Origin of the sequence: Saccharopolyspora erythraea, from assembly GCF_018141105.1 — a bacterium.
In the GTDB taxonomy this organism is placed as follows: domain Bacteria; phylum Actinomycetota; class Actinomycetes; order Mycobacteriales; family Pseudonocardiaceae; genus Saccharopolyspora_D; species Saccharopolyspora_D erythraea_A.
This window is the reverse complement of sequence record NZ_CP054839.1, coordinates 2111096-2223260: the sequence shown is the minus strand read 5'-3', so window position 1 is coordinate 2223260 and position 112165 is coordinate 2111096. Positions and strand designations below refer to the sequence as shown.

Below are 112165 nucleotides of genomic sequence, written 5' to 3'. Positions count from 1 at the left end.
GCCGTCACCCAGCCACACCAGCACGAAGTCGCGGACGTCGCGGGCGCGTCCCTCGTCCATCTCGACCATGGCGACCAGGTTGACGTCGTTCTCGACGGTCACCCCGGTGCCGAGCAGCTCGCCCAGCCGCCCGGGCACGTCGAAGCCCTCCCATCCGGGAAGGTGCGGGGCGAAGCCGAGGTGCCCGGTGGCCGGGTCCACCGCTCCCTGCGCGCCGACGACCACGTGGGCCAGGTCTTCGGTCCGCAACCCGACCTTCGCGGTGGCTGCGGAGAGAGCGTCGCCGAAGGCCGACAGCACCGCGTCGGTGTCGCCGGCGGGCATCGGGGCGCGGTGCTCGACGCGGGAGTCGCCGACGACGTCGGAGATCACCACGTCCACGTCGCACGGGGTGACGCTGACGCCCGCGACGTGCGCGAGCGCTCCGTTGACGTACCAGGTCTGCGCCCGCGGCCCGCGGTTTCCGCCGCGCAGCTCGCCCCGGCGGACGACGCCCGCGCTTTCCAGCCGGTTGAGCAGGGACGCGGTGGCGGGCTTGGACAGGCCGATGACGTCCTCCAGCTCGGCCCGGGTCAGCGGTCCCTCGCCCAGCAGCGCCTCGATCGCCGCGCGGTCGTTGATCTCCCGCAGCAGCCGGGGACTGCCGTCCCGGCCCGTCCTCGTCCCACGCTCGGCAACCACCCGGCTCCCCTATCTGTAAAGTTCCCAGACGGTTTCGGGGACGGTAATGACGCCGCGGAACCGAAGTCAACGGCGTGGAGGCGGATACACGCCGGACGGCCCAGGCAACTGGGCCACCCGGCAGCGCGGGTGCTGCTGCGAGCGGACACCGGGACGCCCCGCCGGCGGGAGCGGCGTGGCGGCCCGGATCAGGACCAGTGCGAGATGTCGTTGACCAGCCGGACCGAGGCCAGGCCGTCGGGGTAGAACTCCACGATGGACAGCGACGCCAGGTCCAGGTGCAGGCGGTAGAACATCGACGGTCCCACGTCCAGCCCCAGGCGCAGCAGCGCCTTGATCGGCGTCACGTGGCTGACCACGACCACCGTCTGCCCCGCGTAGCTCTCGATCAGCTCGTCGCGGGTGCCGGTCACCCGCCGGAAGACGGCGTCCAGGCTCTCCCCGTTGGGCGGGCGCACGCTCGGGTCGCCCAGCCATTCGCGGTGCAGCTCCGGGTACTGCTCGGCGGCCTCCGCGAAGGTCAGGCCCTCCCAGTCGCCGAAGTCGGTCTCCAGCAGGCCGTCGTGGAACAGCAGCTCGCCGCCGGTGGCGTCGACGACCGCCTGCGCGGTCTGGCGGGTCCTGGACAGCGGCGAGGCGATCACCGGGGCGGCTCCCTGGTCGGTGACCACGCCGTCCATCCCGGCCAGCCGGCGCCCGGCGGCCCGCGCCTGCCGTTCCCCGAAGTCGGTCAGCACGACGTCACCGCGCCCGGAGTAGCGGCGGTCCACCGACATCGCGGTCTGGCCGTGCCGCAGCAGCAGGAACCTGGTGGGCGCGCCGGTCGCGCCGAGCCAGCCCGCCGGGCGCACCCGCGCGGCGGCCGGCTCGCGGCGGATCCCGGCCTGCTCGTCCATCGCCTCGTTGGCCAGCCGGTCCGCGTGCGCGTTGCGGGCGCGCGGCACCCACTCGAGGTCGACCTCGCCGAAGCCCGCGAGCAGTCCCCTGGCCTTCTCCGCGAGCGGCTGGAGGTTGGCGTGCTTGACCTTCCACCGGCCGGCCATCTGCTCGATGACCAGCTTGGAGTCCATCCGGATCGCGACGGCACCGGCACCCAGCTCGGCCGCGGCCGAGAGGCCCTCGATCAGGCCCCGGTACTCGGCGGCGTTGTTGGTGGCGGTGCCCAGCCCCACCGAGCGCTCCGCGAGCACCTCGCCGCTGGCCGCGTCGCGCACCACCGCACCGCAACCCGCCGGACCGGGGTTGCCGCGCGAGCCCCCGTCGGCCTCGATGACGACCCGCAGGCTCACCGAGCGGTCTCCTTGGTGCGAACCAGGATCGCGCCGCACTCCTCGCAGCGAACCACGTCGTCGGCGTCGGCGTCGCGGACCTCGGCCAGCGCCGAGCGGTCGAGCTCGATGCGGCACGCGCCGCAGCGGGTGCCCTGCAGCAGCCCGGCCCCGACGCCCTTCTGCGCGCGGATGCGGTCGTAGAGGACGACCAGGTTCTCCGGCAGGCCCTTGACCATCAGCTCGCGTTCGGTCGTGCGCTTGGCCTCGGCGGTCTCGAGGTCCACCAGTGCCTCGTCCCGCCTGTGCTGGGCGTCGGCGAGCTTCTCCTCGGCGGCCGAGGCCTCCTCGCGTGCCCGCGCGACGTCGGTCTCCAGCGCCTCGCGCCGCTCCATGACCTCAAGCAGCTCGTCCTCGAGGATGCCCTGCCTGCGCGCCAGCGTCTGCAGCTCGTGCTGGAGGTCCTCGAGCTGCTTGGAGCTGCCGCCCGCCTCCATCATCCTGCGGTCGCGGTCCTCGCGGGCCCGCACCTGCTCGATCTCGCCCTCCAGCCGCTTGGCGTCGCGGTCGATGTCGCCGAACGCGGTCTGGGCGGCGACCAGGGAGTCGCGCTTGGCCTTCGCGTCGCGTTCGGCCGTGTCGATCTCCTCGAGCTCGGGCAGCGTGCGCCTGCGGTGGTTCACGCGGTTGAGCTCGGCGTCGCACTCGGCGAGATCGAGCAGCCGTCGCTGGACGGCGGGGTCGGCTTTCACGCCAGCGTCCTCCCTGGGTCGGACACCGCACCCGCGACGTGGGCGGTCCACGGATCGGTGCGGCGAGTCGAGACAAGAACCTCGACAGTATCGGGTAGCGCGGCGGCGACGATGTCGGCCGCCTGCTGGCACCACGGCCACTCGCTCGCCCAGTGGGCGACGTCGACGAGCGCGGGCACCCGCGCTCCCGGCACCTCGCCGCGGGCGATGTGCTCGCCCGCCGGGTGGTGGCGCAGGTCGGCGGTCACGTAGGCGTCCACCCCGGCGGCGGTGGCGGTGTCGAGGCGGGAGTCGCCCGCGCCGCCGCAGACCGCGACCGTGCGGATCGGGCGCTGCGGGTCGCCCGCCCCGCGCACGCCCCACGCCGTGGTCGGCAGCCCGGCGGCGACCCGCTGGACGAAGCGCTCGAACGGCTCGGGCTCGGGCAGCACTCCGATGCGGCCCAGGCCGGTCCTGGCGCCTTCGGAGTGCGGGTCGAGCGGGCCGGTGACGGTCAGCCCGATCGCGGCGGCCAGCGCGTCGGAGACGCCCAGCTCGGCGCTGTCGGCGTTGGTGTGCGCGCAGTACAGGCCGATACCGGCTCGGATCATCCGGTGCACGAGCCTGCCCTTGGGGTCGTCGGCCGGAACGCCGTGCACACCCCGAAGCAGCAGCGGGTGGTGCGAGATCAGCAGCTGCGCACCGAAGTCGGCGGCCTCGTCCACGGTGGCCTCGACGGGGTCGACGCAGAACAGCACGCGCTGGACGATCGCCTGCGGATCACCGCAGACCAGCCCGACCGCGTCCCAGCTCTCGGCGAGCTCCGGCGGGTAGGCCGCCTCCATCGCCGCGACGACATCCTGAACACGCACCGTCATCCGGTCGCTCCCCTGTCCCTATCCAGCAGTGCCGACGATCTCGCGGAACGCCTCGACGAGCTCGGCGTTGTGCTCCGGGCCGCGCACCGCGACCCGCATGTGGTCCGGGCCCAGGCCCGGGAAGGTGTCGCCGCGCCGGACCGCGATGCCCCGCTCCCGCAGCACCGTGCGCACCTTCTCGCCGTTGTCCACTTCGAGCAGGAGGAAGGACGCGCGGGCGGGCTGGGTGACGCGGACGCCGGCAATCGCGGCCAGGCCGGCGGCGAGTTCCACGCGGTGGCGGTCGAAATCCCGCGCCGCGCGCTCGGACTCGGCGATCGCGTCCGGTTCCAGGCACGCCCGGACGGCCTCCAGCACCAGCGTTCCCAGCGGCCAATGTGGACGGTTCCGGCCGAGCCGGGCCAGCAGCTTTGGTTCGCCCAGGGCGTAGCCGGCGCGCAGTCCCGGCAGCCCCCACATCTTGGTCAGGCTGCGGATGACCAGCAGACCCGGTTCGGGGCTGCCTGCCAGTGACTCGGGCTCGCCGGGCACGGTGTCGGCGAACGCCTCGTCGACGACCACCACCCGGCCCGGGCGCCGCAGCGCGCGGATGGTCTCCGCCGGGTGCAGCACCGAGGTCGGGTTGGTCGGGTTGCCGAGCACGACGAGGTCGGCCTCCTCCGGCACCGCCTCCGGGCGCAGCCGGTAGCCGTCCCCGGCGTCGAGCACGACGCGGGTCACCTCGACTCCCGCGGTCCGCAGCGCGAGCTCGGGCTCGGTGAAGGACGGGTGCACCAGGGCGGCCAGGCGCGGGCGCAGCTCCGCCAGCAACGAGAAGCCCTCGGCGGCACCGGCCAGCAGGAGCACCTCGTCGCGGTCGCGGCCGTGGTTGGCGGCGACCGCCTCGCGCGCGCTGCGGTCGTCCTCGGCGGACGGATAGCCGCCGAGCCGGTCCAGCGCCGCGGCCAGCCGGTCGCGCAGCCAGCGCGGGGGCCGGTCCAGGCGGACGTTCACGGCGAAGTCGAGCAGGCCGGGTGCGGCGTCGATGTCACCGTGGTGGCGCAGCAGCTCCCGATCGTTCCCGCTCGTCATCCCGGGCAGTCTAACTACGCGGTGCGGCCGCGCTCGCGACCCGTTGATCTCCGCGAAGCACGACCAGCCCGGCGTCGGCCGGTGTCCCGGCGGCCGGTCGCACCTGGGAGTACTGCATCGGTGGCGGCACGCGGGACACGACCCGCTCGAACAGCAGGGTCTGCACGACGCAGAGCATCAGGCCGATCACGCACAGGACGGTTCCGGTGAGAGCCGTCCCGCGGTTGTCGGCCCGCCCCCTGGCCACCCGGACCAGGCCGAGCACGCCGAAGACCAGGCCGACGAGCACCAGCGGCCAGGCGATGACACCCACGAACGGGATGAAGGCGAACACCAGCCCGACGGTGCCGAGCACGGCCGCGGTGATGCCGAACCCGTTGCGCGGCACGCTCGGTTCGGCCGCTGCGGAACCGGGTGGAGCGTCCATCGTGGCCTCCCTCTCCGGGCGCTCGTCGCGCGACGTCTGCCCCGGGCGCGGGCGGGCCCGTCCCGGGCCGATGGCGCGAGCGTGCCCCCGCCGGGCGAGTTCCGCAGCTCCAGACGTTTCGGGCACGAGCCGACGGTCCACGTCTCGAGGGTCAGCCGACGGCGAGGCCGGCCCGACTCCAGGCGTGGCGTGCGGCACGGCGGTCCGAGCCCGCGGGCGGCCGGGGGCCCTCGGCACGTACCGTCGGCGGGTCAGCCACTTCAGGGAGTAGGACCCTTGCACCTGTCTTTCATCTGCACCGGGAACATCTGCCGCTCGCCGATGGCGGCCCTGGTCTTCCGGGAGCACCTGCGCCGCGCCGGGCTCGACGACCGGGTGACGGTGACCAGCGCGGGCACCGGTCCGTGGCACGTCGGCGAGCCCGCCGACCCGCGCACCGCGAAGGTGCTGGCCGACCACGGCTACCCGGCCGAGCACGTCGCCGCGCAGCTCGACGACCGGCACCTGGACGCCGACCTGCTGCTGGCGATGGACGCCGGGCACCTGCGGGTGGTGCGGGACGCGCTGGACGACCCGGACCGGGTGCGGCTGCTGCGCTCGTTCGACCCGGCCTCCGACGACCTCGCCGAGGTGCCGGACCCCTACTACGGCGGCGACCGCGGCTTCGAGGACGTGCTGGAGATGATCGAGGCGGCGATGCCCGGTCTGCTGGAATGGGTGCGCGAACGCCTCTGACGACGGACGGTCCGACGACGGGGAGCGAGATGGTTTCGACCGAACACGCCCGCGACGCCGTGTCGCGGATCACCGGACACGGCGTCGAGCGGGTGCGGCAGCTCGGCGGCGGCGACGCCTCGGCGGCCTTCGCCGTGCACCTCGACGACGGGACCGCGGTCTTCGCCAAGACCGCCGAGGAGAGCTCGATCGCGGCCGAGGCCGCGTCGCTGGCGTGGCTGGCCGAGGCCGACGCGGTGCCGGTGCCCGCCGTGCACGGCCACGACGGCCGCTGGCTGGTCACCGACCACATCGCCGCCGACGGGCCCGGGCCCGAGGCGGCCGAGGACCTCGGCCGGGGCCTGGCCGCCCTGCACGCGGCCGGCGCTCCCGCGCACGGCTCACCGCCTCCCGGCGGTCCCGCGGACGCCTGGATCGGGCTTGCGCCGATGCGCAACGAACCGTGCCCGGACTGGCCGGGCTTCTACGTCACCCACCGCGTCGAGCCGTACGTGCGGATGGCGCGGGACGCCGGCACCCTCTCCGCACGCGACGCCGAGGTCATCTCGCGGGCCTGCGACCGGATCGGCGGGCTCGCCGGTGCCGACGAGGCCCCGTCGCGGCTGCACGGCGACCTCTGGAGCGGCAACGTGCACTGGGCAGGGCAGGCGTGGCTGATCGACCCGGCCGCGCACGGCGGGCACCGCGAGACCGACCTGGCGATGCTGCACCTGTTCGGCTGCCCCGGCCTGGACCGCGTGGTGGCGGCCTACCAGGAGGTCAGCCCGCTCGCGCCCGGCTGGCGCGACCGCATCGGCGCGCACCAGCTCTTCCCGCTGCTGGTGCACGCGGTGCTGTTCGGAGGCGGCTACGCCGCCCAGGCCGTCACCGCAGCCCAGCGGGTGTAGGCGCGGCGGGGGCGGGCCGCGAGCCGCCGCGCGGGCCGCTTACCGTAGGGGTGTGCGCCTGAAGTTTCTGCTACGCCCGGGTTGGATCGGACTGATCGGCCTGGTCGTGGTGTTCGCCACGCTCTGCTTCACGCTGCTGGCGCCGTGGCAGTTCAGCCGCAACGACCAGGCGCAGACGCGCAACAACGCCATCGCCGAGTCCTTCCACGCCCCGCCGAAGCCGCTCGGCGAGGTGCTCGCGCCCGGGCAGGCGCCCGACGTGCGCACCGAGTGGGCTCGAGTGACCGTCACCGGCCGCTACCTGCCCGAGGGCGAGACCCTGGCCTGGCAGCGCACGGTGCTCGGCGAGCCCGCCTTCGAGGTGCTGACCCCGTTCCGGCTCGCCGACGGCACGACCCTGCTGGTCGACCGCGGCTTCGTGCGTCCCGTCGACGGCACCCGCGCCCCCGACTACGCGCCGGCCCCGGCCGGCGAGGTCACGCTGACCGCCCGGGTCCGCTCCGACGAGCGCGACAGCGAGAACCGGCCCGCGTTCTCCCACGACGACCACCGCTGGGTCTACGCGGTGAACTCGGCGACGGTCGGCGCGAGCACCGGCATGGACCTGCGGCCGGGGTACTTCGCGCTGGTCGAGGGCCAGCCAGGTGGACTCAGCACGCTGCCGCTGCCGCGCCTGGAGTCGGGGCCGTACTTCTCGTACGCGTTGCAGTGGATCGCCTTCGGCGTGATGGCGATCCTGGCGATCGGGTACCTCATCTACTCCGAGCTGCGCCCGCAGCAGGGCGCCGAGGGCGGCGCCAAGCGCAAGCTCTCCGTCGCCGAGGCGATCGCCGAGGAGGAGCGCCGCGAGCGCGAGGAAGCCGCCGCCCGCGAGGCGGGGCGAACCGCCGATGCCGAGGCATCCAGCGCAGGCGAGGAGGCCGGCACCGCGCGCGAGGAGGAGACCTCCGCACGCGGCAACCCCTAGCGCCGCATCTCACCGGACACGCTGGCGGTGTGGCGGGGCCGGTTTCGCCGGATCCGCCCTCACGCCGACGGGCCGCCGACCAGGCGGGCGATGACGCGCCGGATCTCGGCGCTCTCCACCTCCGCGTCGAACCCCGGGTCACCGGCCATCAGGTAGGCGGCGTCGACCAGCTTCTGGATCCACCGCGCTAGCCGGTCCGCGGGCAACGCGAGCTGGTGGTCATCGGCCATGCGCCGCAGCAGCGCGGTGAGGACCTCGTGTGTTCGTTCGGTGTCGGTGGTCAGGATCTCGGCGAACTCCGGGTCGCGGTTGGCCTGCAGCACCGCGGTGGCCGCGAGCCCCGGCGTGAGCGGGTTGGCCAGCTCGGCGAGCAGGTGGCCGACGAGCAGGTCGAAGCCCTCTTCGGTTTCGGCGCGCAGGGCCCGTTGGTACACCTCGGCGTTGCGAGGCAGGTCGTCGCGGAACAGCGCGTGGACGATGTCGCGCTTGGTCGGGAAGTAGTGGAACAGGGTGCCCGAGCCGATGCCGGCGCGGCGGCAGATGCCCGCCGTCGACGTGCCGTCGACGCCGTTGACGGCGAACTCCTCGGCCGCGGCCTGCACGATCTTCGCCCGCTTGCGGGCGTGCTGCTCGGGATTGACGGTGCGCATCACCGCGAGCATAGATCGCACCAAAACTGGAGTGACCACTCTGCTAATGTGGCGTCGTGTAGCCGCCTGCCACTCCGCGTGGCCGCGGGGCGGCTTTGCCGACGGAGAGAGGGCGGTCGCGGTGACCGGCAAGCAGATCGACGCGGTGCAGGGGGTCGTGGGGCTGATCGGCATCACGATCGGGGTGATCCCGCTGGCGCGGTGGGCGTTCACGGGCGAGCACGGCGGACTCTTCGAGTGGCTGCTCGGCAAGCCCACGGGGCTGATGGGACTGCTGGTGCCGCTGGCGGTGGTCCTCGTGGGCGTCGGCGTGATCGCGGCGCTGGAGGCGGCCAAGCGCCGCAAGCGCGCAGGTGACCGGGCGGAGTGACCGCGGGCCCGCGGTTCACCGGCCGCGGTCGCGTTTATCCCGCGGCGGCCGCGGTTCACCGGCCGCGATCGCGATTCACCGGCGGCGGTAACCGTTCACCGGCAGCGGCAGCAGTCAGCAAGGAACGTCGCAATTCACTGGCGGCGGTACGACTCACCAGCGGTGGTCGCGGTTCACCGGCACCGGTCGCGATTCACGACCGGCGGTCGCGGCGCAGGCCGAACACCAGCGCCGACCCGGCGGCAAGCACGCCGCTGACCACGCCGATCACCCGGGACAGCTCGACACTGCGGGTGACGTCCCCGGCGTCGGCGGTGCGGCCCTCGCCGAGCACCGGGCGCTGCTCGACGACGTGGCCGTAGACGGTCCGCCCTCCCAGCCTGATCTGCAACGCACCGGCGAAAGCGGCCTCGATCTGGCCCGCGTTCGGGCTCGGGTGCGCCGAGGCGTCGCGCCGCCAGGTGCGCCAGGCGCCCGTCGCGGACCCGCCGACGACCGGCGCGCACGCCGAGGTCAGTACGGCAGCCAGCCGTGACGGCAGCAGGTTCAGCGCGTCGTCGAGCCGGGCCGAGGCCCAGCCGAAGTTCGCGTAGCGCGGCGAGCGGTGGCCGACCATCGCGTCGAGCGTGTTGGCCGCGCGGTAGCCGATCAGCCCGGGCACACCGGCGATGGCGCCCCACACCAGCGGTGCGACCACCGCGTCGGAGGTGTTCTCGGCGACGGACTCGACGGTCGCCCGTGCCAGGCCCTGGCCGTCGAGGTTGGCCGACTCGCGCCCGCAGAGGTTGCCGAGCCTGCGGCGTGCCGCGTCGATCTCGCCCGCGTCCAGCACCCGGGCCATCGCGGTGCCCTCGTCGGCCAGCGACGTGCCGCCGAGCACCGCCCAGGTCGCCACGCCGGTCAGCACGGCCTCCAGGACGGGGCTGCGGCGCGAAACCCGGTGCGCCAGCACGCCGAGCCCGGCGGTGCCGCCGACCAGCAGTCCGGCGTAGACAATGCCCGCGTCCTTGCGGTCCTGGTGCATCAGCCGCTCCGCGGCGCCCGCGACCCGGCCGAACGCCGCGACGGGGTGGCCGCGACGGGGGTCTCCGATCGCCGCGTCGGCAGCCAGCCCGAGCAACAGCCCCACCGCACGTCCTGCGCCCACGCTCAGCCCCTCCTGGCGAACCGGTCCGGCCCCAAACGTGAAGAACGCTACCGTTGGGATGTTTCCGCACGGTCACCGCCCGCCACGTGACCGGATGTGTCGGCAGCACCGGTTATCGTGGCGGACCGTGACTGTCCCGGACCACGAAGCCGACGTGCTGCGCGCGGGAGTGGCGACCGCGGGCCCCCTGCCCGCCGATGCCGCCCCTGCCGACGCGGCGTCGGCTGCGCAGTCGGCCGAGGAGGCCGGCGGGGGCGAGCAGCGGCTCCAGCTGTTCGTCTACCTGCAGGCGCCCGAGCACCGCACGTACCTGGCGATCATGCGGTTGTTCACCTCGACGCTGCTGGCCGACCTGTCGGCCGGTGAGGTCGCCGCCGCGCTGGCCGCCGCCGAGCGGGAGGGCCGGGTGGCCGCGGGCGAGTCGGACCTGGACACCGTGATCGACCGGCTCAAGCAGCTGGTCAAGTGGGGCAACCTGGTCGTCGGGCGGCGCGAGACGATCGCGGCCAGCATCGCCGAGTTCCAGCACGGCAGCGTCCGCTACCAGGTCAGCAAGCTCGCGGTGCGCGTGCAGCGCGACGTCGACGCCCTGCTGCACGTGCCGGAGGGCGCCCGCGAGGTCTCCCGCGAGCTGCTGCCCGCGATCGAGCGCGGGCTGGGCGAGATCTCGTCGATGCTCTCCGAGGTGCTGGTCGCCGAACGCCGCGCGCCGGAGGCCAAGAGCACCCGCAAGGCCAAGGAGCGGCTCGCGGAGCAGGTGACCACGGTCTTCCTGCAACACGCCGAGCTCGCCGCCACGGTCCGCGACTTCTACGCCTACCTGGGGCAGGTGGTGACCCGCCACCACCTCGCGCCCGATGAGATCTCCGGGTTCCGCAACCTGCTCGTCGAGTACATCCAGATGGTCGTGGAGGACGTGCTGCGCCACACCGGCACGATCGCGGCGTCGCTGGCGGGGCTGGCCGGGGTCCGCTCCGAGCTGCTGCGGCTGCTCGGCCCGGCCGACCAGCTCGGCACCGACGTCGAGCGCGCCCGGGGCCGCACCGCGCCCGACTGGCAGGAGCTCACCGACTGGTTCGTCGACGCTCCCGGCAGGCCGAGCCAGGTCGCGGCGCTGCGGGAGGCGACCGCGCGGGCGATCGGTTCGCTGCTGGCCAGCGTCAAGCGGGCGACCTCCGGCGGCGGCCTGGTGCCCGGCCGCCGCGGCGAGCTGCTCAAGCTCGCCCGGTGGCTCGACGCGGCGGAGGAGAACGAGGCGCACCGCATCTACGCGGCGGCCTTCGGCCTGCACTCCTCGCGCCACCTGCTGCCCGCCCCCGACTACGACAGCGACAACCACGAGGTGTCCTGGCGCGACGGTCCGGTGCTGGACGTGACCGTGAGCGTGCGCAGCCGTGGCGACCGCGGTGCCCGCGGCCGGACCTCGCGCGTGCTCGACGACCCGATGACCGAGGAGACCCTGCTCGCCCAGGCCCGCGAGGCCGACCAGCGCCGCAGCGCGGCGGTGTCGGAGCTGGCCGGGGCCGGTGCCGAGCTGGCGGGCACCACGCTCTCCACCGACGCGCTGGGCGTGCTGTGCGAGCTGCTGACGCTGGCGATGGCGCAGCGCGAGCGCTCCGACGACCCCGGCACCGCGCTCGACCCGGTGCACCGGCTGCGGGTCACCGTCCGCCCGGAACCGGGCCACCGCACCGAGATCCGCAGCACCTCGGGCACGTTGACGCTGCAGGACGCGGTGCTCGACGTCCGCGGTGACGGCGCGATCCCCGGTACCGAGGAGGAGGCGGTCGCCCGATGAACGCCGTGCGCACCTTCGAGGACCTGCCCGACATCGACGCCGCCAACGTCGTGCGCTGCGCGCGGGTGCTGCTGCGCCGCCCGCTGCTGCGGCCCGGGGCGCCCGACGGCGACCTGCTGCCGATGATCTACCGGCAGCGCGCCGTCCTGCAGGAGGTCTTCTCCTCGCTGCTCGGCTACCGGCTGGTCGTGGAGCGCCGGTTCGCCCGGCTCTACAAGTCCGGACCCGGCGACGACGCCACGCGCGGCGAGTCCTCGCTGTCCCCGCGCGGCTACGCCTACCTGGCGCTGACGCTGGCCGCGCTGACCGGCATCGGCCGCCAGGTCCTGCTGTCTCGGCTGGTCAGCGACGTGCGCGCGGCGGCGTCGGAGGCCGCCATCGCGGTGGTCGACGACCCGGCCGACCGCCGTGCGCTGACCGCGGCGCTGCGCCACCTGGTCGCGCTCGGCGTGATCACCGAGACCGAGGGCACGGTCGCGGCCACCGACGCCTCGGCCGAGGCGCTGATCACCATCGACACCGACCTGCTCGGCCAGCTCGTGGCAGGCCCGCTCGCCGAGGCCGACAGCCCGCAGGCGCTGGTGTCGATGGCGGCTGAGCCGGGTCCGCGCAGCGTCGAGCATGCGGTGCGGCGCCGGCTGGTCGAGGATCCGGTGGTGCTCTACCGCGACCTGCCCGACGCGCAGGCCGAATGGCTGCTCAAGCACCTCGGCACCGAGTCCAAGCTGCTGGAGCGGTTCTTCGGCCTGGTCACCGAGTCGCGCGCGGAGGGCCTGGTGGTGACCGACCCCGAGGACTACCTGACCGACGTGGTCTTCCCCGGGCCGGGCACGGTCGCGCGCATCGCGCTGCTGGCGCTGCCGGAGCTGCTGGAGCGCGCCGAGCCGCGCGAGTCCGACGGCAGGCACCCGGTGGCGGAGGCCGACCTCGCCGAGGTCTGCGCGGAGCTGGTCGAGTCCTACCCCGCCGCGTGGTCGCGGCAGGCGACCGAGGACCAGGGCGACCTGGTCCGCTCGGTGCGGGCACTGCTGGGACGGCTCGGCCTGCTGCACCGCGAAGGCGAGCAGTGGCTGCTCAGCCCCGCCGCGCACCGCTGGCTGCCGCAGCCCGACGCCACCCCGGCCCCCGGCCGGGAACCCGAGCCGCCTGCCGCCGCACCCGCGGGCTGGTCGCTGTTCGACGACATGGAAGAGGAAGGTCAACGGTGAGCACGGACATGGAGCTGCCGAACAGGTGGCGGCTGCACCGCGGCGGCATCGTCAACATCTGGCAGTACGCCGAGCACACCTTCGACCTCGACGGCGGTCGGGCGATCTTCCAGGGCACCAACGGCTCGGGCAAGTCCCGCACCCTGGAGCTGCTGCTGCCGCTGTGCCTGGACGGCGACCTGCGCCAGCTCGGGTCGAAGGGCTTCGACACGGTCAGCATCCGCAGGCTGATGCTCGACGAGTACCCGGGCGGGCCCAACCGCATCGGCTACGCCTGGATCGAGCTGCGCCGCGACGCCCCCGGCGGCGGCGAGGAGTTCCTGACCTGCGGCATCGGGGTCAAGGCGTCGAAGACCTCGCAGGCCATCAGCGACTCGTGGAGGTTCGTCACCGGCAGGCGGGTCGGGGTCAGCCTGCAGCTGGTCGGCGCCGACCGGGTGCCGGTGGGGCCGGCCCAGCTGCGCGAGATGCTCGGTGCCGACTGCGTGCTCGACGACCACGCCTTCCGCGCCAAGATCGCCGCCACCGTCTACGGCATGCCCGCCGCCCGCTACGGCGACCTGCTGCACCTGCAACGCACGCTGCGCAACCCCGACGTTGGGCTCAAGGTCCTGGAGGGCCAGCTCGAGCAGATCCTCTCCGACGCGCTGCCGCCGCTGGACCCGTCGCTGATCGAGCGGCTGGCGACATCGTTCGACGACCTGGAGTCGATCCGGGAGAACATCGTCCGCCTCAGCAGCGCGGACAAGGCGCTGAGCGCGTTCCTGACGACCTACTCCGGCTACGCGCTGGGTTCGCTGCGCGAGCGGGCCGAGGCGATGCGCTCGGCGCGGACGCGCCTGCGGTCGCTGCGCGACGAGCTGGCGAAGCTGGAGAAGCAGGTCGCGTCCAAGCGCGGCGACCGGGAGTCGGCACAGCGCACCGTCACCGAACTGGAGCAGCGCGAGGGCGAGCTGGAGTCCAGTATCGACGCGCTGCGCTCGCACCCGGCCTACTCCGAGCTGCAGAACCTGCGCGACCGCGAGCGGCTGGTCGAAAGCGCCCGCTCGGCGGCGGTGACCGCACTGGACACCGCGAGCAAGCACCGCGCGCAGGAGGAGCGGTCGGTGGAGTCGGTGCTGGGCATGCTGCGGCGGCTGGCGGGTGACGCCGAAGCCGCCGAGCAGGCCGCGCAGCGCGCCACACAGCAGCTCACCACCGCCGGGCTCGACGGCGGGCTCGTCCCGCGCCCGCCCGAGGTCCCCACCGCCCAGGCGCGCACGTCGCCGGACCAGGTGCGCACCGCACCGGACTCCGACGCCGAACCCGCGACCATCGACCGCCACAGCGCACCCGAAGTCGACGCCGACGCGCTGGCGGACGCCATGCGCGAGGCCGCGTCCCGCACCGGCGACGCCGCGAGCGTCGCGACGGAGCGTTCGGCGCTGACGCTCGCCCTGCACCAGCAGGCCGTCGAGCTGGACACCCAGCAGGACAAGGTCGCCGAGTTGCAGCGCCTGGCGCGCCAGACGCAGCTCACCGCGACCGAGGCCGCGGGCCGGCGCAACCAGGCCCAGCAGCAGCTCTCCGATGCCGCGGCGGTCTGGGTCGAGCACGCGAAGCGCTGGGGTGCCGGGTGGCCGGTGTCCGACGGGGACGATCCGGTGCCCGCGCCGCCGCGCGACCGGGAGCTGGTGGCCGACCGGTCGGCGACCCGCGACGCGCGCGAGCGGACTCGGCGCTGGGCGCGACCGAAGCTGCACGAGGCGCGCGGCCAGGTGACCGAGGTCGAGCAGGAGCTCGCGGAGCTGCGCGAGCGCACGCGCGGGTGGGAGCAGGAGCTCGCCGAGCTCCGCGCCGGCCACGAACGGACGCCGCCGCGCCCGGCCTGGGCCGACGCCGAACGCGACGAGAGCAAGGGGCGGCCGTTCTACCGCCTCGTGGACTTCGCGTCCGCGCTGACCGAGGACGACAGGGCGGGACTGGAGGCCGCGTTGCAGGCCAGCGGCCTGCTCAACGCCTGGGTGTCGCTGGACGGCAGCGTCGTCGGCCTGGCCGAGCTGCTCGCCGCGCCGGAAGCGCCGGCCGGGTCCGGCACCCTGGCCGATCTGCTCACCCCCGCCGCAGAACCGGACTGCCCGGTGCCGAGCGAACACGTCGCCGACCTGCTGGCCTCGGTCGCGACCGACGGCAGCGCGGGACTGTCGGTGTCGGCCGACGGCACCTGGCGGGCGGGCGTGCTCTCCGGGGCGTGGAGCAAGGACGCCGCCGAGTACGTCGGTGCCGGGGCCCGCGAGTCGGCCCGCGCACGCCGCATCGCGGAGCTGGAGGACGAGCTGTCCCGGCTGCGCGGGCGGATCGCCGACGCCGAGCGCCGCCACCGCGACGCGAGCGAGCACACCTCGCGGCTGGAGCAGTACCTGGAGTCCTACCCCGACGACAGCGACCTGCTCACCGCCCACGCCAAGCTCGCCACCGCCCTGGAAAGCGCCCAGGACGCCGAGTACCGCGCCGCGCAGCTGCGCGAACAGCACGAACAGGCCGACCAGCGGTGGCAGGCCGCGCACGCCGAGCTCGTCCGTTCGGCGGGCGAGGCCGACCTCCCCGCCGACACCCGGGCGCTCGAGGCCGCCCACCGCGCCGCCTCGGAGGCCCGCAACGGCATCGACGCGTTGCGCGAGGCGATCGAGGCGCGTTGCCTGCCGACCCTGGCCGACCTGCGCGAGGTCTCGCTGCACCACGACGTGGCGGTGGCCGACCGGATGGAGGCCGAGTCGCAGGCCGAGCGCCGCTGCGCCGACTACGGCGAGCAGGCCGCCGGGCTCGCGGAGCTGACCTCAGCGGTCGGCGGCGAAGCGCAGCAGATCGCCGACAAGGTGGGCGATCTGGAACGGGAGCGGGCAGAGCTGCGCCGCGAGCTGCCGCAGGCGCGGGAGCGGATCAGCTCCCTGCGGGAGTCCTCGGCCCGACTGGAGACGCAGCTGGAGAACAAGCAGTCCCAGCTCGCGGGCCGCGAACAGGACGAGTCCTCGACGACCGAGGCGTTCGGCACGGCGCTTCGGATCCCAGGGCTGTGGGCGGCCGCCGCGGTGTCCGACGAGCTCCCGCCAGACCTCGACGAGGCGGCGGCGCTGCTGGTGGAAAGCGACCGCAAGGGAGCCTCGGAAACCACGGTGCTCAACCGCTTCCAGGCGCTCCAGCAGTCGCTGAGCGGCAACTACGACATCAGCGCCGGTGAGCAGGAGGGGCTGCTCACGGTCACCGTCACCGGCGAGGAGGGGCCGCAGCCCGTCGCCGACGCGGCGCGGCGGGTCAGCGAGCGCCTCGGCGAGCAGCGCGGCTACCTCAACGAGCGCTACCAGTCGATCTTCGCCGACTACCTCATCCGGGACCTGGCCGAACGGCTGCGCGGGCAGATCACCGTCGCCGAGGACCTCTGCAAGCGGATGAACGAGGTGCTCGACGGCGCCCGCTCCAGCCAGGGCGTGCACGTGCAGCTGGAATGGCAGCCGTCTGCGGCGTTGGGCGACGACATCAGGCAGGCGATCGAGCTGGTGCGCACGCCGTTCGCCGACCGCAGCGACGACCAGGACACGCTGCTGCGCCGGGTGTTCACCGACCTGATCGAGTCGGAGCGCGACAGCACCTCCGGCGGCTACGCCGAGATCCTGTCCCGGGCGCTGGACTACCGGTCGTGGTTCGCCTTCACCGTCCGGGTCCGCGACACCGGACCCGAGGGCAAGCCCCGAGTGCGGCGCCTGCGCCAGCTTTCGTCGGGTGAGACGCGGCTGATCTCCTACGTGACGCTGTTCGCCGCCGCGGCGGCCTTCTACGACGCGGTCAGCGTCTCGGCCGGTGGCGGCGGGCCGCTGCGGCTGGTCCTGCTGGACGAGGCGTTCGAGCGGCTCGACGACCCGACGATCGCGCGGATGCTGGGGCTGCTGGTGGACCTGGACATGGACTGGCTGATCACCTGGCCGAGCGGCTGGGGCGTCTCGCCGAAGATCCCGAAGATGCACATCTACGACGTGCTGCGACCGCGCAGCGGGCACGGGATCGCCTGCACCCACACCACCTGGGACGGCCGGGGCTTGGAGCGCGCGGATGGCTGACGCCGACGACGTCCGCGCGAAGTGGGACGTGGAACCGTTGCGCGGGTTGTGGGAGAAGGCCCGCGAGGTCCTGGAGTCACCGGAGCAGCCGTCGACCTTCCGGCTCGAACTGCCCGACGAGGAGACGCAGACCGCGGTCGGCGAACTGCTCGGCCGCCCGATGCTCGGCTACGGCACCCGGATCAAGGTGTCCACTCTGGACGAGCGGGTCCGCGGAGCGGGCCTCGGCGTCGGGCTGGCCGAGGTGCTGGAGATCCTGCACGGCAGGCCGGTGTCGAGCACGTCCTCGGTGCCCTCGACGTCCTCGGTCGCGGACGAGCCGCGTGCCGCGGTGCGCGCGGCGCTGGCCGAGCACTCGCTGGGCGACGCGCCGTGGGCGGACGAGTGGGCCCGGTGGCTCCACCAGTACGGGCGCGTGCCCGAGGACGAGATCGACGTCGTCGTGCGGCGTGCCGCCGCAGTGCTGGCGGAGTTGGCGCTCGACCGCTCCCCCGTCGCGTGGACGTCCCGCGCGGATCTGGCGGCCCGCGCCGGTGACGCGCACGGGCTCGACAGCGGCACGACGCTGAGCCGCGTCGTCCTGCGGGCCGCCGCGCTCGCCCACGACGTCGCGGCACCCGGCAACGAGCGCGAACGCCGCGCGCTGTGGGAACGCTGCGGCGTCGCCCCCGACGGCGTCTCTGCGACGGTGCTGTGCTGGTCGCTGCCTCTCGCCGGCACGGACGACTGGTCGCGTTCGGTGCTCCAGCGCACCGCGGCGCGGCTGCCGGCGCACCTCACCCACCTCGACCTCCAGGCGGCACCCGCCCAGCTCGTCGAGCCCGGCACGACGATCACGGTGTGCGAAAACCCCCGCGTCCTGGAGGCGGCGCTGCGGGAAGACATCGGGCACCCGCTCGTCTGCCTGTCCGGTCAGCCGACGACGGTCGGGCTCGAACTGCTGCGACGCCTCTCCGACGACGGAGCCACCCTGCGCTACCACGGCGACTTCGACTGGCCGGGCGTGCGAGTCGCCGGGGCCCTGCGGGCCCAGCTCGGCGTTGAGCCGTGGCGCATGACGGCGGCTGACTACCGCCGGGCACTCGACGAAGCGGCCCGCGACCGCATCGACCTGCCCTCCCTGATCGGGGCTCCGGTGGAAACCCCGTGGGACCCGGCCCTGGCGGACCTCATGGCCACGTCCGGCCGCGCGGTGGAGGAGGAAACCCTGCTCCCGTCCCTCCTGGCGGACCTCCGCCGGTAGGTGCCGGCGGCGTCTGTCTGGAGGGGTCGCGCCGGACGGTCGGCGCCTCCGTCCGGTGACGCCGTCGGGGACACCGCTGCCAGGCGATGCCCTCGGGACACCACCGTTCAGGTGGCACCGCCGGGGGTGACGCCGTCGAGTCGAGCCGTCAGGGACCAGCGGCGGCAGCAGCCCTTCCTCAGAACCGCTGGTACATCACGTGGAGGCCGACATACCCGTGCTGCGGGTGGTTGAACGCCTCCGGGAGGGTAGCGGCGATCTCCATCCCGAGCGAACGCCACAGCGCCACCGCGCGGGTGTTCGTCTCGACCACCGCGTTGAACTGCATGGCGCGGAACCCGTCCGCCTTCGCCTGGTCCAGGACGTGGCGCCCCAGCGCGCGGCCCGCGCCACGACCGGCGTGCCCCGGCGCGACCATGAAGCTCGCCGTGGCGACGTGCGAGGCGGGACCTTCGTGGTTCGGTCCCGATACGGCCGTCCCGACCACGTTCCCGCCGTCGTCGACCGCGACGACGGTCCGGCCGGGCGGGGCCGGGAACCAACGCTGCCGCGCCCGCGCCTCGTCGATGTCGCGATCCCACGAGAACGTCTCCCCCGCGGCGACGATCTCTCGCATGAACGGCCAGACAGCGGCCCAGTCACCCTCGGAGGCATCGCGGATCAGCATGCCGCCCAGCTTCATCCGCCCCCGCGCCGGCGCGCAACCGCTTTGACCGCAGCCACCCCGGACCAGCCAGCCCGCTTCCCGCCCTCGCCAGCCGAACTGGCGAGTCGCCGGACGAGCCCGCTTCTCACTGGAAGCCCGGCCTCACTGAACGAGCCTCGCTCAAGCCTGCTCGCTCTCACTGGAAGAGGTTGCGCAGGAAGGCGATCAGCGACTGCGCCACACCCTGCAACCACAGCATGGCGTTCTCCACCGCCCCGGCCGACCCCTGCGGGTCGGAGATGACGAAGTACAGCGCCACCCCGATCGCGGCGAGCGTGACGACCTTCTTGGTGTCCACGTTTCCTCTCCCTCCATCCCCGGTCCCGTCCGGACGGGTTCAGCCGCCGCCCGCTGACGGACACCGGCCGGGACCGGTCTCCGCCGAACGGTCCCCGTGATGCTGCAGGACGACTAGCGCTCCGTGTCGGCAACTCGCCGAATCCCCGTACCAACGGACGAAATCCACCACGCCCCGCCTAACGCTCGCATACCCGGAGTCACGAACTTCCGAGCATTCACACTTCCGAAGTCAAAGCGCCCAGCGCCCCCGGAGGCCCCGACACACCCCGCCGGACACCCTTCCCCGTCTTGCCAAGCCGACCCACCGCGCTATCTCCCCGAACTGCCTCCGGCAAGCTGCCGTCCCAGCCCCGCCCCCTCGGTGTTCCTCTCCAATCCCCCTCCGCCAGCGGAGTCGGCCGATCGCTCGTACTTTCTCCGTCATGGTCTCCGTGGAGTTCTCCGCAGACGATGCCGAGGGCCTCGCGCGCTGGTGGGCCGCTGCCCTGGGCTGGCGCGCTGAAGGGTCGATCGTCTGGCCCGACGGACCGGGTGTCGCGTTGCGCTTCACGTCCCCGGCCACACCGAAGGCAAGCAAGAACGGCATCCACCTCGACCTGCGCAGCGAGGACCACCACGACCAGCGCAAGACCGTCGAGCGCCTGTTCAACGCGGGCGCGGGGTTCGCCGACATCGGTCAGGGCGACACCGTGCCGTGGGTCGTGATGTCCGATCCCGAGGGCAACGAGCTGTGCGTGCTCGAACCTCGCGAGGTCTACCACGACACCGGGCCGCTCGCGGCGATCGTGATCGACTGCGCCGACCCGCACGCACAGGTGGGAATCTGGTCGTCGGTGACCGGGCAACCGGTGACCCACGACGAGGACGACTACGCCGGTCTCCAGCTGAAGAGCGGCCCGTACCTGGAGTTCCTGCGCAGCCCCACCGGACCCGAGGGCCGGTTGCGGCTGCTCACCGGGCCGGTTCGATGACCTTGGTGGCGTGCAGACGGCGCACGAAGTCCGCGCCGAAGGCGGTGGACGGCGTGTGCGCACCCGCCGCGACCTCGCCTGCCTGCAGGCCGCTGATCACGCGCAACACGGAGTCCGCGGTGAAGTCGTAGGTGTTCGGGGTGATCAGCGCCGCCGAGGCGCTGCGCCCGGAGGCGTCGGTCGCCTCGGCGAACACCTCGCTCCAGCTTCCGGCTCGCCTGCGGGGCCCGGGACCGCTGACGAACGTGTCGATCGCGGCTTTGCCGAGTCGCTGCACGATCGACTGACCGAGGACCCGCTGCCCCAGCCCGGACCACTTGCCCGCCCGGTCCAGTCCGGGCAGGTGGGCGAAGGTGGTGATGTTCGGAATGCCCGTGCTGCGGTACGCGCTGCTCACATCGCCCCACGGCAGCGACGTCACGCGCCGCTGCGCGGACGGGAAGGGCACCTCGCGGCTGCGCCATCCCATCGGCACGGTGCGGATCTCCCCCTCGATGCGGGCCTTGCCACCCATCGCGGCGCCTTCGAGCGCGCTCTTCAGCGTGCCGCGGCTGATGCCGCCGCCGGCCTGGAACGCCAGGTCGAGCTGCGTGGCCTCGGGCAGCGCCGCGGCGACCATGGCCGCGAGGCAGTCGGTCGGCACGACGTCGAAGCCCGCGCCCGGCAACAGCACGACACCCGCGCGCCGGGCGTCTTCGTCCCTGGCGAACACGGCTTCGAACACGTCGATCTCACCGGTGATGTCGACGTAGTGGACGCCACCGCGCAGGCACCCTTCGACCACCGGCGCGGAGGTCGCGGAGAAGGGACCGGCGCAGTGCGCCACCACCTCGATGTCACGCAACCCGGCGTCAACGGCATCGGGGTCGCTCAGATCGAACGTCCGATACGGCAGGCCGCGGGGAGTGGCGAACGCGGCGATCTTCTCCGCGTCGCGGCCAGCGAGCACGGGGCGCTCCCCACGCCTGAGCGCGAGCTCCGCGACGAGCCGCCCCGTGTAGCCGTTCGCGCCGTAGATCATCCAGGCCATCGCGATCCTCCTCGTCCGCCGCGGTCTCAGGGTGTCCTCGGTCTCCACCCCGTCCAGGCCCTGCACGACCCCACCCGGGCCCTGCGCGGTCCAGGGCCCGGGTGCTGTACCCGCACGCATGGGCTCACACCCACGTGCATCGGCGGCGCACCCGGACGTCGGCGAGACACCCTAGTAACGAAAACCGTCGGCGCCGGTCACGGGTTGCCCCGCCGAGCTGATCAACCCGTGGCTCCCTCGGTTGGAGGAGCGATCAGCTTCGGACAGCCTCCCACCGGAAGCGAGGCGGTACCGCGCGGAATCCCGGAACGGGCGTACGCCGCCAACCACACCTGCCGGTCGTCGGCCGTCCTCCGCGCCCGCGCCCCTCCGCCCTCCAGCCATGCCCCTCCGGCCGTCACCCTCCGACCAACGACCGCCGGACTCCGGAGGCCGCTCGTCACTCGCCTGCCGTCGGTTGTCTGCCGTTGGTCGTTGGTCGTCTGCCAGAGCCGACAGTCGCTCCGGGTTCCGTCAAGACGGCTGGTGGCCCAGGTCCGCGGCGATCGCCATCGCGGTGTTGCGCACGTGCGGTGCGAGTCGCCGGAGTTCGCCCGAGTCGCGGGACGCACGAACCGTCGTGAGCGACACCGCCGCGCCGACTCGGCCGCTGATGTCCGGGACCCCGACGCCGACGCAGTGCACCAGCGGCTCGAACTCCGCCTCGTCGGTGGCGTAACCACGGCGAGCGACTTCGGCCAAGCACTCGTCGAGCTGATCCGGATCGGTGATCGTGTGCTCGGTGTAGCGGGTGAACTCGTGCCCGGCGAGCAGCCGCTTGCGGCGCTCCGGTGACAAGGCGGCCATGATCACCTTGCTCGCCGCCGCGGTGTGCAACGGCACCGACCGCCCGATCCGCGAGTACGTACGGATCGTTGCCGCACCCTCGATCTTGTCGACGTAGACGATCCGGTCGTCGACGAGCTGCGAGAGGTGCACGGTCGCCCGAGTCGCCTCGGCGAGCGCGATCAGGTGCGGGCGCGCGATCGACCGCAGGTCGATGCCCTCCAGCACCTGCTGCCCCAGCTCCGCGAGTCGAAGCCCGAGGCGGTACCGCCCGTCGGAACCGCGCGCGAGCAGCCCGGCGTCGAGCATCGGTTGCAGCATCCGCAGCGCTGTGGACGCGTGCACACCAAGCCCGCGTGCCAGCTCCGAAACGGTTCGCGGCCCTTCGGCGACGGTGTCGAGCACCTGCACAGCCTTGGCGACGGTCTTCGACATCGGCCCCTCGTCCCGGACGACAGCAACACTGCGCGCGCGACGTTAACAGCTGACTTGCACATGTTGCATGAGCGTGCACGACACAGAGGGCATCGAGACCAAAGCCCGCGCCAGGCGGCACCGGCGCCGTGAGCAGATCCTCGCCACGGGCTGACCGAGGGTCAGTCGTGGTCGCCGTCGACGTAGTACCAGGTCTTGCCGGTGCGCTTGAAACGGCTGTTCTCGGTGAGTGACCCAACTTGACCGTGCAGCCGGTAGTGCGCCCGGAAGTGCACGGTGCCCTCCTCGTCGAACGGTCCGCCTCCGACGCGATCGAGGATGTCGAGGCGGATCCAGCGCTGCTCGGGATCGAGGTCGAGGTCTGCCGGGCGGGTCGAGGGACACCAGGTGTTCAGCAGGTACGCGACGTCGCCGACGGCGAAGGCCGAGTACCGCGAGCGCATGAGTTGTTCGGCCGTGGCCGCTCGACGCTTGTCGGCGTGCAGCGGCGCGCAGCAGTCGGCGAGCGGCTCGCCGAGTCCACACGGGCACAGAGGGATCGCGTTCACCTGCGAAGTTTCTCAACCGCGCCACCCGAGGAAGCGCCCGCCCTTCTCATCGCGTCACGGTGTTCGAGGAACTCCCGTGTCCCCACGAGGCCCCGGCCCTGAGGTTCGTGCCGCGCTCTTGCCGCCAACATCGGGTACAGCATGAGCTGTTCCCGGTCCCCGCGCGCCAATATTACTCAGGCTGAACTCCACATGTTCATCACTCCCTTTCGCGCACTCGATCAACCACGGCGCCGATTAGCAAAACCAGATTTTCGGAACGGCGAAACCTCGCCGGCTAGATACGGGCGACGCTTATTCGCGACGCGGAAATCCAAAGGAGAGTCGACCCAGATGGGAGCGGTGACACCATTTCGGCCGAGCCGGTGCGAGCGAGGACAGCCCGATCGAGCCGGCCGGAGCGGTGACACCGACCCGGGCGAACCGGCCGGAGCGGGTGACATCCGTTCCGGTCGAGCAGATCAGAGCAGGTCGAGCAGGGCGTCGACGGTGAGCAAGGCGCCGAACACCGCGAACAGCGTCGCCGCGCCGTAGCGGATGAGCCGTTCGGGCAGGTGCTTCCCCAGCAGCAGGCCGACGCCGATCGCGAGCGCGTCCGCCAGGACCATGCCGAGGGTCGAGCCGATCCACGTGCCGAGCCAGTCGTGCTGCGCAGCCAGCGTGACGGTGGCGAGCATCGTCTTGTCGCCGAGCTCGGCGATGAAGAACGCCACGGTCACGGCCAGCACCGCGGAGCCGGCCAGGCGCCCGGCCTTGCCCTTCTCCTTCTCGGTGAGGTGGTCTCCGCGCAGGGTCCACGCGGCGAAGCCGAGGAACGCCAAGCCCGCGACCAACCCGATCCAGTCGGTGGGCAGCGCGCTGCCCATGCCGAATCCGAGCAGGACCGAGACCGCGTGCACGACGGTGGTCGCCAGTGTGATGCCGAGCAGGACCTGCCACGCCCGGTACCGGGTCGCGAAGGTCATCGCCATCAACTGGGACTTGTCGCCCAGCTCGGCCACGAATATCGCAGCGGAACTCACCGCGAAACCGGTCAACATTCCTCTGGCCACCTCTCGGTCACGGCCGGACCGGAAGCGCGCAGCCTTCGGCCCGGCTACGGCTGCCGGATCCGAAGGTCTCGCCCACCCCGGAACCGAGGCTCCGCGACCGGGTTCCAGGTAACGCCGGAACCAGTGTGTCGACCGCGAAATTGAGGACTACTCCCCTTCTGACGCCAAACCATACCGCCTTTCATCCGGTCATCAACAACCATGTGCCTCGCCGCACATTTCCGTTCTGAAAATGCGGAAGATCCAAACCCTCCTTTCGGTGTGCCGCAATCCTGCCATTCGCCTTTGCGGAAGAATTGTGTTCAGCGCACGAATTCCCAATAGCCGATTGCGGAAATCCGCCCATCGGCCGCCCGTACAGGTGGTTGCCGACCGACTCGCGTTCAGGTGTCCGGCGCTGTGACCGGGACTGATGCGGCGTCGGCCGTCGCGGGCGTTGCCGTATCCGACACGGAGGTACCGGCGCGGGCAGCGGGGGAAGGACTGCCCGAGCCGGTGCCCGAAGGGGCGGGGACCGAGGGGGCGGGGACCGAGGGGATGCCAACGGCGGAGCGGCCACCAGCAGCGGTTGGTTCGCCGTCAGTGGCGTGGCCGCCGGCGCTGGAGGAGCCACCCGGGGTCGCGTGACCGTCGTCGAGGGCCGGGTCCGGTGTCGCGCCGAGCACCAAGGCGCGACCGGGCACGTCGGGGTCGCACTCCAGCCTTGCGAGCTGCGCCCGGATGGCGCTCCGGGTGCGGCCGAGTTCGGCTGCGAGGTCGCCCGTCAGCTCGCCGCCGGAGCTGGCTCCGCTGCCGTTGTGCATCCAGGTGGTCCGGAGGCGTTGGTTTTCCTGCTCCGTCCACGGTTGGCCCGCGTTGGGCGCTCGCGCCGAACGGCCTCGGGGTGCGCGTTTCGGCTTGCCGTGCAGAGTGGCCAGGCCCTCCAGGGTCCGCCCCAGGAAGGCAGCCGTGTCGGCGAGTCCGCCCACCGCCACCAGGAGGTTGCCCTCGGCGACGACCGTGCCGTCCTGGTCGGCACCGGTGAACTCGACGGCCACCGACGCCGGTTGGTCGTCGTCGGCCGACTGGCTCATGGCGTTGACGCCGTAGGTGTGCTTGCCCACTCGTACTTCATCGCGAAAGTCCATGGCGGTGACGCTAGAGGCGGGCGGGGCGGATCACGGGTAGTCAAGCACCGCTTGCGCACCTGTGTCGGACAACTCGAACGGGTGATGTTGATACGGACCCTGGCGATGTCCCGCTCCCCGGGTGCCCGAGGCGGGGCAGGCGGGCAGACAGGCGGCCTGACGGCGCACGGCAGAACCGGTGGCGCAGCTCACCATCGGAGGCGGAAGGGCACGGGGCCTTCGTGACGTTGGAGGGACTGGTCGATGCGCCCCGTGTCCCCCGGGCCGCAACTATTCGCCTTCGCGGAACACCGTCCGGCTGGAGCCGCGTCGCGCCATTCGCCGAGAGGCGACCGGGCGCATCGATCCGGACGCTGATCCCCACCCTTCTCCTCGGGTGGGGATCGTCCTGTTCCCGAGCCGGGTTGCGAACGGAACAGCGCAGCGCTGACGAGACCCGCGTACCTGGGCGGAACCCGCTCAGGGCACCAGGAACTCGCTGTCGCGGGCGTCGGTGATGACCATGTGGCCCGGCGCGTGGCCGATGGCGAAGGGCGGCCTGGAGTGCATCACCGCCGCCTGCGGGGTCACGCCGCAGGCCCAGAACACCGGGATCTCACCGGGCCGGATCTCCACCGGCTCGCCGAAGTCCGGGCTGTCGATGTCGCTGATCCCCAGGTCCGCGGGCTCCCCGATGTGCACCGGTGCACCGTGGACGGCCGGGTAGCGGGACGTGATCCGCACGGCCGTCGCGACCATCGACGCGGGCACCGGACGCATGGACACGACCAGCGGACCGGACATCCTGCCCGCAGGCCGGCAGTCGCGGTTCGTCCGGTACATCGGCACGTTGCCGCCGGTCTCGATGTGCCGCACCGGCACGCCCGCCTCCAGCAGCGCGGCTTCGAAGGTGAAGCTGCATCCGACGAGGAACGACACGAGGTCGTCGCGCCAGAGCCCGGTCACGTCGCCGACATCCTCGGCCAGCTCGCCATCGCGGTAGACGCGGTAGGCGGGCAGGTCGGTGCGCAGGTCGCCGCCGAAGATCGACGCGCTGGTCTCGCCGGGCTCGGTCACGTCCAGCACCGGGCACGACTTCGGGTTGCGTTGTGCGAACAGCAGGAAGTCGTAGGCGTAGTCGCGCGGGAGCGCGATCAGGTTCGCCTGCGTCCACCCCGCGCTGTAACCGGAGGTGGGGACTCGCAGGCCCGCGCGGAATGCCGCACGGGCGGCGGTGGGTGACATGGCGGAGGTGGGTACAGAAGCTTCACGCGCAGCGGCACCGGCCGCGCCAGCGCTCGCAACCTCCGCGTCCCAGCCGGCCGCCGCACTGCCCTCGACAGCACCAGCGGCGCTGGGTGAGGCAGCGGCCGGGCCGTAGGCAGCGTGGACGTGGGGAAGGAACTCGGAAGAACCGTTCATCGCTTCGCACTCCTGTCCTGGGCGCGGCGGAACCGGACGCGTTGTCCGGGCCTGGCCTGCGCCGCCCTGTCGACGTCCGCCGAGGTCACCACCGCGATGACGGGATACCCGCCGGTGACGGGGTGGTCGGCGAGGAACAGCGTCGGCTTGCTCGCCGGCGGCACCTGCAAGGCACCGGCGACCATGCCCTCGCTCGGCAGCTCATCACTCCTGCTGCGGGTCAGCGCGGGACCGTCCAGCCGCATGCCGACCCGGTTGCTCTCCGTCGTGACCTCGTAGACCGAGGTCAGCAGCACCTCGAGCGCTTCGCCGGTGAACCAGTCCTCGCGTGGCCCCGGCACGACGTCGAGCACCAGATCCTCCGGTGGCGGGGCGACCGGCGCGAGGTCGACGACCGGGAACGCCGCGGGCGCCGGCCCGACCGGCAGCGTGTCGCCGACCCGCAGCGCCGCGGGTCCGATGCCAGCCATGACGTCGGTCGACCGCGATCCCAGCACCGGTTCGACGTCGATCCCGCCGCGAACCGCCAGGTAGCTGCGCAGACCGCACGGCGGCGCGCCGAGCCGCACCTCCTCGCCCGCCGCAACCCGCAGCACCGCGTTGGCCCCCTCCCCTCGTCCGTCCACGGTGACCGGGCACGGCGCGCCCGTGACGGCGATGGTCAGGTCACGCCCCGCCCGCACCGCCAGGCCGCCGAAGGTGACCTCGATCGCCGCCGCACCCTCGTCGTTGCCCAGCAGCCGGTTCGCCAGCCGCAGCGAACCCCGGTCGGCCGCACCCGACACGCCGACGCCGATGTCGGCGAGCCCGGGCCTGCCGAGGTCCTGGACCGTGGCCAGCGGACCGGTTTCCAACACTTCCAGCACGGTCTACCCGACCTCCTCGAACCGCACCCGCACTCCGGGTCGCAGCAGTGCGGGCGGGTCTCGGTCGACCCGCCAGATCTCCAGGTCGGTACGCCCGATCAGCTGCCATCCGCCGGGCGACTCGCGCGGGTAGATGCCGCTGAACTCGCCCGCCAGCCCCACCGATCCGACAGGTACGCGCGTCCGGGACTCGGACCGCCTGGGCACCTCCAGCTTCGGCGAGCCACCCGAGAGGTACCCGAAGCCCGGGGCGAAGCCGCCGAACGCGACGGTCCACTCCGACGACGTGTGCTCCTGCACTACCTCGCGTTCGGACAGCCCGGTCAGCTTCGCGACCTCGGCCAGGTCCTCACCGTCGTAGACGACCGGCACGCGCACCAGCCCCCCGCTTCGCCGCGGGTTGCGCCCCGGACGCGTCGAGCGGACCGCGCGCTCGACCTCGGCCGGGTCGGCCCGCGTGGGGTCCAGCCTCAGCAGCAACGTCCGAGCCGCGGGCACCAGGTCGGTGACACCCTCCGGCAGCGACGACGACAACGCGGCGTAGAGCGCCTGGACCGCGTCGAGGTCGTCGAGCTCGACGAGCAGTCCCGAGTCGGCGCAGCGCAGCACCCGCATCACCGATCACCCGCCCCGCGGCGCGACGAACGCCGCCAGCCGCACTCCCTCGGCGGTGAGCCGGTCGCGCACCGCCTCCGCCGTCCGCACCGCGCCGGGGCTGTCGCCGTGCACGCAGATCGAGTCGGCCTGCACGGTGATCAGCGTTCCGTCGACGGCTTCGATGGGTTCGCCGCGCGCGATGCGCACGCACCGCTCGGCGATGGCCTCCGCGTCGTGCAGCACCGCGCCCGGTTCCCGGCGCGACACCAGCGTCGCCTCCGGGGTGTAGGCGCGGTCGGCGAACGCCTCGCGGAACGTCCGCAACCCCGCCTTCTCCGCCAGTTCCAGCCACGCCGATCCGGGCAGGCCGAGAACCACCAGGTCGGGGTCGTAGTCGCGCACCGCATCGACGACGGCCGCCGCCTGCTCGCGGTGGTGCACGATCGCGTTGTAGAGCGCGCCGTGCGGCTTGACGTAGGTGACCTCGGTGCCCGCCGTGCGCGCCAGCGCCCGCAGCGCACCGATCTGGTAGATCACGTCGTTGGTCAGCTCGCGCGGCGCGATGTCGATGAACCGCCGCCCGAAACCGGCCAGGTCGTTGTAGCCGACCTGCGCGCCGACGGCCACGCCCCGCGCGGCGGCGTGCTCGCACGCGCCGCGGATGACCGTGGCGTCTCCGGCGTGGTAGCCGCACGCGACGTTGGCGCTGGTGACGATGCCGAGCAGAGCCTCGTCGTCACCGAGCTCCCACCGGCCGAAGCCCTCTGCCAGGTCCGAGTTGAGATCCACCGGTCGTCCTCCTCACTTCCACAGAGCGGCGATGCCGCCGAGCGAGTTCACCCCTAGGTACACCGTGAGCAGCCACGCGACCACGCCGATCGCCAGCAGCCAGCGCGGGTAGCGGTATCCGCCCAGGAGGTCCTGGCGGCGGATCGCCACCCACAGCAGGACGCCGAACCCGACGGGCAGGATCAGGCCGTTGAGCGCGCCCGCCAGCACCAGCAGCGTCACCGGCGCCTGGTCCAGCAGCAGGAACACCGCGGTCGAGATCGCCACGAACGCCACGACCAGCCAGTTGCGGATGCGCTCCAGCCGCGGCGAGAACGTCACCAGGAACGACACCGAGGTGTAGGCGGCGCCGATGACGGAGGTGATGCTGGCGGCCCACAGGATGATGCCGAACAGGCGCAGTCCGGCCTCGCCCGCGGCGTGCTGGAACGCCGACGCCGTCGGGTTTCCACCCGAAAGGGCGACACCGCCCGCGACCACGCCGAGCACCGCCAGGAACAGGACCACCCGCATGACACCGGTGACCAGCAAGGACAGGACCGAACTCCGGCTGACCGACTTGACGCGCTCGGGCCCGGTCACCCCGGCGTCGACCAGCCGGTGGGCACCCGCGTAGGTGATGTAGCCGCCGACCGTGCCGCCGATCAGCGTGGTGATCGACAGGAAGTCGATCCGGTCCGGCCACACGGTCTGGCGCAGCGCCTCGCCGACCGGGGGCTTGGAGATGATCGCGACGTAGAGCGTCAGCCCGATCATCAGCACACCGAGGAAGACCACGATGCGGTCCATCGCGATCCCGGCGCGCCTGCTCAGGAAGATGGCGATGGCGATCAGCGCGGAGATCGTGCCGCCGATCTTGACGTCCAGCCCGAACAGGGCGTCCAGCCCGAGCGAGGTCCCCGAGACGTTGCCGATGTTGAACACCAGCCCGCCGAAGATCACGAGCGCGGCCATCACGTAGCCGAGGCCCGGCAGCACGCTGTTGCCGAGGTCCTGGGCTCGCTTGCCGGAGACGCCGATGACCCGCCAGACGTTGAGCTGGACGGCGATGTCGATCACGATCGACAGCAGGATCGCGAAGGCGAAGGCAGCGCCGAGCTGCACCGTGAACTGCGTGGTCTGGGTGATGAACCCCGGACCGATGGCGCTGGTTGCCATCAGGAACACCGCGCCCAGCAGGGCGCTGCGGCCGGCACGGCCGGATCTTTGCATTGCAGTTGCGTCTTCGGCCATGGAACTCCGCTCCCTCATCAGCGAGCACCGTCGTCGATGCTCTGGCCTACCTCCCGCCGCGGTTCCGGCAAACATAGGGAATTGTTGAACAATCCTGCAATACCCCTGCCGAATCTTTCTCGTTAAACTGCCACGGAGGGACCGACCGCCAGGGAGCTCGATGACCGCCACCAACCAGTGGACCGACCTGCTCGCCGCCGACCGCGGACTGCTGGACCGGACGAGCGCAGCCGAGCAGGTGGCCGGAGTGCTGCGGCAGCGGATCATCGAGGGGATGCTCGAACCCGGCACCCAGCTCTCGGAGAAGGGCGCCGCTGAGGCACTGGCGGTCTCGCGCAACACGCTGCGCGAGGCGTTCCGGCTGCTGGTGCACGAGAGGCTGCTGGTGCACGAGTTCAACCGCGGGGTGTTCGTCCGGATACCGTCTGTCGAAGACGTCGAGGACCTCTACCGCTCGCGACGCATCCTGGAGGTTGGCGCCGTCCGCCGCGCCTCGAACGCGCTGGAGGAACTCGTCGCCGACATCGACGCGGCGGTCGCCGAGGGCGAGCGGGCGTCCCGGCGGCAGCACTGGAAGGACGTCGGCACCGCGAACATGCACTTCCACCGCGCCCTGGCGGCACTGGAAGGCAGCATGCGCCTCAACGAGACGATGGACCAGCTGCTCGCGGAACTGCGGCTGGCGTTCCACATCATGGAGCACCCCCGCGAGTTCTACGAGCCGTACCTGGAGCTGAACCGAGACATCGCCGACCTGATCGCGGACGGCGAGCTGGAGACCGCGGTCGCGCGGCTGGAGGACTACTTCGACAAGGCGCAGACGCAGCTCGTCCACGCCTACACGCTCAAGCACCGGCAGCGGACGCACGTCGCCGAGGGGTGACGCCGGTAGCGGCAACACCCCTCGGGTCGCGTGCCGTCAGGGGCGGTGCAGAACCAGGTTGAAGGCGCGGCCGTAGCGGGCGGCCGCCCTCTCGACGGACTCGAAAACGGCGAACTGGCTGCGCCCGTTGTCGTCCTGCCAGTACAGGACGGCGTTCTCGGGCAGCTCCATGCCCCACATGCACACGTTGTCGGCGTCGGGTTCGCCATCCTCGTCCGGCCACGCCAGTCCGAAGATTCGCGGTGTCATCGGCAAAACCTCCATGGAATCGGTAGCGGTACCGGCGAGTGTCCACACGGGAACCCAGAAGCGGGAACGGTCCGATCGGGAATACCGGAATCGGGAATCCCGATCCTGGTTTCCCGCGTGGATCATTGGACGATCACCGTTGATCGGAGGTCGGTCCCGTGGTCACGACGACCATCCCGTTCCGGCGCCGTCGCCTGGCGCGCCGCATCCGCCAGCTCCGCGAAGCCGCCGGGATGACGCAGGAGCAGGCGGCGACCGGGCTGGACATGTCCGCCAGTGCCCTGAGCCGCAAGGAAACCGGGGAGGTGGCCACGTCGGTGCACGAAGTGCGCTCGATGATGGACCTCTACGACACCTACGACGAGGACCTGCTCGAACTGGCCCGCGCGGCCAAGGAGAAGCCCTGGTGGCACGCGTATGGGATCAAGAACAGAGGTTACTTCGACCTGGAGGAGGACGCGGTATCGGTACGGGAGTGGCAACTCTCTTTCGTACCTGGACTGCTCCAGGTCGAGGACTACTCACGGGCACTGTTCGAAGCCAGCAAAGCCCTTCCTCCGAACGAGATCGACAATGCCGTTGCTGCCAGGATGCTGCGCCGACGCCGCCTGCTCGATGATGATCGCCCGTTGAGCTTCACGGGCATCGTCGAGGAGAGCGTGTTGACGAGATCCATCGGGGGCGCCGAAGTCATGCGACGGCAGCTCTCGAAACTGCTGGAGCTGATGGAGCTGCCTAACGTCACGCTGCAGGTGGTGGCCAACGGTTCGGGTGCCCACAGCGGCCTGGAAGGCTCGTTCTCACTGCTGAGCTACCCACACCCTGATGAACCTGACATTCTGTTCATCGAGCACGCCGTTGGTTCGATGCACGTGGAGAAGGACCACTCGATCGCCATAGCTACTCTGGCGTTCGAACGTCTGCGTGCGGAAGCGTTGAACGGCAGCGACTCAGCCACGCTGATCCATAGGCTGGCTGGCGGCATCTAGCCATGAAGGGATGGGCGGCATGGACCTCGCTGGTGCCCAGTGGCGAAAGAGCAGCCGCAGTGGCGGCGGCGGCAATGGGAGTTGCGTCGAGGTCGCCTTCGTCAGGGCGGCTGTCGCCGTCCGGGACTCCAAGGACCCGGACGGCGCAGCGTTGGCGTTCACGCCCGAGGCGTGGGCGGCGTTCCTCGGCCGCCTTAGTTCTTCTTGAGAAACTTCGCCAGACCGTCGAGGTCGTCGGTGTTGATGTGGTCGACGCCGGCGTCGACGAGTTCGCGCCACACCGCTTCGCGGTTGGGCAGCGGCACGTCGGGAGTCGCCCAGAAACGCACGCGCTGACCCGCGGCGTGCGCGTCGTCGACGATCTTGTGCAGCTTCGCGCGCTGGTCCTCGGGCATGCCGCCGATGCCGATCCAGGAGAACTCGTTGGTCCAGTTCTGCGAGACCAGCGGCACGAGCTTGGCGTCCGCGCCGATGCCGAGGTCGCCGTCGGCGTTGATGCGGCCGTCGTAGAAGGCGTAGCGGTCGTCCTGGCCTTCCATGACGTCGCGCGGGCGGTCGCCTGAGAGCACGATCGTCACCGGCCCCGGCTTGACCTCGCCTCCGGCGTAGTGGGTGAAAACGCCCGCGTACGCCGGGTCTCGCACGATCTTGTCCAGCAGCTCGTACGCCGCCGCACCGTCGGCCTTGATGTCGATCAGGAGCTGGAACTCGCCGTCGTAGCCGGGGAAGACCGATCCGCCGTTGGCCTTCACCAGGTCGCGCAGCGGGTCGAGGTAGAGCGCCTGGAGGTTGCGCTCGGGGGTGGTGTCCGGGCGGTCGTGGGCGACCAGCAGCGCGCCGTCGACGAGGTGGATGTCGGCTTCGGCGCTGGTGAACCCGCGGTCGAGGGCGTCGAGGAGCGGGCGGTCGTGCTCGTAGTCGTTGTGCGCGTGCGCCTGCGGCAGCGGGGTGACGGCGTCCGGCGCGGCGGCCGAAGCCGGTAGCGCACCGGCCAGCAGGGCCAGCGACATGGCTAACAGGGGGACGATGCGGCGCACGGATAACCTCCCGGCGGATCGGGGTGATCAACGCCGGGAGGTTATCCGCAGTCCACTACCCGTGGGTGAACTTCGGCCGTCCGCCGATGACAGGTGGGGCGAACGGTGCAGCCGGGTCAGTCCAGACCGGCGAAGAGGTCGTTCTCCCAGTTGTACGGCCCGGAACCGGGACCGCGTTCCCCGCGCACGAGCAGGTAGTGCTCGACCGCGAAGCGCGGGTCCAGCACCATCTTCGCGAAGAAGTCGCCGTCGTCGAGGTTGACCTGGCTGCGGTAGGTGCGCAGGGCGGCGAGCTTCCTGCCGTGGTGGTCGCGGCCGTCGAGCACGGCGGTGATGTCCTCGTCCGGGACGGTGAACGGCTCGAAGCCCTCGACCCCGGCGGCCTCGACGTCCTTGAGGAACGAGCGCGGCAACGTCGTCCAGTACACCTTCGGCACGTCCCACGGCTCGCCGAGTTCGGGCAGGTAGGCGCTGTCGGCGGCGGGTTCGAGCGCTTGCATGACCGCGCGGTTGGCGGCGATGTGGTCGGGGTGGCCGTAACCGCCGGTCTCGTCGTAGGTGATCACGACGTGCGGGCGTTCGGCTCGCAGGATCTCGACCATCGCGCGGGTCACGTCGTCGCGGTCGGCCTTGGCGAAGCATTCCGCCGAGTCGTTGGAGTCCTCACCGGCCATGCCGCTGTCGCGGAAACGCCCGGGTCCGCCCAGCCAGTGGTGGCGGATGTCGCCCAGCTCGCGCAGCGCCTCGGCGATCTCGCCGCGACGGTACTCGCCGAGCGCGTCGGGATTTCCGCGCAGGTGCGCGAGATCGTCGGCCACGACCTCTCCCAGCTCACCGCTGGTGCAGGTCACCAGGGACACCGTCGCGCCGTCGTTCGCGTAGCGCGCCATCGTGGCGCCGGTCCCGGTCGACTCGTCGTCGGGGTGGGCGTGGACCAGCAAAAGGCGCCGTTCACTCATATGTACCAGCGTAGCGAAGTTCCGCCTGCTGCTCCGGAGTTTTCCGACACTGTTCCCCTCGGCGTCAACGCGGGGCACGCTGGTGCGGCGAGACTCCGCCGGTGAGTTCGCAGGACTGGAGGGAGACGTTGTTGTCCCGATCTCGGGTGACCAGACGAGGTGTGCTCGGCATGGCGGGGTTGGCGGGTGTCGCCGGCGTGGTCGGCGCCGGGCACGCGATGGCCCGTCCGAAAGGCCCGCTCATCGGCCCCGCCCAGGGCGAGCGGCTGCACGTGATGAGCTTCAACATCCGCTACGACTCCAAGGCCGTGCCACCGAGCCCCGATGCGTGGAGCACGCGCCGCCCGATCCTGGCCGAGCTGCTCAACGCCGAGTCGCCGACGTTGCTCGGCGTGCAGGAAGCGCTTTACAGCCAGGTCAAGCAGGTCCGCGCCGACATCCCGGCGCACTACGACTGGATCGGGCTCGGCCGCGAGGGCGGCGGGCGCGGCGAGTTCATGTCGGTCTACTTCGACACCCGCCGCGTCGAGCCGCTGGACTACGACCACTTCTGGCTCTCGGACACGCCGAACGTCATCGGGTCGGCGACGTGGGGCAACACCGTGGTCCGGATGGTCACCTGGGTTCGGTTCCGGGACCTGCGCACCGGTCGCGAGTTCATCCACGTCAACACGCACTTCGACCACCAGTCGGAGAACTCGCGGCAGCGCAGCGCGGCTCTGGTGCGCGACCGCATCGCCGGTTTCGACGCAGGGCTGCCGGTGCTGCTGACGGGCGACTTCAACACGCGGGCCGGGGACTCGGAGTCCTACCGGATCCTCACCTCGGGCGGGCTCGCCGACGGCTGGGAGACGGCGGCCGAGCGGCTGACGCCGGCGTGGGGCACCTTCGGCGGGTACAAGGAGCCGGTCGAGGGCGGCGACCGGATCGACTGGCTGCTCGCCAACGACCGGATGCGGGTGCTCAAGGCCGCGATCAACCCGTTCCACAAGGACGGCTGGTTCCCGTCGGACCACCTGCCGGTCCACGCCCTGGTCGAGCTCGCGTGAGGCTGCGGTGAACAACGAGCTGGTCCTCACCGGCGGACCGATCGTCACCATGGACCCGGCGAATCCCACCGCAGAAGCCGTCGCCGTCTCAGGCGGCGTGATCACTGCGGTGGGGACGCGGGCGGCGGTCCTCGGCCTCGCCGGCCCGGCGACGGAGATCGTCGACCTCGGCGGGAACGCGCTGCTGCCCGGGTTCGTGGAAGCGCACGGACACCCGAGCCTGGGCATGTCGTTCCGAGGTCGTGGCGTCATCGACGTCCGGGCGCCCGTCTGCCCGACCTCGGAGCAGGTACTTGCCAAGGTTCGGGCGGCCGTCGCGACCGCCGAGCCCGGCGAGGCGCTGGCCGTGGTCGGGTGGGAGGAACTGCTGCGGCCCGAACTGCCGGAGCCGACGCGCGAGTACCTGGACCACCTCGCACCGCGCAACCCGCTGGCCGTCCTGCACAACAGCGCCCACTCCGCGTGGGGCAACACGCTCGCCATGGCGGCAGCCGGCATCAACCGCGACACACCCGACCCGGAGGGCTCGTGGTTCGTCCGCGACAAGAACGGCGATCCGACCGGCCGCGCCGAGGAGATCCCGGCGACGATCATCATGGCCGGTGCGCCGCTGGCGGTGACGCCGGAGGAGGCACCGGTGCTGCTCGCCCGCGAGTACGCCGCCTACGCCGCGGCGGGCGTGACGACGGTCGGCGAACTGGCGCTCGACCCGTCGAGCCGCCCGCTCTTCCACGCGCAGGCGCACCCGGCGGTGCGGGTGCGGGCCTACCGGATGTCCAACCGGCCGGACGTGGACGGACCGGCCGGTGGGCCGCTGTTCCGGGACGTCGGTGTGAAGCTGTGGGCGGACGGCTCGCCGTGGGTGGGCACGTTCGCGGCGTCGTTCCCGTACCAGGACACCGAGCTCTCGCGGCGGCTCGGCGTCGCCGGCAAGCGCGGCTGCTGCAACTACACGCAGGCGCAGGTGCGCGCGCTGTGCGTCGAAGCGCTGGCCACCGGGGAGCAGATCGCCGTGCACGCCCAGGGCGACACCGCGATCGACCTGGTGCTCGACGCGATCGAAGCGGCGTTGCGGGAGGTGCCGCGCGAGGACCACCGGACCCGGCTGGAGCACTGCTGCCTCATGACCGGCCGTCAGTACCGGCGAGCGGCGGAGCTGGGCGTGACGTGCAGCCTCTTCCTCGCCCACGTGCGGTACTGGGGCGATGTGATGGGCGAGCTGTTCGGGGAACGCGCGCAGGGGTGGACGGCCGCGCGCAGTGCGCTGGACGCCGGAATCCGGATCTCGCTGCACAACGACGTCCCGGTCACACCGAGCGAGCCGCTACGCAACATCGAGGTCGCGGTGACGCGACGCACCGCAGGCCGCGGGCTGGTACTGGGCGCGGCGGAGCGCATCACGGTCGAGGAGGCGCTGCGGGCGGTGACGATCGACGCGGCGTGGCAGCTCCGGTCCGAGCACGAGGTCGGATCGGTGGAGGTGGGCAAGCAGGCCGACTTCGTCGTCCTGAGCGCCGACCCGCGAGCCGTCGAGCCGGAGGAGATCGGGGACATCGAGGTCCTGCGCACCTACCTCTCCGGCCGCCCGACCTCGTAGGGCTCCAGTTTTCGGCTCCACGCGCCGGTCAGCGGCTCGGTGTGCAGGACGCCGAGCCGCTGCGTGGCGCGGGTGAGCGCCACGTACAGCTCCGCCAAACCCTGCCGTCCGGACAGGATCTTCTGCGGCTCCACGACGATGACGGAATCGAACTCCAGGCCCTTCGACGCCTTCGGCGTCATCGCTTCCGGCAGGTTCAGCTCTGCCGGGGCGATGACGACCGTGCCGTCACGGACGGCGTCTGCCACCGCCTCGCCGAGCTCTTCGGGGGCGACCTGCTTCGACCACGGCAGGATTCCGTTAGCCCGAACCGATTCCGGCGGCTCCAGCGCGGGGTCCAGCCCCGCCAGGACCTCGGCGGCGACGGCCATGATCCCGGCGGGCGTGCGGTAGTTGATCGCGAGCCTGCGGTGCAGCCAGCGCCTCGGCACGTGGTCGTCGAGCATGTCCGCCCAGCTCCGCGCGCCCGCCTCGGACCGGCGCTGCGCGAGGTCGCCGACGATGGTGACGGACTTGGACGGGCAGCGGCGCATGATCAGCCGCCAGTCCATCTCGGACAGCTCCTGCGCCTCGTCGAGCACGACGTGGCCGTAGGTCCAGTCGCGGTCGGCGGCGGCCCGCTCGGCCACGGAGCGGTGGTCGCGCTCGACGTTGCGTTCTGCGAGTTGCCGGGCGTCGATGACGTCCACCGCGCGCAGCGTCTCGTCGTCCTCGTCGGTGTCGAGGATCTGCAGGACGCCGAGCGCGTAGTCCACGTCCTGGCGCTGTTGCGGCCGTTCCTCCTGCCCGAGGAACTCCACCGCCTCGTCGAGCAGCGGCACGTCGGAGACCGTCCAGGCGTCGCCTCGCACGCGGAACCACTCCTCGCCGAGGCCCACGGCGGCCAATCGCTCCCGGGAGCCGAACAGGTCCGCCAGCAGGCGTTGCGGAGTGAGGCGCGGCCACAGCTCGTCGAGCGCGTCGCGCAGGTCCGGACTGCGTTCGAGCTCGTGGCGGACGTCAGCGGCGAGGTCGTTCCTGATCGCGGTGTCCGCTGTCGTGAGCCAGCCTTCGCCGATCTTGTTCACGGCGGCGTCGGTCAGGCACTCGATCAGCGCGCGGCGGAACACCGGTCGTGCCTTGTTGTGGGCGAATCCGGTGGCTCTGGCCTTCTCGCGGGCGGTGGTGGCTGTCGTCTCGTCGATCAGGACCGTCACGTCGTCCAGTTCGATCGGGATCGGGTGGTGTGGGATTTCCTGGCGATCGGCAACGGCCGCGGCGAGGACGTCCACCATGGACGAACGTCCTTTCAGGCGCTGGAGTTCGGGCTCCTCCTCCGCGGCGGTGGCCACGCCGGGGAACAACTCCCCCGGCGTCGCCGACACCACGTCGGTCTCGCCGAGACTGGGCAGCACATTGCTGATGTAGCGCAGAAAACCGCGGTTCGGCCCGACGATCAGCACCCCGCGGCGGGACAACGTCTCGCGTCGGTGGTACAGCAGGTAGGCGACCCGGTGCAGTGCGACGACGGTCTTGCCGGTGCCGGGTCCGCCGTCGATCACCAGCACACCGGGGTGGTCGAGGCGGATGATCTCGTCCTGCTCGGCCTGGATCGTCGAGACGATGTCGCGCATCGTCGTGCCGCGCGGGGCGTCGACCGCAGCCAGGAGCGCGGAGTCGGCCGGGGCGTGGCCCTCGTCGAGGAAGTCGTCGTGGAAGTCCACCACCGCACGACCGCTGGTGCGCAGGTGCCGGCGCCGCACGATGCCATCGGGGTGCTTTGCGGTCGCGCAGTAGAACGGCCGAGCCGCCGGGGCACGCCAGTCCAGCAGCAACGGCTCGTATTCTTCGGACTCGTCGAAAACGCCCATTCTGCCGATGTAGGTGCGATTGCCGTCGCGGTCGTCGAGACGCCCGAAGCACAATCCGTTGTCGGCGATCCGGAGTGCGCTGAGTCGCTGCCGCAACGCGTCGGACGCCATGTCGCGCTGCCATTCCGCGCCTGGTGTGCTCTCGCGCACCGTCGCATCGAGCCTGCTCGTCAGCGCCTCGCGCTCGGCAGCGACGCGCCGGTAGAGGTGCGCGACGTGTTCGCGATCGGCCGCCAGTTCTCCATCCCGCCCACCGTTTGACACTTTCCCCTCGCATTCGATACAATTTGATTGGAAGTGGAGTTGGTCTGTTTTCACAGACACCAAATCTCCACAGTTCCACATCTCCTGCGAGTTCGCCAGCTTCATTTTTCGTGCGCGTTCGGGCTAGGTGCCGCGTCAGGCCGGGACGAGCACGATCCACACCTGCCCCGGGGCGAACGGAATCGGCTCACCGGTCGGCGTCGTGTAGGTGGTGCCGAGGTCGGGCGCCGGACGCGACCACGTCGCCTCCCACGCCATGCCGTCACGCAACACCGTGGCCCGGCCGGTACCGACGGTCTCGGCGAACGGCGACACGTTGCCGACGCTGTCTTCGAGAGCCGAGTCGCGCACGGGAACGTGTTGCAGCACAACGGTACTCGCCGCTGTCCGTCCACTGTCGACGGAAGCGTGCGGACGTCCGTCCATCGACACCAGCCATCGCCCGTCCGACCACTGGAAGGACATCGACGCGGCGCGGTAGCGAACCTCCTGGCCGGTGCTCGGCACCCCGCCGGGCGGGGGTGGCCCGAACACCAGCGGCGCACGCGGCGACCATCCGTCACCGGGCGGCAGGCGATCGGGGCGCACGTACATGTTGTGCGGGGCTTTCCGGTCACCACTGCGGAAGTAGGCGTTCGGCGTCGCGATGGCGGACGCGTTGTGCACCGACGCCTGGTCGATCGCGGGTTGCAGTTCGGGCGCGGCACCGGAGAAAGCCAGCGTCGGGCGGCCGAACTGCGGAAGCAGGTGCAGGTCCGTCTCGCGCGCGCTGCGCACCGGCCCGACGACCGGCGGTCGCGCGGAGGCGAACACGGCGATCAGCCGGGTGATGCCGGCCTCAACGGGCTCGACGAACACGACGTCGGCGGCGCCGAGCCCGGTCGGCGGGCGCGCGGCGGGAGCGTTGTCGACCTTCACCGCGAGGACCGGCGGCCCCAGCGGCGGAGGCGGCGCCGGCTGCGGCGCCGGAGCCGGCGGCGGAGCGGCGGGCGCGACGTGCGGGAGCGTCGTGGTGCGCTGGGCGACCACGCCGCCGACGAGCAGCAGCGTGGTCGCCGTCAGGACACCCAGCACTCGCGAAAGCCATGGCCGCCGCATCAGCCCTCCCCAGCGCCCCTGCGGGTCAGCGTGATCGCAGTAGCTTCCCTCCAGAGCGGTCCGCCTGGATAGGTCCGGTTGGGCGGCAAGGACAGAGGAGCGGCGGCGACTTGTCCGGGATATCCGGTTCGGCGGTGCGTTCGGCGCACCTCGGCGACCAGGTCCGGTCACGGAGGCTGCGGCTACCGGCGAGCTGCCGCCGTGCCGGGCTCCGTCGTTGGCGTCGTCCAGCGCGATGCGGCCCAATGCGGCCCGCCCCGCAAGACCCCGGCCTGGTTCCCGCTCCGCGAGTCCACAGACCCGCCCTGCCGGCCATCCCCCTTGGACCCCTAGGCGGCGTAGGGGCGGTGGGTGCGGGCGTCCCGCGTCGCCCTACCCCACCAGACCAACTGGTCGAGCATCTTCTTCGCGGCCTGGTTCACGCCTTCCGCATCGACCGGGTTGCCGTCCTCACCGAACTGCCCCCAGACACCGTGGAAGCTGACCGTGTCGCGGACGGTGACCGCATGCAGCTCGGCGAAGATCTGCCGCAGTTGCTCCACCGCCCGCAGTCCACCCGAGATACCGCCGTAGGAGACGAACCCGACCGGTTTGGCATTCCACTCCCGGTACGCCGAGTCGATGGCGAACTTCAGCGACGCCGGGTAGCCGTGGTTGTACTCCGGCGTCACGATCACGAACGCGTCGGCGGCGTCGAGGCGCGCGGCGAAGTCCTGCAACGGCGGTGTGGCCTCGGCCGGATGCACGGCTGGCAGCCCGGCGTCGGCGAGGTCGATGACGTCGACGTCCATGTCGTTGTGCGTGTGGGCCTGCTCGGCGAACCAAGCGGACACCGTCTCGGCGAAACGGCCTTCACGGGTGCTACCGACGATGACGGCCAGGCGCAGCGCGGTCTCGGACATCACGAATTCCCTTCGACGTAGCCCCTCTTCGGGACTGCTTGCGACGGGAAGAATCCTGAGACTTCCAGTTATGTAGAGGTCAACACCCTGTTGCGCAGACCACTCCGTCCGGTCATCGCGTCGGGTTCCACTGGTCGGTGATGAGCTGCCGGAGAGCGGAGCGCCGGGGCTCCCAACCGAGCCCGCGGAGCTTGGCGGTGTCGGCGCGCAGTTCCGGCGACTCGGCGGGGTTGGCGGGCTTGCGGACGACCGGAACCCGACGGCCGGTCACCGCCTCGGCCGCGTCGATGATGTCGGCCACGCTCGCCGGCGTCGCGCCCACGTTGAACACCTCGTGCCGCCCCTCGCTGCTGTGCGCCAGGACTGTCCCGATCGCGCTCGCGATGTCGGCGACGTGCACGTAGTCGCGCACCGCCGAACCGTCGCCGTACACCTCGACATGCGGAATGTGCCCCGCCGCCGCGGCCAGGGCGCGCGGGATGATCCGCGTGTCGTCGGCATCCGCGTGGCCGCCGACCGACCCCGCGGCGTTGAAGATCCGGACGGTCGCCGCCGCGATCCCACCCGCATTCGCAGCGGCGTCCAGCAACTGCTCCGCCGCCAACTTCGTTGCGGCGTAGGGGCTCTGCGGATGCGGCGTCGCGTCTTCGGCGATCGGCTGCTTCTTCGGCGCCCCGTACACGGCCCCGGTCGAAGCGAGGACGAACCGCGGCACGGCCCCCGTGGCCGCCGCCGTGCTCATCAGCGCCTCGACCACCGTCGCAGTACCCCCGACGTTCACCCGGTAGAACCGCCCCGGGTGCTCCACCGACTCACGCACCCGCGTCAGCCCCGCCAGGTGCACGACGGCATCCGCACCCCTTACCGCAGCCGCCACCGCGTCCTCGTCGAGCAGGTCGCCGTGGTGCAGCTCCACCTCCCCGAGGTCCGCCGCAGGCGCCCGCCGCACCAGCGCCCCGACCTCGTGCCCGGCGCCCAGCAACTCCCCCACCACCGCCCGCCCGACGTACCCAGCAGCTCCCGTGACAACTACGCGCATGCCTCCATGCAAGCAGGTCTGGGAGCAGGGCGAACGACGACTCCCCGCTCTGACTCTTTGCAGTTTCGCCACACGTGTCGGTGACACCCATTAGTGTGACGACGTGAGCATCGACGCGCTTACCCGAGACGCCCTCTACAAGACGATCAGCGAACACGACGAGTTGGGGAGCGAGGAGTTCCGCTCCAAACACGGAGTCCAACCGGGCAACAGGTTCCTGATCGAGCGTGCCGGCCATCGTTACGATGCCTACGAACTAGTTTCAGCAACCCATAAGCGAGCAACGGGAAGCCCGCTGTCAATCCTAGTGTTCAGCGAAAGGGAAGAAGAGTTCGCCAAAATCCTCAAATCTTTCGAGCTTGAGGTCTATGAAGCCACCAGAAAGCACTTCGGCGAAATGGACGGCTATCCAGTTGGCTCTAGCTTCGAGTCACGCAAGGCAGCCGCCCGCGTCGGGATGCATCGCAGCTTTCAGGCAGGCATCGTTGGAACCGGGGAGACTGGCGCGGAGTCCATCGTTGTTTCGGACGGTTACGAAGATGACGAAGACTTCTGGTCGGTCATCATTTATACCGGACATGGCGGCAAGGAGCCCGGCGCACGGCACCAAACCAAGGATCAATCCTTCAGCGACTCGGGCAACGCCGCGCTCGTGACGAGCGAACTCTCCGGCGAGCCAGTACGCGTCATCAGGGGCGCCACGAAAAGCAAGCCCGATCCGGAACGGCACAAGTACCTCCCTGAGAAGGGGTGCCGCTACGACGGCCTCTACCGGGTCGTCGGGCATTGGATGGGCACAGGCAAGAGCGGATTCAAGATCTGCCGGTACCGACTTGAAGCGGTGGATGCTCCCGAAAAGGAGGTCACCCCCGGAACACACTCTCAAACGATGCAGCCTCCGGCAGGGAATCACTCGCCGGGCGTGGCGGTAACAAGAATCCAGCGAAAGATCCGCTCCACGAAGATCGCAGACTACGTGAAGCGCCTGCACGACCACACGTGCCAAGTCTGCGGTGTGCGCCTCTCGATCGGGGGTCGCGGGTATTCCGAGGGTGCTCACATCAAGGCACTCGGTAGCCCGCACCACGGACCAGACGTTGTTTCCAACGTGCTTTGCCTGTGCCCGAACTGCCATGTCTTGTTCGACGGTGGCGCTATCACCATCGCCGACGACTTCACGGTTCACCAGAACGGACAGGCCCCAACGCCGCTGACTCGTCACTCGGACCACGACATCGCGGTGGAATACCTAGCCCATCACCGGTCGATCCACCCGCGGTGACCGCACTCCTCCCAGCTAGTGGCGTCCGACGCTGGCGCCCACTACCCCCGACACCGCACCCTGGTCGCTGAGCCGGAGCAACCGGGCTGCGGCCGCCTGAACGGAGGAGCATGAGTTTCGTCGTGGTCGCGCGGTACGTCACCAAGCCCGGTGAGCGGGCGCGGGTGCTGGAACTGCTGGAGCCGATGGTGCCGGCGTCGCTGGCCGAGCCCGGGTGTCGCCGCTACGGCGTGCATGCCGGGACCGACGAGGACATCGTCGCCCTGGTCGAGGAGTACGACACCGAGGACGACTTCGCCCGGCACTGCGAGACGGAGCACTTCAAGCGGATCGTTGTCGGCGAGGTGATTCCGCTGTTGCTGGAGCGGCAGGTGACGCGGTGCACGCCGGTCGCCGGATCGGAGGCGTGATGATGCAGGTGCGTGCGGCCGTACTGCGCGAATCCGGAGCTGAGAAGCCCTACGGGACCTCCCGGCCGATCGACGTCACCACACTCCAGCTCGACCCGCCGGGGCCCGGCGAGTTGCTGATCAGGGTGCGGGCGGCCGGGCTGTGCCACTCGGACCTCTCGGTGATCAACGGTTCGCGCCCCCGGCCGCTTCCGCTCGCGTTGGGGCACGAGGCGGCGGGTGAGGTCGTGGAGGCCGGTCAGGACAGCGGCTTCGAGCCCGGCGATCACGTCGTGCTCGCGTTCGTCCCGTCGTGCGGGGAGTGCGAGCGCTGCGTGGCGGGCCGCCCGGCGCTGTGCGGCCCTGCTGCGGCGGCCAACACGAAGGGCGCTCTGCTGGGCGGCGGCATGCGGTTCGCCGAGGAGGACGGCTCCCGGCCCTACCACCACCTCGGCGTGTCAGCCTTCGCCGAACACATCGTGGTGTCGTCCCGGTCGGCGGTGAAGGTGGATACGGAGGTACCTTTCGAGATCGCCGCGCTGTTCGGCTGCGCGGTCCTGACCGGGGCCGGCGCCGCCCTGTACTCAGCGCAGATCCGGCCAGGTGACAGCGTGGCGGTGTTCGGCCTCGGCGGTGTCGGACTTGCCGCGCTGCTCGCGGCGAAGGCGGCCGGAGCGTCCACAGTGGTCGCCGTGGACCTCGTGGAGCACAAGCGGAAACTCGCCTCCGAACTCGGCGCCACCCACACCGTCGAGGGCGGTCCGGACGCGGTCCTGCGCGTCCGCGAACTCACCAGCGGAGGCGCGGAGAAGGTCCTCGACACGACCGGCGTGGTGCACGTGCTGCAACAGGCGTACGACGCGACCCGCAGCGGCGGCACCACCGTCACGGTCGGGCTGCCCGATCCCGAGGCCCGCCTGACGTTGCCAGCGCTCAGCATCGTCGCCGAGGAGCGGACACTGCGAGGCAGCTATCTGGGTTCTTGCGTGCCGCGGCGCGACGTCCCCAGGTTCATCCAGATGTACCAATCAGGCGCCTTGCCGGTCGACGCGCTGCTGTCGCACCGGCTCGGGCTCGACGAGATCAACGCCGGCTTCGACCGCCTGGACGACGGAACAGCGGTACGCCAGGTCGTGCTGATGTAGCGGTGCTGTCGTGAGCGGCGGTATCGGACCCGCCGCTCACTCATCGACGATGAGACGTATGCCGACGATCAGTCAGCGCCGCCGCCACCACCCCCACCGGAGTCCCAGTAGCTCGACGCCCCACTGCCGCCGCTCCCACCACCGCCGCTCCGGTCGCGCCCCTGCCACGCCGTGAAGCCGAGGAGCAGCAGAACCCCGCCCACCAGGACCAGCCCCCACATCCAGTCCGCCATCCGAAACCCCCGTCCTCTGCGCCGTGTGCACTTACGCACGCCGCAGCCGCACGTTCGGTTGCCAGAGCGACACGGCGCGACGGAGAAATGAAACGCCCGGGAGACTCCGCGGGGCGAATGCCCTGGAGACTCCGCGGGGCGAATTCTGCGGGAAAAATACTGCTAACGGACGTGGCGCAATTCTCGGGCTCGACGCGATTGCGAATCGCGCGCCAGCGCCGACCGCATCAAAGCGGAAGCGGCGAAACCCGAAGCGAACGCCGTTCTACCAGGTCAAAGGAGTGGGCGCAGTAGGGTTCGAACCTACGACCCCTTGCTTGTAAGGCGCGCCCGAGAGCCACTCTGATCAGCACAAACAGAGAAGCTGCATGTTAGGTGGGCGCCGTTTCGGAGCCACTGCGCACAGCAAAGTCCAGTTCGACTCAGACGACTCCTCCCAATTTCCTCCCACCCCGGCCATCACCTGTAGGCCGCTGGCCACAATGAAGCGAGTGCCTACGACAGCACAGAGGTCTCCGCGGTGCGGTCAGAGGGAAGTTGGCCCCGGGTTGGATCGGTGACACGCGATCGTGGATGAGCCGTGGTCAATGCCTCCGGTTGTGAAGTGGAGATGCCGAGTAACCACGTTCACGGCCTGGAGGCCCTCACCAGCTCGTATTCGGCGCAGGTGTCGGTACACATTCTGCGGTTGTTCCGTCGGGCACGACTCTCTGCGGATGAGTGCCGCCAACGCGCCGACAGGACCTTGCGGCCCCGTCCAGTGGTAACACACGAACTGCCTAGCGTTCGATAGCCGCGGGCCAGCCAATCCGCTAGCTACCACTTGCGGACCGGTTACCACAGTGCTCGAGGCAGCATATGTCCCACGCCCAGCGCGTCTGTTTCGCCTTTTTCAGCGCCGCCGCGTTGCCCTTGCAGTCCCCGTTTACCCATCTAGCGATCGCAACACCTGCGACAGTACGTGCACCTGCGTTGTTTAGAGTCACTCTTGCCGCCTGCATTTCGCACCCGCTGTCCAGGTGTCGTCGATTACGAGAACATCCTTGCCGCTGACATTGGCACTGGTCACGAACCGATCGGGAGCGAACACGCCCGGTTCTAGATCCAATGCCGTGTAGTTTGGCGTTTGCCCTGGTTGTCAAGATTCTGCTGTGGCGAGGACATCGATGCTGATGGTGGCCTGTGGGTGGTGCGGTCGACGCTGCCCTTGGCGTTGTACTTGGAGAGCGCGCGTTTGACCACGCGTGGTGTGGTACGTAGACGCCGGTCGGGCATGAGGTTGGCCAGCACGTGTGTGCCGATTGCGCCGACCAGGTTGCTCACGGTGTCGGCGATGACGCCCGCGGCCAGCACGAGCTAGTTACGGGCGGCCTGCAGGGCGACGGTGAAGCTGGCCCGGTCCACCGTGGTCCCCGGGGCCGCTGCCGGTGGTGTCGGCCATGGCGGTGCGCAGCAGTTGGTAGTGATTAGCAGGCGTAGATCTCCTGGGCGATGCCGGATCAAGTGCGGGCGCGCAGGACTCGGCCGCCCAGGGTGGTGGACTTCAGTTCCAGGTAGGCGGTTTCGATCTCCCACTGCTGGTGGTAGAGGGCGACCAGCTCGGCGGCGGGATAGTGGTGGTGGTCGCCCAGGGTGGTGGGCAGCCGGTAGAGGCCGGTGCGGCAGCCGGTGCTGGTGACGATGGCGATTTCGGCATCGACCACTCGGACTTTCGTCGAGCCCAGCACCGACAGATACGAGCCGTCCGCGAATCGGGCCAGAACTGGCATAACACGGCTGTTTTTCAGGCGCACCATCACTTCGGCACCGGTCGCGGCGACCGCTCCGATCAAGTCACAGGCGGCGAAGTTACGAACCAGCAACAGGATCATTCCGGCACGCAGGGTGCGGGCCAGTCGTGGGACATAGGTGATCTCGCCGGTGGTGGTCGGCCCGAACACCACGTCGATGATGGTGCGGGTGCCGCAGGCCACCACGGCGACCAGTCGCAGCAGTGGATAGCCCGAGCCGCCGTTGTTGCATCGGTGCTTGCTGTATCCGGTCAGGTTCGCCCGGCTGTCCGGCACACTCATCGGGGTGCAGTCGATCGCGCAGACCAACAGCCCGCGCCAGCGCGCCGGGTGCGGCGGCACGGCCGCGTAACAGGTCGAACAGCCGACGCAACGACGCCACGCCCACCCTGCGGCGCGCCTGGAACAACCCGCCGCAGTCGGTGTCGCCGTCGGTAGACTCCTCAGGCCGCCGGTGAGCTTGGCCCACACGCCGGGATACCCCAGTTCGGGGAACAGACAGGCGGCCAGCAGCAGATAGACCACCACACGGGAGGGCAGATCCCGCAGCCGGGACTGCACTGCACAAGTCTCGGCCAGCGCCTCGTCGACCATGTCGAACGGCACAAGCTCGGTGAGCTAGATCACCGAGGTGACCGGCACGAATCGGCCCCGGCAACCCTGAAAGGTGCGGGTGATGACAGACTCAGCTTCCAGCGGAGTTCCTACAGATAGTGACTTTGATCGATACTGTTCTAGCAGGAACTTCGTTGCCCGTTTCAGACACCTTGACAGCCGAGCCGAAGCCCTAACTACACGGCATTGGAGCTAGACTCACCGGGACCCGCGTTCGGCGAGTGGACCGAGCTTTGTGCGGAGCCCACGACGTTGCCGAGAGCACATGGGCGAAGTACCAAGCGCATCTCCACAACCACCTTTTGCCGCGGTTCTGCGACACTCCGCTGGCTGACACCAGCCACATCACGATCAAGCAGTGGGTGAAGGAACTCCGACGACAGCTCACTGATGCCACTGCAAGCGACATCGTCAGCATTCTATCGATGATCCTGGCTGAGGCAGTCGATGAGGACCACATCGGTAAGAACCCGTGCCGACACCTCAAACTCAACCTGCGGCCGTGACCACACCGGGAGGCCACCACCCCTGGGGCCCTAATGATCTTTCGGTATTTGGGTGATCTTGTTTGTCATAGGTGGAGGCCGGTGTGGTCGAGGAAGGAGAAGCACAGTTGGTAGCTGCTACCGATGCGTTGCAGGCCGGCCTCCGCGGCGGTGTGTGCTTGGTCGATGGTCTCGGGGCAGAGGTTGGCCAGTTCGGTTGCTTTGACGTTGCCCCAGATCTTTTCGACGGGGTTGAGGTCGGGGGCGTAGCCGGGAAGTGACTCGACGCGCAGCCAGTGTCGTTGGGTGGCCAGCCAGGCTTTCATGGTTTTCGAGCGGTGGGCGGGCAGGCCGTCCCAGATCAGCGTCACCGGCGCACCGTCGAGGTGGTCGTGCAGGTCGGTGAGGAACTCGATCAGCGAGGCGGTGTCATAGGCCCCGTGCTTGGCCTGAAACACCAACGTCGCCTGGCTGCTACCGGGCCGGTAGGCCAGCGCAACCCCAGCGACTCACCCTATTACAAGAAGATCATTAAGTCGTACCGCTGATCGCTGCACTCCGCCGTATCGAACGTTGATCATTACCGCCGCCTACACCGGCATGCGGTGGGGCGACCTGGCCGGGCTGCGGTGGCGCAACGTCACTCTCGACGGAAACGCATACATCACCGTCGGCCCAGACAGGGGCGCACTTCACGAGTTCGGTAGTCGACTCGAGCTGGGCCCACTCAAGACTCCGGCAAGCGCCCGCGCTGTCCACCCGCCCGCGTTCCTGGTCCCGCTCCTTTGTGAGCACGCCGCGCAGCAACCTCACGACCACGTTTTCACCGGACCGCGCGGTATCTTGCTGCGCCGAACCAACCTTCGCCAACGCGTCTGGCTCCCTGCGGTCGCGGGAGACGTGCAGCGCGGCTGAGCAACGATTCAGCCTGGGCTGACCTTTCACGGCCTACGTCACACGCACAAGACCTGGCTCAACGAAGACTGCATCGATCAAGCACTCTCACACGAACGGCTCGGCCATCACATGCCCGGCGTCGCAGGCATCTACTCCCACGTCACTCAGCCCTTGATCGACCACCTGATCACCGTGCTCGAGCGTCGCTGGTAGCACTCACACCACAGCTAGAACGCCGGCATCATCAGCCGACCAACTCCTAACGCCCACAAGCTGAACCTGAGGTATAACAAGCCTTTTGGACAGGGACGCCCGATTGAGGGGATGTGTCCGTGTCAGACAAGCATCGGAACTTCAGCCCGCAGTTTAAGGCCGAGGCGGTGCCGCTGGTGGTGACCGCCGGCCGTCCGGTGGCCGAGGCGGCCCGGGAGCTGGAGATCAACCCCGGGACCCTGGGTAGCCGGGAGCATGCCTGGCGGCGGAACAACCCTGAACCTGAGCCCGAGATGAGTCCTGTGGAGCGTGCGCGGTTGAGCGACTGGAGGCGCTTTCGCCGTGCGGTTCGGCGCCGACGAGAGCGCATCAGCAGAGCCCAATCAACAGACGTGGCCGGACCGACACACCACCGGAACATCGCCGCCGAAGCCTACTGACTCGGAACCCGCCCGCTGTCCGTGCCCCATTTAGCGGAATGACGAACTCGCGTCCATTTGCTAAGTCTTGATCACACAACGCCGCACGCAATGAGGGGACACCGTGGCCGACGCGCCGATTCAGGGGCACTCGTATACCATACATCAGCTGTTCTCTGGGGACCGAACCTTCACGGTAGACAACTATCAGCGCGAGTACAGCTGGGACCGCCACGATGTTGCCACGCTCGTCCACGATCTCCACCGGAGCTTTAAGAAATCCTGGAACCCCACTCATAGCCGGCGAGAAACCGCCGCGTACCACCCGTACTTTCTCGGGCCTTTTGTTTATGTTGAATCCGGTGAAACCACCGTCCTCGTGGACGGTCAGCAGCGTATTACCACGCTGCATCTCCTCCTCATCCACCTGTACCGGCTGATGAAGGATCGTGAGGAGGATGAGGAAGCCGGCAAGCTTCACAACCTCGTCTCCACGTCCAGCTATGGGGAGACTACATTCACCGTGCATGCGCCGGAGAGAGACACGTTGCTGCACTCGCTAGTCAAATCCTTCCCATACGAGCTGCCCGGGGACCCAAGTCCTTCCGTGCGCAACTTGTACGATCGATCACGGGATCTGGAGGAAGATTTCCCCGACGAACTCGCCGGTGAAGCCTTACTACACTTTACCGACTGGTTACTCACGCGTGTCTGCATGGTCGGCATCAAGGCGCACAGCAACCAGCACGGCTGGGAAATCTTCGTCACCATGAACGACCGCGGTGTTCGGCTCGCCCCAATCGATCTGCTGAAGGGACACCTCATTGAGAAGGCGCGCCAGGACACGACTGATCTGAACAACCAGTGGCGCGAGATGCTCACCCAGCTCTCCGCGCTCGGCGCGCGAGCCCCCGGTGAGTTTCTCGAGACTCTTCTGCTGGCGAAGTACGCCACGATCGACGACGAGAACGACCGGGCCGCTGTCAGTGACGCCAGTCATGAATGGGTCCGGACCAACGCCGACCGCATCGGTTTGCGCACCTCCGAGGACTACCGGCAGTTTCTCAGTACCACTATCGCCACCCTCGCCCTCCGATACCGGACTCTGCTTGCGGCGGCAAGCAGCCAGGACCCTGAGTTCGCAGCAATCAGGTACAACGCCGAGAACGGCTTGGACAAACAGTACCTGCTCATCATGGCTGCCGTGAAGCCCAGCGACACGGAAACAGAGTTCCGGCACAAGGCCGCGCTGGTCGGGTCATTTCTGGACCTCATCTACCTTCGGAAGCTGGTCAACGGAAGCGTCAGCCGACCGAACGAGCTTGATGATGACATCTACGAGCTCGTCCGCGACGTCCGGGGGATCGGCTCGGCCGCTCAGCTCTGCACGCTCCTGTCAGCACGTATCGCCGAGGTGACCGACGAGTTCAGGGGCATGACGAGCTTCGGACTCCAGCCGGATAACCGGCGCCATATACGCTACCTGCTGGCGAGACTGACCGCCTTCGTCGAATCCGAGTGCGAAACCGATCGCGCCGAGCTCAGCGAGTTCGTACGTTATGTCGCCGGTGAAGCGCCGTTCGAGATCGAACACATCTGGGCCAACAAGTTCGAACGCCATCAGGCCGAAGTAAAAACAGAGAAAGCGTTTCACTCGGCCCGCAACAGGCTGGGCGGACTGCTACTCCTGCCGAAATCCGACAATTCCAGCTTCAACGACAAGACCTACCCCGATAAGCTGCCATTCTATTTCCGGCAGAACATGCTGGCCAGATCGTTAAACAAGGAAAGCTACCGGAATTTCCCGAGATATCGCAGGTTTCTGAAAACCTACAAACTTGATAAGATAATGACGCACTATGACGAATTCACCAAAGAGTCGATCGAGCAACGGCAGCAGCTCTACATCCGACTGTGCGAAATCATCTGGGCCCCCGAGCGGCTCGGCTTCTCAGTCCCAAGAAATGTCGGCCCCAAGCGCCGGCAGGCACGGCGCACGCGTGCCAACTACGACGTGTCGCTCAGCGACCTCCTCACAGCCGAGTTCCTTAGCCCGCACGAGCAGATCTTGGGCAAGCACAAGGGAACGAACCACGAAGCGTGCATCCTTAGCGACGGCAAGATCCAACTGAGCACCGGCGAGCTCTTCCCCAATCCCTCCCGTGCAGCGATGTACGCAGTCAACCGGCAATCGTGCAACGGGTGGACCTTCTGGAGGCTCGCCAGGGACTCCTCACAGACTCTCGCAGATGTACGTGCGCGGGCGCTCGCCGCCGGAGGGCTGGACGGCGGTCAACAGCTCGGGATTCAGTAGAGCTCCTAACATACTGGTGATCAGACCTGGGATGATTTCGGCCTGGTGAGGACGTGGGTTGATCACGTTTGGTGAAAGCGTGCGATGGCTCGCCCGAAGCCGTGGGAGGTCAGCTACGGACCTGTTGGCGCCGGTTGGCCGAATGGCAGGAGGCCGGGGTATGGGACGAGTTGCAGCGGGTACTGCTGGCCCGCGATTCTCCCCGCCCGAGATCGAGGCAATGCAAGAAACCTTGTCGCGCTACGACGGGGAGTCTCTCGAACAGGCCGTGTCAGGCGTACCCCGAACGGATTTCCGGTTCCGCAAGGACGCTCGCACGAGCCGCGGCAAGCTCGTCGAGTGGACCGTTGACGACGACAGTGTCGCCTCTTCTTTGATGGGCAGCGCTAAGCTCACTGCTGCGGCCATGCAGACCACCGTCAGTTCGAGCGGCAACTGCGAGATCCTGACTTCCTATCCAGTTTCAGAGAGCTTGCTACCCTGTGAGATTCCAGAAGTCGGTTACCAACGCTGACCAGCAGTCTTGCGTTATGCGTTCATACTCGTTGATTAAGCCACCCAGGACCGGTTGACGCTTGATCCGCCCATGGCCGAGGTCCATAACGGGGTGGATCGGCCAGAATCGGCGCTCGGCACTGTTGTATGCCTTGTCGCCGTGAAGCTTGGCGGGCCTGCGGCGGCGAGGCCCGCGATGGGAACGGATCGGAGGGATCGCGTTGACCAAGGGCTTGAGCGCGAACCCGTCCGCCGTATTGGCTGTCGAGATCCCGGTGGCCAGCGGCAGACCGGCGCGGTCGGTCAGCACGTGCAGTTTCGAGCCGGGCTTGCCTCGGTCGACCGGGCTCGGACCGGTCATGCAGCCCCTTTTTTCGCCCGCACCGCGGCAGCGTCCACCACCGCGCGGGACCAGTCGATCAAACCCTGACTGCCCAGTTCGTCGAGCACGGCCCGATGAATCCGGGCCCACAGACCGGCCTCAGTCCAGCGGAGAAACCACCGGTGCGCGGTGGGAACCTTCACCCCGAACGACGGCGGTAACCACCGCCACGCACACCCACTGGTCAGCACATACACAATCGCCGTGAACACCATCCGGGCATCCGCCGGAGCCCGACCACCACCCTGCGGACGTTCCCCCGCCTGCGGAATCAGCGGCTCCACCAGCTCCCACAGCTCATCGGGAACCAACCGCCGCGACAACGCATCAACCACAACTCATGATCTTGCCAGCAGCCGACCAAGATCCAACCGAGACACGCTCTTAGCCACACGCTCGATCAGCACGGCAACGGCGTTGTCTACGGGTGGGCGCGGCGATGGCGGTCGGTCGGACCAGTCCATCCGAGGTTTCGGGTTGGCTCGGCGCAGCACGGCCACCTCGTGACGCAGTACCAGCAGTTCGACGTCCTTGGATGCCGACGAGCGGCCGAGCACTACCAGCCAGCCCCCCAAGCCTGATGAAGATCAGGTAGAGCAGGCGCAACGACACAGCGCACGATCATTCCTGGATCGCCGGGGTGTGTCGATCAGTACAGGTCACCGGCCGCGGCCGACTTTCGGAACCCAACAGGGGGTGCGCGCAATGATGTCTTTGCGGGCGACGCGGCCGACTCAAGGGCGCGTACATAATCGATGACCAAGAGCTACCAGCACATGACACCGAAGCTGACACTTTCGATCGCTGCGGACAGAGTCGACTTAGTTGGTGACGTTCCGGACAAGTCGAACGCCGTCACAGCGACGAGGTCAATGCCGAGACAAGATCCCTTTCGGCCCGTTCGGGCAAACGTTCGGCTTCGTGTTGAACCGCGCGTGCCTCAGATAGATCCTCACGTAGCTTCTCAACTAGCCTAATTTGTTCCTCACGTGGCGGAACAGGAACAGGTGCGGTTGCGAGGACATTTACAGGGATCGTGTAAAGTGTCCCGCTAGTCGTGCGTGCGTGAGCCCGAACATGCGATCCCCCTGCTGGGGAATTGAACCAAGCCTCTACATACTCGGGCAGTAGCTCATTCGAATCGAGGCGAGCCCGAATTACATGATTCTGATGGATACATTTCGAAATCTGCCCATCCCATCGTGCACACCGCCCCACCTCCTCAAGAGAATTCGCTTCAAGGAACAGCAAGTCGTCACGCTGCAGGGCGAGTCGATCGATAGTTCCGGGGCTGACATTCATTGTCTTAACGTCAGAGGTATCGACGTAGCCACGCTGGACGTTGGCTACACGAAGGTAAGGGACATCCTGTCCGCCCGTATGCGAACGCTTCAGTTGGACTCCAAGCTGCACTTCGGCAATCGAATCGAGCTTTACCAGCGGGTAGGGGCTCGAAATTCCGATAGGAGCGACATCCGTATCCCAACGGTCGAGAGCAGAAAAATGGGCGATGCCAACAATGGTTGATGCCTCTCCCGTTTCTGCCCTTGCTACCAGTTGATCTCCGAAGCGGTGCCATGCGGCAGCGGTAAGAGTCTCTGACCTGTACTGAGCCTTCTCAGCTGTCCTGAAAGTTTCCTTGTAGGAAGATACGATTTTGCGCTGGAGGTCGAGCGGTGGAACCGGTATCGGAGTATTGGCAAGTTTGGCTGCCCCAATGTGGTAGAGGCCGCTTGTTGTCGTGGCTTGCTCGCGTATATAGAAGTTGCCCTCGCGCGAATTGAACCAAGTAACGACGTACTCGGGGTCGAGTCGAGCGTCATGTAGACGCGCACGCACTACGCTGTTCTGATGGATAACGTTTGGAACGGATCCGTCCCAGCGTGCAGCGCGCCCGACTTCAGTTACCGACCCCGAGCCCTCGACGAAAAGCAGATCGCCGGGCTGCAAAACTAACCCGCTCGCTTGCTTCTCGGTCACGTACATCGTCTTAATGTCATTCAGGTCAACAGCACTTCGACGGACATTAATGGCCCTTAGGTACTGCCGAGGCTCTCCTGACTTCGATCCTTTCCTTGGAACCTGCATACCAAGCCGAATATCGGCTACATCACCGAGTTTGACTACTGGCCACGCATACGACGCCGCAGCCTCGGAGGTTTGGGGAGGGTCCCAACGGTCGAGCGCCGAAAAATGGATAACGCTCGTCTTAGTGGCGGTCATGCGCTATCCCCACAGAGGTGTTCGTTTGCGAACTGACGCCATGCCGTAAAAATCTCAGGGAGATCATTAGGTACATTCTCGCCCGTTTCGCCCGTCGCAGTGATGCCGACTGCAGTCGGCATCGCCATAAATACCGGGTAGTCAAACACCTCGCGAACGTACTTCCACATAGCCGTTGTCTGTTGCTCATCAAGATCTTTGAGAGCGGCCCGTAGGTCGGTGAGTGACTTCTTCAAGCCGGGGATCTTCGCGGCGCGCTCAGTGTACTTTTTTCGCAGCTCGCGGGCATCAGCCGAGGCACTGCCCTTCCATGATGGGCTCGCAAGCGTGGTAGTAGGCCCGCTACGGACTAGGCTATCTTTTTGTATCCGGGTGGGTTCGGGGAGTACTCGTGTGACTCCGAGATCAGCCAACTGGCCAAGCAATACCTGAAGCTCCGGATCATTGCCGTGCAGAACTTCATTTCGTGACCCGTCAAGCAGAGCATTTCGCCGAGGCGCGAACTCGCTTTCTGTTTCTTCGAGTGCGTCTTCCCAGCACTTCTCCCACCGTTGCGCGTCATATTCGGTGAACTTTTGCATAAATACGACTGACGCCGTCACTGAAGCACCCGAGAACTTGAAGGTCTCGGGTGGCAAAGCGATCACGGCGCGGAGGAACGCCTTTCCCTCTGCCCAGCGACGCAACCAGGCTTGTGAAGAAGCATTCAGGTTCCCATTCGGCAGGACAATGCCGAGGCGTCCTCCTGGCTTAAGTAGACGGAGGCAACGTTCGAGGAACATCTGCTCGGTCTTGCGGGAGTTGGCCACCTTGCCGATATCGAATTGGTCAAGGATCTTCTGGCCTCGTGCATCGACCACGCGTTGATGCGCTTTCGCCCATTCCTTGCCGTACCGACGTTGCTGACGTTGGCGGTAATCGTGATCGTCGGGTACATCGGTCTCGGAAGTGGAACCGATCCGCTGCGACGAGGTGACGACAGCACCGAAGGGAGGATTGGTAACTACGACATTGAACCTACCCTCGAAGATTCCGTTCATGTCCACAAGGCCGTCATGCCAGTGGATACCGCCGTGTCCATCGCCGTGCATGATCATATTCATTTTGGCGGTGCGAGCAGCCCGTGGCTCTTTGTCAGTGCCATAGATGCACTGCCAAGCGAGATTTCCTACGCGGGTATCTGCTCGTCCTCCGCCAGGAGCGGTCGGAGCAAGCTCCTGATTTAGCTCGTCAACGGCTTTTTCAATACGTCTGTCTCGTTCGTCGAGAACCGAATCATCCGCGTCGTCGGGGTACTCGGCGGTGATATCGTCAATGATCTTCTGCCGCTTCGAGGAGATGTCCGAAATGATCTGCTCGCGAACATGATCAAACACGCGAATCAAGAAACCGCCCGACCCGGCGGCAGGATCGCAAATAACGTCCCCTTCCTTTGGGTTGAGGACGTCGATGATGAAATCGACTACGGGCCGAGGAGTGAAAAACTGGCCGAGTTCGCCCCGGAATGTGCGCCCGAGGAACTTCTCAAAGGCGATCCCTCTTACGTCCTCGCCGGTCTTTGAAAGATTGAACCTCTCAAGTTTTCCAACCAGTTCCCTGAATGTGTCCGGGGAAATCTCCAGGCGGTCGTCTTCTGCAAAGAGGTCGTCCGACTTGTACTCAGCCTTGGTGTCTTCAAACATCGACTCATGGTGGCTGATGCTCCGATTATGATGATATTCCGAAGCCTTATCTAGATAATTCGTCGTGAAAGTCGCATGTGTCCCGGATCGCTCAATGTGAAGCTTGATGAAAAGTACTTTCGAAATCGTGTCGAAAGCCCGGTCCGGGGTCATCGCGTGGTTGTCGCGGAGCAAGCTGTGGCATTCGAAAAGAACGCGTTGAAACTGCTCACGATCGAAAACCTCAAGTCGGTTCACCAGCTGTTCGAGAGTCCGCTCGTCGTTGATCTCGGCGGCTTTAGGCCAGTCGTTGATCTGCCGGGCGCGTCCGGGCAGCCCCTTGGTCAACTCGTAGACCATGCGGTTGTCGGCGTTGGCCTGCACGAGGAACCGGGCTCCGGCTGCCCGAGCGTATGACTCACCTTGCCAGAAGTCCATAGGTCGGATCGGTCCGCCGTCGGCTTTGGTCTCCACCACCAACGCTGGCTCACGCCCAGCTTGCTTGTCCGCCGCGCTGCGCCACACTACGATGTCGGCGCGTGGCGAGCGCCTGCCAGAGTGTGTCCGGCGTTCCTGGTCCATCTGGTCAAGCCGGAACTCCCCGTTGACGTGGAGGTTCCGAATCCAATGCTGCCGTACGACTTCCTCCGGCTTGTGCGTCACATCGACCCAGCTATCACGCAGAGGGACCCATACCCAGTTGTCGTACTGGTGAAGTCCCTCGTCTGGGAACGGCGTTGACGGTGCGCTGGGGGTGGTGCGGCGTGCTGCCATGCCGAGAAGATTAGTAGAGGCCAACAGTCTGGATCTTGCGGCCTGGTCGGTGTCCTCCGCTGCGGCCTTCGAGAAGCTCAAAGGACGACCAGGGCGTGGTGTCGTTGTTCGGGGGCCCTACGTCGGTTGTCAAGCGGCTTGACGGGCGAAGGGTTGGTATTTCGTGTGGGCGCAGTAGGGTTCGAACCTACGACCCCTTGCTTGTAAGGCAAGTGCTCTTCCGCTGAGCTATGCGCCCGGGATGGCGGCCGACCGACGCACCGACCGGGACCCCCAGAGCCGTTCCTCGCGGTCCGGCTGGAGACACTGTACCGGTCGACCACCACGCGACATCAGCGACGTCAGGCGGAGAGGTCGGCCAGAGCCTTCTTCCACACACCCTGGTCGCGGGCCTCGCCCGGCTGGTTCACCTCGGCGAAGCGGACCTCGCCCTCCTTGTCGATCAGGAAGGTGCCGCGGTTGGCCATGCCGGCGTTCTCGTTGAACACACCGTAGGCCTTGGCGATCTCACCGTGCGGCCAGAAGTCCGACAGCAGCGGGAAGGTGTAGCCCTCCTGCTCCGCCCACGCCTTCAGCGCGAACGGGGAGTCGACGGACACGCCGAGCACCTGCACGTCGTCGTTCTGGAAGTCGCCAAGGTCGTCGCGGACCTGGCACAGCTCGCCCTGGCAGATACCGCTGAAGGCGAAGGGGTAGAAGACCAGCAGCACGTTCTTCTTGCCCCGGAAACCGGACAGGGAGACCTGCTCCTTGTTGTAGTCCGGCAACGTGAAGTCCGGCGCCTGCGCACCGACCTCGACCGTCATAAGCGCACCCTTCCGTACGGCATGAGCGTTTGCACGCCGAACCTACACCGATGCGGGCCGTGTGGGCACCGACAGCTCACCGCGCCGCCGGTGCCCGCACCTCAGCGCTTGGACTTGGCCTTCCGGTACGCCAGCCTCGTCCCCATCCAGGACTCACCAACGCTGGCGTTGGCGGTCTGGGCGAGGTTGGACGTCGAAGCTGCCTCGGCGATGTCACTGGGCTCGACGTAGCCATCCCGGCCGGTCTTCGGGGTCAGCACCCAGATGACCCCCTCGTCGGCCAACGGCGTCATCACGTCGAGGAGCGTGTCCGTCAGGTCGCCATCATCGTCGCGCCACCACAGCAGCACGACATCGACCACTTCGTCGGCGTCCTCGTCGAGCAGCTCGCTCCCGCAACGCTCCTCGATCGCGGCTCGGACGTCGTCGTCGACGTCCTCGTCCCAACCGAACTCCTGGACAACCATCTCCGGCTCGATGTCGAGCTTCTCGGCGACGTCGACATCGCCTTTGCCGGCGTCTCCCGCGGCGACCACGGTTTTCTCACTCCTCCAATGCCACCGGTGCGGCGCGGGCGTCGCGCCCGCCGCACACCACTTCCACGATCTGGCCGTTAGCGAACACCGCCAAGGGCCACCGGCGCAACTGCTGGCGCTACGACACGCCGGAGCTGCGCGTTAGGGAATGACTGTAGCCCGAGCGTGGCCGAACGGGTACGGCGTACTGACCGGTAGTGATGACGGCGTGCGCGTCCGGGACGATGATGGGGGACGATGGAGGTGTCGGACATCACTCCGGCGCGCCAAGGCCACGACGTAGTCGAGGAGTACCTCTTGTCCCCGCACAACAACGACGTCGGCAGCAACGGAGCCCCGCAGCACCGGGTGCGGGTCATCCGCGACGGCCTCGCCTCCCACCTGCCGGACATCGACCCGGAGGAGACCGAGGAGTGGCTGCAGTCGTTCGACTCCGTGCTGTCGGCGACCGGCCAGCAACGTGCGCGATACCTGATGCTGCGCCTGCTGCAACGGGCGCGGGAGAGCGGCGTGGGCGTCCCGTCGCTCACCAGCACCGACTACGTGAACACCATCCCCACCGAGCTCGAGCCGTGGTTCCCCGGCGACGAGGAGACCGAGCGCCGCTACCGCGCCTGGACCCGCTGGAACGCCGCGATGATGGTGCACCGCGCGCAGCGCCCGGGCATCGGCGTCGGCGGGCACATCTCCTCCTACGCCTCCTCGGCGAGCCTCTACGAGGTCGGCTTCAACTGGTTCTTCAAGGGCAAGGACCACCCCGGCGGCGGTGACCACCTCTACATCCAGGGCCACGCCTCCCCCGGCATCTACGCGCGCGCGTTCCTGGAGGGGCGGCTGTCCACCGACCAGCTCGACGGGTTCCGCCAGGAGTACTCCCACGCGGGTCCCGGCGGCGGCCTGCCGTCCTACCCGCACCCGCGGCTGATGCCCGACTTCTGGGAGTTCCCCACGGTCTCGATGGGCCTGGGCCCGATGAACGCGATCTTCCAGGCCCGCTTCGACCGCTACCTGCGCGACCGGGGCATCAAGGACACCAGCCAGCAGCGGGTGTGGGCATTCCTCGGCGACGGCGAGATGAACGAGCCGGAGTCGCGCGGCCTGCTGCACGTGGCGGCCAACGAGGGCCTGGACAACCTGACCTTCGTCGTCAACTGCAACCTCCAGCAGCTCGACGGCCCGGTCCGCGGCAACGGCAAGATCATCCAGGAGCTGGAGGCGTTCTTCCGCGGCGCGGGCTGGAACGTCATCAAGGTGATCTGGGGCCGGGAGTGGGACGCCCTGCTGCACGCAGACCGCGACGGCGCGCTGGTCAACCTGATGAACACCACGCCCGATGGCGACTACCAGACCTACAAGGCCAACGACGGCGCCTTCGTGCGGGAGCACTTCTTCGGCCGCGACCCGCGCACCAAGGACATCGTCCGCGACCTCAGCGACGACGAGATCTGGGGTCTGCGCCGCGGCGGCCACGACTACCGCAAGGTCTACGCCGCCTACAAGGCCGCCACCGAGCACCACGGCCAGCCCACGGTCATCCTGGCCAAGACGATCAAGGGCTACGGTCTCGGGCCGCACTTCGAGGGCCGCAACGCGACCCACCAGATGAAGAAGATGACCCTGGACGACCTGAAGCTGTTCCGGGACAGCCTGCGGATCCCGATCTCCGACGAGCAGCTCGAGCAGGAGCCGTACCTGCCGCCGTACTACCACCCCGGCCAGGAGTCGCCGGAGATCCAGTACCTGCAGGAGCGGCGCCAGCGGCTCGGCGGCTACCTGCCGGAGCGGCGGGTCAAGTCCAAGGCGCTGGTGCTGCCCGGCGACAAGGTCTACGACGTGGTCCGGCGCGGCTCGGGCAAGCAGGAGGTGGCCACCACGATGGCCTTCGTCCGGCTGCTCAAGGACCTGGCCAAGGACCCCGAGATCGGGCCCCGGATCGTGCCGATCATCCCGGACGAGGCACGGACCTTCGGGATGGACTCGATGTTCCCGTCCCAGAAGATCTACAACCCGCTGGGCCAGTCCTACACGCCGGTCGACTACCAGCTGATGCTGGCCTACCGGGAGAGCGAGCAGGGCCAGATCCTGCACGAGGGCATCAACGAGGCGGGCTCGACCGCGTCGTTCACCGCCGCGGGCACCAGCTACGCCACGCACGGCGAGCCGATGATCCCGGTCTACATCTTCTACTCGATGTTCGGCTTCCAGCGCACCGGTGACGGCCTGTGGGCGGCGGCCGACCAGATGACGCGGGGCTTCCTGCTCGGCGCCACCGCCGGGCGCACCACGCTCACCGGCGAGGGGCTGCAGCACGCCGACGGCCACTCGCTGCTGCTGGCGGCGACGAACCCGGCGGTGGTGTCCTACGACCCGGCGTGGGCCTTCGAGGTCGCCCACATCGTCAAGGACGGCCTGCGGCGGATGTACGGGGAGGACGCCGAGAACGTCTTCTACTACCTCACGGTCTACAACGAGCCGTACCAGCAGCCCGCGGAGCCGGAGGGCCTGGACGTCGACGGCCTGCTGCGGGGCCTCTACCGGTACCGGGAGGCATCCTCCGGCTCGGGCCCGCGGGCGCAGATCCTGGCCTCCGGCGTGATCATGCCGGAGGCGCTGCGGGCGCAGGAGCTGCTGGCCGAGGAGTGGGGCGTGCGGGCCGACGTCTGGTCCGCGACGTCGTGGTCGGAGCTGCGGCGCGAGGCCGAGGCCACCGACCGGCACAACCTGCTGCACCCGGGCGACGAGCGGCGCGTGCCGTACGTGACGCGTGCCCTGGCCGACGCGGAAGGCCCGGTGGTGGCCGTCAGCGACTGGATGCGGGCGGTGCCGGACCTGATCCGGCCCTGGGTACGCAGCGACATGGTCAGCCTCGGCACCGACGGCTTCGGGTTCTCCGACACCCGTCCCGCGGCTCGGCGGGTGTTCCTGGTCGACGCCGAGTCGACCGTGGTCGCCACCCTGTCGGCGCTGGCCAGGCAGGGCGAGGTCGAGGAGGCCAAGGTCGCCGAGGCCGCGCGGAAGTACGAGATCGACGACGTCAAGGCGGCCGGCCCGCAGACGTCGGACCCCGGCGTCGCCTGACGACGCCGCGGCGGCCATGAGGACGACCTGCGGACGGCGCTGAGGACGGCCATGCGGACGCTGCGGCGGCCTTGGCGCCCCTGAGGTCAGGGCTCGAGTTCACGGTGCCCGACACGCTCCGGCGTGTCGGGCACCGTTGCTTTCGGGGCTGGTGGACCGCCGGGCGGCAACCCGACGAGCCGCCCGGCAGCGCAGCACCAGGCGGCTCCGCCGGAAAGCCGTTCGCCCGCCCCACGTCGGCAGGGCGGGCGAACGGGCTGGTGGCGTGGGTCAGCGGCAGGCGACCGGTTCCGCCTCGGTCAGGCGGTATTCGCCGCGGGCGTCGAGCAGCAGCGCGGCCAGGGAGCGCGCGGGCTGGTTCATCGGCACGATGCGGCCCTCGCCCGCCGGGATGCTGTGCACGCCGTGCAGGTCGAGGACCTCGCCGAAGCGCGCGGCCTGCTCAACGGTGAGCCGGTAGGCGCAGGCCGGGGACTTCTCGACGTCCTCGGGCGCGGGCGGCTCGTTGTCGGCACCGCCGAAATAGAGCGGTCCCCGGTTCGCCAGGCCATCCAGGCTGGCCTTGCTGATGGCCGACTCGATCTGGTCGCGGCGTTCGGTGAACATCCGCAGGGTCGCCTGCACCGAGGTGAGGTGCGAGCCGACGCGCCGCCGGTTGTTGGTCGCCGCGTCCTCGCCCGCCAGCGGCTCGACGCGACTCTCCACGAGCAGGCCGACCGCGTTCTTCACGCCGACGGTGTTGCGCAGGATGCGTTCCTGCCCGTCGCCTGCGACCTGCTTGATCGGCTCGCCGGTCTCGGGGTCGGTCCAGATCCCGTACACGCCGGTCGAGAGGCCGGTTTCCTCCACCGCGGGCCGGACGTAGCGCTCCGACAGCCGCTCGGACTCCGAGCGCACCTGCGCGCCGGCGTTGAGGTTGCGCGGCCAAAGCGCGAGGAAGTCCTTGACGTAGTACGGCGGTTGCGCGCCGAACTCGTGCAGGTCGTGCACGACGGCGGGACGCTCGTCGCGCATGACCCGCGCGACGGCCCGGGCCTCGGGTGAGGCCAGCGCGAGGTGGTCGCGGTTGATGTCGATGCCGTCGGCGTTCTCGCGGGTGTTCGCCACGTGCCCGTCGGGGTTGGCGTTGGGCATGAACAGGACCGTCGTGGAGCGCAGGAAGCGCTGCACGCGCTCGTCCTGCGAGTAGCCGAGGTCGCGGATGGTGCTCAGGCACCCCTCGCGTCCCGCCGGCTCGTCGCCGTGCTGCGAGCAGACGAACAGCACCTTCGACCGGCCCGATCCGACGCGGGCCAGCCGCAGCGGCCGGTCCTGGACGCTGGCGCCGATCGTCTCGACCGCGACGTCGGGTTGCGCCCGGTCGACCTCGGCCAGGAAGGCGGCTTCCTCCTCGGGAGTCGTCCACCGCGCGCCGCGCGAATCCTCGAACCCAGTGCTCGGTGCAACCTCTGCGATCGCGGGCGCCGGCGCCACCAGCGCTGTGCACAGCGCGGCGACGGCGACCCAGCGGAACCGACGGACCATGGCCGGACCCCTTTCGTGTTCGATCATCCGAATCCACCAGGGGGTCCGGGGCAAGTCAAGGCTTGACCGCGGCGGGCCGGTGCGCTCGCTGCCTTCGGGCGGTGCGGTTCCAGCTCCACCAGCCGTGGATCACCAGCGCGGCGAACACCACGTAGATCGCGGCGCTGAACCAGAGCCCGGAGGCGATCTGCAGCGGCACGCCGACGGCGTCGACGGCCAGCCACACCAGCCAGAACTCGACCAGCCCGCGGCCCTGCGCCCAGAAGGCGACCAGCGTGCCGACGAAGATCCAGGCGTCGGGCCACGGCGCCCACGACGCGTCGAGCTCGGTCAGCAGCAGGGCGAACGCCGCCGTGCCTACCAGCAGCGCCGCCAGCAGCGCCAGCCGCTCCGACGCGCGCGCCTTGCGCACGACGACGCCGTAGACCGGGTCGGTGCGCCGGCTCCAGGCCCACCAGCCGTAGACGGAGATCAGCAGGATCATCACCTGCCGGATGGCCAGGCCGCCGAGCTGGGCGCTGGCGTAGACCGCGAACAGCAGCACCGTGGCCGACACCTGGACCGGCCAGGTGGCCAGGGTGCGCCGCTGCGCGAGGAAGACAACGGCCAGAGCGCAGAGCTGCCCCACCAGTTCGGCCCAGGAGATCTGCTGGCCGAGCACGGTGATCCCGTTGCCGAGCACCCACTCCGCGATGTTCTGCACGCCCACTCCTCCCGCCGGTCATGACCACCGGGCGGGCGGCGAGCGCGGCCGACGGGAACGCGGAGGGGGCCGTGCGCAGGGCGCGCCACGGCGGCTTCCGGCACCCGTGCGCTGCCTCCCATCCGGACTGTCACCGTCGGTTCCGGAGTTCCACCGGATCGGCCGGGCCGTTCCTGCGCGGAACGGCGCCGGTTCGCGGACTTTCACCGCCGGTTCGGAATTGCACCGAGCCCCGGAGCGCACGACGTTTCGTACTCGTGTGAACATCTTGCGCTGGTGACCTTGTTCCGGCATCCGGCAGTGCGGTGGATCACAGGTAGCGAAGGTCTCCGATCAGCCGATCGAACAGCAGTGCGCACGCGGGTAAACTCGGCCTGGCCGAAGATCGACGCGAGGGGGACCGCCGGGTGAACGACACCGACCACGCCATCCTCGCCTTCGAGAACGAGTGGTGGCACCACGCCGGCAACAAGGAACGGGTCATCCAGGAGCGCTTCGGGATCTCCCCGACCCGCTACTACCAGCGGCTCAACCGCCTGCTCGACCGGCCGGAGGCGCTCGCGCAGCAGCCGACCCTGGTCAAGCGGCTGCAACGGTTACGCGAGGAGCGGGAGCAGCGGCGGGCCGCCGCACCCCGCCGCTGACCGCGGAACTCACTAGCTCTGCTGGGCCGCCTGCGCCTGCTGCTCCGGCGGGAGCTGACGTGCCTGCTGGATGCGCACCAGTTCGGCGAGCAGCGGAGCCGCCTGGTCCGGCGGCAGCGCCTGGAAGGCCGCCCTGATCGCTTCGGCGTCCATCGACCGCTGCTGCGGCACCTGGACCGCGGCCTGCCCGCCGCGCTGCGGGCCGAGGAGCCCGTTGACCAGCTCCACGAGCATCGCCACGAGCGTGCGCGGACCGAGATCGGTGTCCCAGCCCACGATCTCTCCCTTGGGGCCTCTGGGCCCCAGCAGCTCGCTCTCGATCCGGCGCAGGATCGCCTCCTGCTCGGACCCCACTGGCTGTTCCGGCGGCGGCGGCGCGGGGGCCACCGGCTGTCCGGGCCTCCCCGGTCCGTCGTGGTTCTTCCTGCCCGACAGATCCGCGCGGAACCGGTCCATGTCGACGTGACCGGGGTCGATCTTGCCGGTCACGCTGGTCTCCTTGTGGCCGCGCGCGGCCTCGGCGGGGCGGCCGATGTGGGCCAGCACGGCCGAGGTCGCAGTCAGCGCCGCGTCGTACTGCTCGGGGCTCGGCCCCTGCTCGACACCTTGGTAGTCCCACTCGAAACCGACGTAGAGGAAGTTGCCGTCGCCCGCCGGGTTGGGGCCGGACGCCTTCGCCTGGCCCGCGTGGTTGGCGCGGCCCGCGGCGATCAGGTGCACGACGCCGTCGAAGCCGATCAGGCCGTGGCACAGCGGGCCCCGCAGGTCCGGCCTGCCGTCGATGCACAGCTGCACGCTCGGTGCCGGGTTCTCGTAGGACGCGGGGGTGGCGGTGTGGTGTTCGAGCACTCCCACCGGGCTCGGCTGCGGACCGGACGTCGCGGTCCGCTCCTTCCACCCGGGCGTCTCGACGACCTGCAGGCCGGCCGCCCTGAGCACGTCCGCAAGCCATTCCAGAGGCAATGTCACGGCTGATCACTCCCTGCCGTAGGCGTCGCCCCATCGTCTCCCGGTGCCGAACGGGCAACCACGGCCAACCGCGTGAAAACAGCGGTAACCGCCCGATCGAGTTCCGCGGAATTGATCCAGAAGCCGAACTCGGTGAAAACCGGTGCGGCCGTCATGAATTCCGCACCGCGTTTTCGTCCTCTTCGACTCCATTCCGGACGCATTCCGCCGGTGTCGCAATCACCCTTCGTGGCGAATTCGCCGCGCATCCAAGCCGGCCCGGTCAGGCGCCGATGTGACCTGGCACCGACTCCGACCGCTCCCCGCCCGATCGCGATCAGGCCGCGTGCGATTCTGGAACCATGGCTACCGAACGCGCAGGTGATGGACCACGTGAGGTCTCAGCCGCCACGCTTCGCCGACTCGAGCGGGCCTCCGGCGGGCTGGCGACCGCCAGCATCAGCGCGATGGAACAGCGGTTGCCGTGGTTCCGCCGGATGCCCGCCGACCAGCGCGCGAGCGTGCTGCTGGTCACCCAGACCGGCGTGTCCAACTTCGTGGCGTGGCTGCAGGACCCCACCGAGGCGATCCGGCTGACCGCCGAGGCGTTCCGCTCCGCTCCGCGCGACCTCTCCCGCTGGGTCAGCCTCCGGCAGACGCTGGAGCTGGTGCGCGCCGCCATCGACGTCTTCGAGCAGCAGCTGCCCGAGCTGGCCGACGAACCGGACGAGCGCACGCTGCTGCGCGAGTGGATCCTGCGCTACACCCGCGAGATCGCCTTCGCCGCCGCGACCTCCTACGCGGCGGCGGCCGAGGCACGCGGTGCCTGGGACGCGCGGCTGGAGGCGCTGGTCGTCGACGGCATCGTCCGCGGCGACGCCGAGGAGTCGCTGCTCTCCCGCGCCGCCGCGCTCGGGTGGGAACCCTCGTCGGAGGCGACGGTCCTGGTCGGCACCGCTCCGTCGGACGATCCGCCGACGATCGTCTACCAGGTCCGCAGCCGCGCCGCCCGCGTCGGGCGGCCGGTGCTGCTGGGCGTGCAGGGGACGCGGCTCGTCGTGGTCTTCGGCGGCCCGGCCGACGACCGCACCGAGAACGAGGCCGCGTCGCGGCTGGCCGAGGCGTTCGACGAGGGACCGGTGGTCGTCGGCCCGACGGTGCCGAGCCTGGCCGAGGCGCACCGGTCGGCCTCGGACGCGATGTCGGCGCTGCGCGCGGTGGTGGCGTGGCCGACCGCGCCGCGGCCGGTGGCCTCCGCGGACCTGCTGCCGGAGCGGGCACTGGCAGGCGACCCGGAGGCCGAGCGGCAGCTCGTCGAACGGATCGTGCTGCCGCTGGTCGACGCGGGCGGCGCGCTGATGGAGACCGTCGACACCTACCTGGAGGTCGGCGGCGTGCTGGAGAACTGCGCCCGCCAGCTCTACGTCCACCCCAACACGGTGCGGTACCGGCTGCGCAGGGCGGCCGAGCTGACCGGCCGCACCCCGTCGAACCCGCGCGACGCGCACGTGCTGCGCGTCGGCCTGGCGGTGGGCCGGCTGGCCAAGGCGCACGGGCTCTGGTGACCAGAGGCGGCCGAGCGCCCCTGCCGTTCCGGCGCACTGATCGCAAGGGCGCCTCGGCGCGGCACCCGCGCCGCCGCTCGGGCCGAACGGCCGCCCGGCAACGGGAGCAGTCGGCGGGACGGCTTCCGGCAGAACGCGTTGAGCCGTCACGCTGCGTCCCGACCATGGCACAACCAGGTGAAACTCAGTCCTACTGCCCGGTAGCGGCACGCATCGAATGGTCACCGGACAGTCACGATCGACAATGTTTCCGCTCGGCAGCATGACCCACCACCAGCCCGGTTGTAGATGCTCCACAACTTTGGTCGCCGGACTTCGTCCCTGTCGACATCACGGGGAGCACCCCCGGGCGTGTTCAGTAGCAAGAGTGATCGCGCTGCTCGCCCCCGGCCAGGGGTCCCAGGCCCCCGGGATGCTCAGTCCGTGGCTCGAACTCGACGGCGTCGAGGAGACCCTCGCGTCCTGGTCCGAGATCGTCGGCCTGGACCTGATCCGGCTGGGCACCACCGCCGACGCCGACGAGATCAAGGACACCGCCGTCACCCAGCCGCTGGTCGTCGCGCTGTCCCTGGTCGCGGCCACCGAGCTCGGCAAGCGGGTGAGCATCCCCGCAGGCAGCACGGTGGCCGGGCACTCCGTCGGTGAACTCGCCGCCGCCGCCGTCGTCGGCACCCTCAGCTTCGACGACGCCGTGGCGCTCGCCGCGGTGCGCGGCCGCGAGATGGCCGCGGCCTGCGGCCTGGAGCCGACCGGTATGACCGCCGTGCTGGGCGGCGACCCCGACGTGATCGTCGCGCACCTGGAGCAGCTCGGGCTCGACCCGGCCAACCGCAACGGCGCCGGCCAGATCGTCGCCGCCGGGCGCCTGCCCGCGCTGGAGGCGCTGGCCGAGGAACCGCCGGCCGGTGCGCGCGTGCGCCCGCTGGCGGTGGCCGGTGCGTTCCACACCCGGTTCATGGAGAGCGCCCGCGAGGCGCTGGGCGTGCACGCCGAGAAGGTCGCGACCGCGGAGCCGTCGCTGCCGCTGCTGTCCAACGCCGACGGCGCCTGCGTCAGCGAACCCGCCGACATCATGCGGCGGCTGGTCGCCCAGGTGACCAGCCCGGTGCGCTGGGACCTGTGCATGGCGGCCCTGGCCGAGCGCGGTGTCTCGGCCACCGTGGAGCTGGCGCCGGCTGGCACGCTGTCCGGGCTGGTCAAGCGCGAGCTCAAGGGCACCAAGGCGATCGCCCTGAAGACCCCCGCCGATCTGGACAAGGTCGGCCAACTACTGGACGACTCCGGGAGCGACACGTGACCAACCCGCCGACGATCCGGCAGGCAGCCGGGCCCCCCGCCACGAAACTGCTCGGTTTCGGCAGCACGCAGGGCAATCGGGTGGTCACCAACGACGACCTCGCCAAGATCGTCGACACCAACGACGAGTGGATCCGCCAGCGGGTCGGCATCATCAGCCGCAGGCTCGGCGACGAGGACCAGACCGTGGTCTCGATGGCCGCGGAGGCCGGTTCGAAGGCGATCGCCAACGCCGGGCTCTCCCCCGCCGACGTGGACCAGGTGATCGTGGCCACCTGCACGATGCCCGGGCAGATCCCCAACGCGGCCGCCCAGGTCTCCGACCAGATCGGCATCGAGGCCAAGAGCGCCTACGACCTCAACGCCGCCTGCGCGGGCTTCGTCTACGCGCTGTCGGCCGCGGCCGACGCGGTCAAGGCCGGTTCGGCGCGCAACGTGCTGGTGATCGGCTCGGAGCGGTTCCAGGAGTGGATCGACTGGCAGGACCGCGCCAACTGCATCATCTTCGCCGACGCCGCGGGCGCGGCGGTGGTCGGTCCCGCCGACACCCCGGGCATCGGCCCGGCCACGCTGGGCAGCGCCGGCGACCTGGCCGACACCATCTACCTGCGCGAGGGCAAGTACATCTACCAGGAGGGCCAGGCGGTCTTCCGCTGGGCGACCACCCAGATCGCGCCGGTGGCCACGCAGGCCGTGGAGCTGGCCGGGCTGAAGCTGTCCGATGTGGACGTGCTCGTCCCGCACCAGGCGAACCTGCGCATCGTCGAGGCCATCGCCAGGAAGCTGCAGAGCCAGGGTGCGCGTGACGACCTCGTGTTGGCGCGTGACATCGTCTACTCCGGCAACACCTCCTCCGCCTCCATCCCGCTCGCCATCGACCACATGCGGTCGGCGGGCGAGATCTCCAGCGGGGACGTGATGCTGCTGGTCGGCTTCGGGGCGGGGTTGTCCTACGCCGGCCAGGTCGCGGTCTGCCCCTGACCAACGACCACCGCGGCGCGTCCGCGGTAGAGATCCCAGCAACCGAGGAAGGAACGACAACCGTGTCGAACGAGGAAATCACTACTGGTCTGGCCGCCATCGTCGAAGAGGTCGCCGGTGTCGACGCGGACGACGTGACCGTCGACAAGTCCTTCGTGGACGACCTGGACATCGACTCGCTGTCGATGGTCGAGATCGCCGTGCAGGCCGAGGACAAGTTCGGCGTCAAGATCCCCGACGACGAACTGGCCAACCTCAAGACCGTCGGGGATGCGGTGAACTACATCTCCTCGAACGCATGACGACCGATGTCGTGATCACCGGGATGGGCGCGACGACACCGCTTGGCGGTGACGTCGCGTCCACCTGGGACGGTGTGATCAACGGACGCAGCGGCGTGCGCAGGCTGGAGGCGGACTGGATCGACCGCTTCGAGCTGCCCGCCAAGATCGGCGCGCCGCTGGCGGTGGAGCCGTCCGAGGTCCTGCCGCGGGTGCAGCTGCGGCGGATGGACCGCTGCGAGCAGATCGCGGTCATCGCGGCCCGCGAGGCGTGGGCGGACGCGGGCTACGAGCTGCCCACCGAGGACTCGGAGTCGGTCGACCCCGACCGGCTCGGCATCGCCATCGGCACCGGCATCGGCGGGCCGGTGACGCTGCTGCAGCAGGACGACCTCCTGGAGGAGCACGGCCTGCGCAAGGTCTCGCCGCTGACCGTGCCGATGCTGATGCCCAACGGCCCCGCCGCCTACGTCAGCCTCGACCTGCGGGCCCGCGCCGGTGTGCACTCCCCCGCCTCGGCGTGCGCCTCCGGCGCCGAGGGCCTGGCCAAGGGCTGGGAGATGATCCGCTCCGGGCAGGCCGACGTGGTGGTGGCCGGTGGCGCCGAGGCGTGCATCCACCCGATCACGATCGCCGGTTTCGCCCAGGCCAGGACGCTGAGCACGCGCAACGACGACCCCGAGGCGGCCTCGCGGCCCTTCGACGTCGACCGCGACGGCTTCGTCATGGGCGAGGGCGCCGGTGTGATGGTGCTGGAGAGCGCCGAGCACGCCAGGGCCCGCGGTGCGCGCGTCTACGGGCGCCTGGCAGGCATCGGCATCACCTCCGACGCCTACCACATCACCGGAAGCCACCCGGACGGCATCGGGCAGACCACCGCCATCCAGAAGGCGCTGCGCAGCGGTGAGCTGTCGGCGTCGGACATCGGCCACGTCAACGCGCACGCCACCTCCACGGTGGTCGGCGATCTCGGCGAGGCCAACTCGGTACGCAAGGCGCTGGGTCCGGACGCGGTGCTGACCGCGCCCAAGGGGGCGCTCGGCCACCTGGTCGGCGGTGCCGGCGCGGTGGAGAGCATCGTGACGGTGCTGTCGCTGCGCGACGGCGTCATCCCGGCGACCCGCAACCTCGAGAGCGTCGACCCCAAGATCGAGCTCGACGTCGTCGCCGACAAGCCGCGGCACGTCGAGCAGACCGCGGCGGTCAACGACGCCTTCGGCTTCGGCGGGCACAACGTCGCGCTCGCCTTCGCGCGGAGCTGACCGGCTCCAGGCGTTTCCGGCGAACGGGCCACTCCCTCGGGGGTGGCCCGTTCGTCGTGAGCGGAACTCCCTGGCTCCACCAAGATCAACTTGGTAGGAATGGTGGCGGCCGATGATCGTTGACTGGGAGCGGTGCACACGTGATCGAACGCCTGGTGCGGATCCAGGGCTTCCGCGGCTTCCAGGGCTCGCGGCCTGATCCGGCGTTATCGGCGTTCGCCGAGGTGAACCTCGCGTGCCGCAGCAGCGGCAAGTCCACGCCTGCGCGGCAAGGGCCCACCGGCACCGCACGGGCAACCGGGCTGCAAGGTCGCGCCCAGGCCGGAGGCGCTCACGGTGCTGTCATCGGTGTTCGAACCGATCCGGCAGCCCGACCCGCAGCGCTACACCGCGATGTGCGACTCGCTCGGGCTCGACGCGCCGACGTCGGCCGCCCGATGCACCTCTCAGCAGGGCCGGTACTGCGCGCTGCCCGGCAACCGGGCGGTGTCCAGCCGCAGCCCGCGCGACTCCGGCACCAGCGGGTATACCACGGTCCACTTGAGACAGTCCGAGCGCGCGTCCGGCGGCGCGTCGTCGGGGTCCTGGTTGCTGGTGAAAGTGAGCATCACGCGCAACGACTCGTCGGGACCCGGCTCGATGCGGTGCACCCGGACGTCGCCGTCGTCGGTGGTGGCGTACTCCCGCTCCCACCGCAGCTTCGGCTTCTCCTGCTGCCGGGCGGGGACCACGGTGGCCTTCCACGCCTCGTACTGCTTGAAGTTGATGGCATTGAAGTGGGTTTCGAGCAGCCAGCGGACCGTGGCCTGGTCGGGGTGTGCCGCCGCGTCCGCGCTGAACGCCACCGACACCGGACCGGTACGTTTGGTCGGCGCAGGCTGCCCGGCCGGACCGGCCGCCGGGGCCGAGCCGCCGCCGCTGCCGTAGACGGCGCGAGCCGCCCACCCCGCGGCACCAGCGAGCAGCACGACGGCGACAGCGACCGGGACACCCCACCTCAGCCACGAACGGCCGGGATCGAACGAAGACGACACCCGTCGAGCTTCCCACAGCACCCGCACGCGGTTGTGAGCTTCGGGGCGATTTCGGCGAATACCGCCTCGCCCCGCTGCTCAGCCGGCCCCCGTGGCTCAGCCGACCCGCACTGGTCAACCGACCCCGACCGGTCAGCCGACGCGGTGCAGCCAGGTCACCGGTGCGCCGTCGCCGGCTCGCCGGAACGGTTCCAACGCGTCGTCCCACGCCGCGCCGAGGAGCTGTTCCACGCGGTGGCTGAACGACTCGTGCCCCCTGCTGTTGGCCGCGAGCGTGCGCAACTGGTCCTCGCTGACCATGATGTCGCCGTTCGCGCCGGTGCAGGCGCGCCACAGGCCGAGTCCCGGCACGTGGCAGAACCGCTGGCCGTCGATACCCGGGCTGGGGTCCTCGGTCACCTCGAACCGCAGCATCGGCCACGCGCGCAGCGCGGTGACCAGGGTGGAGCCGGTCCCCGGCTCACCCGACCAGTTGCATTCCGCGCGCAACTGACCGGGCGCTGCCGGCTGCGCTGTCCAGCGGAGTTCCGTCCGGACTCCCAGCGCGCCGGAAATGGCCCACTCGACGTGCGGACATACCGCGGACGGCGACGAGTGGACGTAGACAACACCGTTTGTCAGACCGCATGTTGGGCCACGGGCGCTCACTGCTGACCTCCGCTGTTCGACGAGGGACGTCTTCCCCTACGACCTCGTCGGTGACGAAGCGATCACCAGCTCGCGGCGTCATTCTGCACGGCGGGTGTTGAGGTCCGCCACAAGAGCGCAACGAATCGACGGGCTCTCGCCACGTGGGAATCCGAACCGGGCCGGACATGCCGCCGCGACGCCCGGATGTCGATATCCGCTGATCCCGGCCTTGCCGGACCGGCGTCGAGGTCCCACGAATGCAGCAGCGGGACGCTGACGAACGAGTGGCGGATAACACTCGAAAGGACGAACGGAGCAACAGTGGGGCGCCGCTCGCGCATCCCCGCTACCGTTCTCTTGCCCGGAGGAGCCCGGATCGGCGGGCGCTCCGCGACGGGTGCGGGCGGAGGAGGTCGTAATGCGGTTGGTGCGGCTCGGTCCCGAGCTGACCGAGGTCGGCGCCGACATCCGGGCGGCGCTGGCCGCCTGGGGCGAGGGTACCGGGGTTTCCGGTGGTGTGGCGGTGTTCGGCTGCCGACCGCCGGGCAGCCCGCGAAAGCTGGACGCGGTGGTCGTCCTGCCGCGCGGCGTCATCGTCGTGGTGGGCGTGGACCTGCCCGATCCCGTGCTGAAGCTCGAGGCTCCGATACAGACGCCGTGGTCGGTCGACGGCTGGCCGATGGTGCGCACCGAGGGCGCGGTGAACCCGGCGCTGGAGGCGCTGGAGTCGGCCTCGGCGCTGGCGCGCAGCCTGCAGACCCGCGGCGCCGAACCGCTGCCGGTGACCACGATCGTCGCGGTCGGGCCCTACGTCGAGCAGGTCACGCAGCCGACCAGCGACCTGCACCGCGGTCTCCGGGTCCTGCACCCGACGACCACCTCGATGCTCGCGGCGGCCCGCGAGCTGGCGACCTACGAACGCGACTGCTCGGTGGAGAAGGCGCGGCAGCTGCTGGCGGTCCTCGGCGAGGAGCCGGGCGCGCTCGGGGTCGCCGAGCTGGCGGCGGAAGGCTTTTCCGACGACGTCGCACCGGATCTGGCCGTCATCGACACCATGCTGATCCCGAAGGTCGGCGGTGAGCCGGCACCGGCTCCCGCGCCGAAGCCTCCGGCCGCCGCCCGCGCGATCGTTCCGCGCCACAAGCTGATCGCACTGGCAGCGGGCGTCGTGGTCGTCCTTGGCGTGGTCCTGGCACTGCTGCTCGGCGGCGGCTCCGACGGGCCGGACGCCCAGCAGGAGGAGGCAGCGTCCCAGCGCGTCGACGGGGTCTCCTTCACCGAGCGGGCGGTGCGGCGGGAGACCGACTGCGGCCGCGCCTCTTACGGCGATGTGCAGGCGTGGTTGCAGACCCGGCCGTGCACCGCGCTGACCCGTCTCGTCTTCGACGCCGAGGTCTCGCAGCGCGGCGCGGCGGTCGCCGTGGCGATCGTCGAGCTGCCGGACGAGGGCGGCGCGACCGAGCTGCGGAACCTGCTCAACACCGCGGGAACCGGTGGGGTGACCGACCTGGTCGCCGCCGGGCAGCGGTGGCCAGGCGCGCCGGACGGCTTCGACAGCGCGGCGCAGGCGGTCGAGCAGACCGGCAAGCAGGTGCGGATCGTGCAGGCCGTCTGGTCCCGCGGGTACAGCGATCCCGACGACGTGGCGTTGCGCTCGCTCGCCGAACGCGGGCTCCGGCTGCGTGCCTAGGACGTGGTTCAGAGGCCGACCGGCGGGCCGTCCTGCCGCGCGGACTCGCCGGTTGCGCACTGGCAGCCGGGCTCGACGGGTGCCGTCTCACCGGGTACCACCGACCAGCCCCCTCGTCCGCCGACCCCGCTCTCCGGCGGCAGCAGCCGGGGCGCCCGCGTCAGGTAGTTGCTGCCTATCCGGCTGAGCACGGCCAGCGGCGCGAACAGCGGCACGACGACGGTCAGCGACGCCGCCGTGACGCCCGCCCGCAGCACGTCGCCGGGCAGCAGCTTGGAGTACCGGTCGACGAAGCGGCCGCCGGTCAGCGCCGCCAGCCAGAGCGCGGCCACGAGCGCGACCATCGCGGTGACGGCGGTCAGGACGGCCGGCCGGTAGCCGGTGCCCTCGGCGGCGAGCATGACCAAGACCCAGCCGAGCAGCGCGGTGGCCTGCCCGCGCTCGCCGGTGGCCGCCCAGAGCAGCCCGCCTGCCACCGCGAGCCACGGTCCCGCCTGCGCCCATGCGGCGCCGAGCCTGCCGGTCCAGGCCGAACCGTCGAGGCCCAGCAACGCGGCGAGCCAGTCGAGCACTCCGAGCGCCGTCGGCGCGTGACCGGTGAACTGACCGCCGATCCACAGCAGCGTCCAGACCGACACCGCGAACGCCGCGGCTGCCTGCCACCTCGGGCGGTCGAGCGCGGTTCGCAACAGCCGGACGAGCTCCTGTCGATGCGAGTCCACATCTCACCTCGGTCCTGGTCGCCTGTTGCGATGATGCGGTTCAGCAGGAGGGCCGGACCGGCATTGCGCGGATCAGGGGCGTGTCCGTACGTGTGACATCCGGTCCGCGGGTACGGGTGGCGCGTCCGGCGCGCGGTTCAGCCCCAGAAGGTCGCAGGCACGACCGCGCACTGCCCGGCGGGCGCGCACGCGGGTGGCAGCGCGCGCACGTCGGACCCGTCGACCAGCCACTGCCGCTGGCCCGCGACCGAGATCAGGAACCGACCGAGCCGGTCCACAGACAACTGCACGTCTTCGCCGTCGAAAGGACCAGTGTCGAACGGGGCCCCGGCCCCGATCTGCTCCCCGCTCCGGCTGTCCAGGGTGGTCACGCGTGCCCGCCCGCTGCCGCAGTCGGTGGGCCGCAGCGCCGCCAGCTCCTGACCGGACCAGGCGATCGCGAGCGGACCGCAGGCCCCCGCCGCCGCTATGCCCGGCTGCTCGGTCAGCGAGACCGCGTCCGGCGCGACGATGCGGATGAGGCCCGCCTGCGAGCCCTCCCGCGTGGTCAGCACCGCGAGCCTGCCGTCCGAGGCCAGGGCCAGGTCGAGCACCCGCTCCCCACGGGGGAGGGGCAGCCGCCGCTCGGCGCCACCGCGCACGACCACGGCCGGACCGTCGAGGTAGGCCACGTGCCCGCCGCCCGCGGCCAGCACGGGAGAGTGCAAGAGGGCTTCGGTGACCACCCGCTGACCGCCGTCGGCGGAGATCTCGACGATCCGCCGGTGCGGGCCGGTGGCCACGATGGCGTAGATGCGCTCCCGGTCGGTGGCCAGCGCCTCGGCTGGTTCCCCGTCGATGGTGGCGACCTCGCGCACCTGGCGTCCGGAGACCACGTCGAAGGCCGCGATCACGCCCCGCCCCGGCACCGCGAGGTAGCTGTTGGGCTGCACGCTCGCGGGCTCGGTCCGGTTGCTCGGCAGCGACAGCAGGGCCACCAGGAACACCGCCGTCGCCGCGACCGCCGCACCGGCGGCCAGGAACAGCGGGCGCCGCGGTGAGCGCCTGCGGCGTGCCGCCGCGAGCAGCTTCGGCAGCGCGTCGCCGCGGGGCTCGACGTCGTCGACGAGCCGGTGCAGCTGCGCCCGCAGCAGTGCCTCTTCGCGCGTGTCGTCTGGAGGTGTCACACCCGCTCCCGAAGCAGTTCCGAAAGCCGCGCGACGCCGCGCGAGCAGTACGACTTCACCGCGCCCTGGCTGCACCCCATCAGCTCCGCGGTACGCGCCTCGCTGAGGTCGGCGTAGTAGCGCAGCACCACCGCCTCGCGCTGCCTGCGCGGCAGGCGGGTCAGCGCGGCCGCCAGCACCGCGCGGTCCACGCCCCTGCCGGTGTCGTCGGGGTGCGAGTCGCTGGTGGCAAGCCTCGGCTGGTACTTCTTGGCCACCATCCGGCGGCGCAGGATCGACCGGGCCCGGTTGAGCACCGCCTGGCGCAGGAACGCCAGCGCCTTGTCCGGGTCCCGAAGCCGGCTGCGGGAGTCGAAGACCCGCACGAAGGCGTCCTGGACGATGTCCTCGGCCGAGGCGCGGTCGTCGACCAGCAGCACCGCGATGCGCAGCAGCTGCCGGTAGTTCTCCTGGTATAGCTCGGTCAGCCTGGCCGTCAGATCATCCATCGCGGCCAGCCCGCCGTCCGTCCAGGCGGTCGCGGGCAATGCGATCGAAACCGTCACATCCCTGCACGACGCCCGAGACCCCCTCCGCGGTTGTGGCCGGATCGGATTTTCGTCGCCGCCGCTGCGGCGGGTGGCCACGGCGGCGAAGCTTACCGCCGCCGTCGACCAAGATCGTCGGGTACGGCGGAATCCGGACACGCCGGGGGCCATCGACCGCTGCTTACATCCTGGTTACTTCGCCGCCGCGCTCTGGACACAACGGGGCATCCCGGAAGATCCTCGGAAACTGCCGCGCTCACACGCACGGCCCCACGCGAGAACGGAGACCGCAGACGGTGGCGAGCACGACGACAACGCCGAGCGGCACCTCGGCGCCCAAACGGAATATGAGTCCCAAGCAGGTTGCGATCTGGGCGCTCGTGGCGATCGTCGGTGCGATCGCCTGGGGCATCATCGCCCTCGTCCGGGGTGAGGAGATCTCGGCGGCCTGGCTGGTGTTCGCCGCGCTGGCCTCCTACGCGATCGGCTACCGCTTCTACGCGCGGTTCATCTCCTACCGCGTGCTGCGGGTGGACGACACCCGGGCCACGCCGGCCGAGCGCATGAACAACGGCATCGACTTCCACCCGACCGACCGCCGGGTGCTCTTCGGCCACCACTTCGCCGCCATCGCGGGAGCCGGCCCGCTGGTCGGTCCGGTGCTGGCGGCCCAGATGGGCTACCTGCCGGGCACGGTCTGGATCATCCTCGGCGTCATCTTCGCCGGCGCGGTGCAGGACATGGTGGTGCTGTTCTTCTCCACCCGCCGCAACGGCCGCAGCCTCGGCCAGATGGCGCGGGAGGAGATCGGCCCGGTCGGCGGCATCGCGGCCCTGATCGCGGTCCTGGCCATCATGATCATCCTGCTGGCGGTGCTGGCGCTGGTGGTCGTGGGCGCGCTGAAGGGCTCGCCGTGGGGCACCTTCTCCATCGGCATGACGATCCCGATCGCGCTGTTCATGGGCTTCTACCTGCGCTACCTGCGGCCCGGGCGGATCGTCGAGACCTCGGTCATCGGCGTGGCCCTGCTGCTGCTGAGCATCGTCGGCGGCGGCTGGGTGGCCGAGTCCGGCCTGGCCGAGGCGTTCACCCTGACCGGCAACCAGCTCACCTTCGCGCTGATCATCTACGGCTTCGTCGCCTCGGTGCTGCCGGTGTGGATGCTGCTGGCCCCGCGCGACTACCTCAGCACCTTCATGAAGGTCGGCGTCGTGGTGATGCTGGCGGCGTCGATCCTCATCGCCTGGCCGATGATGAAGACCGAGGCGGTCACCGACTTCGCGCTCAACGCCCAGGGCCCGGTGTTCTCCGGCGCGCTGTTCCCGTTCGTGTTCATCACGATCGCCTGCGGTGCGCTCTCCGGCTTCCACGCGCTGGTCTCCTCCGGGACCACGCCCAAGATGCTGGAGAAGGAGTCGCAGGTCCGGGTCATCGGCTACGGCGGGATGCTCACCGAGTCGTTCGTGGCGATCATGGCGCTGGCCGCGGCCTGCATCATCGACCCGGGTATCTACTTCGCGATGAACATGCCGGCGACCACGCTCGGCGACACCCTGCAGTCGGCCTCGCAGGCGGTGGCCGGGATCGGCTTCCAGGTCACCCCCGAGCAGCTCGCGGCGGCGGCAGCGGCCGTGGGCGAGGAGAGCCTGGTGGGCCGCACCGGCGGCGCCCCCACCCTGGCCTTCGGCCTGTCGGAGGTGTTCTCGCAGGTCATGGGCGGGGACGCGATGAAGGCGTTCTGGTACCACTTCGCGGTCATGTTCGAGGCGCTGTTCATCCTGACCACGGTCGACGCCGGTACCCGGGTCGGGCGGTTCATGCTCCAGGACACCGTCGGCAACGTCTGGAAGCGCTTCGGCGACGTGAGCTGGAAGCCCGGCATCTGGATCTCCAGCGCGCTGATCGTCGGCGGTTGGGGCTACTTCCTGTGGGCAGGCGTCAACGACCCGCTGGGCGGCATCAACCAGCTCTTCCCGCTGTTCGGCATCGCCAACCAGCTGCTGGCGGCGGTCGCACTGGCGGTGGCCACCACGATCCTGATCAAGTCCGGGCGGGCCAAGTACGCGTGGGTCACCATCGTGCCGCTGGCGTGGGACGCGATCGTGACGCTGACGGCGAGCTGGCAGAAGGTCTTCTCCGACGACCCCAAGATCGGCTTCTTCGCGCAGCGGGCGTCCTACCAGGCCGCCATCGACGCGGGCCAGACCAGCAAGGGATCGGCCGACACGGTCGAGGAGATGCACAAGGTGGTGCTCAACTCGACGGTGGACGGCGTGCTCAGCATCCTGTTCGCGGTGCTGATCATCATCGTGCTGGTCGACGCCGTGCGGGTGTGGATCAAGGCGCTGCGGGCGACCGAGCCGATGGCCAGCACCGAGGCGCCCCACGTCGAGTCGAAGCTGTGGGCGCCCTCCGGGCTCATCCCGACCAGTGAGGAGCGCCGCATCCAGCGCGAGCTGGCGGAGCAGAAGACCGGGGCGGGCACATGACCGAAGCCGCGATCCTGACCAGGCTGCACCGGTCCTTCCGGGCGGCGTGGCAGATCGTGCGCGGGGTGGTCGGCGAGACCGCCTACGAGCGCTACGTCGAGCACCAGCGGGCCCACCACCCGGGTGAGCCCGTGCTGGCGGAGCGGGAGTTCTGGCGCCGCCACGTCGACCGCGGAGACACCAACCCCGGCTCCCGCTGCTGCTGAGCCGGACCGGACCGAGAAGCGCACCAGGCGGATCGCCTGGTGCGCTTCTCGCTTTTCAGAGCTCGCCCAGCAGCCGCGCCCGCTCGTCGTCCTCGACGAACGAGGCCCGGAACGAGTTCGCCGCCAGCTCGCGCAGGACGTCGTCGCCGAAGCCCAGCTCCCGCCTGAGGGCCTGGAAGTTGTCGTCGACGTAGCCGCCGAAGTAGGCGGGGTCGTCGGAGTTGATCGTCACCAGCACACCGGCGTCCACCAGCTCCGGCAGGCGGTGCTCGGCCAGCGACGGCACGCAGCGCAGCCGGACGTTGGACAGCGGGCACACCGTCAGCGGCGTGCGGTCCCTGGCCAGGCGGGCGAGCAGCGCGGGGTCCTCGAGCGCGCGGATGCCGTGGTCGACCCGCTCGACGCCGAGCACGTCGAGCGCCTGCCAGATGTAGTCCGGCGGGCCCTCCTCCCCCGCGTGCGCGACCAGGTGCAGGCCCGCCTGGCGGGCGCGCGCGAACACCGGCTCGAAGGCGTCCGGCGGATGACCGACCTCGGCGGAGTCCAGGCCGACGCCGTGCAGGCGGGCGGTGTGCGGCTCCAGCGCCTCCCAGGTCTCCATCGCCTCCCGCGGACCGCGGTCACGCAGGAAGCAGGCGATCAGGCGGGTGCTGATCCCGAACCGCTCGCGCGCGGTGGACAGCGACGCCTCCAGGCCGTCGAGCACCACCTCCAGCGGCACTCCCCTGGACACGTGCGCCTGCGGGTCGAAGAAGATCTCGGCGTGCCGGACGCCCTGCTCGCGGGCCCTGGCGAGGTAGGCGTCGGCGAGCTCGGTGAAGTCGCGCTCGGTCCGCAGCACGTCCATCGCCAGGTAGTAGAGGTCGAGAAACGACTGGAGGTCGTCGAAGACGTAGCGCCGGCGCAGCTCCTCGACGTCGGCGAACGGCAGCTGCACCCCGTTGCGGCGAGCGCAGGCGAAGACCAGCTCGGGTTCCAGCGTCCCCTCGATGTGGAGATGGAGTTCGGCCTTGGGCAACGGCGTCGTCGCACCGCCCGCGCCAGGTTGCACAGTTCCTCCCGGATCGGCGAGCCCGTGCCGCGCCACGTCGGCGGCACCTGGGCGAAGGGCTCAGGATATGCGGCCGGGTCCGGGCCGAGCGCGGGATCACCGCCCGCACGTGATCGCGGTTACCAGCCTCGGCTTCGCGGCCGGCTCCGGGCTGCTAGTACAGGATGGAGGGGAGGTAGGCGCCGCAGGGTTCGTTGTAGAGGCCGACCGTCATCAGCGTCGTCACCATCCGGATGCGCATGCCGTGGCCGAGGCACCAGCCGAGGAGCTGGTCGTTGCGGCCGGGCACCAGCAGTCCGGGACCGGAGAACTCGTCCACGGTGGCTATGAGCGCCTTCACACCCTCGTTCGTCGCGGCGACGGAGTGACCGTAGAAGCCCACGCCCGTCGTGTAGCCCGTGATCCGCCCGTCGTGTTCGACCACTCTGACGACGCCATGCGCCAGCGCGTCGCGCAGCTCGCCCGCCCGGTCGTGGCCGTGCACGGCGCGGCAGACCCGGTTGCACTCGAAGAGGTCCTGGCTCGTCGCGCGGCGCACGAAGTAGCCGAGGGGTGCGCCGCCGGGCGGCTCGCCGCGCAGGTTGAGCACGAGTTCGCGGATCTGGAAACCGAGCTTGGCGTACAGGCTCAGCGAGCGGTTGTGGTAGGCCGCCTGCAGGAGCCGCACACCGGGGAAGCCGCGCTGCTCGGCACGCCGCATCACGTCGACCATCAGCGCCCTGCCGACACCCGCGTCCTGCACGTTCGATGCCACGGTCACCGGCCCCACGCCCGCGACGGCCGAACGCTCGTCCAGGAAGTTGCTCCCGACGACCTGCCCGTCCAGCTCTGCCACCACCGAGTAGATGCCGGGGTGCGCCAGCAGCGCCGCGACCGAGGCGACAGCGACCTCCGGCGACGGGAAGTCCGGGGGAAACCCGTGCTGGTAGGCCAGCGCGGCGAAGGCCTGGTAGCAGACCCGGCCGCACACCTCGGCGTCGTCGGGAGCACCCGGCCGCAGCACGGCGTTGGTCGTGTGGGCGGGTAGCTCGTGCTCTGGCGGCAGGAACGTCGACATTGCCACCTCCCGCCCCCGGCCGGTGCCCCCGGCACAAGGCCGGGGCTGTGCCGGAGGCATGCCGCACCAAGACCTACGGCAGCCCGGCGCCGCCCCGGCAGAGGCTTTCGGCCCGCGGGGCACGCGCCGCGGGGGCCTGCGGTGGCCCGGAAACCCTTCGGCGAGTCGGCACCCATTGGCGCCGATCGGTCCATCGAGGAATGCGCCGAACGCGGATCTTCCGCCGCACAGAGCGAAGATCGCCGACAACGATGATCGACCCGCACGCCCGCACACGCCGCGGGCTCGCTACGATCGCCGCGACGGCGCGTGTCGCGCCGACCACCCGGGGCAGTAGCTCAGCAGGTCAGAGCAGCGGACTCATAATCCGTCAGGTCGTGGGTTCAAATCCCACCTGCCCCACCACCATCCCTGTTCACAGGGCCACACCCGTGGGCTGGCTTGATCAACTCCATGCGTTTCCCACGGGTTGTTCGTCGAACCACCCAACCTCACCCAGCGCTTCAGCCCCTCTGGTCCCGACCTTGCGACGTCCCACGTAGCTCGCGAGACGTCCTTGTCGCGGCACCATGCTGTCCACCCTGCCGCCGAGCCCTACAGCAACGTCATCGCCTCCCGCGCCGCCGAGCCGATCAGCGGCGCCTTCTTCCTGGCCGGGCGCGGCGGGAGCGCGACGTCGTTCTGGATCTCTGACACGGGCCAACGAGGCGCTGCCGACCGCCGCGACCCAGGCCGATCCACCGCATGAGCCCGAAACCGAGCGGTTCGCCGAGCAACCGCGGCTGTGCCAGTGCCGGAGTCCGCTGTGGGACAGGCGCTTTCCTTCCTCCACCGGCTCGTATCCGGCAGGCCCCGGATCTTTCCCCGGCCCGACACCCGGATGTTTCGCGGACTTTCCCCGGTATTCGCCGGACCGCGAATCCTGAGGGATTCCGCGGCCATTGCGAAAAAATGGTGAATCATCAATTACACCGCGGAGCCTGGGTTGCGAATCCCCGGCTCCGCCCGGCCGCGCCCTCGACGCGAAAAGGCCGGCGCACCCGTGCGGTGCGCCGGCCTGCTGCGTGTTGGGGCGGCCCTCAGAGCAGCGAGAACGCTCCCGTGAGCTGCCCCAGGATCACGATCGTCGCGGCGAGCGCGCCGAGCGCCGCGACGGTCATCACCGACAGGATGAGCAGATACACGAGCGCTTTCACCGGCTTGGGCAGCCTGGTGACCGCCGAGAAATCCGGCAGCGTGAGGTGTGATTCCTTGCCGATCCCTGGTGCGGACATTCCTACTTCCCCCGTCCTGTTGTGTCCCCGTTCGGATCTCCGGCCACTCCTAGGACGGAGGTAACCGGAGATCCGTTGTGCCAAACCGCGTCACGACTTGATCTCGCCTGCGCCGCGCCCCGCACTGCCCGGCGATCTTCACCGCCGAAGTCTTTCTGACCTGCACAGATACCCGCAAAACAAAAGTGGGGCCGCCAACGTCCAAGCACCACTCGGATCGGAGTCCGAGCTGAGATCGTTACCAGAACCTGACCGTGTCGACACTTAATCGCCCGAACAGGTGAAGGAGGGATTTCGATCTTCGAGGAGCGACATCGGATCACCGATGACTCTCCGCGCTCAAGCGCCTCCGACTGGAGTCGAACCAGCAGCCCTTCGGCCAGCTGGCCCCGCCGACACAATAGCAGAACCGATCATGCCTCCGCCGCGGACCTGCCTGCCGCGCAACGAAGTCCGGAGGTCACGCCCAGCGGCCGGCTCACCGCTCCTGCACGGCGGACGACAGCGGCGCGACCGGCCACCGGCCGGTCGCCGCGCGCCACGCGAAGAACGCGCCGGCGACGAGCCAGATGAACCCGAGAGTCCCGTCCTCCAGATTGCCCTGCGGACCGCCGCGGTGCGCCAGCAGCGAGACGAGGGCAGCGATGATCGTGCTGACGAAGTACCCGGCGCCCGCGAGGCCGATCCCCGCGCCGATCCGCCCCATCAGCGGCGCATGGAAGGCTCCCGCCACGTACAGCGCGAGAGCGAACATGCCCGTGATCGTTCCCCACCCGCCGAACTCGGTCAGCTCCGGCACGTACTCGCTGGCACCGAAGTACACGACGACCATGACCACGAGCGCCGCTCCACCGATGATCGTGAGCGCCGACAGCACCCCCAGCACCACCCGGCTGACCGCCACCGACATCGCACTCTCCCGCACCTTCGGGTGATCCGGACGTCTCAAAGTATCGGGATCGGAGATCCCTGCACATGGTTTTCGTTCGTTCGGAGGCGTCCGCCGACACCCGATGCGGCGAGACGCGAGTACGAGTGCCACAGTCCGCAAAAAGGAAAACCCCAGGTCATCTGACCTGGGGTGAAAGCTCCTCCGACTGGACTCGAACCAGTAACCCTTCGGTTAACAGCCGAATGCTCTGCCAATTGAGCTACGGAGGAATGTTGTACAGCTTTCGCGCCGCTTGGCGCTTCGTCAGCCCTCGTCGCGCTGACAGGAACTACTCTAGCCCATGCGCTCAAGCACTTTCACGCACCCCCCACCTATACCGTGACCTGCGTGTCACGGCACGTGGGCGACGCAGAAGATCCGCCGGAACGGAAACCACGTCGTGCCGTCGGGACGCTGCGGGTAGGCCGCGCGCAGCCGGGGCGCCAGCTCGCCGCGGAAGCGTTCCCACCCGCGGTCGTCCAGGGCGGCCCGGACCGGCCGCAGCGAGCTGCCGCTGAGCCATTCCAGCACCGGATCCTCCCCGCTGAGCGCGTGCACGTAGGTGGTCTCCCAGGCGTCGACGCCCACGCCGAGGTCGGCGAACACGTCGGCGTAGCCGATGGGCCGCAGCACGCTGCGCGGGGTCAGCAGGAGCCCGGACAGCCGGTCCCGCCACTGCGGCTCGGCGATCAGCGCGTGGCTCAGCGCGTAGGAGGGTGACTCGAAGTTGCCCGGCACCTGGAATGCGAACCAGGCGCCCACGGGCAGCTCGGTCATCCACCGCCGCAGCAGGTCGACGTGCTCGGGCACCCAGTGCAGGACCGCGTTGCACAGCACGACGTCGGTGTCCGGACGCGGCCGCCAGTCACGGACGTCCTCGACGCGGGCGTCGACACCCCGCGAGCGGGCCGCGTCCACCATCTCCGGCGACGAGTCCAGGGCCTCCACGGCCGCCTCCGGCCAGCGCCCGGTCAGCATCGGCGTGAGGTTGCCCGGGCCGCAGCCCAGGTCGACCACGCGCCGGGCGGTCCGGGCGCCGACCGCGGCCAGCAGGTCACCGGCGGGCCGGTTGCGCTGCTCGCCGAACGCCAGGTACTGCCGCTGATCCCACACTCACGCCTCCCGGACCGGGCAGCGACTCGTCAGTCGCGGCCTTTCCTGGCCTCTTCGATGCGCCGGGCGACCTCGGCCGCGACCTCGGCGACCGCCGTCTCGTCGGCGTCACCGTCGGCCCGCACCTGCAGCACGATCCCGTCCCGGCCCGGCACCTTGCGCTGCACGAACCACGCACCGCCACCGGCCAGGTCGCGATGCTGGCTTGACTTGATCGACGACGTGACGCGGGCGTGCACGACGTCGGGCAACCGGCCGGGCGAGGTCAGCGCGAGGCGCCTGCGCGGCAGGTCGCGCAGCAGCACGGCACCACCGGCCCCACCGGCCTCCTCGGCCTCGATGAGCCCCAGTTCACCGTCGTTCCAGGTGGCCTTGCTGAGCAGGTGCCAGCCGATCCGGCGGGTGCCCTCGCCCTCGGGCACCCACAGCCCGAGGTGCGTCGCGACCACCGGTCCGTCCTGGCTGCCCGCGACGGCGAGCACGTGCTCGTCGGCGTCGAGGCGACCTGCGAACCCCTCGGGCAACGCGGCCGTGCCGCTGAGCCTGGCCATGAACCGGCTGAGCCAGGAGCTCACAGCGCCCCCAGCGCGTGCGCCTGGTCCAGCAGCGACTTGCGGTAGCCCTCCAGGGCCACCAGGTCGCCGAACAGCGCGTTGTACTCGTCGGGGTCCTCCAGCGGCGACATCCGCTGGACCTTGGACTTGATGTCGGCGATCTGCCTGCTGACCAGGCACTCCTGCAACCGGGCGATCACGCCGCTGACGTAGCGGGGATCCTCCTCGGACTTGGTGTCGGGCGTCTCCACGGCCAGCTCGGTGAGCAGGCTGCGGGTCACCGAGCTCTCGCAGTGCCTGCCGACCGCGTCCACCAGCGCGACGCCGGCCAGGCCGCTGGAGGTGCCCCCAGCGGCGAGCACGGCGCGGTGCAGCTCTGCGTAGGCGGACTCGGTGAAAGCCTCCTCCGGCAGCGAGTCGTACAGCGGCCCGGCCAGCGCGGGCACCTGCAACGCGGCCTTGAGCGTCTCCCGCTCCAGCCAGCGCGGGTCGTGCCGGGGCGGCCGCTTCGGCAGGTCGACCTCGATGCCCAGCGGTTCCTGCCCGCGCGGCGCGCGCCTGCGGGGCTTGGCCGGGGCCGCCCCCGCCGCCTCCCGGACCCGGCGCACCACCTGGTTCTCGTCGGTCCAGCCCGCCCACCAGGCGAGCTTGGCGGCGAAGCCGTCGCGGCGTTCGACGTCCTTGATGCGGGCCACCAGCGGCACCGTCTCCTGCAGGGCCGCGACCCGGCCGTCGACGGAGTCCAGGTCGAAGCCCTTGAGCTTGCTGCGGATGGCGAACTCGAACAGCTCCCGGCGGCGGGCGACCACGTCCTTGACCGCGGTGTCGCCCCTCGCCTCGCGCAGCTCGCACGGGTCCATGCCGTCCGGGGTGATGGCGATGTAGGTGTGGGTGGTGAACTGCTGGTCGCCCTCGAACGCCTTCAGCGCCGCCTTCTGCCCGGCCTCGTCGCCGTCGAAGGTGAAGATGACCTCGCCGCTGAAGCGGTCGTTGTCCATCATCAGCCTGCGCAGCACCGAGATGTGCTCGTCGCCGAAGGCCGTGCCGCAGGAGGCGATCGCGGTCGGCACGCCTGCCAGGTGCATCGCCATCACGTCGGTGTAGCCCTCGACCACGACGGCCTGGCGGCGCTTGGCGATCTCCCGTTTGGCCAGGTCGATGCCGAACAGCACCTGGGACTTGTTGAAGAGCGGGGTGGCCGAGGTGTTGACGTACTTGGCCTCGATCGGGTCGTCGTCGAAGATCCGCCGGGCGCCGAAGCCGACCACGTCGCCGCCGAGGTCCTTCAGCGGCCACAGCAGCCGCCGGTGGAACCGGTCGATCGGGCCGCGCCTGCCCTCCTTGGCCAGCCCGCTCTTGTACAGCTCGTCTAGCTCGAAACCCTTGCCCAGCAGCAACTTCGTCAGCTTGTCCCAGCCGCCGGGGGCGAACCCGCAGCCGAAGCGGGTGGCCGCGGCCTCGTCGAACCCGCGCGTCGCCAGGTACTCGCGGGCGGGCTGCGCCTCGGGCGAGCGGAGCTGCTCGGCGTAGAACTCCGCGGCGATGCGGTGCGCCTCGACCATCCGGGTCCGGGTGCCGCGATCGCGCTTGGACGGCGCGGCGCCGCCCTCGTACTGCAGCTGGATGCCCACCCGGTCGGCCAGCCGCTCGACGGCCTCGACGAAGCCGAGGTGCTCGCTCTTCATCAGGAAGGCGATGACGTCGCCGCCCTCACCGCAGCCGAAGCAGTGGAACGTGCCGTGGCCCGGGCGCACGTTGAACGACGGGGTCTTCTCGTCGTGGAACGGGCACAGGCCCTTCAGCGCGCCCCCACCGGCGTTGCGCAACGCGACGTACTCGCCGACGACATCGTCGATCCGGTTGCGTTCGCGTACCTCGGCGATGTCGCTTTCCCGGATCCTGCCAGCCACGTCGTTCAGTCTAGGGGCTCCCGATCGAGCGCCGAGCGCGGGCGGGCGGTGCCCGCGGTGGTGTCCCGGGCCGCACATCGGCCCCGAATCCGGCCGGTTGCGGCAGAATCGGCCGCGTGCTCAGCGACGACACCGCCCTCGCGACCGAGTTCGACCGGCACCGCGGCCGGTTGGTCGGGATCGCCTACCGGCTCACCGGCCGGGTGGACGACGCCGAGGACGCCGTGCAGGAGGCGTGGTTGCGGCTGGCCGCGGAGCGCTCGCAGATCCGCGAGCTGGGCGCCTGGCTGACGACGGTGGTGAGCCGGATCTGCCTGGACCGCCTGCGGTCGGCGGCGGTGCGCCGCGAGCAGTACGTCGGGCCGTGGCTGCCCGAGCCGGTGGTCACCGAGCTCGACTCGCACGACCCGCAGAACATCGTCGTGACCAGGGACGACATCCGGATGGCGGCGTTGCGCGTGCTGCACGAGCTGTCTCCGGAGCAGCGGCTGGCGTTCGTGCTGCACGACGGATTCGACGTCCCGTTCACCGAGATCGCCGAGATCGCCGGGTGCGCGGTGGCCACCGCCCGCCAGCACGCGTCGCGGGCGCGGCGGGCGCTGGCCGCGGCCGAGCCTGCGCCCCGCGTGCCCTTGCCCGAGCAGCGGCGGGTGCTCGACAACCTCCTCGCCGCGCTCTCCTCGGGCGACATCACCGAGATCACCCGCGCGCTGCACCCGCAGGCTGCCCTGTTCGGGGACAGCGACGGCAGGGCCAGCACGGCCCGCAGGCCGATCCTCGGCCAGGAGAAGATCGCGCGTTTCCTCGCCGGGTTGCTCGCGAAGTACGGCGAGACCCTGTACTCGGGCATGCGCCCGGTGCTGGTCAACGGCGACCTGGGCCTGGTGTTCCCGGCCCTGCCCGAGCGGCAGGGCCGGGTCGTCACCTTCGCCTGCCGCGACGGCCTGATCAGCGAGGTGTTCGACATCGTCAACCCGGACAAGCTCGTCCGCGCTCCGGTCCGAGCCCCGGGACTTCAGGCCGGGTCGACCACGCGGGCCAGGAAGTAGACCGCGCCGGTCTTGCGGTGGCGCACCAGGAACAGGAACGGCCGGTCGACCTCTACGCGGAGCGGCTCCTCCTCGCGCACGATCGCGGTGAGCCGCATCATCGCCGCCGTGGCGGCGGCACCTTCCAGCCCGTTCTCGTCGACGCGCAGCACCGACCGGTGCACGACGGTCGAGACGCGCAGCGTGCGGTCGGTCAGCGGCGAGAAGTCCGCTCCCGGCGTGAACACCGTGCGCACGCCCAGCGCGCCGAGCGGCCGTTGCAGCTCCGCCGCACCGCGCACGTCGAACTTCGGCAGCAGCAGCTCCACCCGCTGCTGCTCGGCCGACGACAGCAGGGACTCCAGCGTGGCGGCGTCGAGCCCGGCCTCGGCCTGGTCCAGCCCCTCGTCGGGCAGCAGCACGACGCCGTCGACACCGCCCGCCGCCGGGATCGTCACGGCCTGCCAGCCGCCTGCGGCGGCGTAGCCGAAGCGCCGGGTGACGTGCATCGTCGGCACGTCCCGGTCGCCCTGCGGCGCGTGGAACACTCGCGGCGCGGTCGCCTTGTCGTCGAACGCCTCCTGCCACGACGTCCGCAGGTAGAGGGCGTTGACCAGCGCGGCGACGGTCTCCGGGTCGACGCTGCCCTCTGGGAGCAGCTCCGGGATCAGGCCCCGGGTGGTCTCCTCGACGTCGGAGTTGATCAGCTGCCGCGCGGCCTCCGGCCGCTCCCTGAACGGCGCGGTGCGCACGTCGCTGCCCGGCCAGCCCTTCAGCTCGCGCAGGAACGACTCGTGGACCAGCAGGTCGTCGTAGGCCCAGAGGGTGTTGGCCACCGCGAGCACCGGCTCCTCACCGGAGCGCCCGGTACCGCCGAGCTCGGCCGAGCCGGCGAGCAGGTCGAGCAGGCCACCGAGGTCGTCGGGGCCGATCCGCAACGCCGCCGCGAGCTCGTCCCTGGTGCTGCCGCCGACGGCGGCGGTCACCAGGCCGAGCGCGCTGGCCACCGAGTACGGGGACCAGCAGAACGGCTGCTCCGGTGGCGGAGCGAGGTGCTTGTGCAGGCTGAGGCTGAAGTCGAGGTGCTCGCTCATGGCCGCGCTGGACTCCAATCGGTCGACGGGAATGTCGCGTGGGCGTACCCGGCTGCTGCCGAGTCTGCCAGTCCAGCGCGTGTCAGGCCGTCAGCGAAGCGACTCTTCGACGTCGGACAAGCCCATCAGGCGCAGTTCCTGGGCGATGTAGGAGGCCGCCTGCCTGGCGGCGGGGTCGCTCCAGCGCAGGTCGTTGATCCAGTCCGCCAGGTTGTCGGTGTTGACGTAGGGCTCACCGCCGGCGACGAGCTTCTGGATGTAGTGCCGGTTGGGCATGTCGGGGCTCTCCTGTGGGCACGTTGGCAGCGGCGCGGGGACTTCGGGGACCGCGCCGCGGGCGAGCGCACAGGTCCCTGGCGCGCTGGTCGCCGGGGGAAAGGACCAGCGCAGCACCCGTCACGCTCCAGGCGCTCACCCATTCCAGCGAAGGCTAGGAACTGCGAACACCCTGAGTAAAGAGTGTGCCGAAAAACTACCGCTGATCGCCGTCCATTCGGACGTACCTCACACCGGTTTCGTGCCGCTGCGTGTATGAGAGCGGTGCCAGTGCACTGCCTGCGCGTCGGTCAGCGAGGCGACCTGGTCGACCACCACCCGCAGCCGCGCGGCGTCGTCGGCCGCCCGTTTCCACGCCGCCGCCATCGCCGGGTCCAGCGACTCCGGCGCCCGGTCCGCGAGCACCTCGACCAGCTCGGTGAGCAGCGCCCGCTGGCGCTCCTGCATGCGCAGGCGTTCCGGATCGCTCATCACGTACCGCAGCGCGACGGCCTTGAGCACCGCGACCTCGCCGACCACCCGCTCGGGCACCACCAGGTCGGCGGCGTAGCGGGTGAGCACGCCCGCGCCGTGCTCGGCTACGGTGCCGCTCACCGCCGCCGAGGCGAAGCGGCCGACCAGTTCGCTGGTCAGGCGCTTCAGCGCGACCTGCGAGCGCAGCGAGCCGTCGTAGTCGAGCACGCCGGCCACGGCAGGCAGCTCGACCAGCCCTCCGGCGACGTCCTCCAGCAGGGCCAGCGCGTCACCTGCCGAGCGGCCGTCGCGCCAGAAGTGCTTGGCCGCCATCCGCACGATCTCTGCGCGCTCGTCCGGCCTGGTCAGCGAACGCAGCGAGATGCGCTGCGAGTGCACGCCGTCCTCCACGTCGTGCACGGAGTAGGCGACGTCGTCGGACCAGTCCATGATCTGGGCCTCCAGGCACCGGCGGCGCTCCGGCGCACCCCGGCGGAGCCACCCGAAGACTTCCAGGTCGTCGGCGTACACGCCGAACTTCGGGTTGCCCGGCTGCTTGGGCCACGGGTACTTGGTGGCCGCGTCCAGGCACGCCCGCGTCAGGTTGAGACCGCGCCCGGAGCCGTCGTCGGCGACCAGCTTCGGTTCGAGCCGGACCAGGATGCGCAGGGTCTGGGCGTTGCCCTCGAAACCGCCGATGTGCTCGGAGAGGTCGTCGAGCGCGCGCTCGCCGTTGTGCCCGAACGGCGGGTGGCCGATGTCGTGGGCCAGCCCGGCGGTGTCGACCAGGTCCGGGTCGGCGCCGAGCGCCTCGGCGATGCCGCGGCCGATCTGTGCGACCTCCAGGGAGTGGGTCAGCCGGGTCCGCGGCACGTCGCCCTCGCCGGGCCCCATGACCTGGGTCTTGCCCGCCAGCCGCCGCAGCGCGGCGGAGTGCAGGACCCGGGCGCGGTCGCGGGAGAAAGGGGTGCGGTCCTCGCGGGCCGAGCCGGGCAGCGCGGCTTCCTTCGGCTGCTCGGGGAGCAGGCGCCGAAGGTCGTGTTCGCGGTAGCCGGGCAGTTCTGCGCCCACTCGGTCGCTCATCGACCCAAGCCTACGGGTGCCCGCCGACAGATCGGGCACGTCGCGGGCCGGATCACCGCACGACCGGGCGGCCGCGTCAGCCCAGGCCGTCGCCGGTGAGCTCGGCCGGGGCGTGGGTGAGCCGGTAGTACAGCAGCGCCCCGGTCTCGCGGAAGATGTACTGGAACTGGATCTCGCGGGTCTGCACGATCGGCCCGGACCGCGTCGGCGAAGCCCAGGTATCCAGCCCGAAGTCGTTGGCCATCGTCCTGGCGCGCAGCGAGTGCCACGGGTCGCTGACGATCAGCGCGCTGCTCCAGCCGTGCTGACCGGCCAGCGCCGCCACGGCCCGCACGCTTCCCAGGGTGTCGCTGCCGACGTCGACGTCGGTTATCCGGTCGGCCGGTACGCCCTCCTCGACCAGCCACTTCTTGCCGGCCTGCGCCTCGGTGTACTTGTCGCCGGTCTGCCTGCCGCCGACCGTGACGATGTGGTCGGTCATGCCCTCGCGGTAGAGCTCGAGCGCCTGCTTCAGCCTCGCCTCGAGCACGTCCGAGGGCTTGCCGTGGTACTGGGCCGCGCCGAGCACGACCACCATGTCCACCGGCCTGCGCTCGTCGGCGCGGGCGACCTGCCACACCCGGAACGCGGTGCCGCCACCCACCAGCAGGGCGACCAGCAGCGCGCCGAGGACCACGCGCCGCAGGACCACGGCTAACCGGGGGCCCCCGGAACGACCGGCTCGAGAAGTACTCACATCGCGCATGATCCCAGATCCCCGATCCAAGGTCCGGCGGTGAGCGGACGGGCCTGCCGTGCGGCAGGCCCGTCCGCCCGCGGGTTCAGCAGCCGAGCAGCCGGACGGCCAGGTAGTCCTCCAGCTTGTCCATCGCCACCCGCTCCTGGGCCATCGTGTCGCGCTCGCGGACCGTGACGGCGTGGTCGGTCAGCGAGTCGAAGTCGACCGTGACGCAGAACGGCGTGCCGATCTCGTCGTGGCGGCGGTAGCGGCGGCCGATCGCACCGGCGTCGTCGAACTCGATGTTCCAGTGCTTGCGCAGGCCGGTGGCCAGGTCGCGCGCCTTCGGCGACAGCTCGGTGTTGCGCGAGAGCGGGAGCACGGCCACCTTGACCGGCGCCAGCCTGCGGTCGAGCTTGAGCACCGTCCGCTCGTCCACGCCGCCCTTGGCGTTGGGGGCCTGGTCCTCGTGGTAGGCGTCGACCAGGAACGCCATCATCGGACGGCCCACACCCGCCGCCGGCTCGATCACGTAGGGCCGGTACCGCGACTTGCTGGCCTGGTCGAAGTAGGACAGGTCGACACCGGAGTGGTTGGAGTGGGTGGTGAGGTCGAAGTCGGTGCGGTTGGCGATGCCCTCCAGCTCGCCCCACTCACCGCCGCCGAAGCCGAACCGGTACTCGATGTCGACGGTCCGCTTGGAGTAGTGCGAGAGCTTGTCCTTCGGGTGCTCGTAGAGCCGCAGGTTCTCCGGGTCGATGCCGAGGTCGGTGTACCAGCCCATGCGCTGGTCGATCCAGTACTGGTGCCAGGACTCGTCCTCACCCGGCTCGACGAAGTACTCCATCTCCATCTGCTCGAACTCGCGGGTGCGGAAGATGAAGTTGCCCGGGGTGATCTCGTTGCGGAACGACTTGCCGATCTGGCCGATACCGAACGGCGGCTTGCGGCGCGCGGTGGTCATCACGTTGGCGAAGTTGACGAAGATGCCCTGCGCGGTCTCCGGCCGCAGGTAGTGCAGGCCCTCCTCGCTCTCCACCGGGCCGAGGAAGGTCTTGAGCATCATGTTGAACTCGCGCGGCTCGGTGAACTGGCCGCGGTTGCCGCAGTTCGGGCACGGGACCTCGGAGAGGTCGCCCTCGGCGAGCTCCTTGCCGGTGCGCTCGGTGTACTCCTCGGCGAGGTGGTCGCCGCGGAACCGGTGGTGGCACGAGGTGCACTCGACCAGCGGGTCGTGGAAGGCGCCGACGTGGCCGGAGGCCTCCCAGACCGGGCGGGGCAGGATCACCGAGGAGTCCAGGCCGACGACGTCCTCGCGGCCCTGCACGACGGCCTTCCACCACTGCCGCTTGATGTTGTCCTTCAGCTCGACTCCGAGCGGGCCGTAGTCCCAAGCCGACCGGGTACCGCCGTAGATCTCCCCCGACGGGTAGACGAAACCACGGCGCTTGCAGAGATTGACGATCGTGTCGATCTTGTCGGCGGGCACGTTCACTCCGGAAATATCAGATGGTGTGGCCGAACGGGCTGGTCAAGCACGATGAGTGCTGAGTTTCCCAGCGTACCCATGCGTGCGACCGCATTGTCCGCCCCACCCCGCACGCCGCCGCGGGTACCCCGGGGTCGATGTGACGAAGCGCGGCCGGGCTACCCGTAGGATGGTGTGGGCAGAGCGCGTCGCGTTCGAGGCGGGTGCCCGACCGCGGACCGGGCGTCGTGCGGATCTGCCCGCTTCGATCAGGCGAGACAACGCCGGGAAGGACACCATGCCCGCTGTCACTCCGGACTCCGTCCCGCAGCCGGCCGGGCCGGCCGCCGGCACCGGGCATCCCGACCACGCCGAGGAGCACGTTCACTCGCCGGAGCGGGAGACGCGGCGCCCCGTGCCGATGCGGGACCAGCAGACCCTGGTGGAGGCCGGTGAGCTGCTGCGCGCGCTGGCCGCGCCGGTCCGCATCGCGATCGTGCTCCAGCTCCGCTCGGGCGAGCGCTGCGTGCACGAGCTCGTCGAGGCGCTCGGCGTCACCCAGCCGCTGATCAGCCAGCACCTGCGGGTGCTGAAGTCGGCGGGCGTCGTGCACGGCGAGCGGCACGGCAGGGAGGTCGTCTACCGGCTGGTCGACGAGCACCTGGCGCACATCGTGGTGGACGCGGCGACGCACGCCGAGGAGATCTCGGGCAGGCGGCCGCGTCCCACCGCGACGACCCGGACCATCGAACCGCACCGACAGGAGACGGAGACAGCGTGACCACCGGCGAGCGCTCCGCAGCCGGCGTACCGGGGCTGCGGGCCACCAGGCAACGAGCGGCGGTCGCCAAGCTGCTCAGCGAGGTCGAGGACTTCCGCTCGGCGCAGGAGCTGCACGAGCAGCTGCGGCGGCAGGGCGAGGGCATCGGGCTGACCACCGTCTACCGCACCCTGCAGACCCTGGCCGACGCGGGCGAGATCGACGTGCTGCGCACCGACTCCGGTGAGGCGGTCTACCGCCGCTGCTCCACCGATCATCACCACCACCTGGTGTGCAGGCACTGCGGGCGGACCGTCGAGGTCGCCGACCCGCCGGTGGAGAACTGGGCGGAGCGCATCGCCCAGGAGCACGGGTTCTCCGAGGTCAACCACACCGTGGAGATCATCGGCACCTGCCCGGAGTGCGCCGCCGCGCGCTGAGGCGTCAGTACTCGTACGGGTCGGCGGGGGCCGGGATGGTCCGGACGTCGGTGATGTCGACCGTCGGCACGTGCCCGTTGGCCTCTGTGGCGCTGCCGGGCCGGAGCACGCCGGTCACCTCGATCCAGGTGTCCGACGGCAGCGCGGCGGTCCGCCCGGCCGCCGGTCCCGCGAGGTCGGCCCGCACCGGCGCCGCGTCCGCCGCGCAGCAGCTGATCCGCATCCGGGCCAGCCGCACCGGCTCACCCTCCTTCTTCACGACGAAGCCCTGCAGGCGCACTGATCGGCCGTCGAGCGCGCCGCTGTCGTCCCACACCACCCGCGTGACGAACTCCGAGAGGCTCAGCAGCGGCGACGGGGCCGCGGGCAGGTCCTCGAACAGCGACTCGCGCGGCTTCTGCGGCGCGACGGCCCCGGCGCGGTCGACCGAGTCCGAGCCCAGCGCTGGCGGGGCGACCAGGAAGATCGCGAAGACGGGCAGGAGCAGCATCCACGGGCTGCGCGAGCCGTGGTCGTGGTCGTGCTCGTCGTGCTGGGCTCCGCCCGAGCGGATGTCGCGCACGATCGCGAACACCGCCAGCAGGACGATCACGCCGCCGGCCGCCACCAGCCACGGGAACAGGCCGGGCTTGACGTAGCGCAGGTAGGTGCCGCCGAGGGCGATCTTCAGAAGCGCACCGCCGAGCAGCAGCAACAGCAGGTTCTGGGTCTCGCGCCGCATCAGGCACCTCCGAGGAGCAACGCGCCGACGGCCACCGAGCAGCCGATCGCCACCACGAACGTCGCCGGGGCGAACCGGGCCGCGAACCGGCGGCCGAAGGTGCCCGACTGCAGGGCGATCAGCTTGATGTCGACCGCCGGGCCGACGACCAGGAAGACGAGCTTCGGGATGAGCGGCAGGCCCGACAGCGACGCCGCGACGAAGGCGTCGGCCTCGCTGCACAGCGCGAGCACGACCGCCAGCACGGCCATCACCAGCACGCCCAGCACCAGCTGACCACCCAGCGAGCGCATCCACTCCGCGGGCACCAGCACGTTGAACACCGCCGAGGTCAGGCCGCCCAGCACCAGGAACCCGGCCGCCTCGACGAGGTCGTGGCGGGCGGTCTCGGCGAACACCACCCAGCGGCTGCCCGTGGTGTGGCGGCTCTCCATCCGGCGCAGGGCACGCTCGGCGATCCACTCGGCTTTGCCCAGGCGGACCCACAGCCAGCCCATCACGCAGGCGGTGAGCATCGCGGCGAGGAAGCGCGCGAGCACCATCCGCGGCTCGGAGGGGAAGGCCACCGCGGTCGAGACCAGCACGATCGGGTTCACCGCCGGTGCGGCCAGCAGGAACGCCAGCGCCGCGGCGGGCGCGACGCCCTGCTGCATCAGGCGGCGGGCGACGGGCACCGAAGCGCACTCGCAGCCGGGCAGCGCGAGCCCGGCGACACCCGCGACGGGCACCGCCGCCGCGGTGTTGGCGGGCAGCATCCGCCGCAACGCGCCCGGCGGGACGAACGCCGCGATGAGACCGCTGATCAGCACCCCGAGGACCAGGAACGGCAGCGCCTGCACGCAGACGGCGACGAACACGGTCGAACCGGTGCGCACGGCGGGCACGTCCAGCATCGAGGCCAGCGGTGCCTGGAACACCACCGCGGCCACGAGCAGCACGCAGAGCACTTCGAGGGAGGTGATCGCGCGGCGCGGGCGCGCACGGTCCGGTGGCCGGGCGGTGGTGGTCACCGGACCATCCTGCCAGTTCGAACTGATAATCGTTCGCAGTAGGGCGAAGAAGGGACCGGGCCGCGCGGCAGCACCGCGCCGACCAGGGCCCGCAGAGCGCCCGCGCCTCTCCCCTCGCTACTTGGCGGCAGGTCCTTCGGTCTCGGCGAGCAGCTCGCCGCGCAACTGCGAAGCGGTCGAGACGACCAGCATCAGCAGCGTGCCGAGCGGTGTCGGGTCCATGCCCTGCGCGGGGAACGCGTAGCGCAGGGTGACGTCCATCCCGCGCTCGGTGCGGACCACGCCCAGCGTGCCGAACAGGCCCTGCCCGGCACGTTCGGCCGCGGACTGGGCGAGCTGGTCGCTGTGCGGCAGGTCCCAGGCCACCACGCAGGTCAGGCTCAGCACGGTCAGTCCCTCGGCGAGCTGCATCGCCTGCACCGCGCACGGCACCTCGGCGTGCCGGAAGGTCAGCGCGCCGTCGTCGTCGACGTGGACGTCGTGGTAGGTCTCCAGCGCCTCCTTGGCCGCGGTCATCAGCTCCGCGGTGGTGGCGGCCTCCTGGGTCATCGGGTGCCCTCCTGGGCGGTCTCGGTCGTGGGCGGGGTCTCCCCCGCCCCTTCACCGGCCTCCTGCGCGGCGCGGTCGATCGCGCCGCCGAAGCGCCGGTCCCGCCGCGCGTACTGCTCGCAGGCGCGCCACAGGTGCGTCCGGTCGACGTCGGGGAACAGCGTGTCCTGGAAGACCAGCTCGGCGTAGGCGGACTGCCAGAGCAGGAAGTTCGACGTGCGCTGCTCCCCCGACGGCCGGATGAACAGGTCGACGTCGGGCATCTCCGGCTGGTACAGGTACTTGGCCACCGTCCGCTCGTCCACCTTCTCCGGGTTGATCCTGCCTGCGGCGGCGAGCCTGGCGATCTCCCGGGCAGCGTCACCGACCTCGGCGCGTCCACCGTAGTTCACGCACATGGTCAGGTTCATGACCTCGTTGCTCCGCGTGCGCACCTCGGCGTCCTGCAGCTGCTTGACCACGCTGCGCCACAGCTTGGGCTTGCGGCCCGCCCAGCGCACCCGGACGCCGAGCTCGTCGAGCTCGTCGACGCGGCGGGCGATGACGTCGCGGTTGAAGCCCATCAGGAAGCGCACTTCCTCCGGGCTGCGCTTCCAGTTCTCGGTGGAGAAGGCGTAGAGCGAGAGCCACTTCACGCCGATCTCGATCGCGCCGCGCGCCAGCTCCAGCACCACCGCCTCGCCGCGCTTGTGGCCCTCGATCCGGGGCAGCCCGCGCTCGTTGGCCCAGCGCCCGTTGCCGTCCATGACGATGGCGACGTGCTGGGGCACGAGCTCAGGCGGCAGCGCGGGCGGGCGCGCCCCCGACGGGTGCGGATCCGGCGGCCGCACGCTCGGGTCGTCCTTGCCTCGGCCACGGCGTCGCAGCATGTGTTCGTACTCCTTCGTCGCCTCACCCTCTCCGCGGGCGAGGCGGGGTTGCGGTGTGCCGGACTGGGTCCTGCCGGTCCGCCATTGTCCCGGACGGTCCCCGTTCAGCCGTTCAGTGGTAGCCCGAAGCGGACCTCCGCGCGGTCGTCGGAGGCGAGCCTGCTCATGCCGGTCGCCCGGTAGAAAGCCTGGGCCCTGGTGTTGTCGACCCGCACCCCGAGCTGCACGCCGGGCGAGCCCGCGCGGGCCAGCTGGCGGAACAGCGCGTGCATCAGCTGCTTGCCCGCTCCCCGCCTCCTGGCGCCGGGGAGCAGGTTGATGTGCAGGTGGGAGGGGTAGCGGTCCAGGTGCGGCGGCACCATCAGCCGTGGCCGGTGCAGGAACGCCCGCAGCTGGCTGTCGGCGCTGCCGGCGTCGACCCGGCGGCTCGCCGGATGCGTCGCGGCGAACCTGGGCGCCCACTCGAACTGCCACCGCGCGTAGAACTCCTCGGTGTGCAACGCGGCGACCACGTAGCCCAGCACCGTGCCGCCGGACTCGGCCACGAACGCCAGCTCGGGCTGCAGCAGCAGGTACGGGTCGGCGAAGACGTAGGCCACCAGGTCCGGGTCGTCCAGGATCGGGTGCACCGGATCGCCCGCGTCGCCGGTCTGGACGCAGATCCGGTGCACTGCTCGGGCATCGCCCGGTCGCCAGCTCCGGACGATCAACCGTCCTCCCCGGCAGGCGAGGCCACCGGGTCCCGGGTCGCTCCCAGCTCCGCGGCGCGCTCGCGGATGATCTCGGGCACCTTCCACTCCGACCGCTCGACCAGCGGCAGCGAGCGGAGCTGGCGTTCCATGTGCCACTGCAGGTGCGCGGCGATCAGGCCGCTGCCCTCCCGCCGCACCGGCGTGGTGGCCGCCTCGGCCACCGCCCAGTCGCCGTGCAGCAGCGCCTCCAGCAGCGGCAGCGTCGCCGCCGACGGGCGCACCGACCCGGCGGGCCTGCACTCCGCGCAGACCGCGCCGCCCGCGGCGACGTTGAAGGCGGCGTGCGGGCCACGCGCGTTGCAGCGGGCGCACTCGTCCAGCGCCGGGGCCCAGCCCGCGAAGGACATCGCCCGCAGCAGGAAGGCGTCGAGCACCAGCGACGAGTCCCGCTCCCGGCCCGCCAGCGCCCGCAGGGCGCCGGTGGCCAGCAGGTAGAGCCGCAGGACGGGCTCGCCCTCCTCGGCGGCGAGCCGGTCGACGGTCTCCAGCACCGCGCACGCCGAGGTGTAGCGCTGGTAGTCGTCGACGATGTGCGCACCGAAGGCGTCCAGCGTCTGCACCTGGGTGATGACGTCGAGGGTGCGGCCGGTGTAGAGCTGCACGTCGATGTGGCAGAACGGCTCCACGCGCGCACCGAAGCGCGAGGTCGTCCGGCGCACACCCTTGGCGACGGCACGCACCTTGCCGTAGCGCCTGGTCAGCAGCGTGATGATCCGGTCGGCCTCACCCAGCTTCTGCACCCGCAGCACGACCGCGGAATCCCGGTAGAGGCTCACCTGCGCATCGTCTCACCTCTTCGGGCGTCGACGGGAGGCAAGGCACCGACCCGCGGCGGTGGTCTTACGGGGTATCCGCGGTCTCAATTCGGTCTTGGCGCACATGTGGGGACCGCCATGCAGCAGAATCCAAGGGATCTGACAGCGGCTCGCATTCGTCCAACCACCGACACGCGCCGCCTCGAAGTACCCCCGAGAGGACCCCGATGACCTACCCCCAGGACCCGCAGCCACAGGACCAGCCCGGATACCCGCAGCCGTATCCGCAGCCGGGGTACACGCAGAACCCCTACCACCATCCCGGGTATCCGCCGCCGTACCTGATGCCCAGGTACAACGGCCTCGCGATCGCTTCGATGGTGGTGTCGCTGGTCGGGGTCATCAGTTGCTACGGCGCGATCCTCATGGGGCCGGTCGGCGCCATCCTCGGGCACGTCGCCCAGGGCAAGATCAAGAGGGATCCGCAGCAGAACCTCGGCGGCGGCATGGCCATCACCGGGATCATCGTCGGCTGGATCACCTTCGGGCTCTGGGCTCTGCTGATCACCTTCGTGATCCTGGCGGCCTCCGGAGTGCTCGGCCCGGAAATCCAGGAGGAGTTCGACTGAGTTGTCCACTCCGAGCCGGTGTCGCCCTGGGTATCCCGGCTCAGACGTAGAGCCACTCGAAGGGCGGGAACGGCAGGTTGCGCACCACCGACCACACGGCGATGACGATCAGCGCCACCAGCGGCGACCAGCGCCAGTGCTCCCAGGTGATGACCCTGCGCCCCCGCCACCGGCCCAGCACCCACGCTCCCCAGGTCCACAGGAAGAACGGGACGAACACCAGGGCCACCGCGTTGTAGTGCAGCGCCGAGAGCACGTCACCGTGCAGCAGGCTGTAGACCATCCTGCTCGCGCCGCATCCGGGGCAGTCCAGGCCGAACAGCAACTTGACCGGGCAGGGCGGCAACGGGAACCCGGCGTCGGAGGTCGGGTCGGCGAACCAGACGACCGCGGCGGCCGCGCACCCCGCCAGCGCCGTCGCCGCCGGGAACAGCAGCGACCGGACGCCCCCTCCGCGCGGCGCGTGGCCTGCCGCGTCCGTCATTGGTGCCTCACAAGCCGCCGCTGACGCCGACGCCGATCACGCCGATGATGACGACGAAGTAGACGATGATGAAGAGCAGGTAGGCACCCAGGAGGCTGGCTCCGACGATGACGCCGATCTTGCCCCACTTCTTGGCCTCGGCCGCGCTGAACTCGGCCTGCTGGTAGAGCCCGCGCGCCCAGAGGTTGTTCACCTCCAGCGCCTTGATCAGCGCCGGGATGCCGAACGGCCAGCAGGTCAGCAGGCCGCCGATCGCCCAGCCGAGGTTGTTGACGATCGGCACCGGCCCGTAACCAGGCATCCCGTGGGGCGGCATCGGGTAGGGAGGCTGTGCCGGATACGGCTGCTGCGCCGGATAGGGCGCCTGGGCGTCCTGCTGCGCGAGGTAGGGCTCCGGGAGGTAGGCGGGCGCCTGCGCGTCCGGCTGTGCCGGAGTCTCCGCCGACGGCGTCTGCGCCGGCTCAGCGGAAGGGGTCTGCGAAGGCTCCGCCGGAGGGGTCGACGACGGCTGCGCCGGTGGTTCGACGGGATCGGACGAGGAGGTCATCTCGCGCTCTTTCGATGAGGACGAACCTGGCGGACCGGTGCCCGGTCGGCCCGTGCGCGCAGGGGCGCGACGAGCCGACCAGTGGGACCGGGGTGTTCTTAGTAGCTGCTCGCGGCGCCGAGGACGACCACGAAGATGATGACGTAGAAGAGGATGAGCAGGGCCCAGCCGGAGGCACCGACGATGATGCCGATCTTGCCCCACTTCTTGGCCTCGTCAGCGGCTTCCTGCGCCTGCTGGAACTGCCCCTGGGCCCAGAGGTTCTGCACCGAGGTGGCCTTGATGAGCGACGGGATGGCGAACGGCCAGCACAGGAAGATCGAGCCGATGCCCCAGCCGATGTTGTTGTTCGGCGGGGCGGCGCCGTAGCCGGGCTGCCCGTAGGGAGCGGGCTGGCCGTAGCCGGGCTGGCCGTAGGGCTGCTGCGGCTGCGGGCCCGAAGCCGGGTTGTAGCCGCCGGGCTGCTGGCCGTACGGCTGCTGCGGGTTGGGTCCGGACGGCGGACCGCCGTAGGGGGTAGTCACTTATGCTTCCTTCGACTCACGTTGAAAGACCGGTGGCCGGCCGGTGTTCGAGCACAGCCGGGCGGAACCGTACCTGAGACGAAGCGCTTTCACGTGCGGTTCCCGATATCTACACCGAACCGCAGCTAGAACCCGAGACGGCGCAGCTGCTTGGGGTCGCGCTGCCAGTCCTTGGCCACCTTGACGTGGAGATCGAGGTAGATCTTGCTGCCCAGCAGGGCCTGGATGTGCTTGCGGGCCTGGGAGCCGACGGCGCGCAGGCGCTCGCCGCCGCGGCCGATCACGATCGCCTTCTGGCTCTGCCGCTCGACGTAGATCACGGCGTGCACGTCGATGAGGTCGTCGCGGTCCTCGCGCGGCACCATCTCCTCGATGCCGACCGCCAGCGAGTGCGGCAGCTCGTCGCGCACGCCCTCCAGGGCGGCCTCGCGGATCAGCTCGGCGATGAGGGTGGTCTCGGGCTCGTCGGTCAGCTCCCCGTCCGGGTAGAGCTGCGGGCCCTCGGGCAGGCGGCCGACGAGCAGGTCGGCGAGCACGTCCATCTGGTAGGAGTCGACCGCCGAGCACGGCACCAGGTCGGCGAACTCCATCACCTGCTGCAGGGCCAGCAGTTGCTCGGCGACCTGCTGCTTGCCGACCAGGTCGGTCTTGGTGACGACGCCGATCACCGGCGTGCGCTTGGCCACCTTGGCCAGCTGCTCGGCGATGTAGCGGTCACCGGGGCCGATCTTCTGGTCGGCGGGCACGCAGAAGCCGACGACGTCGACCTCCGACCAGGTCTCGTAGACCAGGTCGTTGAGCCGCTGGCCGAGCAGCGTGCGCGGGCGGTGCAGGCCGGGGGTGTCGACGATGATCAGCTGGGCGTCCGGACGGTGCACGATGCCCCGGATCGCGTGCCGCGTCGTCTGCGGCTTGCTGGAGGTGATCGCCACCTTCGAGCCGACGAGGGCGTTCGTCAGCGTGGACTTGCCGGCGTTGGGCCGGCCGACGAAGCAGGCGAATCCGGAGCGGTGCGCGTCAAGACTGGTCACCGCACCATTGTGACCGTCCGGCGGCCGGCGACGCCCACGGGTGCGGCCACCGGCCGAGCCGCGGAACCGGGTGGGAGCGTGGCCACGCGTGAGCGAGCTCCGGCGGACAGCCGTACCGCGCGGGCACCACCGGCCGCGCGGCCCAGCAGTCCCGGGGTTCGTTTCCCAAGCGGCGCCACCCGCGCCGCTGCACAAACCCCGTCAGGCGTCCACGACGCCGACGACGTCGCCGCGCGCGTCCGCGCGCAGCACCGGCGCCTTCGCGCCGAGGTCGCGGACCGCGGCGACCGAGTCCGCGCCGACGGCGTCCGCGTCGGTCACGACCGCCGCGGCCTCCAGGCCCTCCGCGCCGCTGGCGACGGCCGTCGCCACCGCAGCCTGCAGCGCTGTCAGGCGCAGCGACGGCAGCTCGACGCTGCACGCGGCGTAGGTGCGGCCGTCGGTGTCGCGCACCGCCGCGCCCTCCGCCGCGCCGGTGCGGGCGCGCGCCGAGCGGGCCAGCGTCACGATCTTGGCGTCCTCGGGGTCGATGTCCTGCGGGGCAGCCGACTCGACGTGCTCAGCCACTGGTGGGGGTCCTTCCTGTGGGTCCTTCCGATCGCCCTTGCCGGAGGCAGGGCGTGCCTACTCGGCGTCGCGCAGCGGTGCGTGGTCGCCGGAGGAGCGTCGCACCAGCAGCGCGTTGATGCGGATGCGGCCTCGGTGGTCCTTGCCGCCCTCGGCGCGCAGCCGCAGCCCGGCGATCTCGGCCTCCGCCCCCGGCAGCGGCACCCTGCCGAGCCGCTGGGCGAGCAGGCCGCCGACGGTCTCTACCTCCGAGCCGTCGAGCTCGACCTCGAACAGCTCGCCGAGGTCCTCCACCGGCAGCCGCGAGCTGACCCGGACCGTCTCGTCGTCGATGCGCTCGATCGGCCGGTGCTCCTCAAGGTCGGACTCGTCGGTGATCTCGCCGACGATCTCCTCGATGATGTCCTCGATGGTCAGCAGACCGGCCGTGCCACCGTACTCGTCGACCGCGATGGCCAGGTGGCTGCGCGACTTCTGCATCTCCTTGAGCAGCTCGTCGAGGCGTTTGGTGTCGGGTACGAAGCTGGCCGGGCGCATCAGCTCGGCGACCGCGGGCCCTGCCTCGTTCGGTCTGCCCTGCTCGACGACCACCCTGGACAGGTCCTTGAGCGTGACCACGCCGACGATGTCGTCGACGCTCTCGCCGATCACCGGCACCCGCGAGAAGCCCGAACGCAGGCACAGCGCCAGCGCCTGGCGGACCGACTTGGTGCGCTCGATCCAGATGATCTCGGTGCGCGGCACCATCACCTCGCGGGCGATGGTGTCGCCGAGCTCGAACACCGAGTGGATCATCTCGCGCTCGCCCGGCTCGACCACGCCGCGCTCACCGGCGAGGTCGACCAGCTCGCGCAGCTCGACCTCGGAGGAGAACGGGCCCTCCCGGAAACCGCGGCCGGGGGTGATCATGTTGCCGATCAGGATCAGCAGCCTGGTCAGCGGGTTGAGCACCCTGGCCAGCGCTCGCACCGGGCCGGCCACGAGCAGACCCACCCCGTACGGGTGCTGGCGGCCGATGGTGCGCGGGCCGACCCCGATCAGCACGTAGGACACCACGAGCATGATCAGGATCGCGACCGCGACCGCGCGCCCGTCGGAGTTGGCGATGCGCAGCGCGACGACGGTGACGAGCACCGCCGCACCCATCTCGCACGCCAGCCGCAGGAGCAGCAGCAGGTTCACGTGCCGGGGCCGGTCGGCCAGCACCAGCGCGAGCTGCCTTGCACCGCCCCTGCCCTCGCGCACCAACTCGTCGACCCGCGCCCGCGACGCGGCGCCGATGGCCGAGTCCGACGCGGCGAACACACCCGCGGCCAGCACCAGCAGAACCGCCCAGACCATCAGCGCGATGGAACCGGAGAACACGACTACCGCCCTAGTGGAAATCCGTCACGACAACGCCTCAGTGCGTGCCAGGGCCGTCCTGCTCCTCAAGGCCGACCGCGCCGAGGACCGCGGAGTCGGCGCTGCGCTGCGCCTGCTCGCGCTCGGCCGCGGCCTTGGCCGTCCGGAAGTCGGCCAGGATCTGGTTCTGCAGACCGAACATCTCCCGCTCCTCCTCCGGCTCGGCGTGGTCGTACCCGAGCAGGTGCAGGACACCGTGCACGGTCAGCAGGTGCAGCTCGTCGAGCACGCTGTGCCCGGCCTTGCGGGCCTGGTCCTTGGCGAAGGCCGGGCAGAGCACGATGTCGCCGAGCAGCGCGGGCCCCGCACCTGCGGAGTCCGGGCGCCGGGACGAGTCGTACTCGTCCATCGGGAAGGCCATCACGTCGGTCGGACCGGGCAGGTCCATCCAGCGCTCGTGCAGGTCGGACATGACGTCCAGCTCGACCAGCACGATGGAGAGCTCGGCGAGCTGGCTGACGCTCATCTTGTCGAGCGCGAAGCGGGCGACCGAGACGATCGAGGGCTCTGGCACCTCGACGCCGGACTCGTTGGCGATCTCGATGCTCATGCGCGTCCCCGTCGCTGGCCGTTGCGCCTGCCGCCGGCCTCCTCGGCCTCGTTCTGGGCGTGCCAGCGGTCGTAGGCGTTGACGATGTCGGTGACCAGGCGGTGGCGCACCACGTCCTGGCTCTCCAGCATGGCGAAGTGCACGTCTTCGACGCCCTCCAGGATCTCGCGGACGACCTTCAGGCCGCTGCGCTGACCTCCGGGCAGGTCGATCTGGGTGATGTCGCCGGTGACCACGATCTTGGAGCCGAACCCGAGCCGGGTCAGGAACATCTTCATCTGCTCCGGCGTGGTGTTCTGCGCCTCGTCGAGGATGATGAACGCGTCGTTGAGCGTCCGGCCGCGCATGTATGCCAGCGGGGCGATCTCGATCGTGCCCGCCTGGGTGAGCTTGGGCACCGACTCCGGGTCGACCATGTCGTGCAGGGCGTCGTAGAGCGGGCGCAGGTACGGGTCGATCTTCTCGTAGAGGGTGCCCGGCAGGTAGCCGAGCCGCTCACCCGCCTCGACGGCGGGCCGGGTGAGGATGATCCGGTTGACCTGCTTGGCCTGCAGCGCCTGCACCGCCTTGGCCATCGCCAGGTAGGTCTTGCCGGTACCGGCGGGGCCGATGCCGAAGACCACGGTGTGCTTGTCGATGGAGTCGACGTAGCGCTTCTGGTTGAGGGTCTTGGGGCGGATCGTGCGTCCGCGCCGGGAGACGATGTCCAGGCTGAGCACGTCGGCGGGTGACTCGGCGTGGTCGGCCGAGAGCATCGCCACGCTGCGCCGGACGCTGTCCGGGGTGAGCGAGCCGCCCTTGGACACCAGCGTGATGAGCTCGGCGAACACCCGCTCGGCGAAGGCGACCTCCGCGGGCTCACCGGACAACGTCACCTCGTTGCCTCGGACATGGACATCGGCAGTCAGCAGATCCTCGATGACCCGGAGGTTCTCGTCCCTGGTCCCCACCAGCGCCAGCACCGCCGTGTCCGGCACGGTGATCCTGGACTGCGCCGTGGCGGTCTGCGTCGGCTGCTCTCCGGACTGGGCGGCGGCTCCACCCGCTGCGATTCCGGCCACGTGTATTCGGGCCCGCTTTCTGCGCGTGCGCGCGAGTCGTTCTGGTCAGGTCTGCTGGTTCCGATGGTAGAGCAATCCGCAGGCCGGTTGCGCCGACAACCGTCGAGCCTTCGCGCGCTCGCGGCGGCGGGGACACCTCCGGCGCCGCCGAGGGCTCACCCGGCGGTCTCAGCCGTGTGAGGGGCCTCCGGTCAGGCCGCCCATGCGCTCGCCGCCCAGCAGGTGCAGGTGCACGTGGAAGATCGTCTGCCCGGCGTCGGAGTTGGTGTTGAACAGCAGGCGGTACCCGGCCTCGGCGATACCTTCCTGCTCGGCGACCTCACCCGCCACACGCACCACCTCGGCCAGCAGGTCCGGGTCCTTTGCCGCGAGCTCGGCGGCGTTGCGGTAGCGCGTCTTGGGCACGACCAGCACGTGCGTGGGGGCCTGCGGGTTGATGTCGCGGATCGCGATGACACGGTCGGTCTCGCGCACCACGTCGGCAGGGATCTCGCCCGCGATGATCCGGAGGAACAGGTCGTCCATGTCGCTGTCGCTCATGCCCGCAGGTTATCCCGTCCGGCGCGGAGGAGTTGATCGGTTCGCCGCGGGACGCCGCGCCGCAGCTGGGTCTGGGGGTTGGCCAGCTGCGGCGCGACCCTCACCGGGCCGAGGGGGGAGGTGCCCGGCGAGGTGTCCAGGACCGCGTGCGTCACGCCGCGAAGCTGCGCACCGCAGTCCTCTCGCAACTGAGAGTATCGTTCAGTCACACGAACGCGCTACAAGTCTGGTGATTTTTTTCCGAACCCGCAAAATAATCGGCCAGAAACTGACAGAACGCTCAGACGTCCCAGCGGTGCGTGAGGACTCCGAGCGCACCCAGCGCCACCGCGGCGGCGGTCGACGCCCGCAGCACCGACGGCCCCAGCCGCACCGCCTGAGCACCCGCCTCGGTCAGCACCTCGAGCTCGTCCTCGCCGACGCCGCCCTCGGGGCCCACCACCAGCACGAGCTCGCCCTCGGCGGGCAGGTCCGCCGAAGCCAGCGGGGTCGGGGCCGACTCGTGCAGCACCACCGCGGCATCGGCCTCGGCCACCACCCGCGACAGCTGCCGGGTGGTGACCGGTTCGGCGACCTCGGGGGTCCACGGCCGCCGGGCCTGCTTTGCGGCCTGCGCCACCGTGCTGCGCCAGCGCCCCAGCGCCTTCGCACCGCGCGGGCCGTCGTCCCAGCGCGCGACGCAGCGGGCGGCCTTCCACGGCAGCACGCCGTCGACGCCCGCCTCGGTCGCCAGCTCCACGGCCAGCTCGCCGCGGTCGCCCTTGACCAGCGCCTGGGCCAGCGTCACCCGCAGGGCGGGCCGAGGCACCAGCCAGGTCTCCTCGACGTCCAGCTCCAGCGAGTCGCGCGTGGTGGAAGTCACCGAGCACCGCGCCATGCCGCCGCGGCCGTCCGAGAGCAGCAGGTGCTCACCGACGCCGATGCGCCGCACCGTGGCCGCGTGCCTGCCCTCGGGCCCCGACAGCGCAGCGCCGCCGACGGCGGGCAGCTCGTCGACGGAGAAGACCGCCAGCGACACCTCAGCGGTGCCCGAACGAGCGGAACCGCGAGAACAGCCCGTGCCGCTGCCCGTTGCCGTTGGCGGTGACCGTCGGCTCCGGCTGCTCCTCGCCGCGGATCGAGGCGAGCTGGCGCAGCAGCTCGCTCTGCTGCTCGTCGAGCCTGGTCGGCACCTGCACGTCGAGGTGGACGTGCAGGTCGCCGTGTCCGCTCACGCGGCCGTTGGACCGCAGCTTCGGCAGTCCGTGCCCGGTGAGCACGTGCTCGGTGCCCGGCTGGGTGCCCGGCTCGACCGTCAGCTCCTCCTCGCCGCTGAGCGTGTGCAGCCTGATCACGGTGCCCAGGGCGGCGGCGGTCATCGGGACCTCGACGTTGCAGTGCAGGTCGGCGCCGTCGCGGGTGAAGCGCTCGTGCGGCAGCTCCTCGACCTCGACGAACAGGTCGCCGGGCGGGCCTCCGCCCGGGCCGACCTCGCCCTCGCCCGCCAGCCGGACCCGCATGCCGTCGCCGACACCGGCCGGGATCTTGACCGTGATGGTGCGCCGGGCGCGGACCCGGCCGTCGCCGCTGCACTGCTGGCACGGGTCGGTGATGACCTCGCCGAAGCCGCGGCACACCGGGCACGGGCGGGAGGTCATGACCTGGCCGAGGAACGAGCGCTGCACCGACTGCACCTCGCCGCGGCCGCCGCAGGTGTCACAGGTCGACGGCGCGCTGCCTGCGCGGGAACCGCCGCCGTCGCAGGAGTCGCACAGCACCGCCGTGTCGACGGTGATGTCGCGGTTCACACCGCTGGCGCACTCCTCCAGCGTCAGCTCCAGACGCAGCAGCGCGTCGGAACCGGGCTGCACGCGGCTGCGCGGACCGCGGCCGCCGCCTGCCGCACCACCGCCGAAGAAGGCGTCCATGATGTCGCCGAGCCCGCCGAAGCCGGCGAACGGGTCGCCCCCGCCGGGTCCGGCGCCGCCGCCGTTGGACAGCGGGTCTCCGCCCAGGTCGACGATCTGGCGCTTCTTCGGGTCCGACAGCACCTCGTAGGCGGTCGTCACCTCGCGGAAGCGCTCCTGCGCGCCGTCGTCGGCGTTGACGTCGGGGTGCAACTCCCTGGCGAGCTTGCGGTAAGCCCGCTTGATCTGCTCCGGCGTAGCGTCCTTGGCCACCCCGAGGGTCCCGTAATAGTCCCTGGCCACCTTCTGAGTCTTCCTCTGCTCGATCGACGAGTTGCGGGCTGGCCCGGCCGCGAGTCACCGGCCGGCCAGGATCTCCCCCACATATGCTGCAACGGCGCGCACCGCCGCCATCGTTCCCGGGTAGTCCATCCGGGTAGGGCCGACCACGCCCATGCCACCAAGCACCATGCCATGCGAACCGTATCCGGTGGACACCACCGAGGTCGTCTGCATCTCCTCGGCCTCGTTCTCCATGCCGATGCGGACCGTGACGGTACGCGAGTCCCGCGCCGCGGCCAGCAGCTTGAGCACCACGACCTGCTCCTCGAGTGCTTCGAGGACCTGGCGCAGCGAGTTGGGGAAGTCGGTCACGTTGCGGGTCAGGTTCGGCGTGCCGCCGAGCACCATACGTTCCTCGGGGTGCTCGACCAACGACTCGATGAGCACGCTGCACACCCTGGTCATGGCGTCCCGCAGCTCCGACGGTGCCTGTTCGGGCAGCTCGGCCACGGCGGCGGAGGCGTCGGCCAGCCGCTTCTCGGCCATGGCCGAGTTCAGCACGGTGCGCATGCGCCCGACCTCGTCGTCGCCGATGACGTCGCCGAGGTCGACCATCCGCTGGTCGACGCGGCCGGTGTCGGTGATCAGCACCAGCATCAGCCGGGCCGGGGTGATCGGGACCACCTCGACGTGCCGGACCGTCGAGCGGGTCAGCGTCGGGTACTGCACCACCGCGACCTGCTGGGTCAGCTGGGCCAGCAGGCGCACGCTGCGGCGCATCACGTCGTCGAGGTCGAGCGCACCGTCGAGGAACGCCTGGATGGCCCTGCGCTCGGCGCCGGTGAGCGGCTTGATCTCGTGCAGCCGGTCCACGAAGAGCCGGTAGCCCTTGTCGGTCGGGATCCGGCCCGCGCTGGTGTGCGGCTGGGCGATCAGGCCCTCCTCCTCCAGCGTCGCCATGTCGTTGCGCACGGTGGCGCTGGACACGCCGAGGTTGTGGCGGTCGACGAGCGCCTTCGAACCGACCGGCTCGTTCGTGGACACGTAGTCGGCCACGATCGCACGCAGCACCTCGAAGCGGCGCTGGTCAGCGTTCACCGTCGTCACCTCCTGACCTCCTGTCCGAAACCAGCCGCTGCGCACCGTCACCGGTGCCCCGCCTGTCGAGTTTACGGTGCTCGCGCACCGTGGCCGAGCACCGCGGCGCGCGGCCGGTAACCTCCGCTGGCGACGACAGGACCGACGACCCCGCCGCGGCCCCGCCGCGCCCGGGAGGTGCCACCAGCCGTGATCTTCAAAGACGTCCGCGAGGGGCGGCCCTACCCGGAGCACCACCTGACCACCAACGACTGGTCCAAGATCCCACCCCGCCAGGTGCGGATGGAAGAGCTGGTCACCACGACCAAGGTCCTCAAGCTCGACCGGCTGCTCAGCCCGGACTCGACCTTCTTCGGCGACCTCTTCCCGCACGCCGTGCAGTGGCGTGGGGAGCTGTACCTGGAGGACGGCCTGCACCGCGCCCTGCGCGCGGCCCTGCACCAGCGCACGGTCCTGCACGTCCGGGTGCTGGAGCTGGACGCCTACCGCCGTTGATGAGTGCGGCGGCCGAACGCTGGTGCCACTTCGGTACCAAAATCGGTACCATCGACAACATGGCACTCAACCTGCGCCTTCGCCCAGAGGTGGAAGCGGCTCTGCGCGCCGAGGCGGAGCGTTCCGGTCGTTCCCAGCAGGATCTGCTCCGCGAAGCGGTCGACCGGTATCTGGGCCTGGCGGGCGAACCCGCGCAAGAGTGGGACCACCTGATCAGTTCCGGGAAGGTACTGCCTCCCCGGGGCGCGTACCGGAAGGTCATCCCGACCAGGAAGCTGCCTGATGGGCAGAGCACCGCGGATCTGCTCGACCGCGAGGACCGCTTCTGATGCGCGTTTACGTGGACAGCAGCGCGATCCTCAAGCGCGCGTTCCTGGAAGCGGAGTCCCTGCCGCTGGCGGAAGAGATCGACCGCCTCCATCTCGACAAGGCCCTTCTGGTGTCCACTTCCCTGGCCTGGACCGAGGTCGCGCGCGCCCTTCGCAACCGGGTGGGCGCCACTTACCAGGAGATCGCCGATGACCTGCGAACGGCGATGCTCGGCATCGCCGAGCATCCGCTGGACTTCGAGATCATGAATTTCGCACGCCGGGTCGAACCGAACCGGCTGCGCTCACTCGACGCGATCCACCTCGCCGCCGCCATCGCGCTCGACGCCGACCTGATGATCACCTACGACGCCCGCCTGGCCGAAGCCACGACCGCCAACGGGATCCGGGTCAGCTCCCCCGCGTGAGCTCACCCGCACCGACGGATCCGCCCTGCGTGCGGATGGTCACACCTTCACGTGATCAGGCGCTGGATCACGCCGTCGGCGAGGAGGCGGCCGCGGTCGGTGAGCACGCAGCGGCCCGCCGCGAGGGCGTCCACGCGAAGGAGGCCGTCGGCGACGGCCTCCTTCGCCGCCACCCGGCCCGCTTCGTCGAGAACCGCCAGGGGCAGCCCGGAGGCCAGCCGCAGCTCCAGCATCACGCGCTCGATCCGCTGGTCCTCCGGGTCGAGGAGCTCGCGCGCCAGCGCCGGTGAGGCGCCCTCGGCCAGCAGTGCCGAGTAGCGCGCCGGGTGCTTGACGTTCCACCACCGCACGCCGCCGACGTGGCTGTGCGCGCCGGGACCGGCGCCCCACCAGTCGCCGCCCTGCCAGTAACCGATGTTGTGCATGCAGCGTGCGGCGTCGTCGCGCGCCCAGTTCGACACCTCGTACCAGTGCAGCCCCGCGCCGCCGAGGAACTCGTCCAGCAGTTCGTAGCGGTCGGCCAGCACGTCGTCGTCGGGCATCGGCAGGTCGCCGCGCCGCACCTTGCGGGCCATCGCGGTGCCGTCCTCCACGATGAGCGAGTACGCCGAGACGTGGTCGACCCCGGCTTCGAGCACCGCGTCGAGCGAGGCGCGCAGGTCGTCGTCGGTCTCCCCTGGCGTCCCGTAGATCAGGTCCAGGTTGACGTGGCCGAACCCGGCGGCCCGCGCCTCCCGGGCGGCCGCGACCGCCCGCCCCGGGGTGTGCCTGCGCTCCAGCACCCGCAGCACGTGCGGGGCGGCCGACTGCATGCCCAGCGAGACCCGTGTGTAGCCCGCCGCGGCGATCCCCTCGAAGAACTCCGGGGAGGTCGACTCCGGGTTCGACTCCGTGGTGACCTCGGCTCCGTCGGCCAGCCCGAACGACGAGCGCACCGCGTCGAGGACCTCGCCCAGCCGCTCCGCTCCGAGCAGCGACGGCGTGCCGCCGCCCACGAACACCGTTCCGGCCGCCGGGACCGGCTCGCCGCCGGCGTCGAGTGCCCGGGACCCGAGGTCGAGCTCCGCGCGCAGGCCCTCCAGCCAGCTACCGAAGCCGGCCGAGGAGCCCAG

113 protein-coding genes, 3 tRNA genes, 2 pseudogenes and 1 riboswitch (2 of these 119 cut by a window edge) are annotated in these 112165 nt (G+C 70.3%); of the genes and pseudogenes, 41 read left to right on the top strand and 77 right to left on the bottom strand.

Annotated features, from left to right (window positions below; all coding sequences use genetic code 11):
* The 6 genes from HUO13_RS10310 to HUO13_RS10285 form a co-directional block, all read right to left on the bottom strand.
* Positions 1-681 carry the 5' portion of an ROK family transcriptional regulator gene (locus HUO13_RS10310; protein WP_211901186.1) on the bottom strand. The gene continues 546 nt to the left of window position 1, outside the view, so 681 of the gene's 1227 nt are visible here — the first part of the coding sequence; it begins with the start codon at positions 679-681; its stop codon lies beyond the left edge, outside the window.
* Positions 682-869: 188 nt separating this feature from the next.
* Entirely contained in the window at positions 870-1970 is a 1101-nt protein-coding gene (locus HUO13_RS10305; RefSeq protein WP_211901185.1) for a bifunctional RNase H/acid phosphatase, read from the bottom strand.
* Positions 1967-2701, bottom strand: a complete 735-nt coding sequence (locus HUO13_RS10300; protein WP_211901184.1) for a zinc ribbon domain-containing protein — start codon at positions 2699-2701, stop codon at positions 1967-1969. The genes HUO13_RS10305 and HUO13_RS10300 overlap by 4 nt, the downstream gene beginning before the upstream one ends.
* Positions 2698-3558 (bottom strand): Nif3-like dinuclear metal center hexameric protein, encoded by an 861-nt coding sequence (locus HUO13_RS10295; protein WP_211901183.1) that lies wholly within the window; start codon positions 3556-3558, stop codon positions 2698-2700. The genes HUO13_RS10300 and HUO13_RS10295 overlap by 4 nt, the downstream gene beginning before the upstream one ends.
* Before the next feature lie 18 nt (positions 3559-3576).
* Positions 3577-4629, bottom strand: coding sequence for an Rv2231c family pyridoxal phosphate-dependent protein CobC (cobC, locus tag HUO13_RS10290; RefSeq protein WP_211901182.1), 1053 nt, complete (start codon positions 4627-4629; stop codon positions 3577-3579).
* A gap of 10 nt (positions 4630-4639) precedes the next feature.
* The gene (locus tag HUO13_RS10285) at positions 4640-5056 is read right to left on the bottom strand and encodes a DUF4190 domain-containing protein (RefSeq protein WP_211901181.1); all 417 of its coding nucleotides are present in this window, start codon (positions 5054-5056) and stop codon (positions 4640-4642) included.
* Positions 5057-5332: 276 nt separating this feature from the next.
* On the opposite strand from HUO13_RS10285, the gene HUO13_RS10280 reads away from it, so the two are divergent.
* The 3 genes from HUO13_RS10280 to HUO13_RS10270 are packed head-to-tail and all read left to right on the top strand — an operon-like array spanning position 5333 to position 7645.
* Positions 5333-5791 (top strand): low molecular weight protein-tyrosine-phosphatase, encoded by a 459-nt coding sequence (locus tag HUO13_RS10280; RefSeq protein ID WP_211901180.1) that lies wholly within the window; start codon positions 5333-5335, stop codon positions 5789-5791.
* Positions 5792-5820: 29 nt separating this feature from the next.
* Positions 5821-6678 carry a fructosamine kinase family protein gene (locus tag HUO13_RS10275; RefSeq protein ID WP_211901179.1) on the top strand — a complete coding sequence of 286 codons (858 nt, stop codon included), beginning with the start codon at positions 5821-5823 and terminating at the stop codon, positions 6676-6678.
* A 52-nt stretch (positions 6679-6730) separates the two neighbouring features.
* A complete protein-coding gene (locus tag HUO13_RS10270) occupies positions 6731-7645 on the top strand; it encodes an SURF1 family cytochrome oxidase biogenesis protein (RefSeq protein ID WP_211901178.1) in 915 nt (304 codons plus the stop codon).
* Positions 7646-7704: 59 nt separating this feature from the next.
* Here the strand turns inward: HUO13_RS10270 and HUO13_RS10265 are convergent, their stop codons facing one another.
* Entirely contained in the window at positions 7705-8295 is a 591-nt protein-coding gene (locus HUO13_RS10265) for a TetR/AcrR family transcriptional regulator (protein ID WP_249124621.1), read from the bottom strand.
* A 121-nt stretch (positions 8296-8416) separates the two neighbouring features.
* On the opposite strand from HUO13_RS10265, the gene HUO13_RS10260 reads away from it, so the two are divergent.
* Complete coding sequence (locus HUO13_RS10260; protein WP_211901176.1) at positions 8417-8665, top strand: hypothetical protein; 249 nt, start codon at positions 8417-8419, stop codon at positions 8663-8665.
* A 193-nt stretch (positions 8666-8858) separates the two neighbouring features.
* Here HUO13_RS10260 and HUO13_RS10255 read toward each other — a convergent pair whose 3' ends face one another.
* Positions 8859-9812 carry a cobalamin biosynthesis protein gene (locus HUO13_RS10255; protein ID WP_211901175.1) on the bottom strand — a complete coding sequence of 318 codons (954 nt, stop codon included), beginning with the start codon at positions 9810-9812 and terminating at the stop codon, positions 8859-8861.
* A gap of 127 nt (positions 9813-9939) precedes the next feature.
* Between HUO13_RS10255 and HUO13_RS10250 the strand changes: the two genes are divergently transcribed.
* From HUO13_RS10250 to HUO13_RS10235, 4 genes are read left to right on the top strand one after another with little or no spacing between them, the layout of a single operon-like run.
* Positions 9940-11610: a TIGR02677 family protein gene (locus HUO13_RS10250; RefSeq protein WP_211901174.1), complete on the top strand. Its 1671-nt coding sequence runs from the start codon at positions 9940-9942 to the stop codon at positions 11608-11610.
* A complete protein-coding gene (locus HUO13_RS10245) occupies positions 11607-12818 on the top strand; it encodes a TIGR02678 family protein (protein ID WP_211901173.1) in 1212 nt (403 codons plus the stop codon). Before HUO13_RS10250 ends, HUO13_RS10245 begins: the two co-directional genes overlap by 4 nt.
* Positions 12815-16909 (top strand): TIGR02680 family protein, encoded by a 4095-nt coding sequence (locus HUO13_RS10240; protein WP_249124619.1) that lies wholly within the window; start codon positions 12815-12817, stop codon positions 16907-16909. The genes HUO13_RS10245 and HUO13_RS10240 overlap by 4 nt, the downstream gene beginning before the upstream one ends.
* Positions 16902-18152: a TIGR02679 family protein gene (locus HUO13_RS10235; protein WP_211901172.1), complete on the top strand. Its 1251-nt coding sequence runs from the start codon at positions 16902-16904 to the stop codon at positions 18150-18152. Before HUO13_RS10240 ends, HUO13_RS10235 begins: the two co-directional genes overlap by 8 nt.
* Before the next feature lie 178 nt (positions 18153-18330).
* Here the strand turns inward: HUO13_RS10235 and HUO13_RS10230 are convergent, their stop codons facing one another.
* On the bottom strand, positions 18331-18819 hold the full coding sequence (locus HUO13_RS10230) for a GNAT family N-acetyltransferase (protein ID WP_249124618.1): 489 nt from the start codon (positions 18817-18819) through the stop codon (positions 18331-18333).
* 175 nt (positions 18820-18994) lie between these two features.
* Positions 18995-19156, bottom strand: coding sequence for a hypothetical protein (locus HUO13_RS10225; protein ID WP_009948165.1), 162 nt, complete (start codon positions 19154-19156; stop codon positions 18995-18997).
* 424 nt (positions 19157-19580) lie between these two features.
* Between HUO13_RS10225 and HUO13_RS10220 the strand changes: the two genes are divergently transcribed.
* The gene (locus HUO13_RS10220; RefSeq protein ID WP_211901170.1) at positions 19581-20129 is read left to right on the top strand and encodes a VOC family protein; all 549 of its coding nucleotides are present in this window, start codon (positions 19581-19583) and stop codon (positions 20127-20129) included.
* Here HUO13_RS10220 and HUO13_RS10215 read toward each other — a convergent pair.
* The 10 genes from HUO13_RS10215 to HUO13_RS10170 form a co-directional block, all read right to left on the bottom strand.
* The gene (locus HUO13_RS10215; protein ID WP_249124615.1) at positions 20110-21279 is read right to left on the bottom strand and encodes a saccharopine dehydrogenase family protein; all 1170 of its coding nucleotides are present in this window, start codon (positions 21277-21279) and stop codon (positions 20110-20112) included. The two genes, HUO13_RS10220 and HUO13_RS10215, sit on opposite strands and share 20 nt — an antisense overlap.
* 393 nt (positions 21280-21672) lie before the next feature.
* Positions 21673-22419 carry an IclR family transcriptional regulator gene (locus HUO13_RS10210; RefSeq protein ID WP_211901169.1) on the bottom strand — a complete coding sequence of 249 codons (747 nt, stop codon included), beginning with the start codon at positions 22417-22419 and terminating at the stop codon, positions 21673-21675.
* 161 nt (positions 22420-22580) lie between these two features.
* On the bottom strand, positions 22581-22967 hold the full coding sequence (locus tag HUO13_RS10205) for a YchJ family protein (RefSeq protein WP_432757832.1): 387 nt from the start codon (positions 22965-22967) through the stop codon (positions 22581-22583).
* A 461-nt stretch (positions 22968-23428) separates the two neighbouring features.
* Positions 23429-24007: a TMEM165/GDT1 family protein gene (locus HUO13_RS10200; protein ID WP_211901168.1), complete on the bottom strand. Its 579-nt coding sequence runs from the start codon at positions 24005-24007 to the stop codon at positions 23429-23431.
* Positions 24008-24402: 395 nt separating this feature from the next.
* Positions 24403-25146 carry a hypothetical protein gene (locus tag HUO13_RS10195; protein ID WP_211901167.1) on the bottom strand — a complete coding sequence of 248 codons (744 nt, stop codon included), beginning with the start codon at positions 25144-25146 and terminating at the stop codon, positions 24403-24405.
* A gap of 459 nt (positions 25147-25605) precedes the next feature.
* Positions 25606-26370, bottom strand: coding sequence for a putative hydro-lyase (locus HUO13_RS10190; RefSeq protein ID WP_211901166.1), 765 nt, complete (start codon positions 26368-26370; stop codon positions 25606-25608).
* Between the two features lie 173 nt (positions 26371-26543).
* Positions 26544-27413 carry a biotin-dependent carboxyltransferase family protein gene (locus HUO13_RS10185; protein ID WP_211901165.1) on the bottom strand — a complete coding sequence of 290 codons (870 nt, stop codon included), beginning with the start codon at positions 27411-27413 and terminating at the stop codon, positions 26544-26546.
* Positions 27414-27416: 3 nt separating this feature from the next.
* Positions 27417-28028 carry a 5-oxoprolinase subunit B family protein gene (locus HUO13_RS10180; protein ID WP_211901164.1) on the bottom strand — a complete coding sequence of 204 codons (612 nt, stop codon included), beginning with the start codon at positions 28026-28028 and terminating at the stop codon, positions 27417-27419.
* Positions 28029-28034: 6 nt separating this feature from the next.
* Complete coding sequence (locus HUO13_RS10175; RefSeq protein WP_211901163.1) at positions 28035-28799, bottom strand: LamB/YcsF family protein; 765 nt, start codon at positions 28797-28799, stop codon at positions 28035-28037.
* A gap of 12 nt (positions 28800-28811) precedes the next feature.
* Positions 28812-30011, bottom strand: coding sequence for an NRAMP family divalent metal transporter (locus HUO13_RS10170; protein ID WP_249124613.1), 1200 nt, complete (start codon positions 30009-30011; stop codon positions 28812-28814).
* A gap of 181 nt (positions 30012-30192) precedes the next feature.
* Here HUO13_RS10170 and HUO13_RS10165 point away from each other — a divergent pair, with 181 nt between their 5' ends.
* Positions 30193-30915, top strand: a complete 723-nt coding sequence (locus HUO13_RS10165) for a GntR family transcriptional regulator (RefSeq protein WP_211901161.1) — start codon at positions 30193-30195, stop codon at positions 30913-30915.
* Between the two features lie 36 nt (positions 30916-30951).
* Here the strand turns inward: HUO13_RS10165 and HUO13_RS10160 are convergent, their stop codons facing one another.
* Positions 30952-31164, bottom strand: a complete 213-nt coding sequence (locus HUO13_RS10160) for a hypothetical protein (RefSeq protein ID WP_211901160.1) — start codon at positions 31162-31164, stop codon at positions 30952-30954.
* 158 nt (positions 31165-31322) lie between these two features.
* Between HUO13_RS10160 and HUO13_RS10155 the strand changes: the two genes are divergently transcribed.
* Positions 31323-32153, top strand: a complete 831-nt coding sequence (locus tag HUO13_RS10155) for a helix-turn-helix domain-containing protein (RefSeq protein WP_211901159.1) — start codon at positions 31323-31325, stop codon at positions 32151-32153.
* Between the two features lie 10 nt (positions 32154-32163).
* Positions 32164-32361, top strand: coding sequence for a DUF397 domain-containing protein (locus HUO13_RS10150; RefSeq protein ID WP_432757831.1), 198 nt, complete (start codon positions 32164-32166; stop codon positions 32359-32361).
* On the opposite strand, the gene HUO13_RS10145 is transcribed toward HUO13_RS10150, so the two are convergent.
* The gene (locus HUO13_RS10145) at positions 32348-33163 is read right to left on the bottom strand and encodes a phosphatidylinositol-specific phospholipase C/glycerophosphodiester phosphodiesterase family protein (RefSeq protein ID WP_211902793.1); all 816 of its coding nucleotides are present in this window, start codon (positions 33161-33163) and stop codon (positions 32348-32350) included. The two genes, HUO13_RS10150 and HUO13_RS10145, sit on opposite strands and share 14 nt — an antisense overlap.
* A 143-nt stretch (positions 33164-33306) precedes the next feature.
* Positions 33307-34131: an N-acetyl-1-D-myo-inositol-2-amino-2-deoxy-alpha-D-glucopyranoside deacetylase gene (gene mshB / locus HUO13_RS10140; RefSeq protein ID WP_211902792.1), complete on the bottom strand. Its 825-nt coding sequence runs from the start codon at positions 34129-34131 to the stop codon at positions 33307-33309.
* Between the two features lie 149 nt (positions 34132-34280).
* Here mshB and HUO13_RS10135 point away from each other — a divergent pair, with 149 nt between their 5' ends.
* Positions 34281-35198, top strand: a complete 918-nt coding sequence (locus HUO13_RS10135; protein WP_282976287.1) for an endonuclease/exonuclease/phosphatase family protein — start codon at positions 34281-34283, stop codon at positions 35196-35198.
* Between the two features lie 7 nt (positions 35199-35205).
* A complete protein-coding gene (locus tag HUO13_RS10130; protein ID WP_211901158.1) occupies positions 35206-36795 on the top strand; it encodes an amidohydrolase in 1590 nt (529 codons plus the stop codon).
* Here the strand turns inward: HUO13_RS10130 and HUO13_RS10125 are convergent.
* From HUO13_RS10125 to HUO13_RS10110, 4 genes are all read right to left on the bottom strand, one after another.
* Positions 36768-39014, bottom strand: a complete 2247-nt coding sequence (locus HUO13_RS10125) for an AAA family ATPase (RefSeq protein ID WP_249124611.1) — start codon at positions 39012-39014, stop codon at positions 36768-36770. The genes HUO13_RS10130 and HUO13_RS10125 overlap by 28 nt on opposite strands.
* Before the next feature lie 30 nt (positions 39015-39044).
* The gene (locus tag HUO13_RS10120; RefSeq protein ID WP_249124609.1) at positions 39045-40007 is read right to left on the bottom strand and encodes a DUF3048 domain-containing protein; all 963 of its coding nucleotides are present in this window, start codon (positions 40005-40007) and stop codon (positions 39045-39047) included.
* A gap of 329 nt (positions 40008-40336) precedes the next feature.
* On the bottom strand, positions 40337-40909 hold the full coding sequence (locus HUO13_RS10115) for an NADPH-dependent FMN reductase (protein ID WP_211901157.1): 573 nt from the start codon (positions 40907-40909) through the stop codon (positions 40337-40339).
* Positions 40910-41021: 112 nt separating this feature from the next.
* Complete coding sequence (locus HUO13_RS10110; protein ID WP_211901156.1) at positions 41022-41948, bottom strand: NAD-dependent epimerase/dehydratase family protein; 927 nt, start codon at positions 41946-41948, stop codon at positions 41022-41024.
* Between the two features lie 103 nt (positions 41949-42051).
* Here HUO13_RS10110 and HUO13_RS10105 point away from each other — a divergent pair, with 103 nt between their 5' ends.
* The 3 genes from HUO13_RS10105 (at position 42052) to HUO13_RS10095 (ending at position 44764) form a co-directional block, all read left to right on the top strand.
* Positions 42052-43230: a YDG/SRA domain-containing protein gene (locus HUO13_RS10105; RefSeq protein WP_211901155.1), complete on the top strand. Its 1179-nt coding sequence runs from the start codon at positions 42052-42054 to the stop codon at positions 43228-43230.
* A gap of 110 nt (positions 43231-43340) precedes the next feature.
* Positions 43341-43640, top strand: a complete 300-nt coding sequence (locus HUO13_RS10100) for a putative quinol monooxygenase (RefSeq protein ID WP_211901154.1) — start codon at positions 43341-43343, stop codon at positions 43638-43640.
* On the top strand, positions 43640-44764 hold the full coding sequence (locus tag HUO13_RS10095) for a zinc-dependent alcohol dehydrogenase family protein (protein WP_249124607.1): 1125 nt from the start codon (positions 43640-43642) through the stop codon (positions 44762-44764). The genes HUO13_RS10100 and HUO13_RS10095 overlap by 1 nt, the downstream gene beginning before the upstream one ends.
* Positions 44765-44832: 68 nt before the next feature.
* Here the strand turns inward: HUO13_RS10095 and HUO13_RS10090 are convergent, their stop codons facing one another.
* From HUO13_RS10090 to HUO13_RS10085, 3 genes are all read right to left on the bottom strand, one after another.
* Complete coding sequence (locus HUO13_RS10090; RefSeq protein ID WP_211901153.1) at positions 44833-44997, bottom strand: hypothetical protein; 165 nt, start codon at positions 44995-44997, stop codon at positions 44833-44835.
* Between the two features lie 1098 nt (positions 44998-46095).
* Complete coding sequence (locus tag HUO13_RS37340; RefSeq protein ID WP_249124606.1) at positions 46096-46320, bottom strand: hypothetical protein; 225 nt, start codon at positions 46318-46320, stop codon at positions 46096-46098.
* 176 nt (positions 46321-46496) lie between these two features.
* Positions 46497-47381, bottom strand: coding sequence for a transposase (locus HUO13_RS10085; RefSeq protein WP_249124604.1), 885 nt, complete (start codon positions 47379-47381; stop codon positions 46497-46499).
* Positions 47382-47623: 242 nt separating this feature from the next.
* On the opposite strand from HUO13_RS10085, the gene HUO13_RS38340 reads away from it, so the two are divergent.
* Positions 47624-47908, top strand: a complete 285-nt coding sequence (locus HUO13_RS38340; RefSeq protein WP_211901152.1) for a hypothetical protein — start codon at positions 47624-47626, stop codon at positions 47906-47908.
* A 65-nt stretch (positions 47909-47973) separates the two neighbouring features.
* On the opposite strand, the gene HUO13_RS10075 is transcribed toward HUO13_RS38340, so the two are convergent.
* A complete protein-coding gene (locus HUO13_RS10075) occupies positions 47974-48345 on the bottom strand; it encodes a transposase (RefSeq protein ID WP_249124602.1) in 372 nt (123 codons plus the stop codon).
* A gap of 463 nt (positions 48346-48808) precedes the next feature.
* Here HUO13_RS10075 and HUO13_RS38335 point away from each other — a divergent pair, with 463 nt between their 5' ends.
* The 5 genes and pseudogenes from HUO13_RS38335 (at position 48809) to HUO13_RS10060 (ending at position 52244) form a co-directional block, all read left to right on the top strand.
* Positions 48809-48997 carry a tyrosine-type recombinase/integrase gene (locus tag HUO13_RS38335; RefSeq protein WP_432757852.1) on the top strand — a complete coding sequence of 63 codons (189 nt, stop codon included), beginning with the start codon at positions 48809-48811 and terminating at the stop codon, positions 48995-48997.
* 119 nt (positions 48998-49116) lie between these two features.
* Positions 49117-49437 (top strand): transposase, encoded by a 321-nt coding sequence (locus tag HUO13_RS10070; protein WP_211901151.1) that lies wholly within the window; start codon positions 49117-49119, stop codon positions 49435-49437.
* 103 nt (positions 49438-49540) lie between these two features.
* Complete coding sequence (locus HUO13_RS10065; protein ID WP_211901150.1) at positions 49541-51730, top strand: GmrSD restriction endonuclease domain-containing protein; 2190 nt, start codon at positions 49541-49543, stop codon at positions 51728-51730.
* 107 nt (positions 51731-51837) lie between these two features.
* Positions 51838-51924: pseudogene (locus tag HUO13_RS37335) on the top strand (IS5/IS1182 family transposase); the annotation flags it as partial.
* The gene (locus tag HUO13_RS10060) at positions 51891-52244 is read left to right on the top strand and encodes a hypothetical protein (protein ID WP_211901149.1); all 354 of its coding nucleotides are present in this window, start codon (positions 51891-51893) and stop codon (positions 52242-52244) included. The pseudogene HUO13_RS37335 and the gene HUO13_RS10060, both read left to right, overlap by 34 nt.
* Positions 52245-52346: 102 nt before the next feature.
* Here the strand turns inward: HUO13_RS10060 and HUO13_RS10055 are convergent.
* The 6 genes and pseudogenes from HUO13_RS10055 to HUO13_RS10030 form a co-directional block, all read right to left on the bottom strand.
* A pseudogene (locus tag HUO13_RS10055) lies at positions 52347-52942 on the bottom strand (IS5 family transposase); the annotation flags it as partial.
* A gap of 520 nt (positions 52943-53462) precedes the next feature.
* On the bottom strand, positions 53463-54830 hold the full coding sequence (locus tag HUO13_RS10050) for a restriction endonuclease subunit S (RefSeq protein WP_211901148.1): 1368 nt from the start codon (positions 54828-54830) through the stop codon (positions 53463-53465).
* The gene (locus HUO13_RS10045) at positions 54827-57265 is read right to left on the bottom strand and encodes a restriction endonuclease subunit M (RefSeq protein WP_211901147.1); all 2439 of its coding nucleotides are present in this window, start codon (positions 57263-57265) and stop codon (positions 54827-54829) included. The genes HUO13_RS10050 and HUO13_RS10045 overlap by 4 nt, the downstream gene beginning before the upstream one ends.
* A 166-nt stretch (positions 57266-57431) precedes the next feature.
* A tRNA-Val gene (locus HUO13_RS10040) sits at positions 57432-57503 on the bottom strand.
* Between the two features lie 103 nt (positions 57504-57606).
* Positions 57607-58071 carry a peroxiredoxin gene (locus tag HUO13_RS10035; protein ID WP_211901146.1) on the bottom strand — a complete coding sequence of 155 codons (465 nt, stop codon included), beginning with the start codon at positions 58069-58071 and terminating at the stop codon, positions 57607-57609.
* A 101-nt stretch (positions 58072-58172) separates the two neighbouring features.
* Positions 58173-58607: a DUF3052 domain-containing protein gene (locus tag HUO13_RS10030; protein ID WP_211901145.1), complete on the bottom strand. Its 435-nt coding sequence runs from the start codon at positions 58605-58607 to the stop codon at positions 58173-58175.
* 237 nt (positions 58608-58844) lie between these two features.
* Here HUO13_RS10030 and aceE point away from each other — a divergent pair, with 237 nt between their 5' ends.
* The gene (aceE, locus tag HUO13_RS10025; protein WP_249124600.1) at positions 58845-61685 is read left to right on the top strand and encodes a pyruvate dehydrogenase (acetyl-transferring), homodimeric type; all 2841 of its coding nucleotides are present in this window, start codon (positions 58845-58847) and stop codon (positions 61683-61685) included.
* A gap of 270 nt (positions 61686-61955) precedes the next feature.
* On the opposite strand, the gene HUO13_RS10020 is transcribed toward aceE, so the two are convergent.
* Both HUO13_RS10020 and pnuC read right to left on the bottom strand, forming a co-directional pair.
* Entirely contained in the window at positions 61956-63209 is a 1254-nt protein-coding gene (locus HUO13_RS10020) for a M14 family metallopeptidase (protein WP_249124598.1), read from the bottom strand.
* Between the two features lie 55 nt (positions 63210-63264).
* Positions 63265-63912, bottom strand: a complete 648-nt coding sequence (pnuC, locus tag HUO13_RS10015) for a nicotinamide riboside transporter PnuC (RefSeq protein ID WP_211901143.1) — start codon at positions 63910-63912, stop codon at positions 63265-63267.
* A gap of 106 nt (positions 63913-64018) precedes the next feature.
* Positions 64019-64155, bottom strand: a riboswitch (FMN riboswitch).
* A 164-nt stretch (positions 64156-64319) separates the two neighbouring features.
* Here pnuC and HUO13_RS10010 point away from each other — a divergent pair.
* Positions 64320-64556 (top strand): DUF3263 domain-containing protein, encoded by a 237-nt coding sequence (locus HUO13_RS10010; RefSeq protein ID WP_211901142.1) that lies wholly within the window; start codon positions 64320-64322, stop codon positions 64554-64556.
* Between the two features lie 12 nt (positions 64557-64568).
* Here HUO13_RS10010 and HUO13_RS10005 read toward each other — a convergent pair whose 3' ends face one another.
* Positions 64569-65525: a peptidoglycan recognition protein family protein gene (locus HUO13_RS10005; RefSeq protein WP_249124596.1), complete on the bottom strand. Its 957-nt coding sequence runs from the start codon at positions 65523-65525 to the stop codon at positions 64569-64571.
* A 341-nt stretch (positions 65526-65866) separates the two neighbouring features.
* On the opposite strand from HUO13_RS10005, the gene HUO13_RS10000 reads away from it, so the two are divergent.
* The 5 genes from HUO13_RS10000 (at position 65867) to HUO13_RS09980 (ending at position 70889) form a co-directional block, all read left to right on the top strand.
* A complete protein-coding gene (locus HUO13_RS10000) occupies positions 65867-67069 on the top strand; it encodes a PucR family transcriptional regulator (protein ID WP_211901141.1) in 1203 nt (400 codons plus the stop codon).
* A gap of 367 nt (positions 67070-67436) precedes the next feature.
* Positions 67437-68366, top strand: coding sequence for an ACP S-malonyltransferase (locus HUO13_RS09995; RefSeq protein ID WP_211901140.1), 930 nt, complete (start codon positions 67437-67439; stop codon positions 68364-68366).
* Positions 68363-69346: a beta-ketoacyl-ACP synthase III gene (locus HUO13_RS09990; protein ID WP_211901139.1), complete on the top strand. Its 984-nt coding sequence runs from the start codon at positions 68363-68365 to the stop codon at positions 69344-69346. The genes HUO13_RS09995 and HUO13_RS09990 overlap by 4 nt, the downstream gene beginning before the upstream one ends.
* Before the next feature lie 62 nt (positions 69347-69408).
* Positions 69409-69648, top strand: a complete 240-nt coding sequence (locus HUO13_RS09985; RefSeq protein WP_009947996.1) for an acyl carrier protein — start codon at positions 69409-69411, stop codon at positions 69646-69648.
* Positions 69645-70889: a beta-ketoacyl-[acyl-carrier-protein] synthase family protein gene (locus HUO13_RS09980; RefSeq protein ID WP_211901138.1), complete on the top strand. Its 1245-nt coding sequence runs from the start codon at positions 69645-69647 to the stop codon at positions 70887-70889. Before HUO13_RS09985 ends, HUO13_RS09980 begins: the two co-directional genes overlap by 4 nt.
* A gap of 446 nt (positions 70890-71335) precedes the next feature.
* Here HUO13_RS09980 and HUO13_RS09975 read toward each other — a convergent pair whose 3' ends face one another.
* Both HUO13_RS09975 and HUO13_RS09970 read right to left on the bottom strand, forming a co-directional pair.
* A complete protein-coding gene (locus HUO13_RS09975) occupies positions 71336-71923 on the bottom strand; it encodes a hypothetical protein (protein WP_249124595.1) in 588 nt (195 codons plus the stop codon).
* Positions 71924-72055: 132 nt separating this feature from the next.
* Complete coding sequence (locus HUO13_RS09970) at positions 72056-72544, bottom strand: DUF3145 domain-containing protein (RefSeq protein ID WP_029621779.1); 489 nt, start codon at positions 72542-72544, stop codon at positions 72056-72058.
* A gap of 427 nt (positions 72545-72971) precedes the next feature.
* On the opposite strand from HUO13_RS09970, the gene HUO13_RS09965 reads away from it, so the two are divergent.
* Positions 72972-74243, top strand: a complete 1272-nt coding sequence (locus HUO13_RS09965; RefSeq protein ID WP_211901137.1) for a hypothetical protein — start codon at positions 72972-72974, stop codon at positions 74241-74243.
* A gap of 8 nt (positions 74244-74251) precedes the next feature.
* Here HUO13_RS09965 and HUO13_RS09960 read toward each other — a convergent pair whose 3' ends face one another.
* From HUO13_RS09960 to HUO13_RS09950, 3 genes are all read right to left on the bottom strand, one after another.
* A complete protein-coding gene (locus HUO13_RS09960; protein WP_211901136.1) occupies positions 74252-74965 on the bottom strand; it encodes a hypothetical protein in 714 nt (237 codons plus the stop codon).
* Between the two features lie 137 nt (positions 74966-75102).
* Positions 75103-76131 (bottom strand): hypothetical protein, encoded by a 1029-nt coding sequence (locus HUO13_RS09955; RefSeq protein WP_211901135.1) that lies wholly within the window; start codon positions 76129-76131, stop codon positions 75103-75105.
* Complete coding sequence (locus HUO13_RS09950; protein WP_211901134.1) at positions 76128-76676, bottom strand: SigE family RNA polymerase sigma factor; 549 nt, start codon at positions 76674-76676, stop codon at positions 76128-76130. The genes HUO13_RS09955 and HUO13_RS09950 overlap by 4 nt, the downstream gene beginning before the upstream one ends.
* A 329-nt stretch (positions 76677-77005) precedes the next feature.
* Here HUO13_RS09950 and HUO13_RS09945 point away from each other — a divergent pair, with 329 nt between their 5' ends.
* Positions 77006-79147 (top strand): carbon starvation CstA family protein, encoded by a 2142-nt coding sequence (locus HUO13_RS09945; RefSeq protein WP_211901133.1) that lies wholly within the window; start codon positions 77006-77008, stop codon positions 79145-79147.
* A complete protein-coding gene (locus HUO13_RS09940) occupies positions 79144-79353 on the top strand; it encodes a YbdD/YjiX family protein (RefSeq protein WP_211901132.1) in 210 nt (69 codons plus the stop codon). The genes HUO13_RS09945 and HUO13_RS09940 overlap by 4 nt, the downstream gene beginning before the upstream one ends.
* Before the next feature lie 55 nt (positions 79354-79408).
* Here the strand turns inward: HUO13_RS09940 and HUO13_RS09935 are convergent, their stop codons facing one another.
* Together HUO13_RS09935 and HUO13_RS09930 are read right to left on the bottom strand one after the other, a co-directional pair.
* Positions 79409-80371 (bottom strand): adenosine deaminase, encoded by a 963-nt coding sequence (locus HUO13_RS09935; protein ID WP_211902783.1) that lies wholly within the window; start codon positions 80369-80371, stop codon positions 79409-79411.
* A 187-nt stretch (positions 80372-80558) separates the two neighbouring features.
* Positions 80559-81461, bottom strand: a complete 903-nt coding sequence (locus HUO13_RS09930; RefSeq protein ID WP_211901131.1) for a GNAT family N-acetyltransferase — start codon at positions 81459-81461, stop codon at positions 80559-80561.
* A gap of 327 nt (positions 81462-81788) precedes the next feature.
* Between HUO13_RS09930 and HUO13_RS09925 the strand changes: the two genes are divergently transcribed.
* Positions 81789-81866 (top strand) — tRNA-Ile (locus HUO13_RS09925).
* A gap of 674 nt (positions 81867-82540) precedes the next feature.
* Here the strand turns inward: HUO13_RS09925 and HUO13_RS09920 are convergent.
* The 6 genes from HUO13_RS09920 to dnaG all read right to left on the bottom strand — a co-directional run bounded on the left by HUO13_RS09920 (position 82541) and on the right by dnaG (position 87243).
* Positions 82541-82735, bottom strand: coding sequence for a hypothetical protein (locus HUO13_RS09920; RefSeq protein ID WP_211901130.1), 195 nt, complete (start codon positions 82733-82735; stop codon positions 82541-82543).
* A gap of 478 nt (positions 82736-83213) precedes the next feature.
* Positions 83214-83645 carry a hypothetical protein gene (locus tag HUO13_RS09915; protein WP_211901129.1) on the bottom strand — a complete coding sequence of 144 codons (432 nt, stop codon included), beginning with the start codon at positions 83643-83645 and terminating at the stop codon, positions 83214-83216.
* Positions 83646-83823: 178 nt separating this feature from the next.
* A tRNA-Asn gene (locus HUO13_RS09910) sits at positions 83824-83896 on the bottom strand.
* A 121-nt stretch (positions 83897-84017) separates the two neighbouring features.
* Positions 84018-84779, bottom strand: coding sequence for a trans-aconitate 2-methyltransferase (locus tag HUO13_RS09905; RefSeq protein ID WP_211901128.1), 762 nt, complete (start codon positions 84777-84779; stop codon positions 84018-84020).
* Between the two features lie 29 nt (positions 84780-84808).
* Positions 84809-85354, bottom strand: coding sequence for a hypothetical protein (locus HUO13_RS09900; protein ID WP_249124592.1), 546 nt, complete (start codon positions 85352-85354; stop codon positions 84809-84811).
* On the bottom strand, positions 85351-87243 hold the full coding sequence (dnaG, locus tag HUO13_RS09895; RefSeq protein ID WP_211901127.1) for a DNA primase: 1893 nt from the start codon (positions 87241-87243) through the stop codon (positions 85351-85353). The genes HUO13_RS09900 and dnaG overlap by 4 nt, the downstream gene beginning before the upstream one ends.
* Before the next feature lie 116 nt (positions 87244-87359).
* Here dnaG and HUO13_RS09890 point away from each other — a divergent pair, with 116 nt between their 5' ends.
* On the top strand, positions 87360-88292 hold the full coding sequence (locus HUO13_RS09890; RefSeq protein ID WP_211901126.1) for a sigma-70 family RNA polymerase sigma factor: 933 nt from the start codon (positions 87360-87362) through the stop codon (positions 88290-88292).
* Here the strand turns inward: HUO13_RS09890 and HUO13_RS09885 are convergent.
* From HUO13_RS09885 to HUO13_RS09865, 5 genes are all read right to left on the bottom strand, one after another.
* A complete protein-coding gene (locus HUO13_RS09885; protein ID WP_211901125.1) occupies positions 88259-89365 on the bottom strand; it encodes a serpin family protein in 1107 nt (368 codons plus the stop codon). The genes HUO13_RS09890 and HUO13_RS09885 overlap by 34 nt on opposite strands.
* 90 nt (positions 89366-89455) lie before the next feature.
* On the bottom strand, positions 89456-89641 hold the full coding sequence (locus HUO13_RS09880) for a hypothetical protein (protein ID WP_009948025.1): 186 nt from the start codon (positions 89639-89641) through the stop codon (positions 89456-89458).
* A gap of 228 nt (positions 89642-89869) precedes the next feature.
* Positions 89870-91177 carry a deoxyguanosinetriphosphate triphosphohydrolase gene (locus tag HUO13_RS09875; protein WP_211901124.1) on the bottom strand — a complete coding sequence of 436 codons (1308 nt, stop codon included), beginning with the start codon at positions 91175-91177 and terminating at the stop codon, positions 89870-89872.
* Positions 91178-91253: 76 nt separating this feature from the next.
* On the bottom strand, positions 91254-91922 hold the full coding sequence (locus HUO13_RS09870; RefSeq protein WP_249124590.1) for a YdcF family protein: 669 nt from the start codon (positions 91920-91922) through the stop codon (positions 91254-91256).
* 76 nt (positions 91923-91998) lie between these two features.
* Positions 91999-93384 carry a glycine--tRNA ligase gene (locus HUO13_RS09865; RefSeq protein ID WP_211902780.1) on the bottom strand — a complete coding sequence of 462 codons (1386 nt, stop codon included), beginning with the start codon at positions 93382-93384 and terminating at the stop codon, positions 91999-92001.
* Positions 93385-93661: 277 nt separating this feature from the next.
* Here HUO13_RS09865 and HUO13_RS09860 point away from each other — a divergent pair, with 277 nt between their 5' ends.
* Both HUO13_RS09860 and HUO13_RS09855 read left to right on the top strand, forming a co-directional pair.
* Positions 93662-94144: an ArsR/SmtB family transcription factor gene (locus HUO13_RS09860; RefSeq protein ID WP_211901123.1), complete on the top strand. Its 483-nt coding sequence runs from the start codon at positions 93662-93664 to the stop codon at positions 94142-94144.
* On the top strand, positions 94141-94563 hold the full coding sequence (locus tag HUO13_RS09855) for a Fur family transcriptional regulator (RefSeq protein WP_211901122.1): 423 nt from the start codon (positions 94141-94143) through the stop codon (positions 94561-94563). The genes HUO13_RS09860 and HUO13_RS09855 overlap by 4 nt, the downstream gene beginning before the upstream one ends.
* A 4-nt stretch (positions 94564-94567) precedes the next feature.
* On the opposite strand, the gene HUO13_RS09850 is transcribed toward HUO13_RS09855, so the two are convergent.
* The 6 genes from HUO13_RS09850 to recO all read right to left on the bottom strand — a co-directional run bounded on the left by HUO13_RS09850 (position 94568) and on the right by recO (position 99240).
* Positions 94568-95284: a TIGR03943 family putative permease subunit gene (locus tag HUO13_RS09850; RefSeq protein WP_211901121.1), complete on the bottom strand. Its 717-nt coding sequence runs from the start codon at positions 95282-95284 to the stop codon at positions 94568-94570.
* Positions 95284-96294: a permease gene (locus HUO13_RS09845; RefSeq protein ID WP_211901120.1), complete on the bottom strand. Its 1011-nt coding sequence runs from the start codon at positions 96292-96294 to the stop codon at positions 95284-95286. Before HUO13_RS09845 ends, HUO13_RS09850 begins: the two co-directional genes overlap by 1 nt.
* A gap of 117 nt (positions 96295-96411) precedes the next feature.
* Positions 96412-96843 carry a hypothetical protein gene (locus HUO13_RS09840; protein WP_211901119.1) on the bottom strand — a complete coding sequence of 144 codons (432 nt, stop codon included), beginning with the start codon at positions 96841-96843 and terminating at the stop codon, positions 96412-96414.
* Positions 96840-97712 carry an isoprenyl transferase gene (locus HUO13_RS09835; RefSeq protein ID WP_211901118.1) on the bottom strand — a complete coding sequence of 291 codons (873 nt, stop codon included), beginning with the start codon at positions 97710-97712 and terminating at the stop codon, positions 96840-96842. Before HUO13_RS09835 ends, HUO13_RS09840 begins: the two co-directional genes overlap by 4 nt.
* 104 nt (positions 97713-97816) lie before the next feature.
* Complete coding sequence (locus HUO13_RS09830; RefSeq protein WP_249124588.1) at positions 97817-98422, bottom strand: GNAT family N-acetyltransferase; 606 nt, start codon at positions 98420-98422, stop codon at positions 97817-97819.
* Positions 98419-99240 (bottom strand): DNA repair protein RecO, encoded by an 822-nt coding sequence (gene recO, locus HUO13_RS09825; RefSeq protein ID WP_211901117.1) that lies wholly within the window; start codon positions 99238-99240, stop codon positions 98419-98421. Before recO ends, HUO13_RS09830 begins: the two co-directional genes overlap by 4 nt.
* Positions 99241-99446: 206 nt before the next feature.
* Between recO and HUO13_RS09820 the strand changes: the two genes are divergently transcribed.
* Positions 99447-99848, top strand: coding sequence for a DUF4190 domain-containing protein (locus HUO13_RS09820; RefSeq protein ID WP_211901116.1), 402 nt, complete (start codon positions 99447-99449; stop codon positions 99846-99848).
* A 40-nt stretch (positions 99849-99888) separates the two neighbouring features.
* Here HUO13_RS09820 and HUO13_RS09815 read toward each other — a convergent pair whose 3' ends face one another.
* The 12 genes from HUO13_RS09815 to hrcA form a co-directional block, all read right to left on the bottom strand.
* A complete protein-coding gene (locus HUO13_RS09815; protein WP_211901115.1) occupies positions 99889-100332 on the bottom strand; it encodes a DUF2752 domain-containing protein in 444 nt (147 codons plus the stop codon).
* A gap of 7 nt (positions 100333-100339) precedes the next feature.
* Positions 100340-100879 (bottom strand): CD225/dispanin family protein, encoded by a 540-nt coding sequence (locus HUO13_RS09810; protein ID WP_211901114.1) that lies wholly within the window; start codon positions 100877-100879, stop codon positions 100340-100342.
* Between the two features lie 98 nt (positions 100880-100977).
* Positions 100978-101403: a CD225/dispanin family protein gene (locus tag HUO13_RS09805; RefSeq protein ID WP_211901113.1), complete on the bottom strand. Its 426-nt coding sequence runs from the start codon at positions 101401-101403 to the stop codon at positions 100978-100980.
* Positions 101404-101528: 125 nt separating this feature from the next.
* Positions 101529-102434 (bottom strand): GTPase Era, encoded by a 906-nt coding sequence (era, locus tag HUO13_RS09800; protein ID WP_211901112.1) that lies wholly within the window; start codon positions 102432-102434, stop codon positions 101529-101531.
* A 201-nt stretch (positions 102435-102635) separates the two neighbouring features.
* Positions 102636-103001: a cytidine deaminase gene (locus tag HUO13_RS09795; protein WP_211901111.1), complete on the bottom strand. Its 366-nt coding sequence runs from the start codon at positions 102999-103001 to the stop codon at positions 102636-102638.
* Between the two features lie 57 nt (positions 103002-103058).
* Positions 103059-104366, bottom strand: coding sequence for a hemolysin family protein (locus HUO13_RS09790; RefSeq protein WP_249124587.1), 1308 nt, complete (start codon positions 104364-104366; stop codon positions 103059-103061).
* 37 nt (positions 104367-104403) lie between these two features.
* Positions 104404-104955: an rRNA maturation RNase YbeY gene (gene ybeY, locus HUO13_RS09785; protein WP_211901110.1), complete on the bottom strand. Its 552-nt coding sequence runs from the start codon at positions 104953-104955 to the stop codon at positions 104404-104406.
* Positions 104952-106016, bottom strand: a complete 1065-nt coding sequence (locus HUO13_RS09780; protein ID WP_211901109.1) for a PhoH family protein — start codon at positions 106014-106016, stop codon at positions 104952-104954. Before HUO13_RS09780 ends, ybeY begins: the two co-directional genes overlap by 4 nt.
* A 168-nt stretch (positions 106017-106184) precedes the next feature.
* Complete coding sequence (locus tag HUO13_RS09775; RefSeq protein ID WP_211901108.1) at positions 106185-106556, bottom strand: histidine triad nucleotide-binding protein; 372 nt, start codon at positions 106554-106556, stop codon at positions 106185-106187.
* A gap of 280 nt (positions 106557-106836) precedes the next feature.
* The gene (locus HUO13_RS09770) at positions 106837-107574 is read right to left on the bottom strand and encodes a 16S rRNA (uracil(1498)-N(3))-methyltransferase (protein ID WP_211901107.1); all 738 of its coding nucleotides are present in this window, start codon (positions 107572-107574) and stop codon (positions 106837-106839) included.
* Between the two features lies 1 nt (position 107575).
* A complete protein-coding gene (gene dnaJ / locus HUO13_RS09765; protein ID WP_211901106.1) occupies positions 107576-108745 on the bottom strand; it encodes a molecular chaperone DnaJ in 1170 nt (389 codons plus the stop codon).
* A gap of 54 nt (positions 108746-108799) precedes the next feature.
* Positions 108800-109822 carry a heat-inducible transcriptional repressor HrcA gene (gene hrcA / locus HUO13_RS09760; RefSeq protein WP_011873372.1) on the bottom strand — a complete coding sequence of 341 codons (1023 nt, stop codon included), beginning with the start codon at positions 109820-109822 and terminating at the stop codon, positions 108800-108802.
* A 189-nt stretch (positions 109823-110011) separates the two neighbouring features.
* Between hrcA and HUO13_RS09755 the strand changes: the two genes are divergently transcribed.
* From HUO13_RS09755 to HUO13_RS09745, 3 genes are read left to right on the top strand one after another with little or no spacing between them, the layout of a single operon-like run.
* A complete protein-coding gene (locus tag HUO13_RS09755; RefSeq protein WP_211901104.1) occupies positions 110012-110317 on the top strand; it encodes a type II toxin-antitoxin system VapB family antitoxin in 306 nt (101 codons plus the stop codon).
* On the top strand, positions 110317-110646 hold the full coding sequence (locus HUO13_RS09750; RefSeq protein WP_211901103.1) for a CopG family transcriptional regulator: 330 nt from the start codon (positions 110317-110319) through the stop codon (positions 110644-110646). The genes HUO13_RS09755 and HUO13_RS09750 overlap by 1 nt, the downstream gene beginning before the upstream one ends.
* Positions 110646-111053 (top strand): PIN domain-containing protein, encoded by a 408-nt coding sequence (locus HUO13_RS09745; protein WP_211901101.1) that lies wholly within the window; start codon positions 110646-110648, stop codon positions 111051-111053. Before HUO13_RS09750 ends, HUO13_RS09745 begins: the two co-directional genes overlap by 1 nt.
* Before the next feature lie 47 nt (positions 111054-111100).
* Here the strand turns inward: HUO13_RS09745 and hemW are convergent, their stop codons facing one another.
* A protein-coding gene (gene hemW / locus HUO13_RS09740; protein ID WP_211901100.1) for a radical SAM family heme chaperone HemW crosses the window boundary here: on the bottom strand, positions 111101-112165 show its 3' portion. Its footprint extends 165 nt past the window's final position; the window shows 1065 of its 1230 coding nt (coding positions 166-1230); its start codon lies off the right edge, out of view — the gene reads right to left on this strand; its stop codon occupies positions 111101-111103.

Bases quoted from the DNA above. Each gene is read 5' to 3' on its own strand.
- HUO13_RS10295 (WP_211901183.1), bottom strand. From the start codon at position 3,558: ATGACGGTGCGTGTTCAGGATGTCGTCGCGGCGATGGAGGCGGCCTAC.
- cobC (WP_211901182.1), bottom strand. From the start codon at position 4,629: ATGACGAGCGGGAACGATCGGGAGCTGCTGCGCCACCACGGTGACATC.
- HUO13_RS10285 (WP_211901181.1), bottom strand. From the start codon at position 5,056: ATGGACGCTCCACCCGGTTCCGCAGCGGCCGAACCGAGCGTGCCGCGC.
- HUO13_RS10275 (WP_211901179.1), top strand. From the start codon at position 5,821: ATGGTTTCGACCGAACACGCCCGCGACGCCGTGTCGCGGATCACCGGA.
- HUO13_RS10265 (WP_249124621.1), bottom strand. From the start codon at position 8,295: ATGCGCACCGTCAATCCCGAGCAGCACGCCCGCAAGCGGGCGAAGATC.
- HUO13_RS10245 (WP_211901173.1), top strand. From the start codon at position 11,607: ATGAACGCCGTGCGCACCTTCGAGGACCTGCCCGACATCGACGCCGCC.
- HUO13_RS10235 (WP_211901172.1), top strand. From the start codon at position 16,902: ATGGCTGACGCCGACGACGTCCGCGCGAAGTGGGACGTGGAACCGTTG.
- HUO13_RS10230 (WP_249124618.1), bottom strand. From the start codon at position 18,819: ATGCTGATCCGCGATGCCTCCGAGGGTGACTGGGCCGCTGTCTGGCCG.
- HUO13_RS10220 (WP_211901170.1), top strand. From the start codon at position 19,581: ATGGTCTCCGTGGAGTTCTCCGCAGACGATGCCGAGGGCCTCGCGCGC.
- HUO13_RS10215 (WP_249124615.1), bottom strand. From the start codon at position 21,279: ATGCGTGCGGGTACAGCACCCGGGCCCTGGACCGCGCAGGGCCCGGGT.
- HUO13_RS10210 (WP_211901169.1), bottom strand. From the start codon at position 22,419: ATGTCGAAGACCGTCGCCAAGGCTGTGCAGGTGCTCGACACCGTCGCC.
- HUO13_RS10200 (WP_211901168.1), bottom strand. From the start codon at position 24,007: ATGTTGACCGGTTTCGCGGTGAGTTCCGCTGCGATATTCGTGGCCGAG.
- HUO13_RS10195 (WP_211901167.1), bottom strand. From the start codon at position 25,146: ATGGACTTTCGCGATGAAGTACGAGTGGGCAAGCACACCTACGGCGTC.
- HUO13_RS10190 (WP_211901166.1), bottom strand. From the start codon at position 26,370: ATGTCACCCACCGCCGCCCGTGCGGCATTCCGCGCGGGCCTGCGAGTC.
- HUO13_RS10180 (WP_211901164.1), bottom strand. From the start codon at position 28,028: ATGCGGGTGCTGCGCTGCGCCGACTCGGGACTGCTCGTCGAGCTCGAC.
- HUO13_RS10170 (WP_249124613.1), bottom strand. From the start codon at position 30,011: ATGCAAAGATCCGGCCGTGCCGGCCGCAGCGCCCTGCTGGGCGCGGTG.
- HUO13_RS10165 (WP_211901161.1), top strand. From the start codon at position 30,193: ATGACCGCCACCAACCAGTGGACCGACCTGCTCGCCGCCGACCGCGGA.
- HUO13_RS10160 (WP_211901160.1), bottom strand. From the start codon at position 31,164: ATGACACCGCGAATCTTCGGACTGGCGTGGCCGGACGAGGATGGCGAA.
- HUO13_RS10150 (WP_432757831.1), top strand. From the start codon at position 32,164: ATGGGCGGCATGGACCTCGCTGGTGCCCAGTGGCGAAAGAGCAGCCGC.
- HUO13_RS10145 (WP_211902793.1), bottom strand. From the start codon at position 33,163: ATGTCGCTGGCCCTGCTGGCCGGTGCGCTACCGGCTTCGGCCGCCGCG.
- HUO13_RS10125 (WP_249124611.1), bottom strand. From the start codon at position 39,014: ATGAAGCTGGCGAACTCGCAGGAGATGTGGAACTGTGGAGATTTGGTG.
- HUO13_RS10120 (WP_249124609.1), bottom strand. From the start codon at position 40,007: ATGCGGCGGCCATGGCTTTCGCGAGTGCTGGGTGTCCTGACGGCGACC.
- HUO13_RS10115 (WP_211901157.1), bottom strand. From the start codon at position 40,909: ATGTCCGAGACCGCGCTGCGCCTGGCCGTCATCGTCGGTAGCACCCGT.
- HUO13_RS10110 (WP_211901156.1), bottom strand. From the start codon at position 41,948: ATGCGCGTAGTTGTCACGGGAGCTGCTGGGTACGTCGGGCGGGCGGTG.
- HUO13_RS10100 (WP_211901154.1), top strand. From the start codon at position 43,341: ATGAGTTTCGTCGTGGTCGCGCGGTACGTCACCAAGCCCGGTGAGCGG.
- HUO13_RS10095 (WP_249124607.1), top strand. From the start codon at position 43,640: ATGATGCAGGTGCGTGCGGCCGTACTGCGCGAATCCGGAGCTGAGAAG.
- HUO13_RS10090 (WP_211901153.1), bottom strand. From the start codon at position 44,997: ATGGCGGACTGGATGTGGGGGCTGGTCCTGGTGGGCGGGGTTCTGCTG.
- HUO13_RS10085 (WP_249124604.1), bottom strand. From the start codon at position 47,381: ATGGTCGACGAGGCGCTGGCCGAGACTTGTGCAGTGCAGTCCCGGCTG.
- HUO13_RS10060 (WP_211901149.1), top strand. From the start codon at position 51,891: ATGGGACGAGTTGCAGCGGGTACTGCTGGCCCGCGATTCTCCCCGCCC.
- HUO13_RS10050 (WP_211901148.1), bottom strand. From the start codon at position 54,830: ATGACCGCCACTAAGACGAGCGTTATCCATTTTTCGGCGCTCGACCGT.
- HUO13_RS10045 (WP_211901147.1), bottom strand. From the start codon at position 57,265: ATGGCAGCACGCCGCACCACCCCCAGCGCACCGTCAACGCCGTTCCCA.
- HUO13_RS10035 (WP_211901146.1), bottom strand. From the start codon at position 58,071: ATGACGGTCGAGGTCGGTGCGCAGGCGCCGGACTTCACGTTGCCGGAC.
- aceE (WP_249124600.1), top strand. From the start codon at position 58,845: ATGGAGGTGTCGGACATCACTCCGGCGCGCCAAGGCCACGACGTAGTC.
- HUO13_RS10020 (WP_249124598.1), bottom strand. From the start codon at position 63,209: ATGGTCCGTCGGTTCCGCTGGGTCGCCGTCGCCGCGCTGTGCACAGCG.
- HUO13_RS10000 (WP_211901141.1), top strand. From the start codon at position 65,867: ATGGCTACCGAACGCGCAGGTGATGGACCACGTGAGGTCTCAGCCGCC.
- HUO13_RS09980 (WP_211901138.1), top strand. From the start codon at position 69,645: ATGACGACCGATGTCGTGATCACCGGGATGGGCGCGACGACACCGCTT.
- HUO13_RS09965 (WP_211901137.1), top strand. From the start codon at position 72,972: ATGCGGTTGGTGCGGCTCGGTCCCGAGCTGACCGAGGTCGGCGCCGAC.
- HUO13_RS09945 (WP_211901133.1), top strand. From the start codon at position 77,006: ATGAGTCCCAAGCAGGTTGCGATCTGGGCGCTCGTGGCGATCGTCGGT.
- HUO13_RS09940 (WP_211901132.1), top strand. From the start codon at position 79,144: ATGACCGAAGCCGCGATCCTGACCAGGCTGCACCGGTCCTTCCGGGCG.
- HUO13_RS09930 (WP_211901131.1), bottom strand. From the start codon at position 81,461: ATGTCGACGTTCCTGCCGCCAGAGCACGAGCTACCCGCCCACACGACC.
- HUO13_RS09920 (WP_211901130.1), bottom strand. From the start codon at position 82,735: ATGTCCGCACCAGGGATCGGCAAGGAATCACACCTCACGCTGCCGGAT.
- HUO13_RS09915 (WP_211901129.1), bottom strand. From the start codon at position 83,645: ATGTCGGTGGCGGTCAGCCGGGTGGTGCTGGGGGTGCTGTCGGCGCTC.
- HUO13_RS09885 (WP_211901125.1), bottom strand. From the start codon at position 89,365: ATGAGCGAGCACCTCGACTTCAGCCTCAGCCTGCACAAGCACCTCGCT.
- HUO13_RS09880 (WP_009948025.1), bottom strand. From the start codon at position 89,641: ATGCCCAACCGGCACTACATCCAGAAGCTCGTCGCCGGCGGTGAGCCC.
- HUO13_RS09875 (WP_211901124.1), bottom strand. From the start codon at position 91,177: ATGAGCGACCGAGTGGGCGCAGAACTGCCCGGCTACCGCGAACACGAC.
- HUO13_RS09870 (WP_249124590.1), bottom strand. From the start codon at position 91,922: ATGCGCGATGTGAGTACTTCTCGAGCCGGTCGTTCCGGGGGCCCCCGG.
- HUO13_RS09860 (WP_211901123.1), top strand. From the start codon at position 93,662: ATGCCCGCTGTCACTCCGGACTCCGTCCCGCAGCCGGCCGGGCCGGCC.
- HUO13_RS09850 (WP_211901121.1), bottom strand. From the start codon at position 95,284: ATGCGGCGCGAGACCCAGAACCTGCTGTTGCTGCTGCTCGGCGGTGCG.
- HUO13_RS09840 (WP_211901119.1), bottom strand. From the start codon at position 96,843: ATGACCCAGGAGGCCGCCACCACCGCGGAGCTGATGACCGCGGCCAAG.
- HUO13_RS09835 (WP_211901118.1), bottom strand. From the start codon at position 97,712: ATGCTGCGACGCCGTGGCCGAGGCAAGGACGACCCGAGCGTGCGGCCG.
- HUO13_RS09820 (WP_211901116.1), top strand. From the start codon at position 99,447: ATGACCTACCCCCAGGACCCGCAGCCACAGGACCAGCCCGGATACCCG.
- HUO13_RS09815 (WP_211901115.1), bottom strand. From the start codon at position 100,332: ATGACGGACGCGGCAGGCCACGCGCCGCGCGGAGGGGGCGTCCGGTCG.
- HUO13_RS09810 (WP_211901114.1), bottom strand. From the start codon at position 100,879: ATGACCTCCTCGTCCGATCCCGTCGAACCACCGGCGCAGCCGTCGTCG.
- ybeY (WP_211901110.1), bottom strand. From the start codon at position 104,955: ATGAGCATCGAGATCGCCAACGAGTCCGGCGTCGAGGTGCCAGAGCCC.
- HUO13_RS09775 (WP_211901108.1), bottom strand. From the start codon at position 106,556: ATGAGCGACAGCGACATGGACGACCTGTTCCTCCGGATCATCGCGGGC.
- HUO13_RS09750 (WP_211901103.1), top strand. From the start codon at position 110,317: ATGAGTGCGGCGGCCGAACGCTGGTGCCACTTCGGTACCAAAATCGGT.
- HUO13_RS09745 (WP_211901101.1), top strand. From the start codon at position 110,646: ATGCGCGTTTACGTGGACAGCAGCGCGATCCTCAAGCGCGCGTTCCTG.